Origin of the sequence: Halosimplex halobium (assembly GCF_051414055.1) — an archaeon.
Taxonomy (GTDB): Archaea; Halobacteriota; Halobacteria; order Halobacteriales; family Haloarculaceae; genus Halosimplex; species Halosimplex halobium.
Window position 1 is genome coordinate 1 of record NZ_JBLKNX010000014.1, and the last position, 107,347, is coordinate 107,347.

The window sequence follows — 107,347 nt, forward strand, 5'->3', positions numbered from 1 at the left end:
TCGCGTTCAACAAACTCTAAGTCGATCTCGTCTAAACATCCGCCGAGGCGGTCGTTTTCGGGCATAGAACACTCAGAAAACGAACCGCCTCACTTTTCAGCCTTATCTGAACACCGCCCCGTCGGCGCCTGTCGCGGCCGTGGAGACAGTGAGCGGTGCGTCGCGTCCGGCTATAGATTCTCGCGCCGTTCGACCTTGCTCGTTCTACAGTTGGCGTAACACATCCGATTTCCTATCGCCACTTCCTTCGTTGTATTGGACCCCGTAGGACTCGTACGCTGACGAGAGTGAGTTTCGAGGTGCGACATCTTCACCCCCCACCGCGAACGACGTGACCGTATTTTAACAGACTCACAAACACACCCCCACCAACCACATTCCCGACAGTCGCCAATCCGAGGAAAGTTACGTAGTCGAGCGCCGTTATCTCGGAGGAAATAAACACCCCGAACAGCACCTCGACGTTGCCTGCGATCGAGTGCGGGAGGTGGAGAATACCGATCGAGGCGGTGACGAGCCAGATGATGAACAGGCGACTGGTGGTCTCTTTTGCGGCGGTCACCAACCACGCTAACAGGCCCATGAGCCATCCCGCGAGGATGCCCGCAACGAACAGCCATCTGGGCTCGTGGGAGACCATCTTTCGCGCAATGGTGACGAACGCCTCCGGGTTTGCGACCCCGAGATTAGGCATCAACGTGACGACGAACAGAGCGAATACTGCGCCACCCACGACGTTACTGACCCAGATCAGCGTCCAGAGCCGACCTAACTTTCCGAGAGACTCCCGGTCGTCAAGTACTGGCATCACTGCGAGAGTCGTGTGTTCGGTGAACAATTCCGAACGCGCGATGATGACGAAAATAAACCCGACGGAGTAAGCACTCGCCAGCAGCAGTTCCGTCCCGATATCGCCGAAGCCACCTTCGGTAAACGTGAGCAGGGCTGCCATCAGTAGCGGCCCGAATCCGATATCGAGGCCGGCTGAAAACCCTGACAGCAGGAGCCCCACAGTTCCACGCTCCATCTCGTTCTGGGCAGATTCGATTGCCGATTCGAGTATCTCCGGTGCCGTGGCCTGTTCTCCCGTGATCTCTACCTCGGGATCTTGATCGCCCAAATTAGACCTCTCCCGTACTGGGGATTCCAGGTCTGTCGAAACAATGCATACCAGCCACTATAGAACGAGAGTCAAAGAGTCGTGTGTTAGCAGTTATCTAGACTCCCGCTGCTCGACCTTGTTCAGTTCGATGAGCAGCCGGAAGATGGCCTTGACGAGGTTGGAGTCGACGTCGAACTGTTCGGCGTTCTCGCCGGCCCGGTCCATGACGGCCTGCTCCTGTTCCTCGTCGGTCGTCGGGAGCCCCCGCTCGTCTTTGACCTGCGCGATGGTGTCGGCGACGTAGGTCCGCTGGGCGATCAGTTCGACGATCTCCCGGTCGATGGACTGGATCTCGTCGCGCAGTTCGTCGAGGTTCATCTCCTCCGCGTAGTCGGATTCGTCTTGGCTCATTGGATGCGTGTGCCCTCCGTCTGTGTCGTGGTCAGCCAGGTGCGACCCTCGCGCTCGCTCCAGCGGTCGCGCAGTGCTTCCAGGTCCGCCCGCTCGCCGACGGCGGTGAAACTCGGGCCCGTCCCCGACAGCGAGACGCCGTGGACGACCGGCATCGCCTCGACGACGGGGTCGGTCGGGAAGTCGAGCGCGGCGCAGAACGCCAGCCCGTTGACCGTCATCGCGCGGCCGAACTCGCCGTCCAGCGCCAGGTCCGCGACGAGGTCGGCCATCGGCGCGACCCGCCTGCAGCGCTCGACATCGGCGTCCGCGGAGAACGACCGCTCGGGCGGCGTCCACACGAGGACCGACCACTCGCGTTCCTCGCGGGCGAGCAGTTCGTCCTCGGTGTTGTCGGTGACGGTGACGCCGCCGAGCATGCTCGCGCTGGCGTCGTCGAACGCGCCGGTGACCGTGACGCCCGCGTCGCGGGCCGCCCCCACGCCGATGCGGCAGGCGTCCTCCCGGGAGATCTCGCCGGCGGCGCCCAGCGCGTCGAGCGTCGCCAGCACGGTCGCGTTCGCGGCGGCGCTGGAACTCTTCAGGCCCGAGGCCATCGGCACCTCGCTCTCGGTGTGGACCCGGCCCCCTTCCCCGTCGCCGAACCGGTCGGTGACCGCGGCGACGCAGCGCTCGATCAGCTCGGTGTCCGCGTCGGGGTCCTCGGCGACGCGGCCGGTCACGCCGTCGGCGCCGGCGTCGAGTTCGACCGTCGCGGTGGTGTACTCGTCGATGGCGAACGCCGAGCCGGTGCCGGTCGCGAGCGCGTTCAGCACCGTCCCCGCCGCGGGGGCGACTGCCTGTCCTTCCATCGTCCCCCTGTCTTCCCGGGCGGTATTTACCTCTGTGGGAATCCGGCAAGCGGAGCGGCCGGCGGTCACCTCGATCGGCGCCCGTGTTCGCCGCAAGCACGACAGGAACGCGACGCTTTTGGGTCGCCCGCGGGAATCCCCGACCATGAGCGCGCGCAACGACGTGCCGCCGGACACGCTGGGGGTCGAACTCACCGAGGACGGGGTCGCCGTCGAGTACCTCGACGGCCGCGAGGTGTTCTACCGCGGCGTCCCGACGGCCGTCGAGGAGTCGGTCCGCGCGGGCCCCGGCAAGGACGTACACGTGCTGGTCACCGACGAGACCGAGACCCAGGGTATCATGCTGTACGTCAACGACCTGAACACCCACGACGACATCCTGGAGACGACCGGCGTCGGGCGGGTCATGGTCGACGACGGCGACGAGGAGCCGCTGTTTCAGGGCGTGGTGGCCCGTTCCGACTCCCACCGGGTCGAGGTCGAGGCGGACCTGTCGGTCGTCGACGGTCGTGTCTTCGTCTTCGTCGAGGACGAGATGGGCGAACAGAGCTTCGAGATCGTCGAGAACGCGTAGCGGTCCCCCTCGGCGGTCCGCCGTCCGGCGAACCGGCTCCCCGGCGACCGCTCCCCCTGGATCGACCCGTTTACCGGATTCCCGGCCGGTTCACTGGATGTACGACGGCTCTTCGGCATCGCAGTTCTCCTCGTGCTGGCGCGCGTCGGACTGCTCGTCGAACATCAACCCGCAGGCCTCGCACTTGTACCAGGTCATCTCGTCGCGCTCGGTAGTCACGACCATGGTAGAGTGTGCGTCGCCACGGGGTAAAGGCGTTACTCCGGTCCCCGTCACGGCTCGTGTGCCAACCGATCACTCGATTTCTAACTGACCGCTGCCGCCGTCCGCCCCGTCGCCGTTCTCGTTCCATTCGAGTTCGAACTCGATACTCAGTTCACCGGGGGCGTCCACCGCCCCTTCCCGTTCGGCTTTGACCTCGAACGTCGGGCGCGCTGGTGGTTCCATCGTCACCGACTCGGAGCCGGATCTGAGTGTGACTGCGTCTCCTCGTTCGAGCTTGTCAGCGACGCTGCGGAGGTACGATGCGATCTCTTCTCGGGTCTGGTCACTCTCCGATTTGAACAGGACTTCTTCAGGCACACCGAACGGTGCACTACCTGTACGGATAAGTGAATCCCCTGTTCGAGCATCCGCGCGCTGCGGGCGCACGATCCCCCGCTCGCGCCGACGGCACGAGCGACCTTCTCGTGGGCGGAGCGAACGAGAACACTGGAGAGCCTGCTCTCCCGGTGTTTTGTCCCATCTCGGCGGACGGGTGGGCGCGGTTCGTCCACCTCTCCGCGGAAACGGTGGTGGGGAACGGATTAAGAGCGTCGGCCCGATAGCGGGGGTATGGGAAGCGGCGACGCCATCGAGGTCTCCGTCGAAGGTGCGAACAAGCGCGACGCCGGCCGCGGCATCGCGCGGGTCCCCGAGCGAGTCCGGTCCGAGCTGGGCGTGCTGAGCGGCGACCCGCTGGTCATCCACGGCGAGCGGGCGACCGTCGCGAAGGCCTGGCCCGAGAGCGGCGACGGCGCCTACGTCCGCATCGACGCCGACACCCGAGCCAACGCGGGCGTCAACATCGGCGACACCGTCACGGTCGAGCAGACCTCCGTCCGCGAGGCCGACAGCCTCACGGTCCGGCTGGCCCAGTCGGTCGGCCTCGACGAGGCCCAGCAGGAGTCGGCGGTCCGGCGCGCCCTGCTGGACCGGCCGCTCCGGGAGGGCGAACAGGTCCACATCGACGGCGTCGGCGCCTTCGCCGTCTCCGGGACCGACCCCGGGGGCGCGGTCCGGGTCACCGACGAGACCGACATCACCGTCCTCCCGCCGATAGACGGGGGGTCGACCGGGAGCACCGCCGGCGGGTCCGGCGCAGCCAGCGGCGGCGGGACCGGAGCGAGCGCCGGATCGAGCGGGTCGGGCGGGTCGTCCGGGACGGGAACCGGCGGAACGGCCGCCGAGGCGACGCCCGACGAGTCCGCCTCGCGGACGGGCGTCTCCTACGAGGACATCGGCGGGCTGGACGACGAACTCGACCAGGTGCGGGAGATGATCGAGCTGCCGCTGTCGAACCCGGACCTGTTCACCCGGCTGGGCATCTCGCCGCCGCGGGGCGTCCTCCTGCACGGGCCGCCCGGGACCGGGAAGACGCTCATCGCCCGCGCGGTCGCCAACGAGGTCGACGCCTACTTCGACGTGATCTCCGGGCCGGAGGTCGTCTCGAAGTACAAGGGCGAGAGCGAGGAGCGGCTGCGCGAGGCGTTCGACCACGCCGAGGACAACGCCCCGGCGATCATCTTCGTCGACGAGATCGACGCCATCGCCGGCGAACGCGACGAGGACTCCGACATGGAGAACCGCGTCGTCGCCCAGCTACTGACCCTGCTCGACGGGCTGGAGGACCGCGGACAGGTCATCGTCATCGGCGCGACCAACCGCGTCGACAGCATCGACCCCGCGTTGCGCCGCGGCGGCCGTTTCGACCGGGAGATCGAGATCGGCGTCCCCGACGAGACCGGGCGCCGTGAGATCCTCGACGTGCACACCCGCGGGATGCCGCTTGCCGACGACGTGGACCTCGACCGCGTGGCCGGCCGCACCCACGGGTTCGTCGGCGCTGACCTGCACACGCTGACGACCGAGGCCGCGATGCACGCCCTCCGTCGGACGCGCGACGAACCGGAGGTGACGCGGGAGGACATGGAGGCGGCGCTGCGGACCGTCGAACCCTCGGCGATGCGCGAGTACGTCGCCGAGTCGCCGACGGTTACCTTCGACGACGTGGGCGGGCTCGACGAGGCCAAGTCGACGCTCGAACAGGCCGTCGAGTGGCCGCTGGAGTACGGTCCCCTCTTCACCGCGACCAACACCGACCCGCCCTCGGGGGTCCTGCTGTACGGCCCGCCGGGGACGGGGAAGACCCTGCTGGCCCGCGCGGTGGCGGGCGAGAGCGGCGTCAACTTCATCCGGGTCGCCGGGCCGGAACTGATGGACCGCTACGTCGGCGAGAGCGAGAAAGCGGTGCGGGAGGTGTTCGACCGCGCCCGCCAGACCGCCCCCGCTATCGTCTTCTTCGACGAGATCGACGGCATCGCCGGCGGCCGGATGGACGGCAACGAGGTGACCGAACGGGTCGTCTCCCAGCTACTGACCGAGATGGACAGCGCCGCCGAGAACCCCAACCTCGTCGTCCTCGCCGCGACGAACCGCCGGGACATGCTCGACGACGCGCTCCTGCGACCCGGCCGCCTGGAGCAGCACGTCGAGGTGCCGAACCCCGACGAGGCCGGTCGCAGGGCGATCCTGGACGTACACACCGAGGGCAAGCCGCTCGGCGACGACGTGGACCTGGACGACCTGGCGAGCGAGACGGAGGGGCTGTCGGGGGCGCAGATCGAGTCGCTCGTCCGCGCCGCGTCGATGCGGGCGATCAGCGAGGTCGCCGCCGGCGTCGACCCCGACGAGGCCAACGAGCGGGCCGACGACGTGGTGATCGGTCGCGACGACTTCGAGCACGCGCTGGAGCGGATCGAGCCGTCGGGCTGACACACCGGCGGGTGCGACCGCGGAGTGGCGAGTCCCGTTCGGTCACCGACGCCGTGCGATCCGCTGGTTCGCGGGGTCCGAGCGGTCGTAGACGGCCCCACAGTCGGTACACTCCCAGACGAACGCGCCGAGCCGTCGGTAGCCGGCGGGCGACCCATCCGGGTTCACGTTCCACTCCCGGTCGCACTCCCCGCAGCCTTCGGGGCGGTACTTGCTCCCCGACTCGGGCTTGCGCTCGCGGCTCTCCCGTTCGTACTCCGGGGGCGATATCTCGTGGAGGACCGCCCGGAGTTCGTCGCTCGGGAGCCGCTTCTGGAGCGTCTCGATGCCGGCCGCCAGGTCCGCCCGGTGGGACTCCAGTCGGCGGATCCGCTCGTCCGCTTCCTGCTCGTCCGGCGGCAGTTGCACCTTCCGGGAGGCCAGCGCGGTCGTACATTCGTAGTACTCGACGAGGAGTCGTCCGAACGTGACCGCCGCTATCTGACGGCTAACCGTCGCCCGGAGCGACGACCGGTCGATCGGTTCGCAGAGGCAGGTGTCCTCGTCGACGACGGGGTCGGAGACCGGCTGGTGGTCGCTGGTCGTGAGGACGACCCGGACGCAGTCGGCCTGTCGGTCGAGGATCTCGGTCACCAGTTTCCGCTTCGGTTCCGGGAGCTCGTGGCGGACCAGCGCGACCGCCGTCGACTCGTCGACCGCGTCGCGGCCCTCACCGATCGACGCGGCCGACTCCACACGGATCTTCTCGGAGAGCCAGCGCCTGTAGAGGGCCGCTCTCGTCGTACCGTCGAACACCACGACCGACGGCGTCCGCCGGTCGGCCTCCTGGTCTGCGTTCGTACTGTGTTCGGACGGGCTGGACGCGGGCGGTCCACAACCGGGGGCGGTCGCCATCGGTATCTCACACCGATCGCGTATCTATAACGAACTATAATTAATATTTCTCGCCGGCTATCGGACCTGATAACGCGCCGAACTGAACCGTGGCGATCAGTGATCGTACGAGTCGGATCAGGGCCAGAATCGTGCGTTCGGAAAGAGCTCCGGCCCGCGAGTGACGGGTCTCGAACCCACCGGAACGGACTTTTTTGACCGTCGGCGTCGAACTACGGTTCATGTCCCGGCCCGACGAACCCTTCAGGCACTACGTCGACGGTGAGTGGACCGTCGGCGACAGCGAGGAGACTTTCGAGAGCGAGAACCCGGCGACGGGCGAGACGGTGGGCGAGTTCTACCGCGGGACGCCGGCCGACGTCGAGCGGGCGGTCGCGGCGGCCGACGACGCGTTCGAGGAGTGGCGCTCGCTATCGTACATCGACCGCGCGGAATTGCTGTGGGAGGTGTACCACGAGCTACGGGACCGCACGGACGAACTCGGGGAGATCGTCACCCGCGAGTGCGGCAAGGAGATCAGCGAGGGACGCGCCGACGTGGTCGAGGCCGCCCACATGGTCGAGTGGGCCGCCGGCAACGCCCGCCACCCCCACGGCGACGTGGTCCCCTCCGAGATCGCCAGCAAGGACGCCTACATGCGGCGCAAACCGCGGGGTGTCGTCGGCTGTATCACCCCGTGGAACTTCCCGGTCGCCATCCCGTTCTGGCACATGGCCGTCGCGCTGGTCGAGGGCAACACCGTCGTCTGGAAGCCCGCCGAGCAGACCCCCTACTGCGGCCAGATCGTCGCGGAGATGATGATCGACGCGGGCGTCCCGCCGGGCGTGTTCAACGTCGTCCAGGGCTTCGGCGACGCCGGCAACGCCATCGTCGAGGACGAGCGCGTCTCGACGGTCCTCTTCACCGGATCCGCCGAGGTCGGCCACAAGATCGACGAGAAACTCGGCGGCGTCCCCGGCCGCGACGCCGCCCTGGAGATGGGCGGCAAGAACGCCATCGTGGTCACCGAGGCGGCCGACCTGGACATCGCGCTGCACTCGGCGGTGATGTCCTCGTTCAAGACGACCGGCCAGCGCTGCGTCTCCAGCGAACGGCTCATCGTCCACACCGACGTGTACGAGGAGTTCAAGGAGCGGTTCGTCGACCTCGCCGAGGACGTGGCCGTCAGCGACCCGCTCGACGAGGATACGTTCATGGGTCCCGTGGTCGACGAGAGCCAGGTCGAGAAGTTCGGGGAGTACAACGACCTCGCTCGGGAGGAGGGTGCGAACGTCCTCGTCGACCGGGCGGAGCTGGACGACTCGGAGATCCCCGACGGTCACGAAGAGGGCTACTGGGTCGGTCCGTTCGTCTACGAGATCGACTACGACCCCGATCTCCGGTGCATCCACGAGGAGGTGTTCGGCCCCCACGTCGCGCTGCTGGAGTACGAGGGCGACATCGAACGGGCCGTCGAAATCCACAACGACACCGACTACGGGCTGGCCGGCGCCATCGTCTCCGAGGACTACCGCCAGATCAACTACTACCGCGACCACGCCGAGGTCGGCCTCGCCTACGGCAACCTTCCCTCCATCGGCGCGGAGGTGCAACTCCCGTTCGGCGGCGTGAAGAAGTCGGGCAAGGGCGCCCCGAGCGCTCGCGAGGTCATCGAGGCCGTCACCGAGCGCACCGCCTGGACGCTCAACAACTCGAAGGACATCGAGATGGCGCAGGGGCTCTCGGCCGACATCACGACCGAGGACGACTGAGAATCCCCCGGCTATCGAGCGTAGAAACGAAAGGTGAGAGGCGGGCCGTGGACGAGGAGGCGGGCCGCGGCGGCCTGTCCGGACAGGTGCCGCGGCGTGAGGTCGACGTGGGCCTGGCCGAGCGCGGTCGAATTGCCGGTTGCGACGTGAAAAGCGTCTCGCCGGCACCAGTCGATAATGCGTCCTCCGGTATAAATCTCGTGTCTGGCACCGGCCCCGAACGGCTGTCCCGTGTGACTCCCCCAAACGCTCGGGTGGCCATCGAGGTTGCCCCGGCCGTCACCCGTTTTCGGACCCGTCCTTCGACGCGTCGTCACCGTCGGTGTCCGACGCACCGGCCGATTCGTCGACACCCTCGGCGGCCGCACCGTCTTCTGATCCGGTTTCGAACTCGCTCCGGAGCCCCTCGCCCGCGCCGCCGTGGTCGTCTGACGGACGACGCGAACGCGACCGGGTGCCGACGATCGGCACCCGGGACGGGACACCCACTCGCCGACCCGCGCCGACGACGAGGAGGGCGGGCACGCCGAGCCCGAGGACCCACGGGACCGCGGCGACGCCGGCGACGAAGACGGTGCGGGCGAACGTCACGAAGCCCTGCGCCGACGAGAGGAACACCGACACCGGCGACTGCTCGTGGAACGGCGTCGGCTCCTCGGGCGCGACCGGGTCGGGCCGGGGCTCGCGGAGTTCGACCCGGACCGTCGAGAAGGAGACTCTGTCCCGGAGCGACCGCTTCTGGGCTTCGAGGCGCTCGATCTCCCCCTGGACCTCCGAGAGCTGTTCGCCCACGTCGAGCAGATCCTCGGTCGTGTTGGCCGAGTCGTACAGCGAGCGCAGCCGGTCGCGCTGGGCACGGAGGTTCTCCAGCCGAGCCGTCAGGTCCACCAGCTGGTCGGTCACGTCCTTCGTGCTCGAGTCGGCCGACAGCACCGTCCCCTGGCCCTGCGTCGACTCGTACAGCGCCGTGAAGTTGGTCGAGGGGACCCGCACCTCGACGTAGCCGGTCCGCCAGGTCGCGTTGGCGCGGTGGTGGAGCTGGACGTTCGACCCGGAGACGTACCCGCCGAGTTCCGCCGCGCGCGAGCGCACCGCCCGCTCTGCGACGGAGTGGTTCTCCACTTCCAGCCGCACCTCGCCGGTCTTGATCAGCGCCCGGTCCACCTGCGCCGACGCACTCGCCTGTCCGTCGCCGCCACCGTCGCTCGCGCTGAACTCGGCGTCCGCCGCGTCGTCGCCGCCGCTGGCGCCGTCAGCGGCGCCACTGCCGCCGTCCCCGCCGTCTCCTCCGCTGGCTCCGGCGTCTCCGCCGCTAGCCGCCTGTTTTTCCGGTCCGGCACCGTCCGCCGAGTCGCCCGCCCCCATCCCCGAACAGCCCGCGAGGACGACCAGGGCCGCCACGAGCAGCGTCGCTTTGCGAACCATACCCAGGGGATCCCCCGGCGTCACAAAAGGGGTACCGTGGCCTCAAACGCCCGTTTGAGCTATCGCCGGCGGTCCTGAAGCGCGGGGAACTCCGACCGGACCTCGGCGACGCGGTCGGCGTCCACGTCGGCGGTCACGAGGGCGGCCTCGTCGCCGGCGCTCGAAAGCGTCGTCCCCCAGGGGTCGTATATCGCGGAGCGGCCCAGCAACTCGGCGTCCTCGAAAGTCCCGACGCCGTTGACGGCGCCGACGTACAGCAGGTTCTCGACGGCGCGCGTCTGCGGGAACAGCCGCCAGTGCTCGACACGCGGGTACGGCCAGGCGCTCGGGACGAGCACCATCGTCGCCCCGGCGTCGACCAACTCGCGGTACAGCGACGGGAACCGCAGGTCGTAGCACGTGGTCACGCCGACGGTGTGGTCGCCGAACTCGACGGTCGGCACGGCCTCGCCGGGCGTCAGCAGGTCCTGCTCGGCGGAGCCGTAGCCGAACAGGTGGTGTTTGCGGTACACCGCCCGGCGCTCGCCGGACCGGTCGAGGAAGACAGAGGCGTTAGCTAGCCCCTCCGCTGCCGGGGTGTCGACGCCGTCGGCCCGGGAGGCTTCCAGGTCCTCGACGATGCTGCCGGCGAGGACGCCGACGCCGTGCTCGCGCGCGCTCTCGGCGAGCGCCGAGACGGTCGGGCCGGCGACGCTCTCGGCCCGGCGGGCGTAGCCCTCGAACGCGAAGTAGCCGACGTTGAAGATCTCGGGGAGCGCGACCAGGTCCGCCCCGTCGGCGGCGGCCTCAGCGACGGCTGCCCGCGCGCGCTCGACGTTGCCGTCCACGTCCCCGCTCTCGATCCGGAGCTGGGCGAGCGCGAGCTTCACACTTCGACACCGAAGTCCTCGGCGAGGGCCGCCTCCAGATTCTGCAGCTCGCCGTCGAGGTTGCGTTTGAAGAACCGCTCGACGCCGGGCAGCGAGCCGTCGACGACGAAGCGGTTGGTGACCCGCGTGCCCTCGTCGGTCTCGGCGAGTTCGTGCTCCCCGACGACCTTCATTACCTTCGAGCGGCCGACGAACCGGACGTACTCCGGTTCTCTGCGCTCCTCGTCCTCGGTCTCGACGGCGACGGTCCGGTCGACGACCGGGATCGGGAGCGCGATGTGCCAGGTGGCGCTGCCGTCGTCGTGGACCTCGTAGTCTTTGACGACGCTGATCGCACCCGCACGTCGGCCCGGGTCGGCGATGAACTCCCAGACGCGCTGGCGGTCGACCGGCAGTTCGAACGACCGCTCCACCCGAACAGTCATGGCGGCCCTTCGGCCCCCGTCCCCTAAAAGAGCCCGTTAACTGAGCGTGACGCGCCAGGTCGTCGAGCGCGCGCGACCCCACTTCTCGATGTCCACGTCGTCGGACTCCTCGTCGAGTTTCGGCAGGCGCGCGCCGACCTGCTTCGAGGAGAGCCCGATCTGCTCCGCGATGTTCTTCGCTCTGAAGTAACTCTGCCCGCGCGAGACGCTGTCGCGCAGGTACTCCAGGATCTCCCTGTCCTCCTCGCCGAGTTCGCTCATACCCGCGATTGGTCGCGAATACCCTTAAGAATTCCTTACGCGTCTCGGGCGCCGTAGAGGTGGATCCCGGCGATCGAGCAGACCCCCGCGACCACCGCCAGCGCGAAACTCCAGCCCGCGACCACCTGGTTGTCGTACGCGACCAGCATTCCGAGGGCGCCCGCGACCGCGAGCACGCCGAACGCCAGTCCCAGCCCGATGCTCATGTCCGAGCCCGCGGCGACTTCGCTCATACCCTCCGGTTCCGTCACTCCGCACTTAATTCATTCGGGGTCGCGCGGCGAACCGGCCGCGCTCGCCCCGAAGGGCGCCCTCACTCCTCGGAGGTCGACTGGATCGTGGTGTGTTCCGACTCCTCGTTGAGCGCGAGGTTCGTCGCGATCTCGGCGTTGCGGACCGCGTACTGGGCGGTCTGCTGGAGGCTCACCAGCACCTCGCGCACGCGGAGCACGTCGTCGTTGGACATCTCGTCCAGATCGTCTAGGATCTCCGCCTCGCGGTCGCCGATCTCGGCGAACTGCTCCCTGACCTCGATGGCGATGTCGTAGTCGCGTTCGACCGCCGCCTCGACGGCGAGTTCGGTGATCTCGTTGACCTGGTCGGTGAACTCCCGGATGCGGCGCATCGTCGAGGAGTCGACGTTCAGCGAGTGGCCCTCCGTCTCGAGGGCGATCTCGGCGATGTCCTCGGCGTTGTCCGCGGTCAGTTCGAGGTTCTTGGCGATCGAGCGGTAGCCGATGAGCGGGAAGCCGTCGTCCAGCCCCACCGCCCGCGCCAGGTTCGGGTTCTGGTAGGAGGTGAAGATCAGCCGCAACAGGAGGACGAAGATCTTGTTGGCCTGGCGTTCGCGGTTCAGCGCGCGCTGTGCGAGGTCGGGGTTGCCGTGGGCCAGCGCCTTGACCGCCTCGTTGCGCATCGTCGACCCCGTGCTCTCCAGCCGTTCGAGGAGGTTGTCGAGGGTGAAGTCCTCCGGGTCGACCGAACAGCGGATGGCGATCCGCTCGGGGGTCTCCTCGACGACGCCCAGGCCCATGAGCTGGGTCTCGGCGTTGTAGACGGCGTTGATGTGCGCGCTCTCGAGGGTCCCGCTCTCGCCGGCGTCGACGTGGATGATGCGCCGGCCGAGGACGTACTGCGAGAGGATCGCCCGCTCCAGAGCGTCGGCGTCGAGGTCCTCGGCGTGGATGACCGCCTCGGACTCCTCGCCCTGGACGGACTCGGGCATCACTGTCAGCGTCCCCTTGCCGCCCATTCGCAGCGACACCTCGTCGCCCTTCTCGACGTTGTGCTCCTTGGCCCACTTCGCAGGGAGGGTCATCGCGAGCGTCGACGGACCCAACCGCTGGACTTTCCGCGTTTCCATACCCTTTCTTACCCGCTGTCGACCTTAAACGTATTCATACACGGTATAATATGCCGTCGAATACTATTACGTATTGTGGACACACGTCCAGAATTCGAGTCGAACGGCCAGAGTGGTTCACATACTAGGGGCCCGACGACGGGAGAGATGGGGCGTGGCGACGAGAGAACGGGGCGGGCGGCCGGTATCACTCGATTTTGACGAGCCGTCGCTCGTAGCGGCCGACCCTGACGCGGTGCCAGCCGCGCAGCGACCCGTCGAGGTCGGGGTCGCCCGTGTCGACCCGGAGCGCGTCCAGCCCGTCGAGCTTGGCGCGGGTCGCGACGACCTCGACCGTCGAGTGGCGGATGACCTCGGGCGATATCTGCTGGTTGCCCCGGCCGAAGACGAACCCCTGGCCGCCGATCGGTGAGACGACGACGACGTTGCGCTCGCCCAGCGCCGCCTCGATCTCCGCGGCGCCGCCGTCGCGGACGACGACCTCGCCCGCCGGGACCGTCCCGCCGTCTCCGGTGTCCGGGTCCGCCCGCCACACGTCGACGCCGAGCGGCGTCCCCTCGAAACCGAGTTCGGCCTTGATCGCGCCGACGGTCCCGCCGGGGCCGAGCACGTACGTCACGCCGGGCTCGACCTCCTCGGCGACCCCCTCGGCCAGCGTCGCCACGGAGCCCCCTCCGGTCTGCTTGCTCGCCTGGCGCTGTTCGGCGACCGGCGTCTTCGCGATGGCCCGCAACTCTGTCGACACCTCCTGGGCGCGGTACTCGTCCTCGTCCACGTCGTTGACCTCGCCCGTCTCCACGTCGTCGAACGACGCGGCGACGATCCCGGCCTCGCGTGGTCGCACCGCGAACACCGACGAGTAGATCTTCACGCCCGCCGGCACCCCGAGGACCGGCGTCTCGCTGTCGAGGTCGTCGAGCGTCTCGGCCACGTCCACGGCCGTCCCGTCGCCGCCGACGAAGAGGATCAGGTCGACGCCGCGTTCGACGAACGCCCGGACCGCAGCGCGGGTGTCCGCCGGCGTGGTCTCGCCCTCCCCGTTCGCCCCCGTCTCCGACTCGGGCTCGCCGACGACCACGGGGTCGAAACCCGCCGCGCGCGCGGCGTCCTCGCCCATCGGCCCGCCGAAGGCGTAGATCTCGACGCTCGCGTCCGTCTCCGCCAGCGCGTCCAGCGCCGCACGCGCTCGCTCGGGCGCCCGCTGTTCGGCGCCCCGTTTCCGGGCCTCCTCGACCTTCCCGTCGGTCCCCTTCAGGCCGACCCGCCCGCCCATGCCGGCGATCGGGTTGACGACCACGCCGATCCGTCGCATCGGCGATGATTGGACGCGACCGGGCAAAAGGGACCCGACTCCGGGAGCCGGTCGACCGGCCTCGACCCGCCGCGCCGCGAGCGCGGGGAAATCGGGCGGTTTTACATCGGACGACGCGGAAGGACCGGGTATGTTCGTACCGCTGCAGGAGAGCGCGGAGGCCGTGCAGGGCGGGCTCATCAACGTCGCGGGGTTCGTGTTGCTACTGGGCGGGCTGGCGTTGACCGCGCTGTGGTGGAAGGTCCTCTACCGGTAGGTCACTCGCCGGTCTCCTTCAGGTCGACCCGCTCGCGCAGCCACGCGGCCGCCGCCTCGGCCTCCGCCTCGCCCCCCTGGATTTTTACCCGCACCGAGTCGCCCGGGTAGCTCCCGACCGTCACGTCGAAGCGGTCGCGCAGTTCGTCGATCCGGTCTATCAGCGCGCTCTCCGGTTCGTCCGCGACCACCGACGCGACGTGTTCGACCTCGCCCGAGAACTCCTCGGCGACCGTCTCGAACATCGCCTTCATCTCCGCCGGGACGCCCGGCAGGACGTAGACGCTCCCGATGACACAGCCCGGGGCGACGCCCTCCGGGTTCTTCAGCATCCGGGCGCCCCGCGGGATGTCCGCGGTACCCTCTGCGAGGTCGTCCGCGGTGTAGCCGCCCGCCTCGGCGAGCCACTCCAGCGCCTCCTCGCTCTCGACGACTTCGCGGCCGAACGCGGCGGCGACGCCGTCCATCGTCAGGTCGTCGTGCGTGGGGCCGAGCCCCCCGGTGACCAGGACGGCGTCGTACTCGGCCCGGTACTCGTTGACGACGCGGGCGATGTCGCCGACCCGGTCGGGGAGCGTGACCACGCGCTCCACGCCGACGCCGCGCTCCGTCAGTCGCTCCCCCAGCCAGGCGGCGTTCGTGTTCACGGTGTCGCCGGCGAGCAACTCGTCGCCCACCGTGACGATAGCCACGCGCATACCCGCCGTTGGTACTCGGCCCGTAAAAGACCGCTCACTCCGACAGCGTGGCGACGTTCTTTACTCACGGCCCCGCAGCGCGACCACGTCCGTTTCGAGGACTGAAGGGCGAAATTTTCCCATATCCTTTTGTAGACGACTTCCCGATACTGACGGAACCATGGTATCGAGCCGCGAACGGACGCTGAAGACGCTCCACGACGCCGCGACGGAGATCCAGTCCTGTGACTCCGTCGAGGCGGCCTGCGAGCGGACCGTCCGGGCCGCCGAGCGGATCCTGGAGTTCGACATGTGTACGATCGTCCTCCACGACGACGGCTGGCTCGAACCCGTCGCCGTCTCCAGCGGGGCGCCCCCCGGCGGGGCCCGCCGGATGGCCGCAGACCAGGGGCTGGCAGGCAAGACGTTCCAGACCGGGGAGTCGTACGTGGTCGACTCGGTCGAGCCCGACGACGACACTGACCCGGCGAAGGACATCTACCGCTCCGGGATGAGCGTCCCGGTCGGCGAGGCGGGCGTGTTCCAGGCCGCCGCGGCCGAGCGGGCGGCGTTCTCCGACTCCGACCTGGAGTTCACCGAACTCCTCGTCGCTCACACCGGGGAGGCCATCGAACGGATCCGGATCCATCGGGAGCTGGAGGAGAGCAGGAACCGGCTGGAGCGACAGAACGAGCGCCTGGAGAAATTCGTCGACGTCGTCTCCCACGACATCCGCAACCCGCTGAACGTCGCCAGGGGACAGCTGGACCTGGCCCGGGCGGACTGCGAGAGCGAGCGGCTGGCAGACATCGACCGGGCCCACGAGCGGATGGAGGTACTCATCGACGAGCTGCTGACGCTCGCGCGCACGGGTCGCACCGTCGAGGACCCACAGCCGGTGGACCTCGGGACGGTCGCCGAGCGGTGCTGGGGGAACGTGGCGTCGGGGAGCGCGACGGTCGCCGTCGAGACGGACCGGTCGGTCCGCGCGGACCCCGGCCGTCTCAAGCGGCTCCTGGAGAACCTGTTCCGGAACGCCGTCGAGCACGGCGGCGGGGCGCCGCAGGTCCACGCCCGCGACGACCGGGAGCCGGACCTGGGAGACGGTGCCGAGTTGACCGTGACCGTGGGACCGCTCCCGGACGGGTTCTACGTCGCCGACGACGGTCCGGGCATCCCCGAGTCCGAACGGGACGACGTGTTCGACCCCGGGTTCACTACGGCGGAGGAGGGGACAGGGCTCGGGCTGAACATCGTCGCGGAGATCGTCGACGCCCACGACTGGACGATCGCTGTCACCGAGAGCGAGTCCGGCGGCGCGCGGTTCGAGGTCACCGGCGTCGAGGGGTAACGGGAACGGTCACCGCATCCCCGGCGGCGGGTCGTCGTCGTCGAACTCGTCGGTTTCGGTCTCCACGTCCAGGCCGATCTCCTCGCGCCTGCGTTCGAGCACGCGGATCTGTCGCAGGTAGTACAGCGCGCCGCCGACCCCGACCAGCGCCAGGACCCCGCCGATGCCACCGAACAGGAGCAGGTCACGCGCGAGGTAGTACCGGGTCAGGATCGGGCCCCGCTCGACGGAGTCCCAGCGGACGATCATCCGGTCTGAGCCCTCGGGGACCTTCGTCGTCGACCCGCCCGGCGACACCTTCGAGAGCAGCGGCACGCCGACGCGGGCCCGCGGCGGGAGGACGACCTCGACCGAGTGATCGGACTCGACGAACATCGGGACCGCGAACCGCTTGGCGTTCGGCCGGTTCGCCGTGAACGCCACCTGCCCGCCGGCCTCCGGGAGCGTCACGTTCAGCCGGGAGTTCGTCGCGTTGACGTAGAAGTTCGACCGGTCGGCCGGCCGGACGACCGTCCCGTTGCCGGGGTAGCGGTATCGCAGCGAGGCGATGTCCAGCGGCTGGTCCGTACCGAGCTCGCTCCGCTGGTAGAGCTGGACGTACGACCGGTTCTCGACGCCGAGGATCCCCGTGAAGTTCCCCCGAGCCACGTCGTAAGTCGTCGTCGCGTTGGTGTCCCAGTCGTAGGTCGCGTTCTGGTTGAGCTGGGTCTCGTCGGGCCCGCCGCCGCCGAACGGCGACGCGCAGCCGGCCAGCGCGACCAGCACCGCGAACAGCCCGAGGGCGAGGACCAGTCGGCGCCTCATGGCACGACGCAGAGCAGCTCCGCCGGCATGTACTGGCCGATGCTCGCCAGCAGTCCCGGCGGGTCGGTGTCCTCCTGGCAGACGATGCTCTGTTCGAGCAGCCCCAGCCGCTCGACGGTCACGATGTCGTGGGCGTGGCCCGCGCGGTTGACCGTCGCCCGCGTCTCCGCCCGCGTCGCCGAGTTGACGTTGACCCGGCCGGCGCCGCGCGTCCAGTCGTACAGCCGGTCGCGCTCGGCGTCGGACAGCCGCGCGGGCTCGTCATCGTCGGGGTCGCCCGCCACGAACCGCATCGGCAGGTGCTGGACGAGCCCGAACCGCGTCCGGATCTGCTCGGGCGTCCCCTGGCCGAGCCCGATCTCTCCGGCCGGGATCCGCACGTCCCGCCCGAAGCCGGCGTCGAGGACGAACCCCTCGTCGTCCCACGACTCCAGCGTGCCGACGTACTCCTCGCCCGGATCGAACTCGGGCGTGACCTCGCCCCACTCCTCGGCGAGGGCGTTGCGCGCGGCCGTCGCGTCCGCGCCCTCGACGAGAACCTCGGGGAACCCGTCGTCGCGGATCTCGAGGGCGACGGAGACGTCGAGGTCGCCGACGACGTTGTCGACCTGCGAGCGCAGCGAGTCCGTCGCCCGCGAGCGCGCGTCGCCCTCGACGTAGAGCTTGGATGCGAGTACGACCATCAGGCCTCGCTGTGTTCGACGTTGAGTTCGTCGCGCAGTGCCTCGATCCGGTCCTCCATGGCGCCGACCAGGCGGGTGTTCTCCATCGCCTCGACGTGGTTGCCGCAGTCGGGGCACTCGAAGCCGAACTCCATCGCCTCGCCGAACTCGAAGCGGATCCCGCAGTTCTCACAGAGGTAGAACTCGTTGTTCTTCTCGTACTCCTCGCGCTCCTCCAGGGCCTCGAGCAGGCGGTACATCTCCGACTCCAGCTGTTCGGGGATCTTCTCGTACTCGAAGGTCCAGAGGTAGGTGAGCCACCCGGAGTCCTCGTCGCGCAGCCGGCGGTAGCTCGCCAGGTCGTTCTCGTAGAGGATGAACAGCGCCCGGCGCACGTCGTTGAGCTCCAGGCCGAGCTCCTCGGCCAGCTCCTCGTCGGTCACCTCGCCGTCCGGCGGCGCCGCCGCCACCGGCATCCCTTTCGGGCCGACCAGCTCGTGCAAGTACTTCTGTATAACGGGGTCCTCCAGAAGTTCGTCAAAAGCCATTACGGCAATCTCAGAGCGTGAGGCGTTTAAAAGCACCGGATGGACGGAACCGCCGTCTCCGCATCGTTGCGACCCGAGACGGCCGGGACGTGCCCGCTACTCCGCCTCGCGCCCCGACTCGCCGTCGCCCGGCCGGCCGGCGTCGTCGGGTTCGACGACGCGCTTGCCGGTCTCCATCGGGACCACCTCGCGGTCGGCGTCCGCCCACTCGCGGTCGAGTTCCCGCCCGTCGAACAGCCGGTCGAGCGCCACGGCGAGCGACGCCACCTCGGAGTGGGGCTGGTTCGTCACGGCGACGTTGTGGTCGGCGCGCTCGTACACGTCGAAAGACACCTTCTCGGCGCCGACGACGAACAGGACGGGGTCGCCGCCGTCCAGCGACCCGCGCAGGTCGTCCTGCACGTCCTGGACCGGCAGGCCGTACATCGTGAGGTGGACGACTGGACCTGTCCAGTCGGAGATCACGCCCTTCGGCGCGTCGGTGACCTCGACCGCGAAGGGGCCGCCGAAGCGGTCGGTGATGTCGCGGACGGTGTCGGCCGAGCCGGACGCCTCCGGGCCGAAGACGACGCGGTCGGCGCCCAGCGCCCGCGCCGTGAGTCCGACGTGGGTCGTCATCCGGTCGTCGCGGCCCGGCCGGTGGCCCAGCCGGAGGACGGCGACTTCGGGTTCGTCGTGCATGCGCGACGGCTACGCGAGCCCCGTTTAGGAGGCTTCCGACCGAGCGGTCCGGGGCCGCGGTCCGGGGCCGCGGTCGCCACCGGCGCTCAGGCGCTCTGGGGACGGGCCGCCTCGATCGCCGACCGGATCCCCTCCCAGCTCAGGCGCTCGACTATCGACCCGTCGACGACGACGGTCGGCGTGGCGCGGACGCCGGCGTCGATCCCCCGCTGTTTGTCCGCCTGTACGACCGAACTGTAGGTCCGACCTTCGGCGTCGGCCCGGACGCGCTCGCCGTCGACAGGCGCGTCCAGGTCGCCCGCGAGCGTCGCGTACGTCCCGGGACCCAGGTCGGCCTGGTCGGCGAACAGCGCGTCGGCGAACGAGAAGAAGGCCGCGTCGCCGGCCGTGTGCTGGACGGCCCGCGCCGCGTTCGCGGCCGTGTACGCGTCGGGCGCGTGCATCTCCAGCGGGAAGTCGTAGTGTTCGAGCCGGACGACCCCCGGCTCGACGTACTCGCGTTCGAGCAGCGGCGTGACCTGCTCGTTGAAGCGTCGGCAGGCCGGACAGGCGAAGTCCTTGTAGATACCGACGGTCACCGGCGCGTCCTCCGGCCCTTTGAACGGCGCCGGGAGCGACACGTCCCGGGCCGTCGGTGTCTCCCCGCTCCCCGGCCTGGAGACGAGTCCGCCACAGCCCGCGAGCGCGGTCGCGGCGACCCCGCCCGCCCCCGCGAGAAACGCGCGCCTGCTCGCCCCCTGTGTCCTGTCGTCCATACGTTGTCCGTGGACCCTGCCGGATTAATCGATTTCGGTGATACGTTCGGGCCGTCAGGGACGACCGATCCGGGATCGCCGAGCGAGCGGCGGCGACCGCAATGCACATGTCGGCGCTGGACGATTTCGGCCCATGGAACTCTCCGGGAAGCGGCTGGTCGTGACGGGCGGCGCGGGCTTCGTGGGGTCGCACCTCTGCGAGCGCCTCGTCGCGGACAACGAGGTCGTCGCCGTCGACGACTTCTCGAACGGCGAGCGCGACTGGCTCCCCGACGGCGTCGAAGTGGTCGAGGGCGACCTCACCGACCCCGAGGTTGCCGCCGAGGCCATCACCGGGGACGCGGACGGCGTCTTCCACTTCGCGGCGAACAAGAACGCCGCCGCCGACGACATCGAACAGTACCGCTTCAACAACCAGCTCACCGAGACGGTCCTCGACCGGATGGACGAGGTCGGCGTCGACAACATCGCCTTCACCTCCTCCTCGACCGTCTACGGCGAGGCGCCCCGACCCACCCCCGAGGACTACGCACCGCTGGAACCCATCAGCATCTACGGCGCGAGCAAGCTCGGCGAGGAGAGCCTGCTGTCCGTCTACGCCAAGAGCCACGACTTCACGGCCTGGATCTACCGCTTCGCCAACATCGTCGGCCCGCGCCTCCAGCTCGGCGCCGTCATTCCGGACTTCATCGACAAGCTGGAGGACGAGCCCGAGTCGCTCACTATCCTCGGCGACGGCCGCCAGGAGAAGTCCTACATGCACGTCGACGAGTGCGTCGACGCGATGTGCCACGTCGTCGAACACGCCGACGACGACTTCAACGTCTACAACCTCGGGACCCGCACTACCACGTCCGTCACGACCATCGCCGACATCGTCGCCGACGAGATGGGCCTCGACCCCGACTACGAGTACACCGGCGGCGACCGCGGGTGGGTCGGCGACGTGCCACGGATGCGACTCTCCATCGAGAAACTCTCCGCGCTGGGCTGGGAGCCGGACGACTCCAGCGACGACGCCGTCCGCCGCGCCACGCGGGAACTGCTCGCGGACTGAACCTGTCCTGTCGCCGGCCACCGCCCTGTGGCCGGTCGGCCCTCAGGGCGCGTAGGTCCCTTCCAGTTGCGCCTTGCCGACGACGCAGCCCTCGGCGGCGTCGTAGGCGTCGTCCTTCGTGGCGGCGGCCGACAGGTCGAGGCGGTCGTCGAGCGCGTAGAGGAGGAACCGGTAGGTGTGCTCGCGGTCCGGCGGGTTGGGGCCGCCCCAGCCGGTCTCGCCGTAGTCGTTCTCGCCGGTGACGGCGCCCGCGTCCTCGGGGTCCCAGTCCTCGGGGATCGAGTCGGTGTCCCCGTCGATGTTCCAGACGACCCAGTGGTCCCAGATCTTCCCCGCGGGCTCGCGCGCGTCGGGGTCGTCGACGACGATCAGGAACGACTCCGTGCTGGCGGGCGCGCCCGCGATCTCCAGGGGCGGGTTGACGTTGTCCTCGGTGTAGCCGTACCGTTCGGGGATCGCCGCGCCGTCCTCGAACGCCGGGCTGGTGAGTTGCAGGTCGGCCATGGTCTCGGCGGACCGACGGCGGCCCGACAGTTAAACCCGACCCACCGTTCGCCGGGCCGACAGGTCACCGACCGCGGCGGGGTCCCCTCGGGGGCGAGGCCGTCGCGGGCTCCCGGGCCCGGGCGGACCGCCGCGAACCGCCACAGCCCGCTACGCTGTCCGCCGGAGCGCCACGCCTATATCCGGGGGTCGCCAACCCGCGGGCGTGCAGATCGTGGGGTACGAGACGGGGACCGACGGGCCGCCAGCGCTGCTGCTCGCCGACGACGGGACCGTCTCGACGGCCGCGCTCGACCCCGGGACCGAACTGTCCTACGCGCTCGGCGAGCGCCACTGCGCCGGCGTGCTCGACGACGGCACACACACGCCCTGTCCCCGTGAGGGGGCGCCCTACTGCGACGAGCACACCTATCGGTGGCCCTGCGCACGGTGTACCGGCGAGTGCTCGCTCCCTCTCGAAACGTGCCGCGAGGAACACGCTATCTATCTCGCCGCGTTCGCCCCCGACACGTTCAAGGTCGGCGTCACGCGCTCCTGGCGGCTGGACACCCGTCTGCGCGAGCAGGGCGCCGACCGCGCCGCCCACCTCCGGACGGTCGCCGACGGCCGCGTCGCCCGCCAGATCGAGGCCGAGATCGCGACGGAGGTCGGCGACCGCGTGCGCGTCCCGACGAAGGTCCGGGGGATCCACGAGTCCGTCGACGACGCCGCCTGGCGGGACCTGCTGGCCGGGTTCGACCCGGTCGAGACCTACGAGTTCGACTACGGGGTCGAGCTGGCCGACCGCCCGGTCGCGGAGACGCTCGCCTCGGGGACGGTCAGGGCCGTCCAGGGTAGGGTCCTGCTACTCGACAACGGGGGGAGCACCTACGCCGTCGACATGCGCGACCTCGTGGGCTACGACGTGACCGACGGCGAGACCGACAGGGACCTCCAGTCCAGCCTCGGTGCGTTCGGGTAGGGTCAGCCGGTCGGTATCGTGACCCGAGCCTACCGCCGCCCGGCGGCCACAGCTGTTGGACACAAGACATTTACCGGGGGCCGTGCCCCTCGGGAACGTGAACCGAGAAGCGTGGCTGGCCGCCCTCGCGCTCGCGCTCGTGGTCGGCGCGGCGGGGCTGGCCCTCGCCGCCCCGAACGCCCTCGCCGACCGGACCGACGAGACCGTCCGGCCGAGCGTCCTCTCCCTCCAAGAGCCCCGCGTCGCGGCCGGCGAGGTCGGCGGCGAGCGCGCGGAGCTCTCGCTGGACGTGCGGATGGAGCACCGCGGCGGCCCCGCCGACAACGTCACCGTCGAACTCCAGGCGGTCGACACCGACACCGGCCTCGTGGCGACCACGGTCCGGAAGGACCTCGGCCGGATCGAGGGGAACCGCGAGGTCCGCACGCGCGTCAACGCCACGGTCGACCGCCAGGGCGGCTACCGCCTGTACGTCCGCGTCTACGAGGACGGCCGCCGCGTCGAGACCGGGGCCACGACGGTCAGCGGCGTCGACTCGCTGACGCCCGACTACGCCGAGACCACGGTCGGCTTCCACCGCTTCGGCGACGGCCCGGCCTCGATCCCGGTGATCTCCTACGAGGTCGCCGAGGCGGCGAACAACCGGACGACGCTGCGGACCGGCACCTACCTCACGAACCGCGGCGACGAGCCCGCGGGCGGCCTGCGGCTGGTCGTCACGGCGCGACAGGTCGAGTCGAACGTGGTCGCCGACCGGGCGACGGTCGAGATCGACGACATCGGCCCCGGGCAGACGGTCACGGAGGCGGCCGAGCTGACCGTCCCGTCGAACTACAACTACTACCTCGACGGGATCCTGTTCAGGGACGGCGTCGTCGTCGAGTCCGCGACCGCGCCGGCGAAGCTCGACCCCACCCGGCCGGTCCCGGAGAACACGACCCGCGAGGAGGTCGACTTCCAGGCCGGCGACTTCGAACCGGACGCCGGCGACGGCGACGAAGCGCCCGCGACCCCGATGGCGACCGACGGCGGAGGGGCGTCCGGCCCCGGCTTCGGGGCCGCCGGCGCGGTCGCCGCCCTGCTCGCGCTCGCCGCGCTCGCGGCACGGAGGCACCAATGAGTGACAGTACCAGCGACGACGCGACCGCACAGGGGGACGACCAGCCGACCGACGACCGCGCCCGGAGCGCCGACGGGGGCGGCGCCGTCGGGCAGGCGTCGGACCGCGACGGCCCCGGAACGGGCGGGTCCGAGGACGGCCGGGACATCGTCGGCTACGTCCAGTGGGCGGCGTTCGCCATCCTCTGTCTGCTGGCGCTCGTGGCGACGTTCCGGTTCTACTTCGCGGCGAGCGAGGCGATCCGGGTGTGGTTCAGCCCCGACTTCGTGCCGGTGTTCCAGGCCGTGTTCAACCTGGTCGTCCTCGCGGCGTCGGCGATCGGTATCTCGGTGCTCGTCCGGCGGATCGCCTGACCGGTCGCGCGCCGGGGACGGTCGGTCCCGCCCGGAATCGACCGCTCGCGCGTCGGGATTTCACCCGGTACGACAACTCTTTTGGGACGCCGCGGCCAAGCGCGACCATGGCAGACGATCCTTCAGACGAGAACGACACAGCCACCGAGGAGTCCGCCGACGGAGCCGAGGGCGGCGACGCCAACGCCGACGGCGAGGGCGACGGGGAGTCCAAGTCCTTCCGCGAGCGGGTCGAGGAGATCCGCCAGCAGCGCGCCGAGGAGGGCGAGGGCGACGGCGAGGGCATGAGCCGCGAGGAGCGCATGGAGGAGATGATGGGCGGTGGCGGCGGCCCGCCCGGCATGGGCGGCGGCGGTGGCGGCGGCAACCCGTTCGCGCAGATGATGGGCGGCATGATGGGCGGCGGCGGTGGCGGCCCGCCCGGCATGGGCGGCGGTCCCGGCGGCCGCGGCGAGGAGGAGTCCTCGTCGAAGGCCGACGAGGAACTCGTCCGCGAGGTCCGCAAGCTCCGCGACGAGGTCCACGACGCCCGCCGCGAGCTCGGCCGCATCGCCGACGCGCTCGAGGACTGACGACCCCGCGGTTTCTGCCGTTTTCGAACCGGTAGCGGCAGCTATCGGCGGACTGGTTGTCGGACGGACTAATGGTCGGATCGATCGGCGCTCGGAACAGTCGACGGACGGGCGGTCGGAGGAACCGGCGCTCGGAGCAACCGCCGGAGGGTCGTCGCGTTACTCCTCGTAGGCGAGGTTCATCACGAACTGCGAGAAGGTGTCGCTGTGGGCGTTGACCTCGTCGTCGCCGACGAACGGGGAGAGCTGGTCGCCGGCCATCAACAGGGAGAAGTCCAGGTCGCGGGCGGCGGGGGTGAGGTAGTAGGTGTTGTGGCCATTATAAACGGTCTCCTCGCGCTGGATGAGGTCCTGGTCGGCCAGCGCGTCGGCGATGCGGCTCCCCTTGCGGGAACTCACGTCCAGTTCCTTCCAGAAGTCGCTCTGGTGGATCCCGCCCGTCTCCCTGATGAGTTCCAGTCCCGCGCGCTCGTCCTCGTTGAGGTCTTCCTCGGCAGCGGCCATACAGGTACGGTCCGTGTCTCCGCCGTTTAAATTTGGCTCTCCACGTCCCGGTAGTCGCTCTCACAGGGCGGCCCGTCGGCGTAGCGGTAGCGCGACCCATCGCGGCCGACCTCGACCAGCGACGACGAGCGCGTCCCGAAGCGGTCGCGGTGGACGCAGACGCCGTACTCGTGGTCGGCGATCACGTCCGCGGCGCGGTCGAGCCACGCGGTACTCGTCTCGCCGGGCTCGACCTGCAGCGCGGTCGCGACCTTCCCGGCGTTGTCGGCCTGGGCCGCCCCGGCCTCGGCGCGGGACTCGGGGATCGCGTAGTCGCCGTCGGCGCCGACGTTGACGACGACGTGGACGCCGGGGTCGAAGTTGCGCACGCGGCGGTTCTCCCGGTCCCACTCGACGAACAGCGCGGCGCTCGCGTCCGCGAGGACGAGGTTGAACCCGTCGTACGAGCGGTCGTCGAGTTCCCGCTCGACGAGGCGGGCAGCCTCTTCCGCCGAGGACTGGCGGAGCGCGTCGCGGACGAGCAGCCCGCGCGAGCGCTCGCCGGCCGGCTCACGACCGTCCCAGCGGTTGGTGATCGCGACGAACAGGCCGTGTTCGTTGTAGCCGATCCAGGTGCCGCCGGCCTCCTCGTCGCGGGGTGCGACGACGCGGGGCGACTCCTCGATCACCTCGGGCGGCGTCGAGGGCCTGTCGAGCGCCTCGTCGCGGTTGGCCGCGGCGACGACGGGCGCGTCCGGGAACACCTGCCAGGCGAAGACGAGCGTACACACGACCCCCGGTAGGCGACCGAGGGGATTAAACCCGGTGGCACGTCCCCGTAGCTACGCTCAGTCGCGGACCGATTCGAGTCGCTCGCGGACGGCCTCGCGGTCGACCGTCCCGGAGTGGGTGCGCGGGAGGGAATCGGCGAACCCGACCGTCTTCGGGACGGCGAAGGACGCGAGGCGGTCGCGGACCGCCTCGCGGACGCCGTCGGCGGAGAGGCCCCCGGTCTCGTCGCCGCGGCGCCCGTCGGCCGGCACGACCAGCGCGGCGACGCGCTCCCCCCACTCCTCGTCGGGGAGGCCGACGACGGCGGCGTCGGCAACCCCTTCCACGTCGCGGAGCGCGTCGGCGACCCGCGCGGGGTGGACGTTCTCGCCGCCGGTGACGACGGCGTCGTCGACGCGCCCGACGACCCACAGTCGCCCGTCCCCGTCGGCGTACCCCAGGTCGCCGGTGTGAAAGCCCAGGTCGTCGAAGGCGGCCGCGGTCCGCTCGTCGTCCAGGTAGCCCGGCGTGACCGTCGGCCCCGAGACGACGAGTTCGCCCGATTCGCCCGTGTCGACGGGACTCCCGTCGTCGCCGACGACGGTCACCGTCGTCCCGCGGAGCGGCCGGCCGACGGTGTCGGGGTGCTCGCGTGCCTCCGTCGGGGTCGCCGTGGCGACCTGCGAGGCGGTCTCCGTCAGTCCGTAGGTCGGGCAGGCGGGGACGCCGCGGTCGGCGCACCGCTCGATCAGGTCCCGCGAGGCGGGCGCGCCGCCCAGGAGGACGAACCGGAGCGACTCGGCGGGGTCCCACCCGGCGTCGAGCAGGCGGGTCAGCATCGTCGGGACGAGCGAGACGGCGGTCGCGTCGAACTCGTCGAGGACCTGCGCGGTCGCCGCGGCGTCGAACGCGCGCTGGACCACCGTCGCCGTGCCGTACAGCGTCGAGCGGACGAGCGGCGCGAGCCCGCCCATGTGGTAGGTCGGGAGACAGACCAGCCAGCGGTCGTCCGGTTCGACGCCGAGCCGGTGAGCCGAGCCGACCGCGCTCGCGACCAGGTTCCGGCGAGTGAGGCGGACGCCCTTCGGGTCGCCCGACGTGCCGGAAGTGAACATGACGACCCGTTCGTCGTCCAGCGGCCGCTCGGACGGCTCAACACCTCCGGCAGAGTCGTCCCCTTCCAGGGAGAGCGACGCGACGGCGTCCGATCCGGGCTCGTCGACCGACGCGACAGGCGTGTCCTCGGGTGCGATCGCCGTCGCGGCCTCCTCGGTCGCGCGCTCGCAGACCAGCAGGTCGACCTCCGCCCGGGCGGCCTGCGAGCGGAGCCGCTCGGCCGGGAGTTCGACGTTCAGCGCGACCGCGCTCGCCCCGAGTCGACCGACGGCGAAGTACAGGTCTGTGACGGCCGGCCGGGTGCCGATCAGGAGTGCGACCCGACCGCCGGCGAGGTCGCTCTGTGCGATCGACTCGATGGCCGCGGCGCGTGCCGCTGCCCGGTCGTCGAGTTCGGCGTAACTCCACGCCGAGCCGTCGGCGGCGTCGACCACGGCGGTCGCCGCCGGCGTCGCGGCCGCCCGCTGTGCGAGCACGTCGACCGACGGGTCGGCGACGGGGTCGTCGACCGGCCACGCCGACGGGTCCGGGAGCGTCACGGTCGCACCTCGTCGCGGTCGACGCCGATCCCGGGGTCCTGTGGGACCGCGATCGAACCGTCGGACACCGGTGCGGGGTCTGCGGCGAGGTCCTCGGCGAGCATGTCGGCGGTCGCGAGACCGCAGGGCGCCACGTCGGGGACGGCGGCGGCGACGTGGACCGCCGCAGTCCGGGCGACGACCGCGTCGACGGTGGTGGTCACCACCGGTTCGATCCCCCGGTCCCGGGCTCGCATCGCGAGCGTGTGGGCGTTGCCCGGTCCGCCCAGAACCATCGGCTTGAGGACCACCACGTCCGCGGCGTCGGCGTCAAACACCTCGGCCATCGAGTGCTCGGTCAGCCCTTCGTCGATAGCGATACCGACACCGGCACCGCGGAGGTCCGCGAGCCCGGCGAGGTCCTCGGCTGCGACCGGCTGTTCGACGTAGGCCACGTCGAGCGGTTCGAGCCGTTCGATGGCTCGTTCGGCTTCCTCGCGGGACCACGCGCCGTTGGCGTCCAGCCGGAGGGTCACGTCGTCGCCGACGGCCTCGCGGACGGCCCGGACGCGCACGATATCTTCCTCGACCGGGCGGGCCCCGACCTTGAGCTTGAGACAGCCGAATCCCCGGTCGACGGCCGCCTCGGCGCGCCCGACGGTCGTCTCGCGGTCGGCGTCGCCGACAGTGGCGTTGACCGGCACCGAACCGACGGTCCGCGAGTCGTCGAACCAGCGGTAGAGGGGGAGGCCGTCGGCGCGCGCGTCGGCGTCGAGGAGGGCTGTTGCGAACCCGTGGCGGGCCGCCGGCGCCTCGTCGGCGTCGAGTTCGAGCAGGCCGGTACTGTGCTCGCCGCCGGCACCCGCGTCGAGCGCGCGCTCCAGCCCCGCCTCGCAGGCGTCGAGCGACTCCGTCCAGCCCGGTAGCGGCGTCGCCTCGCCGAGTCCCGTCTCGCCACGGTGGTCGTAGCGGACCACGAATCCCGACCGCTCGGAGATGTCGCCGGCGGCGGTCGACAGCGGCGATTCGAGCGGAAGCGAGAAGCGGGTGACGCCGTCGAAAGTCGAGCGGTCGCCGCTCATAGCAGTGCGGGCGCGGCGAGTCCGGCGGCGAACAACAGGGAGTGGACGAACAGCGTCTGTCCGACCCGTTCGAGCGCCGGGTTGAGCGCCTCGCCGTCTGTGCGTTCGAGGACGGTCTTCGCGACGCTCGCCGCGAGGGGGAGCGAGAGCAGCGGCGCGAGCGCCGGGAGGCCGTAGGCGGGGTCGAGCGCGAAGACCACGGGGACGACGTAGGCCATCCCGACCAGGGCGATGAACTCGACGCGGCTCCAGCGGTAACCGAGCAGCACCACGAGCGTCTGCTTGCCCGCCTCGGCGTCCGTTTCTCTGTCCCGGATGTTGTTCACGACGAGGATGGCCGTCGAGAGTCCGGCGGCCGGGAGGCTGGCGACGACGGCCGCCAGCGGGAGGGTGCCAGGCGGAATCCCGGTCGGGAACAGGCCGACGCCGGCCTCGGTGACCGCCTGGACGTAGTAGGTGCCAGTCACTGCGACGACGCCGAAGTAGACGAACACGAACAGGTCGCCCAGCCCGCGGTAGCCGTAGGGGTAGGGGCCGCCGGTGTAGAGGACGCCGGCCGCGATGGCGGAGAGGCCGACGACGAGGATAGGCACGCCGCCGATGGCGACGAGGTACGTGCCGACGACGACGGCCAGCGCGTAGGTGGCGATCATCGCCCGCTTGACCTGCGCGGGCGGGATGAGCCCGCCGGCGGTGACGCGGGTGAACCCCTCGCGGTCGTCGGTGTCGGCGCCCTTGACGGCGTCGTAGTAGTCGTTGGCGAAGTTGGTGCCCACCTGAATGAGCAGGGCGCCGACGAGCGCCGCGAGCCAGGGCAGCGGCGCGAACACGCCCGCGTGGACGGCCAGCCCGGCACCGACGACGACGGGCGCCGACCCCGCCGGCAGGGTCTGGGGCCGCGCGGCCATCAGCCAGGCCCGCCGCTTCGAGACCTGTGCGTCTGCGGTCGACATACCCGGGACTCGGGGCCCGTCGAGTGTCAAAGTTGGCATCCCGCTGCGGGCGGAGCGGCGGCGCCGGTGGGCGGCCTCCGCCGGCGCCGGACCGCCGAACGCACCGACCGCGCCGCCCAGTCGGCGTCAGGCCGTGTCGGCTCCCGGACCCTCGCCGAGGATCCGGTCGATGATGTCCCGCCGGTCGGGCGCCTGTTCCTCGTCGGACGTTGGGAAGTCGGGAAGGTCGGGCATACTGGTCGAGCCGTCCGGTCGATCCGTGGGCCTCGACTGGGGTACGTCCGTCCCCGGCTCATCCAAGCGACCGCCCGTCGAGCCAGCGGCGACAGCGGCGGGCGAGATGTCCCAGCTTCCGCCGGAGGTACGTCGCGTGTGCGTGTTCGAGGTCGAGGCCTTCGAGTATCGACCGCGCCCGCTCGGCGCCGCTGTCGCGGTCGATCCCAGCGTCGCGGACGTGTCTCAGCGGGTGGCGCCGCCAGTTGTTCTCCTCGTGGGCGTACACGTCGACCCGTTCCGGTCCCCGCTCGACGAGAACGAGGTGGAGTTGCCGGTCGGCGAACGGCGACTCGCGGAGGACCCAGCTCCCGTTCGTCCGGTTGCCCAGCGGCGTGTAGTGGTACATGCTCACCGGGTTCCAGCTGAACCCGGCGTCCGAGAGGGCCGACTCGACGACTTCGACCCGTCCGCTCACCGTTCCGGCGTACCCCTCGGGGTACACCCGGACCGTCTCGTCGACGACCGTCCGGACCGCCCGGTCGAGGTGCGGGCCGACCGCCCGTCGGAGGCGATAGCCCGCCCGTCGCTGGGCGTCGTCGAACATACCTCAGCTTGGGCCGGCGACGGGGTGAACGTTACGCCGGCGAGCGGGTACGGAACGCGTCCGTCCCGACCGCCGGCCCGGACGCGCCAGCGGCGGCGACCGCTCACCCGGGCGTCGTCGCGTCCGTGCGTTCGACGGCTTCCTCGACGACCCAGTGGGACTGGCGCCAGGACTGGCGGAGCTGGCGGATCGCGCTCGCCCGCAGGCGGATTGCGCGCCGGCCCTCGGCGGCCCGGGCCCGCTCCATCGTCCGCTCGGCGCGGTCGTAGGCCCGCTCGGCGTTGTCGAGGTGGGCCTCCATGCTCCGGCGGATACCCCGATTGTCGACGTCCTCGCGCGAGTCGTTCAGGAGCCGCCGGGCGTCGGCGAGTTCGCGGGCGGCGGTCCGGTTGTCGGCGCGCAGGACCAGGTCCGCGGCCGCGGTGGCGTTGGCCTCGGCGTCGGTGCCGGTGAACGCGGTCAGCGCCTGCACGCCGACGGCGTCGTCGGTGAACAGTTTCGCCGACTCCGTCCGGACGGGGCCGCGGTAGTACTGGCGCGAGTCGTCGAACCGCTCGCTCGCGCGGTCGCGGGCCGACTCGTATCGGCCGGCGTCGGCGTCTATCGCGTCGGTCGCCGCGACCGCCTCGGACTTCAGCTCCCGCGGCGTCTCGCGGTCCGCGTCGCCGCCGTCGTCGGACGACCCGTTCTCCGCGGCGAGGCGCTCCCAGCCCTCCAGGTGGCCGTTCAGCACCGAGCGGTCGAAGTAGCTCCGCTGACCGTCGTACTCGGCGTCGGTGTAGCTGGCGTACAGTCCGAGGTGGTCGCTCGCGGCCGCGAACGACCCGAACTCGCCGCGGTCGAAGTAGACGACCAGGTCGTCGCCGGTCAGCCGGACCCGCTCGGCGGACAGGGCCGCGCCCGTGGCGTTCTCGACGCGCACGGACGAGTCGTCGACCGACAGGACGCTCTCGGGCACCTCGTAGTGGACCGGGACCGTCGACCCGTTCGCGCCGAAGACCCATTCGGTGCCGACCTCGCGGTCGACGCGGCGGATGCGGTTGGTGTCCCGCGGCGAGACGGTCCCCCGGCGCTCGATGTAGTCGGCGACCGCAGTGCCGTACAGCGTGAGGTCGGTGCTCACCGTGGGGTCGTCGGCGAGGTCGTCCCAGCCGGCCATGTAGGAGTTGACCGTCACGTTGTACGTCGCGTTCGGCCGCAGCGGCTCGCCGCCGACGTACACGTCGCGGACGAGCGGCTCGGCCCCCTCGTGGGCCACCATCTCGTAGGTGACGCCGCTGACCTGTAGCTGGGCCTCCTGGCCGTACTGCTGGCCGGTGCCCGACTCGAGCGTGACGACCTGGCTGGCCAGCAGGGCGCGCAGTTCCGCGCCGGAGAGGCGTTTGGTGACCAGCGTGTTGCCGAACGGCAGCGAGGTGTACACGTCGTCGTAGGTGACGTTACCCGGCTCGATCACGAAGTCGCCGCGGATGCCGCCGGCGTTCGTGACCGCGACCTCGGCGCCCGTCTCCGCGCGGAACGCGTCGGTGACGAGGTTGCCCCACGCCGTCTCGTCGTGGTAGTTGGCCGAGAACGTCGAGTCCAGCGGGACCGTCGTCCACCCGATGACCTCGGAGAGGTACTGCCCACGGGCCGACGAGACGATCCCTTCGACCGTCTCGTTGACCGGGACCGCGTCGTTGCCGGCCACCTCCACGAGGCGACCGTCGGCCATCGCGACGCTGCCGTTCGGGCCGACGGTGAGGTTGAGTTCGCCGAGGTAGGCCGCCCGCCCCTGCGCCTCCATGACGACCGTCCCGTCGGTCACCTGCGGTTCGTAGGCCACCTCGTCGTCGCCGGCGACGATCACGTCGATGTTGTCGGTCTCGCGGGCGAGCTCCTGCGAGTCACCGATTCCGATGTGGGCGGCGGCGACGACTACGTCCACGTCCTTCTCGGTCTTGAGCTCCGTCGCGACCTCGGCGCCGACCTCGCTGTAGTCAGCGACCTCGTAGCCGGCCTCGTCGAAGTCGACGGCGGTCTTGGGCCCGATGGCCTCGTCGACGAGGCCCACGATCCCGACGCGGACGCCGTCGCGCTCGACGATGGTGTAGTTCTCCGTCCCGGGGACGCCGCCGCCGTCCTCGGCGCGGACGTTCGCGAGCAGCCACGGGTACTCCGAGGCGGCCGTGTAGTTGGCCACCGCGTCGAACCCGTAGTCAAGGTCGTGGTTGCCGACCACGTCCGCGGCGGGGTCGACGACGTTGGTCGCCGCGACCGGGACCGTCCAGTTGCTGACTGGCGAGAGCGAGCTCGGGCTCACCTGGTCGCCGCCGCCGACGACGACGGTCGGGTTCTCGTGAGCCGCCCGTCGCTCCTCGATAGCGCCCGCGAGCCGGCCCATCGCCGTCGGGTTCGAGGCAGCCGTCTGCACGTCGTTGTACGAGAGGATCGTCAGCCTCGTCGCGTTCGCGGGCGGATCCTCCGGGGTCCCGTCGCCCGGCGAGCCGCCGTCGGTCGGCTCTGCGATCTCGCCGACCGCCTTCGGCTGGATCTTGAACGCGCCGAAGTTGTAGGCGACCGGTCCGGTCAGGTCCGCGACGACCAGCCCGGTCTCGTTGGGGGTCGTCGCGTCCCCGGCGCTCACGTCGTCGACCGCGATCGCCCCGGAGCCGTCGTCGACGGCCCACTCGCCGTACTGGCCAGGCGTCGCCGTGACCGTCGCGTTCGACACGGTGACGAGCACGCCCTCGTAGCGCTCCTGCCCGACCGCGCCGGTGTCGAGCGCCACCGGGTCGGGGACTGGGGCCTGTCCGGTCACTGTCGTCGACGCGCTCGCCGCGGTCGCGTCGAGTTCGGTCAGGTTGTAGTACTCCGTGACCGGCGCCGTCACCTCGACGGCGTCGCCGGGCGCCACGCTCGGCTGGCTCCCCGTGTAGACGTAGACGCCGCTGTAGGCGCCGGTGCCGTTCTGGATGTAGTACCCCTCCGCCACGACGGCTGTCACCGTCCCCGAGGTGGTGACGTTCTCCCCGGCGTACGGGGAGGCGTCCGTCGGACCGTCGGGTCGCTGGATCTCCTCGATCGATACCTCCGCGTTGCCGGCCTGCGCCGCCGCGGTCGGCACCACCGCCGGCACCGCCGACGCGACCAGCATCACCGCCATCGCTACTGCGAGAACTTTGCCACTCCCCTGTGGATGATTTCTGGACACGGTCGTCTTACTATCAGCAGGAATTCCATTTGAAACTTGGTAATGATCGTACGTAGTGCTGGGGAGCGGTCCGTGATGCTCCCGAGCGGATCCGGCCGGTATCCGGACGGGCAAGCGGGCGCAACTGCCGGAAGACCGTCACTCGGTGGAGGAGAGTCCGTCCGCAGCGAGGACATCCGGGAGGTCGGCGAGCGAGGCGATCCGAACGTCGGGTTCCCGGCAGGGCGTCTCGTCGTCGCTCTCGACCCACACCGACTGCATCCCGAGGCACTCGCCCATCACGAGGTCCTCGTTGTACTCGTCGCTGACGAACGCGACCGGTTCGTCGCCCTCGGGGAGACACTCGAAATACCCCCTCGGGTAGGGTTTCGGCCGTTCGATCGCCGAGGAGACGACCAGGTCGTCGAAACACGACAGGGCGCCGTGCTCGGAGAGGACCGTCTCGACCCACGGCTCCACCATGTTGCTGAAGAGGACGAGCGTGTGGTCGTCCGCGAGGTAGTCGAGAACCGCCGCGTGTTTATCGGGAAACTCCGGATCGAGCCACGTCCGCCTGAGGTACCTGTAACACGCCTCCCGAGAGGCTCCCGTGAGCGTCGAGAGCAGGTCGACGTACTCCACCGTGCCGTCGAGGAATCCGTTCCGATATGCGAAGTAGGCGATCCACCCGGGATAGGGGTCGGTTTCGGGGTCGACACCAAGCAGATCCGCGTGTTCGCGTTCGTCGCCGTGTTCGACGACGACGCCGCCGTAGTCGAGGACGAGGTGCATAGCGGATCCAGTTGGACAGCCGACACGGTCTTGAGTCTGTCGGGAAGGCCGAACGAACCGCCGGAAGCGGGCGGCCGCGGCGAGCGGTTGCGGTGGGCGGTCGCGGAAGCGGTGTGGCGGTGGGCGGTCGCGGAAGCGGTGTAGCGGTGGGCGGTCGCGGAAGCGGTGTAGCGGTGGGCGGTCGCGGAAGCGGTGTAGCGGTGGGCGGTCGCGGAAGCGGTGTAGCGGTGGGCGGTCGCGGAAGCGGTGTAGCGGTGCGGAGCGGTGCGGGGCGGAGCAGTGCGGGGGCGAAGGTCGAATACCGGACGCGAGCGAACGGAGTGAGCGAGTCGTCCGGCCTTTTTCCCCAAGTTTTTGCGACGGAGGATTCCCGCAGCGCGCCGAAGGCGCGCGAGGAACTCTCCGTCGCAAAAAGTGGGCTCAGTAAAACCAGTCGTAGTCGTCGAAGTCGGGCTCGCGGCCCTCGTTGAAGGCGTCGCGGCCCTCCTTGGCCTCGTCGGTCATGTAGCCCAGCCGGGTCGCTTCGCCGGCGAAGACCTGCTGGCCGACCATGCCGTCGTCGGCCATGTTGAACCCGTACTTGAGCATCCGGATGGCCATCGGGGACTTGCTGGTGATGCGGTCGGCCCAGTCGAGGGCGGTCGCCTCCAGTTCGTCGTGGGGGACGGCCTCGTTGACCATGCCCATGTCCGCCGCTTCGTCGGCGTCGTAGGTCTTGCCGAGGAAGAATATCTCGCGTGCCTTCTTCTGGCCGACCTGGCGGGCGAGGTAGGCCGAGCCGAAGCCGGCGTCGAACGACGCCACGTCGGGGTCGGTCTGGAGGAACTTGGCGTGGTCCTCGGAGGCGAGGGTCAGGTCGCAGACGACGTGCAGCGAGTGGCCGCCGCCGACGGCCCAGCCCGGGACGACGGCGACGACCGGCTTGGGGATGTGGCGGATCTGCCGCTGGACTTCGAGGATGTGCAGGCGGCCGGCCTCGGCGGCGTCCTCGCGGTCGGCGTCGTCGCCCTGGTACTCGTAGCCGTCGTCGCCCCGGACCGACTGGTCGCCGCCGGCGCAGAAGGCCCAGCCGCCGTCCTTCGGTGACGGGCCGTTACCGGTCAGGAGGACGCAGCCGATGTCGGACTGGCGCTTGGCGTGGTCGAGTGCGGTCGAGAGCTCGTCGACGGTGCCCGGGCGGAAGGCGTTGCGGACCGCCGGGCGGTCGAAGGCGATGCGGACGGCGGGCGTGTCGGTCCCGCGGTGGTAGGTGATATCGCGGAAGTCGACGGCGTCGACCGGCTCCCAGCGGTCGGGGTCGAAGATCTCAGAGACCATGCCGACCCTCGGGCCGGACCCCGCAAAAAGATTCTCGGTCGGTGTCGCCGCTGGACTCGCCGGCGGTCACCCCGGGCGGACCGCCGTCGCCTCGACCTCGACGCGGAAGTCCTCGTCGACGAGGCGGCTCACCTCGACCATCGTCGAGGCCGGGCGCACGTCCGCGAACACCTCGCCGTGGGCGCGACCGACGGCCTCGTAGTCGTCGATGTCGGTGACGTACAGTCGGGTGCGGACCACGTCCGCGATGCTCGCGTCGGCCTCGTCGAGGGCGCCCTCGACAATCTCGAGCGCGGCTCTCGTCTGTTCGTAGGGGCCGTCGCCGATCACCTCGCCGTCGTCGTCGACCGGCGTCGTCCCGGAGACGTGGACCTGTCCGTCGACCGCGACCGCCCGCGAGTAACCGACGTGCGCTTCCCACTCGGTGCCGCTGGAGACGGTCTGCCGTGACATGTGAGTCGTCTGAGAGGGGGCGGAGAAGTGCGTTCCGGTCGGCGGGGGCGACGGCCGCGGCCGCCCGGACGCTATCGATTCCGATAGTTCGGGCACAGCCATTTTATCGTCGGCCCGCGAAGCTAGGGTGATTTACGGCGCTCCCCATGACAGAGACCTTCTACGACCGCCTCGGCGTCGACGAGGACGCGACGACCGAGGAGATCGAGGACGCCTACCGGGCGGCCATCAAACGGGTCCACCCGGACGTGAGCGACGAGGTCGACGCGGGGGAGCGCACGAAACGGCTCAACAAGGCCAAGCGCGTGCTGACCGACGACGAGGAGCGCGCCAGGTACGACCGCGTCGGCCACGCGGCCTACACCGGCGAGGGGGCGCCAGACGCCGGGTCGACGCGGACGGCCGCCGGGAGCGGCGAGGGCGAGTCGCGGCCGGGTTCCGACCCCCGAGCCGGGTCCGCGACATCGGGGCCGCGGTCGGGCGACTCCGGTTCAACCGGTACCGCAGGGTCGGGACGGGAGCGCAGTCGTCGTGGCGAAGCGGGGCGAACCTGGGGGAGCGGCGACAGCCAGCGCGGCGATCCGAATGGGAGTTCCGAGTCACCTGGACAGTCCACCGCGGGCGGGAGCACGTGGCGCGGGTCCCAGCAGCGCGGGCGACGACCGGGATCGGGACGGTCAACGGACGGGACCGATCGGCGGCGTCGCGACGGATCCCGTGGGAACACACGGGATAGCGGGCGCGAGACGAACGCGGAAGCGTCGGACGGGACCACCCGCTCGACGGGCGGGTCGACGGGCCCGTCGTGGCAGTCGAGCGGTGGGGCCGCCGGCGGAGGCGGCGGTTCGACCGGGAGTTCACCCTCCGCGCAGCGCCAGGCGGCAGCGGGCGCGTCGGACGGTCCCAACGCCGACTGGTCGTGGAACGCGTGGGACGCCACAGGCGCCTGGGCGGTCCGCAACGGCCCCGACCGGAGCCGTCGGCTCCGGCTCAGCCGGCTGTTCCCGGTCGACCAGTCGGTCGTTCTCCTGGTGTCGACGTTCGTCTGCTACCCGTTCTTCGTCGCGGCGACGCTGTACCCGGCGTTCCCGCTGGCCGCGCGGGTCGTCGTCGGCGTCTGTACGCTGCTCACCTTCGCCTACCTGCTGTCGATCCCGGAGGCGGCGATCCTCGTGTTCGGCCTCTGGAGCGTGGTCGTGCCGATACTCCTGCTCGTGGTCCCCGCCCTCGGCGTCTTCTCGCTGGCCGGGGTTGTCGGCCTGACCGCGACGTGGGTCCCGCTCGGGATGGCGGTGCTGACGTTCACGCTCGTGCGGTCGTGAGCGACCGCCTCACGTGTCGCGAGCGACCCGCTCGCAGACCCGTTCGTGGAGCCGCTCGCGACGGTGGTGGCTCGCCTCGCCGTCGGTCCGCACCTCGATCACCTGCGTGCCGTCGCTGTCGAGCGACTCGCGGTAGGCCGCCGCGAAGTCGTCGATGTCGGTCGCGCGGCGGAACGCCAGCCCGTACAGGTCCGCCGACGGCTCGAAGTCGAGGCCGTGGGGCGTGACGAACTGCTCGGTGAAGGGCGGGTCGAACTCCTCGATGGGAAGGATGTGGAAGATGCCGCCGCCGTCGTTGTTGATCAGGACGATCGTCGCGTCGACGCCGCAGCGGGCGACCGACAGCAGGCCGTTCATATCGTGGTAGTACGCCAGGTCGCCGGTGACGAGGACGAGCGGGTCGTCGGTGGCGCTCCCGGCGCCCAGCCCGGTGCTGGTGATCCCGTCGATGCCGCTGGCGCCGCGGTTGCCCAGCACCGTCAGGTCCGCGCTCCGCGGGCGGCCGAAGCGGTCGCAGTCCCGGACCGGCATGCTGTTGGAGACGAACACGGTCGCTGGGTCCGGCGCGCCGGCGACGACTTCCGCGAGAACCGCCCCCTCGAACAGCCCGTCGTCGGCCGCCCCGTCGACGAGACTCCAGTGGGCCGCCTCGGCGCGCTCGAACCGTCGGCGCCACCCCGTCGCGGTCCCTTCCGCGGTGTCGCCGCCCCTGGCATCGTCGTCAGCCGACTGGTCGTCGATCCGCTCGGCCAGCGCAGCGGCGGTCGCACTGGGGTCGGCCTCGACGTAGTCGGTCGCGGTGAACTCCGCCTCGGGCCAGTCGCCGGCCGGGTCTACGACGACCTGCCGGGCGTCGGCGTCGCGCAGGAACCGCCGGAGCACCTTCGACGTGGGCGAGGCGCCGAACCGGAGAGCCATGTCGGGGTCGGGCCAGCCGTCGGCGTCGAGATACGAGTCGTAGCCGCCAGCGACGAGGCGGTCCTCGACCAGGGGTCCGTAGCGCAGCCCCGACAGCGGGTCGGCCAGCAGCGGGAAACCGGTGGCGTCGAGCAACTCACCGACCGCTTCCGGATCGCAGCGGCCGGGGTTCAGCGGGCCGGCCACCACGAGACCGCGGTCGGCCGACTCGATGGCGTCGGCGATATCGCCCATCGTGGCGTCGTCGGGTTCGAGCCGCCCGACCGTCGTCCGGACGAACGGACCGTCCCGTCCCTCCACGGCCAGCGGCGCCTCGTCGGCCAGCGAATCCGGCACGTCTTCCGGTTCCGCCGTCGGTTCGAGCGGCTTGGCGACGGGCACGTTGAGGTGGACGGGTCCGGGATTGGCGCCGGTCGTCTTCGCGACGGCGCGGTCGGCGGCCACCCGCAGCGACCGGAGCCGCCGGGGTTCGGGCGCGGGTTCGGGCAGGGTCTTGTACCACCGGACGGCGTCGCCGTAGAGCTGCTCCTGGTCGACGGTCTGGTTGGCGCCGCTGTCGACCAGTTCGGCCGGGCGGTCGGCGGTGAGCACGAGCAGCGGGACCCGCGACTGGCTGGCCTCGATGACCGCGGGGTGGTAGTTGGCGGCGGCCGTCCCGGAGGTGCAGACGACGGCGGTCGGCTCGCCGGCCCGGCGACCGCGGCCGAGCGCGAAGAAGGCCGCCGACCGCTCGTCCAGCACGGAGTAGGTCTCGACGTCCTCGTGTTCGGCGAGCGCGACGGTCAGCGGCGTCGAGCGACTCCCCGGCGAGACGACGGCGGCGGTGACGCCGCTCTTGGCGAGTTCGTCGACGAGCGTCCGGCCCCACAGCGTCGCGCGGTTCGGTGCAGTCATTCGAGCGCGTCGAGCACCGGGCGGTACTTCAGCTGTACCTCGTCCCACTCGCGGTCGGGGTCGCTGTCGCCGACGATTCCGTTGCCGGCGAACAGCGTCGCCCGCCGGCCGGTCGCGACCGCCGAGCGGATGGCGACCGCGAACGTGCCGTCGCCCTCGGCGTCGAACCAGCCGACCGGCGAGGCGTACCAGCCGCGGTCGAACGCCTCTGTCTCCTTGATCGTCTCCAGTGCCTCGTCGGGCGGGAGCCCGCCGACGGCCGGTGTCGGGTGCAGCGCCTCGACCAGCGAGAGGACGTGGTCGTCCTCGGCGAGTTCGGCCGTCACCGGCGTCTGGAGGTGCTGGACCGTCGCGAGCCGGCGCACCGTCCGGTCGCCCGTCGAGATCGACGTGGCGTAGGGGTCCAGTTGCGTCTTGATCGCCTCGACGACCAGGTCGTGCTCGTGGCTGTCCTTCTCGCTGTCCTGCAGTTCGCTGGCGAGCCACTCGTCCTCCTCAGGGGTGTCGCCCCGCCCGGTCGAACCGGCCAGCGCTTCGGTCCTGACGGTCCGACCGTCCCTGGTGATCAGCCGCTCGGGCGTCGCGCCGAAGAACTGGCCGCCGCCCTCGGGCGCGACGAGGAAGCGGAAACAGTCGGGGTAGGTCGCCGAGAGCCGTTCGTACACCCCGGGGATCGACAGCTCGTCGCGCAGGTCGACGGTCAGCGCCCCCGCGAGGACGACCTTCCGGAGCGTTCCGCGACGGATGCGCTCGACGGCCGCCTCGACCTGCCGGCGCCAGCCGGCGTCGTCCGGCGTGAACGTGCGGCGCTCGATACCGGGGCCGGATTCGGGGGGCGTGCCGTCGAGTGCCTCGACCCGGTCGGTCCACTCCTCGAGTCGCGCCTCGGCCTCGGCGGCCGCCGACGGCCCGGTGGCGGTCGCGACCACCCAGGTCGAGTCCTCGTCGGTCCGGACGACCTGGACGGCCGGGAGCACGAACTGCGCGTCGGGGAAGCCGTCCCACGGCGAGTCCCCGGCGTCCTTGTCCCCCTCGTGGAACGCGAAGCCGCCGAACAGGCGGGGCCGCGCGGCCCGGGGCAGCTCGGAGGCGACGGTGCGGCCGGCGAACAGCGACTCGCCGGCCCGGCGGACGCGGTCGAACCGGTCGGGGCCGTCGGCCGTGATCGTCGCCGCAGACCCGCCGGCGGCGACCCGCTGGCCGTCCTCCGACCAGGCGACCGTCGGTCGCGGGAGTTCGCCCAGCACGGTGCCGACCGCGACGCCCGCCACCTCGCGCCCGCGCGTCGCGATGGTCGTCTCGTCGGGTTCGACCGACGACTCGTCACCACGGGGAAGTTCCATCTCCAGGCGCTTAGGACCGTACGCCTTTCAGCCTAACTACTTCGGACCGACCACCGGGCCCCGCCCGACCGCCGCTCTCCCCCGGTCGCGTCGGTGCTCCGTCGGGCCCCCGACCGGGTCGCCCCGATTCGACCGCTGTGCCGTGATCGATTCGGCTATCACCCCCGCCAAGCTTAAATACCCCCTTCCCGAACCAACGGAACGATCCGATGCCCAAGGTAGACCTCACGATCCCCGAACACCTCGAGATGCGCATCGCTCAGCTCGTCGAGCAGGGCGAGTTCCTCAACCGGGAGGAAGCCATCGAGGACCTGCTCTCGACGGGGATCAAGGCGTACAAGACGAGCGGCCCGAAGGACGACGACGACGAGGCGGGGAGCGGCTACGAGGACGACGGCATGATGGGCCACGAGGACGAGTACGTTTTCTGACCCCGGCGATTCGCGTGTGACCCTCTGACGGACAATCGTTAAACGGGCGGTTCACATAGGGACGCCCATGCACAAGGACGAACTCCTCGAACTCCACGCGCAGATGCTCACGATCAAGGACTACTTCGCCGGGCTCGAAGACGTCGACGAGACGCTGTTCGACGCCTACGAGGAGCTCGACGTGACTCCCGAGGACGTCCACAAGTCCAAGAGCGAGCACAAACACGCCGTGTTCGTCCTCGGCAACGCCCTCGCGACCGCCATGAGCGAGGACGAGTTCTCCGACGCCGGCCGCGTCGGCAAGCGCATGAAGGAACTCGCCGAGGACGCCGAGAAGAAACTGTAGTCGGCCCGCCGCCCGGCCGATCGCCCGGAGTTCGTCGCCGGTACCGGACCGCCGCCACCGATACCGGATTCTCTCGCCATCACCCCGCCCAGAGCCTTCTTCACGCCGCCGGTCGGACGGCCGGCATGGACCTCTCGGAGTTCGACCGCGAGCGTGACGCGCTCGCCGTCTCGCTCGACGACCGCGGCCACCTCGCGGTCACGATCGACCGGCCGGACAGCCTGAACGCCATCGACGACGCCGTCCGCGAGGGCGTCGTCGACCTCCTGCGCTCGGTCGATACGGAGCGCGTCCGCTGTGTCACCTTCGCGGGCGCCGGCGACCGGGCGTTCAGCGCCGGCGCCGACGTCGACAGCGTCGCCGACCGGACGCCCGCCGAAGCGATGGACGTGACGCCGATGTACGAGGTGGTCGCCGACTTCCCCCGTCCGACGCTCGCCGCGATCCGGGGGTACTGTCTCGGCGGCGGCCACGAACTCGCGCTCGCCTGCGACATGCGCGTCGCCGGGACCGACGCCGAGTTCGGCTTCCCGGAGATCGGCCTCGGGCTCGTCCCGGGCGGCGGCGGCACCCAGCGACTCGTCCGCCTCGTCGGCGAGGGCCGCGCGAAGGAACTGGTCTTCCGCGGCAACCGCATCGACGCCGAGCGGGCGGCCGACTGGGGGCTCGTCAACCGCGCGGTTCCGCCCGAGGAACTCGACGAGGTCGTCGAGTCGTACGTCGACGACCTCGTGACCGGGCCGCCGCTGGCGCTGAAGGCCGCCAAGCGCGTGGTCGACGCCGCCGAGGACAGCAGCCTCGCGGCGGGGATGGCCATGGAGAGCCAGGCGTTCGGCTTCCTGACCACGACCGATGACTTCGCGGAGGGCCGGGCGGCCTTCCGTGAGGACCGCGAGCCCGAGTTCGAGGGCGAATGAGCGGCTACCGCTCCGCCCGTCGCTTGGGCCCCGGCGTCCACGTGAGTCGGCCGAGCGCGCGCCGGCATCGCCGGGCGGTCCCGGCGGCGCCCCACCGGAGCGCCAGGACGTACGCACAGGCGAGGCCGACCGCGTCGACCAGAACGAAGTACGCCTAGCTGTCGACGGTCAGCGCCAGCGGGACCACCAGCGGAATGCGGGCCGCCACGAACGCCACGGAAAACCCGACCGACTCGACTGGTCCCGGTCGGCTGCCGGTGATCTCCACGGCCGCCATCGCAACCGCACCGAGGACGAGCGGCGCCTCCAGCGCCGTCAGCGCGGGTCGCCAGTCCACCAGCCAGAGCGCTTCGGTCATCGCGCTACCCACGTGGGTCCCGACGAAGAGATAGGCGACCAGGAGCCCGCCGAAGTCCAGCGCTCCGCCGAGGAGCCACCGCTCGTAGTCCATCGGAGCGGACTGGTCGCCGGGACGGTGTAAGTTTTGTCTCTTCGACAGGACCCGGGGCGGCCGGCGGGATACGACCCCGAGGGGGCGATAGAACTGGGCGCGAACGAAGCGTTCGTGTCGGCGACCGAACCTTTAACCGAGCGTAGCCGGAACCTGAACCATGCAGGGTCCCCAAGACGGCGACAATCCCGCCGCCTACTCTCCCGATACTGGCAGTGCCGACAACCCGTTCGAGTCCGACGCGTCGGCGCTGCAGATACTCCTCGTCGCCGCGCTTCTGGGTTTCCTCTTCGTCTACTTCGTCCTCTGAGGTGTGGGAGGAACGCGGTTCTCGAACTGATCCGACGGCCCACCAGGGGGGAAGTCTCCGTCGAGCGAAGCGAGACGGTTCACCGGACGCGAGGGAGCGGAGCGACCGAGTCGTCCGGCAGTCTCGTGAGGGTAGCGAACGAGACCTCGTCAGAGCTTGCTCTGACGGTGGTTTCCCCCACGTTTTTGCAGCGGAGGATTCCCGCAGCGCGCCGAAGGCGCGCGAGGAACTCTCCGCTGCAAAAAGTGGTACGGGCGTGGCGGGATTCGAACCGGAGCCAGACGTGCTCGCTCGTTGCACTCGCTGCGCGCGACTGGCAGGGTTCGAACTCCGGGCCCGCTCGCTCCTCACGTCCGTTCGTCGCAGAGCGGGCGTGGCGGGATTCGAACCCGCGATCGAGGGGTTAGGAACCCCTCGCCCTGTCCCCTAGGCCACACGCCCTACCGGGGACAGCGGGCGCCGGGAGAAAGAACCTTGCTGTTGCTCACCGGCAGCGAGAGCGGGGAGAACGGAACCGTCAGTTGCTCGACGACGACGAGTCCGAGGAGTCGATGGCGCCCTCGGTCTCGCGCTCGGCCTCGGTCTTGAGGATCTCGCCGTCCTCGTCGACGATGTTTCCGTCGTCGTCGATGGTCGCGCCCTCTTTCATCTCCTCGAGCTCCTGCTCGACCTGCTCGCGACCCTTCTGGAACTCGCCCATGGCCTGGCCGGTCGACCGCGCGAGCTTCGGGATCTTGTTGGCACCGAACAGCAACACGGCGATCAACAGGATCACGATCAGTTCCGTCCCGCCCGGCATGCCCCCGACGGGGAACAGGGGGATGAGTGTATCCATCATCTCTACCCGACGCTTACTCGACGCCAATTATAACCTTTTTGCTGTATATCACCCCGCTACAACCCCGTTTCATCAATCTTTCGGGGACGGGGATCCGGCCGACCCCGCCGGTGTCCCAACACCCTTCCCGCGCGAGGCGAACCGACCGGTATGGTCGACGAGGGAGACGCCGCCCCAGACTTCACCGCACCGCTGGCTCACGGCGACGTGACCGAGTTCACGCTGTCCGAGCGACTCGACGAGGCGCCGCTCGTGCTCGCGTTCTTCCCCGGCGCGTTCACCGGGACCTGCACCCACGAGATGGAGACCTTCGAGGAGCGACTCGACGAGTTCGACGACCTGGGCGCGACGGTGTACGGGATCAGTGTCGACACGCCGTTCGCGCTGAACGCCTTCCGCGAGGACAGCGACCTGACCTTCGGGATGATCAGCGACACGAACCGGCGGATCGTCGACGCCTACGACCTCGCCATGGACTTCGCGTCGCTCGGCGTCGACGACGTGGCCAGGCGGGCCGTGCTCGTGATCGACGGCGAGGGCGTCGTGCGCTACGCCTGGGTCGCCGGCGACCCGGGCATCGAACCCGACTACGACGAGGTCCGCGACGCCGTCGCCGACCTGCGCTGAGCGGGCCACCGGCACCTCGCGGCGTGCGTCGGGCGGCGTTCGCCGGGGTCGAGCGACCGGTCGCACGAGGGTTTTTGCGTCCGCGGGCGGACAGTCGTGACATGAGTGACGGTTCGGACGCGGTCGACGGTCGGTCGTACGATCCCGGCGCCGAGCACGCCTTCCCGGACGAGCGGCTCAACGAGGTGCTCGCGTTCGTCGCGGACGACGCGGAGATCCGGGCGTACCTCGAAGCGCAGAACGTCAATCCCGTGGCGCGGATGCGTTACAACGACCACGGCGCCAAACACGTCAGCATCGTCCGCGACCGGGCGCTGACGCTGTACGAACTCTGTTACGACGGCGAGGTCGAGTTCAACGGCGCCGCCGAGCAGGGGCTCGAACCAGCCGACGAACCGGTGGTCGTGGCGCTGGCGGCGACGCTGCACGACATCGGCCACGTCGTCCACCGGGACGAACACCCCTACTACTCGATTCCGCTGGCGGCCGACCTGCTGGACCGGATCCTCGGCGAGTGGTACGACACCGCCGACGCCGTCCGGATGAAAGGCGAGGTGCTGCACGCGATCCTCTGTCACCACACCGAGGAGACCCCGCTGACGACCGAGGCGGGCATCGTCCGACTGGCCGACGGTCTGGACATGGAGCACGGCCGGTCGCGCAGTCCTTACGAACGGGGCGGGCGGGGGATCAACACGGTCTCCAGCCAGGCGATCGAGTCGGTGACGCTGAAGGCGGGCGACGACGTGGCCGTCCTCGTCGAGATCGAGATGCACAACGCCGCCGGCGTCTACCAGGTCGACGAACTCCTGAAGGCCAAACTTCGGGGTTCGGGACTGGAGGACCACGTCCGGATCGTCGCCGTCAACACCTCCGAAGGGGAGGGGAACATCGTCGAGCGGATCGAGCTGTAGGCGCCGGGCGACAGTGGGTCCCGGACCGGGCCGACCGCGGAAGGCTCCGCCGGAGACGAAACGCCCTTTCGGCCGTAGCCGGACCGCCGAACTGTGAGCGACGACTCGGGCGGATCGCTACGGCTGTTCGCGAACGCCGAGTTCCTGGCGCTCGCGGGCACGGCCTTCGCGCGGTCGCAGGCGTACTCGACCATCGCCATCGCGCTGGCGCTGTACGCCGACATGTTCGCCACCTCGGGCACCGTCGAGGGGCTGTTCGGCACCGCCTTCGCGCTGGTCCAGCTGGTCATCGTCCTGCCGATGGGGCGGAAGATCGACACCGGCAACGCCAAGCGGTACCTGCTGGTCGGGCTCGCGCTGAACGTCCTCGTGTTCGTCGGCTTCGCGATGGTCGAGACGGTGAGCCACGTCGTCCTGATGCGCGTCTTCCAGGGGCTGGGCGCGAGCCTGCTGTGGATCACCGGCTCGACCGTCGTCGGCGAGATCAGCCCCGACGGCGAGCGCGGCCAGTGGCTCGGCACGTACAACCAGGTGGGCGCCTTCTCCAGCCTCGCGGGCGACCTCGTCGGCGGAATCTTGCTCGCGACCAGCGGGTTTACGCTCACCTACGGCGTGCTCAGCGGCGTGACGCTGCTGGCGTTCGTCGGCGTCTACTTCTTCCTCCGCGACGACCCGGGCGGGCAGGCCGACCCGGAGGAGGCGACCGGCGTCGAGACGCTCAGAATGTTGCTCGGCCGCGCGGCCATCCGCGCGCTGGTCGTCTTCAGGCTCGGGCTGAGCTTCGGGAAGATGGCGGTCATCCTCTTCCTGCCGATCTACGCGCGGACGCGCTTCGGGATGAGCCCCATACTCGTCGGCGGCATCCTCGCCGGCGGGAAACTCACCAAGTCGCTGACCCAGGGACTCGTGGGCTCGTACACCGACCGCCTGGGACACAAACACGTCTTCGTGCTCGTCGGCGCGCTGCTGTACGCCGTCGGCGCGGCGATCATCCCCTTCGCCGAGTACGCCGTCGGCTACTTCGCCCCGATGACGATCGCAGTAGCGGGACTGTCGACGACACTGCCGCCCGCCTTTTTCCCGCTGTTCGGCGCCTTCGCGGTCTGCGGGGTCGCGGACAGCATCCGCCTCCCGGCCAGTATGGCGCTGTTCGTCGAGGAGGGCGAGCACTTCGACGCCGTCGCGGGGAGCATGTCGCTGCGCTCGATCGCCTGGAAGGTCGGCCAGGTCGTCGGCCCCGTCTCCGTCGGCGCGCTGTGGGACGCCACCTCCGTCTTCGTCGCCTTCTTCACCGCCAGCGCGTTCATCGTCGTCGCCGCGGTCGTCTTCTTCGGGCTCTACATCGTCGAACCCGCGCCGGAGGCCGTCCCGGCTGCGGGCGACTGACTGCAGGGGACGACTGACCACAGGCGGTGACGCAGGCCGCGCGCGTAAGCGACCGGTCACGCGTCCTGACCGCGATCGGACCTGACGGGAGCCCGGTAGTACCACGAGCATGTCACCGGTTAGCACAATGATTTTTACCGTTCCACACCAAGTGCAGGTATGAGCCAGACCCCCGTCGACGGGGCCGACAGGGAGGGTCGGGCCGCCGGGGACGCCGACCGGGGAACCGGGTCCGACTCGCTCGTCGGTCGTCTCGCCGCACGACTCCGCTCGGTCGGTCGATCCATCCGCGCCCGGCTGGGATCGCTGACCGGCCGCGAGGAGCGCCCGGACTTCGAACGCGCGCGGTCCGTCGAACGGGAGGGGACAGCCGACCGCACGCGCTCGGTGCAGTGCGTCGGGCTCACCGAGGAGGTCGTCGAGGGCGACGGCCGCGCGGTGACCGACGACCTCGTCCGCGCGCAGGCCGCCGAGGCGCCCGACCGGGAGGGGCCGTCGGTCGACAGGCCGGAACTGGTCGTCCGGTGGACCGACGACGAACTGACGCTCTCCTCGCCCGACGAGCCTGACGCTCACATCACCTCGACCTACTGGGAAGACGTCGAGCGCTGAGGGGGCCCGATCACGCGGGCCGGCGTTACTCGGACTGACCGACCCGCAGCACCTGGACGAGCGAGTAGACCGGGACGCCCTCGATCTCCTCGACGCCCCGCTTGTCGGTGAGTACCGCGCAGGCGACGGGCTCGCCGCCGCGGTCGCGGATGGCCTCGACCGTCTCGGTCATCGTCGTCCCGCTGGTGATGGTGTCGTCGACGACGTAGCACTCCCGGTCCCGTATCTGGGCGAAGTTGCGGGAGAACGACCCCGACAGCTCCTCGCTCTCGCCGTCGTCCCACTGGTGTTTGCTCGGGGCGTAGGTGCCCAGGTCCGTGTCGAGTTCGCGCGCGACCGTCGTCGCGATGGGCGCGCCGGCCTTCTCGACGCCGATGGTCAGGTCGACCTCCTCGCCCTGTTTCGAGAGCAGGTCGGCGACGGCGCGGCCGACGTGAGTCAGCCGGGCGCTGTCGCGGCCGATGGCGCTCCAGTCGACGTGGATGTCGTGGGGGCTCTGGGACTTCCTGTCGGCCGCCGTCGTCGTCGTGGCGCCGCTGCGCGAGACGAGCCAGGAGGCCGTCTCCTTGGAGACGTTGAGCTCGTCCGCGATCTCGCCCTTCGAGAGACCCCCCTCCGCCAGCTCCGCCGCGCTGTCGATGAGATCGTCGATGTTCTTCATGCGTGTTACCTGCTCTTTCGCACGCGGGGGTGTTACCCGTTGTGGGTTCCCGTCGCCGCCTCTCACACCCGTCGCGAAGCCTCGCCGCCGTCTCTCACACCCGTCGCGGGGCTCCACCGCCGCCTCTCTCGTCAGTCGCCGCCCGCGCGACCCGGGAACCCGGGGACCGATCCCAACCTACACAACGAGCCCCGACGGACCACAGGGTAATGGAACGCTACGACCAGCTCTACCGGCTCTACGAGGAGTTCGACGCCGAGCGGCTGCGGTCCCACCAGGCGTTCGTGGACCTGTTCCCGCCGCTGGACTCGCGGGTCGCGCTGACCTACTGGGAGGACGCCAGCGACGAACTCGACGACCTGCGCGAGGAGATCCGCGACGCCTTCCCCGGGACCGGCGAGACCTACGCCGACGTGGCCGCCCACGCCACCCGCGACCAGGCCTTCACCGGCCTCGACCTGGCGACGAAGTACGACCGGCCGGTCAACGCCCTCGTGCTCGACGTGGACGAGACGCTCCGGTCGGCGGGCCAGACCGACAACGAGATCCCCCGCGAGACGCTGCACCTGCTGACCGAGTTCCACGAGGCCGGCGTGCCCATCGTCGTCTGTACCGGACAGACCCTGGAGAACGTCAAGGGCTTTCTCAGCCAGGGCCTGGGCAACGCCGTCGTCAACTCCGGCGAGGTGAGCGTCGTCTACGAGAGCGGCACCGGCGTGTTCACGCCCGGCCACGGGCCCGAGACCAAGCGCCTGCTGTACGACGAGCTCGACGAGTCGGTCCGCGCGGCCTTCGACCGCCTGCGCCAGCGCGTGCTCTCGGACGCCCCCGACGGCGTCGCGCGGGGCTGTCACCTGCAGGGCAACGAGTTCAACGTCACGCTCAAGCCCAACTTCGAGACCGGGAACGACGACGCCGTCGCGGTGATCGACGACGCGCTCGTCTACCTGCTGGACCTCCTGGGGGTCGTCGTGGCGGACCGCATCGATGACGTTCGGCCGGCCGAACCGTCCGAACACGACGAAGAGGATGTCCTCGGCGCGGCCGCCGGCGAGTGGACCCGGGCGTTCTACGCCGCCCGCGACCCGGAGATCGAGGCGGTGCTCGACGAGCGCGACGAACTTCCGGGAGGGGGTGAACCCGCCGACGCGGACGTGCCCGACCCGGTCGCGGACTTTCTCGACCGGGTGGACGTGGCCTACTACGAGGGCGACGCGGCGGAGGTCGTCAGCCGCGAACTCGACAAGCCCGGCGGGGTCGAGGCGGCGTTCGAGGTGCTGGGCGTCGAGGACCCGTTCGCGCTGGTGGTCGGCGACAGCAAGAGCGACCTCCGGGTGATGGAGTGGGTCGCCGAGCGGGACGCCGGGGTCGCGGCCGCGCCCGAGCACGCGTCGACCGTCGTCCTTGAGCACGTCCGCGAGCGCGACGACCTGGTCTTCCCGCCGGGCGACGCCGGCGACGTGCTCCGGACGGTGTACGCGCTCAACCGGCTGGTCGCCGTCGAGTGACGGCGGGACCGCCGTCGCGGCGGTCGTCCCGACAGTGAGCGACGGCGAAATCCCGTGCGAGCGGCCCGCTCGTCCGGACAGGTCGAACGGAGCGGGCGGCCGTTCGACGGGGGCCGGTGTTCACGGACTGATCGCGGGAGATTTACGGGAGTCCGTGAGTAGGTATCCGTGAGAACCGAACGGAGTCAACAATATGGTCGATATCTCATCTGTCAGGCTCGGCATCGTCGGTCTGGGTAACATCGGACACCACCACGCGGAGCGGTTCGTCGACCAGGGGGCGAACCTGGTCGGCGGCGTCGACATCGCGGAGGGCGCCCGCGCCTCCTTCGCGGACGAGTTCGGGGTCGCCACCTACCAGGACCACCACGAGCTGTACGAGGAGGTCGACGCCGTCGCGGTCACGACGCCCAACAAGTTCCACGAGCAGTACGTCGTCGACGCGCTGGAGGCGGGGCTGGACGTGCTCGTCGAGAAGCCGCTGGCCAACACCCTGGAGGCGGCCGAGCGGATCGCCGACGCCGCCGACGAGGCCGACGGCTTCTGCATGGTCGGGTTCCACACCCGCTTCGAGAACCCCGTCGAGGTCATCAACGGTTACCGCGAGGAGGGCCGGTTCGGCGACCTGAGCCACGTCGAGGCCAACTACATCCGCCGGCGGGGCGTCCCCGGCCGCGGGTCGTGGTTCACGAGCAAGGAGGTCGCCGGCGGCGGCGCGCTCATCGACATCGGCGTCCACGCCGTCGACCTGTCGCTGTACCTGCTGGGCTACCCCGAGGTCGAGGAGGTCTCGGGGGTCACCCGCTCGCAGTTCGGTGGCCGCGACGACTACACCTACATCCAGATGTGGGGCGACGACCAGGGTCCCGAGGGGTTCAACGTCGACGACTCCGCCACCGCCTTCATCCGCTGTGCCGACGACCGCACCATCTCCCTTGAGGTCGCCTGGGCCGTCAACCGCCCGAAGAAACAGGAGTACGTCCTCCGCGGCACGGAGTCGGGCGCGACCTTCCGCCCCGGCGAGGGCGTCACCTTCCACGAGTCGGGCGCCCGGGGCGCCGGCCACATGGTCGAGTCCGAGGTCGAGACCCGCAACAACGACGCCCACGCCGCCGAACAGGCCTACTTCCTCGAACACTGCGTGACCGGCGAGACGCCCGGGCGCAACACCGTCGAACAGGGCCTGACCGTCCAGCGCGTCCTCTCGGCGATCTACCGCTCCAGCGAGACCGGCGAGGCCGTCTCCCTCGACGACTGACCGCCGGACCCGTTCTCTCCCGTTCGTCCGCCAGCGGGCCGATACCGACCACCGCCCGGTAGCGGGTCTCGGGCGGCGTAGAACGCCCGGGTCCACTCTCCGGTCCGCGAGGAAAGACTTAACTCGGAATAGAGTACTCTTTTCGCCAATGAAAGCGATCGCTGTCCAGCGGGGCTCGGAGGGACCGGCGGTGATAGAGAAGCCGCGCCCGACACCGGCCGAGGGCGAGGCGTTGCTCCGGACGCTCCGGGTCGGCGTCGACGGCACGGACCACGAGGTCATCGGCGGCTCCCACGGCGGGTTCCCCGAGGGCGAGGACCACATGGTGCTGGGCCACGAGGCCGTCGCCGTCGTCGCGGACCCGAACGGCACCGACCTGGCGGAGGGCGACGTGGTCGCCCCCACGGTCCGGCGCCCGCCCGCCGACGACTCCAACGACTACTTCGAGCGCGGCGAGCCGGACATGGCGCCCGAGGGCGAGTACGTCGAGCGGGGGATCGTCGGCGACCACGGCTTCATGGCCGAATACTTCACCAGCCGGCCGGAGTATCTGGTTCCGGTCCCCCGGGAGCTGTGGGACCTCGGCTTCCTCGTCGAGCCGATCAGCATCACGGAGAAGGCGCTGGAACACGCCTACGCCGCGCGGTCCGCGTTCGAGTGGGCGCCCGAGTCGGCGCTGGTGCTGGGCAACCGGTCGCTGGGCCTGCTCACCCTCGCCATGCTGGAGTACGGCGTCGAGAGCGACCGCTCGTTCGCGACCCACGACTTCGAGCGCACCTACTGTCTGGGCCGCCGGGAGCGGCCCGACCCGACCGTCGACATCATCGACGAGGTCGGCGCGACCTACGTCAACTCGAACGAGACCCCGCTGGGGACGGTGCCGGAGGCCTACGAGCCGATGGACCTCGTCTACGAGGCGACGGGCTACGCGCCCCACGCCTTCGAGACGGTCGAGGCGCTGGCGCCCAACGGCGTCGGCGCGCTGCTGGGCATCCCCGACTCCTGGGAGTTCGAGGTCGACGGCGGGCGGATCCACAACGAGCTCGTCCTCCACAACAAAGCGCTGGTCGGGACGGTCAACTCCCACGTGAAGCACTTCGAGGGGGCGGTCGACACGCTCGGGGAGTTGCCCGACTGGCTGCTCGACGACCTCGTGACGACCGTCGCAGCGCCCGACGACGTCGAGCCGGCCTTCGAGTACGGCCACGACCAGATCAAGGCGGTCGTCGAGTTCGACCGACTGTAGGCGGATGCGGGCGGTCGCTGGCCGTCGGAGCGGTCGCGGGCGGTCGCTGGCCGTCGGAGCGGTCGCGGGCGGTCGCCGGCCGTCGGAGCGGTCGCGACCAGACACCGCCGGGTCGGCGTCTCAGTCGGCGGTCGCTGGCGGTCGCCGAACACCCGCTGGCCGGTGCCGTGCGAGAACCGCGCGAAGGGACAGACTGATTTACTCGGTGGCGAAAGAGACAATCCACATGGCTGGTGACGACCTCCTCGCCTCCCTCGAAGCGGTCTCCGAGCGGTTCAACTTCGGGGAGTACGAGGCCAAGGCGTACCTCACGATCCTCGAACACGGGCAGGTCACGGCCTCCGAGATCGCCGACTACACGGACATCCCCCAGCCGCGCGTCTACGACACGGTCCGCAGCCTGAGCGACATCGGGCTCGTCGAGCTTCAGGAATCGCGGCCGATGAAGGTGCTGGCGCTCGACCCGGCGGAGGCGTTCGACGACCTCCAGGAGTCGCTGGACACGCTCGTCGACGACCTGGAGGAGCAGTACACCCAGCCCGCCCGCGGCACGGAAGCCGTCTCGCTCGTCAAGTCCCGGCCCACGATCCTCCGGTATCTCTCGGAGGTCATCGACTCGGCGGAGTACGAGCTGATGCTGTCGCTGACGCCGGAGCTGCTGGAGCGGTTCGAGAGCCAGCTCCGCCGCCAGCACGAGGAGGGCGTCGCCATCGAGATCCTCATCTCCCCCGCCGCCGACGCCCCCGACCCCGACGAGTACGACTACGCGGACCTCGCGAGCACGGTCAAGCAGCGCCGCGGCGTCACGACGCCCGTCATCGCCGTCGCCGACGGCCGCTACTCCATCTACGCGACCCGCGAGAGCCTCAAGGGCGACACCGACCGCTACGGCGTCATCTTCGACCGCTCGGAACTGGGCTTTCTCGTCTCGATGTTCATGAACACGGTCCTGTGGACCACCGCCGAGACGGTCCGGACCGACGGCGAGGACGTGTCGTTCCCGCGCCGCTACGGGACGATCCGCCGCGCCATCGCAGACATGGTCGACCTCGAGGGGGAGTTCTACGCGACCATCGAGGGCCGCGACGTGCTGACCGGCGAGGAGCTCGTCGTCGAGGGGAAGGTCGTCGACGCCAGCATCACGTCGAGCCTGGAGGAGGCGTCGCTCGTCGTCGAGACCGAGGAGGGTCGGGTCAACGTCGGCGGCCAGGTCGCCGCGCTGGAGGACATCGAGTCGTTCGAGATCCGCATCGGCCGGGACTCGCCGCCCGAGCCCGCCGACTGAGTCGCCGTTCCGAGGGGGCTGTTCGCGACCGCTCCGAGGAGGGCGGTCTGCGAGCCCCGACGACACGACGGCGTCGGTCCTCGCGACAACTCCCGTCTCTCCTGACGGTTACGTTCGGGAGCCGGACCCGTATCGAATACGGACCGCTCCCGGCCTGGAGGGCCGTGTGAGAACGGATGGGGACGAAGATTGCCAGCGAGCCGCTCTCCCCCCTTGAGGTCGAGAGGCCAGCAGGGACCCTACATCCCCCATCGAACCGCATTGTGTCCTCACCACCCCAACGGTATAAATGTTGAACTTTTCATCCGGAAACAATTCCGTTTCGAGTAAATCGTTCCGCAAGACCGAAGTAATTCCGAATGGTATGGAATTCGATAATGGCGCGGCACAGTAGCGGAGTTCGGCGGGTTCCGGGGGGAGCGGCGTGAGTTCCGACTCCATCGTCGAGTACGTGCTCGGGTCGTCGGTTCGCACGGACGTGTTGCTCGCGATCGTCGCCGAGGAGCGGTCGATCGGCGAGCTCATCGACGCGGTCGAGGCGAGCGAGTCGGCGGTGTACAACGCCGTGGGCGACCTCGAACGCAAGGGGCTGGTGCGCTCGCTAGATACGGGGTGGGCGGCGACGGGGAGCGGGCAGCTGGTCGCGGACCTGCTCGAACAGCAGGGCAACCTCTGTCGGCTGCTCGCCGACGACTACTGGCGCGAGCACGACGTGGCCGCGCTCCCGCGGCGCTTCCGCCTCAGGCTGACCGAGCTCGCCGACGCCGAGGTCTACCGCGCCGCGGACACCGACCCCCACGCGGTCGTCAGGGAGGTCTGCGACCGGGTCGAGCGGGCCGGCACTGAGGTGGACATCGTGACGCCGATCTATCAGGCCGAGTACGAGTCCGTCATGCCGGACGCGCCCGACGCGCGCCTGATCGTCGACAGGACGGTCGCCCTCGACGCGCTCGAACGGATCGACTCGCCCGACGAGGCCGACCAGTGGACGGAGACGCCCGTCCGTGTCCTCGACGTGGACGTGGGCATCGGCGTCACCGACTCGGAGATCATGCTCTCCCTGCCGACGATCGACGGCCAGTGGGACTCCCGGACCGAAGTGATCGCCGAAGACGACCGCGCGATGGAGTGGGGACGGGACCTGTTCGAACACTACTGGGACCGCGCCACGCCCAACGACGAGTTCGTCGCCGAGCACTTCTCGTAGCGCCGGCGTCCCCTCCCGAGTGCCAGACCCCTTCCCGAGTGGCCCCGGGACTCGCCGACGGTTCCGAAGATTCCCACGAGGGCACCGTTCGTGACAGATCTCGCACCTTCGAACTCACCGTCAGGCCCTGGGTCGCCGGAGCGTGCGTGACGTGGGCGATCCCGTCGGGACAGACGAGGGACACCACTGGCGAGTTATGTAACCCTCGCAAGGGGAACTATTAACCCGTCTCCGGGGGCCACTGTATGACATGAATCCGGACCGTCGCGAACGGAGGTCGGGGCCGTGAACCTGGACGGGCAGACCTGTCTGGTCACGGGGAGTTCCCGCGGCATCGGACGGGGCATCGCCGAGGACCTCGCCGACCGCGGCGCGGACGTGGTGGTCAACTACCGCTCGTCGGCGGCGGAGGCCGAGGCGGTCGTCGAGTCCATCGAGGACGCGGGGGGAACTGCGGTCGCCGCACAGGCCGACGTGTCCGACTTCGACGAGGTCCAGGCGATGCGCGAGGAGGTCGTCGACGCCTTCGGGCCGGTCGACGTGCTCGTCAACAACGCGGGGATCACCGTCGACAAGAAGTTCGAGCACATGACCCGCGAGGACTGGGACGCCGTCATCGACGTGAACCTCGGCGGCGTCTACAACTGCACGAAGACGTTCTTCGACGACATCAAGGAGAGCCGCCACGGCCGGCTCATCAACATCTCGTCGGTCGTCGGCCAGCAGGGCAACTACGGGCAGGCCAACTACGCGACGACGAAGTCGGGCCTGTTCGGGTTCACCCGGACCATCGCCCTGGAGATGGCCTCCTCGGGGTCGACCGCCAACTGCATCGCGCCGGGGTTCGTCGAGACGGACATGCTCGAGGAGGTGCCCGAGCGCGTCCAGGAGAAGATCCTGCGGGAGATCCCCCTCGACCGGTTCGCTACCGTCGAGGACATCTGCGGGATCGTCTCGTTCGTCGCCAGCGAGGAGTCCAGCTACATGACCGGCCAGGTGATCGGCGTCAACGGCGGCATGGAGTGGTGAGATGAGCGAAGAAGCGAGCGAGGACGCGACAGGTTCGGACGTATCGGACGGGACGGCCGAGGGAGCCGGCGGCCAGGGAGCCGACGGCACCGACGAGGGGGCGGGCGGCGCCGAAGAGAGCGCACTGGAGGAACTCCGCCGGCGCCGCGAGGAGTCGCGGATCGGCGGCGGCGAGGACCGCATCGAGCGCCAGCACTCCCGGGGCAAGATGACCGCCCACGAGCGCGTCGAGTACCTGCTCGACGACGGGACGTTCACCGAGATCGACCCGTTCGTCGAGCACCGCGCCACGTCGTTCGGGATGGACGAGAAGGAGTTCCCCGGCGACGCCGTGGTGACGGGCTACGGCGACGTGAACGGCCGGAAGGTGTTCGTCTTCGCCCACGACTTCACGGTGCTGGGCGGCTCCGTGGGCGAGGTCGTCGCGGACAAGATCTGCAAGGTGATGGACCGGGCGGTCGACGCCGGCGTCCCCGTGGTCGGCCTCAACGACTCCGGCGGCGCGCGCATCCAGGAGGGCGTCGACTCGCTGGTCGGCTTCGCCAAGATCTTCCAGCGCAACACGAAGGCCTCGGGGATGATCCCCCAGATCTCGGCGATCATGGGGCCCTGCGCGGGCGGCGCGACATACTCGCCGGCGCTGACCGACTTCACGTTCATGGTGCAGGACACCTCCCACATGTTCATCACCGGCCCGGACGTGATCGAGACGGTCACCGGCGAACAGGTCTCGAAGGAGGAACTCGGCGGCGCCGGCAGCCACTCCACGAAGTCGGGCGTCGCCCACTTCGCCTGCGAGGACGAGGAGGCGGCGCTTGACGACATCCGCCGCCTGCTCTCGTACCTCCCCCAGAACAACATGGAGGACCCGCCACGGGTCGCCTCGTGGGACGACCCCGACCGGGAACTCGACGGCATCACGGACATCGTGCCGGAGGCGCCGCGCAAGCCCTACGACATGACGCGGGTCATCGAGCGCGTCGTCGACGAGGATTCGTTCTTCGAGGTCCACGAGAACTGGGCGCGCAACGTCGTCGTCGGCTACGCCCGCATGGACGGCCGCGTGGTCGGTATCGTCGCCAACCAGCCGCGGGTCAGCGCGGGCACGCTGGACATCGACGCCTCGGAGAAGGCCGCGCGGTTCATCCGCACCTGCGACTCGTTTAACGTCCCCATCGTCTCGCTGGTCGACGTTCCGGGGTTCATGCCCGGCACCGACCAGGAGCACAACGGGATCATCCGCCGGGGCGCGAAGCTCATCTACGCCTACGCCGAGGCGACCGTGCCGCTGCTGTCGGTGGTCGTCCGGAAGGCCTACGGCGGCGCCTACATCGTCATGTCCTCGAAGTTCCTCGGCTCGGACGTGAACTACGCCTGGCCGGGCTCGGAGATGGCGGTGCTCGGTCCCCGCGGGGCGGTCAACATCCTCTACCGCGACGAACTGCAGGCGGCCGACGACACGGACGCGAAGCGCCAGGAGCTGATGGACGAGTTCCGCGAGGAGTTCGCCCACCCCTACGGGCCCGCCAAGCGGGGCTATCTCGACGACGTGATCGAACCGAAGGACACGCGCAAGCGCCTGATCTCCGACCTGGAGATGCTGGAGCGCAAGCGCGAGGACAGCCCGCCGAAAGACCACGGCAACATCCCACTGTAATGGCCGACACAGCACTCTCCGACGGCGAGGCATCGGACGCCGACGCGACCGCCGACGGGTCCGGCGCCGGATCGAGCGGCGGGGCGGTGGCGCTCACCGTCGACGGCGACGAGGTGTCGCTGTCGGTCCCTGCCGACGCCGACGCGGCCGAGGCCGCGGCCATCGCGTCGGCGGTCGGTGCGCACCTCCACGACCGCCAGGTCGCCGCGGCCGCCGCGGCGGCCGAGAGCGACGAGGAGGAGCAGGCCGACGCCTGGAAGCTCGCGGCTCGCATGAAGTCCATGGGGCGGAGCCGCTGGCCGAAGGACGTGCGGAAGGGCGAGGAGTGGAAGGCAAGCGCCCGCTCGTTCTACTGATACGGATTATTGCAAGCGTTTCCCGGGTCGACCGCACGACTGCGTGCGGTCGATCCCGGAATGACTTGCAATAATCCGTATGAGCCGGCGGCGCGGCCCGTCGACGCGGGACCGCCGTTCCGTGACGCCGGAGCGACCGGCTGACTGTGGTGCGGACTGTCGCCACCGTAACACCCACATTACAGCCCTCCGAGGTGGCACACATGACAGTCGCAGTGATCGGCGCGTCGATGACGAAGTTCGGCGAGCGCGACGCCTGGATACGCGAGCTGATCGCCCAGGCGGGCGAGGCCGCGCTCGACGACGCCGGCATCGAGCCGGCGGACGTGGAGCACCTCTACGTCTCGAACATGGCCAGCGGCGAGTTCGAGGGCCAGGGCGGGATCATGAACGCCCTCGCCCACGACCTGGGGCTGATGCCGGCCTACAGCGAGCGGGTCGACCAGACATCCTCCTCGGGCGGCGCGGGCATCTACGAGGCCTGGCAGTCGATCGCCTCCGGGGCGAGCGACATGACGCTCCTCGTCGGCGGCGAGAAGATGACCCACCGCTCGACGGCCGAGTCGACGGACATCATCGCCTCGATCACCCACCCCGCCGAGTACAAGCACGGCCTCACCCTGCCCTCGTTCGCGGGCATGACCGCGCGGCACTACCTCGAACGGTTCGACGCGCCCCGGGACTCGCTGGCGAAGGTCGCCGTCAAGAACCACAGGAACGGCGTCGACAATCCCCACGCCCAGTTCCGGAAGGAGATCGACGAGGAGACCGCACTGGAGAGTCCCATCGTCGCCGACCCGCTCCGGCTGTACGACTTCTGCCCGATCACGGACGGCAGTTCGGGGCTCGTGTTCACCACCGAGGAGAAAGCGAAGGAGATCACCGACGACTACGCCGTGATATCGGGCATCGCGGGCGCGACGGATACCCACGTCGTCCACGAGCGCGACGACCCCACCGTGATGGGCGGCGTCGTCGATTCGTCGGACATGGCCTACGAGATGGCCGGGATCGGCCCCGACGACATCGACGTGGCGGAACTCCACGACATGTTCACCATCCTGGAGTTCCTCCAGATGGAGGGCTGTGGCTTCGCCGAGCACGGCGAGGCCTGGAAGCAGGTCGAGGCGGGCCGGACCGAGAAGGACGGCGAACTGCCGATCAACACGTCGGGCGGCCTGAAATCGAAGGGGCACCCGCTGGGCGCCAGCGGGGTCGCACAGGGCTACGAGATATACAAACAGCTCGTCGGCGAGGCGGGGCCGCGCCAGGTCGAGGCCGACACGGGCCTCGCCTGCAACGTCGGCGGGTTCGGGAACTGCGTCATCACCACCATCATGGAGGCACGATAATGTCGTTCGACGCCCACGTCTGCGAGAACGGACACGTCACGTACCCCGGCCACACGCTCTGTCCCGAGTGCGGGGCGAAACAGACGGAGACGCTCGATCTCTCCGGGCGGACCGGCGAGGTCGTCACCTGGACGAAGTCGACGGCGACCCCACCCGGCGTCCGGGCGCCCAACACCATCGCGATCGTCCAGTTCGACCTCTCCGGGGCGGACCTGACCGACGACTACGTCCGCGCGGTCGGGCAGGTCACGACGGAGGAGGTCGAGACCGGCGACGCCGTCGAGCCGGTCTACGCCGAGGAGCTACGCGACCCCGAGGCGGGCATCAAGGTGCCCGAGAGTCAGGAGTGGGACGGCTATCGGTTCGAACCGGTGTAGCGACTCGGCGGTTTCTGCGGCGGAGTCGTCGCGGAGAATCCGGACCGGCAGGGGGCCGGTCCCCCTCGCCGGGGTGGCAGGGGTGGGGGGTTGCGGGTGGCTGACAGCAGGGGTTCAGTCGGCGGGCGCGACCAGCGAGCGGTCGCGGTCCTCGACCGAATCGGGAGCGTCCCCGGCGAGGGCAGACAACCCATCCGCTACCGAGCGGTAGTCGTCGCCGTCGGCGTGCGGGTAGACGGCGGCGAGGTCGCCCTCGTCGTAGACTGCGAGGGTGATCGCGGGGAAGACCAGCCAGTCGCAGAGCTCGCCGGTGTCCGCGGCGTAACACTCGCGCGTCGCGAAAAACGGCCGCAAGCGCACGCCGCGGTCGCGCGCCCACCGCGAGAACGCCAGGTAGCGGTCGCGGGCCGCTACCGCCTCGGGGTCCTCGCGGCGGATGCGCTTCGGACAGGTCGTCACGTCGAACGAGTCGACCCGCCCGGCGGCCTCGAGTTCGCGCAGTCTGTCTGTGAGCCGGTCGCGCTGGCGCGCCGCCGGCTCCGGGAGCGTCTCCCTGAGACACAGCGCGACGCGGCGGTCCCCCGTCCGCTCGGTTGGCGTCATGGGTACCTGACGGTTACACGTGGTGGATAATAAATCATTATGTTTTCTGTGTTACGTAAGCTCGAACGGGCGTTCGGCGTTCGGGTTCGACGGTTCGGGCCGCGAAGAAAGCGGTTCGAGGACCGGGCGGGTCACTCGCAGTTCGCGCCGCCGGACCCGCCGCCGTCGGGCGACGACCCTAGGAGGCGTCGCCGTTGCCGTCGTCGCCGTCGCCACTCCCGGGGCTGTCACTGTCGCCACCGTCTGCGTCGTCGATACTTCCGGCGTCGTCGCCCTCGCCGTCGGTCGGGGCGTCGTCGGCGTCCGGGAGTTCGTCGAGGTCCCGCTTGATCGACTCCAGTTCGGCGTCGACGTCGACCGAGACGGCGTCGTCGGTGCCGCCGGTACCGTCGCCCTCGCTCCCGTCGGAACCGGACCGGGCGCCGGATCCACCCTCGTTCGAGCGACCGTCCGCACCGTCCTCCGGGCGGGTGCTCTCGCGGATGCGCTGCTGGATCTCCGCGCGGAGTTCCCGGGCGTCGTCGAGCAACTGGGCGGCCTCGTCGTCGTTCGGTCGCCCCTCGACGGCGTCCTGGAGGTCGACGAGCGCGTCGTCGAGCCGCGAGAGCGTCGACTCGCTGGCGGATTTGGCGCGCTCGCGGAGCTGTTCGGTCTCCCGGCGGGCCTCGTCGGCGCCGTCCGCGAGTCGGAGCGCGCGCTGGAGGAGCCGGAGCGCGCGGATGTTCGTCTCCAGGAGCAGGATGAACCCGGGGATGGCCACCTCGCTGGTGAACCGCCGCAGGTCCCGCGGCGTCGGGAGCCGGGGGCCGTCCTCGGGCCGCGGCGGCTCCAGTTCGTCCTCGAGTTCCCGCAGGGTCCTGACGAGGTCGCCGACCAGCCGCGCCAGGTCCTCGTCGGAGGAGTCGTCGGTCATGTCCCGTCCTTCGCGGGCCGACGGAAAAAATGTCACCACTCGCGCGACGGGATCCCGAGAGACTGAACGGGCGGACCCTAAAGCTCCACGTCCGGGAAGTCGGACGGGAGCGGCGCGGGGCGGCCCGGATCGGAGTCGATAGTCGCGAACGCGCTCTCCTCGGAGGAGGTGCGGACCGCCGACATCACGTCGAGGACGTGCCCGGCGAGGGCGCCGCTGGTGCGGTGTTCCCAGTCGCCGCGGACGGCGAAGGCCAGGTCCGCGAGGCCGGCCCCGCGGCCCGCGGTGTACTCGTGGGTCAGCGGGACCCGCTCCCAGTCGTCGTCCTCGTGGTCCCGGACGCGGACGGGCCCCTCGAAGTGGTTCGGGTCGGGCAGCGCCAGCGTCCCCTCGGTGCCGTAGATCTCGAAGGCGGGGAACGGGAGCGTCGACGCCTCCACGTCGAAGCTCATCAGCAGGTTCGCCGTCGCGCCGCCGGCGAAGTCGACGATGCCAGCCTCGTGGGTCGGCACCTCCACGTCGATCTCCTCGCCCTTCCGCGCGTCGCTCCCGATGGTCCGGGTCGCGTGGGGGCGGCTGACCGACCCCGCGACGCGCTCGGCGCTGCCCAGCAGGAAGACCAGCGCGGTCACGTAGTACGGGCCCATGTCGAACAGCGGCCCGCCGCCCTCCTGGTAGTACAGGTCGGGGTTCGGATGCCACAGTTCGTGCCCGGGCGAGGTCCAGTGGGCGGTCGCACCCACGGGCTCGCCGATCCGGCCCTCGTCCAGTACCGCCCGGGCCGTCTGGAGACCCGCGCCGAGGAACGTGTCCGGCGCCGAGCCGACGAGCAGGTCCGCCTCGGCGGCCCGCTCGCGGATCCGCCCGGCCTCCTCGGCCGTCGCGGCGAACGGCTTCTCCGTGTAGACGTGGTTCCCGGCGTCCAGCGCGTCCGTGATGACCCCCGCGTGGGCGCTCGGCGGCGTCAGGTTGACGACGGCCTCGACGGCGTCGTCGGCGAGCAGTTCGTCGACCGCCATCGCCTCGATCCCGTGTTCGGCGGCCGTCTCGCGGGCCAGCTCGGTGTCCAGGTCCGCACAGGCGACGATGTCGAAGGCGTCGAACGTGGCGTCGGCGTCGAGGTACCGCGAACTGATGTTGCCACAGCCGACGATCCCGACCGAGAGAGGCTCCATGTGCTCGCGTACGTGACTCGCCTAATGAATCCCCCGGACTCGCACGCGGTGCGTACTTCGCCGCTCGTACCGGACCGGGTCGCCGGCCGACGAACCCGGGAGGGCGGCGCGGCAAATACCGGGAACGACCGCAACCCTTATTGCTTTAGGTTGGCCTAAACCGAGATATGGAAGCAACGGACGAGTCGGCCGAAGGGGGTCGTTCCCGCGTCGGATCGAGCGAGGAAGCCGGGGAGCCGGAGTTCGAGGACTGTCCCGGGATCGCCGCGCACGCGGCGACGGAGACGCGGACGGTGTTCACCGAGGACGGCAACGGCGACGGCTGGATCGCAACCGACCTCACGGTCGAGATCCGCGAGTAGGCGTTACTTCTCGACTGCCCCGGGGGTGACCAGCGTGTCGTCCTCGAGGTAGTGCTCGACGTGGTGGGCGTCCTCCTCGGTCTGGACGAGGATCTCGCGGAGGATCTCGGCGGTGGCGTGGTCGCCCAGGTCCGTCGCGAGTTCGACGTGCTCGCGGAGGCTCTCGATGTTGTCGCCGTACATGGCCAGGTCGTTCTCCAGCGACGTGCGGATGTCGTAGACGTCGTCGCCCTCGAACGCGACGGGCGCCGTCTCGGCGATGTTCGTCGGGCTGGCGACGGGCGTGCCGCCGAGCGCCTGGAGCCGCTCGGCGATCTCGTCGGCCGCCTCCTCGGCGTGGTCGGCCGCCTCGCCGAGGAAGAGGTGCAGGTCGCGGAACTCCGCGCCCTCGACGTTCCAGTGGTGTTTCTTCAGCTGGTGGTAGAGCATGTACGTCGAGGCCAGGTCCGCGTTCAGCGCCTCGACGATCTGCTCGGCCTTCCCCTGTTCGAGTCGCAGCTCGTTCTCTTCGACCGTGCCGGCCTCCTGCAGGACGCGCTTCTGGGTGCTCATTGCGTTCGATAGATCGGCCGCTCGGCACATAAAGATTGCTATCCGAGAATAATTTTTTCGGATAGCAAAAATCAGATTTTCGCTTCGGAACCTCATATCGCAGACCCGGCAGATCGTGACAGGTCACGGACGCGTCAGCACGAGTGCGGCGTCGCCGTCCAGCCGCGCCTCGTCGACGCCCGCCTCGTCGGGGGCGGCCCGCGCCTGCGCGTCGTGGACCGCGAGCAGGGCCGCCGCTTCGGTGTCGTCGAGCGCGAGGTCGTCGGTGAACTCCTCCCACACGTGGGCCGGCAGCGCCAGGTAGTACGCGCCCGCGGTCCGGCCGACCAGCGGGTCCTGGTGGAAGTAGTTGCGCCACTCGTAGACGATGTCCTCGACGCCCGGTAACTCGCGCACGTTCGCCTGGTGGGTACGGACGACGTCGGTCAGTCGCTCGGCGGACACCTCGCGGTCGGCCGCGACCGACTCGACGACCGCCTCGTCGAAGGCCGCGAGTTCGTCGGTGGTCATCCCCGGGAGTTGCGGGGGCGAGCGCATTTACGGTTGCGCTCCGTCCGGGGAGACATGCACCCGCGCGCGAGCGAGTTCACGGAGCGGGCCGCCGAACGAGGCTTCGAAGTCGAGGTCCACGAGTTTCCCGAGGGGACGAAGACCGCGGCGGACGCCGCCGAGGCTATCGGCTGCGAGGTGGGCCAGATCGCGAGTTCGATCGCGATGGTTGCCGACGAACCGGTCGTCGTCGTCACCAGCGGCGCCAACCGGGTGAGCGAGGCGAAACTCGCCGCCCTCCGCGGCGTCGACGCCGACGACGTGCGGACGGCCGACGCCGGCGAGGTGAAGGAGACGCTGGGCTGGGCCATCGGCGGCGTGCCGCCGTTCTGTCACGAGCGGTCCGTCCCCGTCTACCTGGACGAGACGCTTCGGGCCTTCGAGACGGTGTGGGCGGCCGCGGGGACGCCCGAGGCCGTCTTCCCCGTGGCTCCCGAACGCATCGAGGAACTGGCCGACGCCGAGCCGGCGGACGTGGCCGTCGAGTGACCGACGGCGGGGTGTGGCTTCGTGACCGATCGGTTCGCGACGACCGATGTGCCTCCCGGACGATCGGCTCGCGACGACGGATCGGCCCGTCTTCCTGCACTGTGAGAAGCCGGGCCAGCCTATAAATCCGGTCGGGGCGAACCTCGGAGTAGATGGGCGAACTAGCCACACTCTTCGGACCGCGGCGAGTCGCCGTCGTAGGTGCGACCGACCGGGAGGGGTCGGTCGGGCGGGCGATCACGGCGAACCTCCTCGCCGACTTCGAGGGGGACGTGGTCGCCGTCAATCCCACGAAAGACGAGGTGCTGGGGCTGGAGAGCCACGACAGCGTCGGTGCGGTCCCCGACGTGGACGTGGCCGTCATCGTCGTCCCGCCGCCTATCGTTCTCGACGCCATCCGCGAGGCCGCGGAGGCGGGGATCCGCGACGTGGTCGTCATCACCGCCGGGTTCGGCGAGTCCGGCAGCGAGGGCGCCCGCCGCGAGCGCGAGCTCCGGGAACTCGCCGCGGAGTACGACCTCAACGTCGTCGGCCCCAACAGCCTGGGCATCATGAACACCGGGCTCGGGCTGAACGCCACGTTCGGTCCGGAGAACGCCCAGGAAGGCTCGATCTCCTTTATGAGCCAGTCGGGGGCGTTCGTCACCGCCGTCGTCGACTGGGCCAACGACCGCAACCTCGGGTTCCGCAACGTCGTCTCGCTGGGCAACAAGGCCGTCCTCGACGAGTCGGACTTCGTCCGCGAGTGGGGCGAGGACCCCGACACCGACGTGATCCTCGGCTACCTCGAGGACGTGGTCGACGGCCGCTCGTTCGTCGAGTCGGCCCGCGAGGTCTCGACGGACACACCCATCGTCGTCGTCAAGTCCGGGCGGACGGAGGCCGGCGCCTCAGCGGCCGCCTCACACACCGGCGCCATCGCGGGCTCGGAGGAGGCCTACGAGGCCGCGCTGGACCAGGCGGGCGTGCTCCGCGTCGAGACCGTCCAGGATCTCTTCGACTTCGGGAGCATCCTCGCGGGCCAGCCCCTGCCGGAACGGGACGGCGTCGCCATCGTCACCAACGCCGGCGGCCCGGGCGTGATGACGACCGACGCCGTCGGCGACTCCGACCTCTCGCTGGCCTCCTTTTCCGACGAGACGGTCGAGCGGTTCCAGGCGGCGCTGCCCGACGAGGCCAACGTCTACAACCCGGTCGACATCATCGGCGACGCGCCGGTCGAGCGCTTCGAGGAGGCGCTGGACATCGCGCTCGCGGACCCGAACGTCGGTGCCGCGGTCGTGCTCGCCTGCCCGACCGCCACCCTCTCCTACGAGGCCCTCGCCGACGCGGTCGTCGACCTGCAGGCCGAGTACGAGACGCCCGTCGCCGCGACGCTGATGGGCGGGTCGTCGGCCCGGGACGCCAACGAGCGGCTCTCGCGGGCCGGCATCCCGACGTACTTCGACCCCGCCCGCGCGGTCCGCAGCCTCGACGCGCTCCGTGAGTACCGCGAGATCAGCCGGCGGGAGTACACCGAACCGGAGACGTTCGACGTGGACCGCGATGCGGCCAGGGAGATCCTCGAATCGGCCGCCCGCCGGGACACCAACCGGCTGGGCGTCGAGGCGATGGGGCTGCTCGACGCCTACGGTATCCCGACGCCCGACGGCGAGATCGTCGACGCCCGCGCCGACGCCGTCGAGGCCGCCGAGCGGATCGTCGGCGCCGGTAGCGAGGACGGAGACGGGGAGGGCGGAGACGGAGAGGGCGGAGACGGCGAGGTCGTCATGAAGATCGTCAGCCCGGACATCCTCCATAAGTCGGACATCGGCGGCGTCGCCGTCGGCGTCCCGCCCGAGGAGGTCGGCGACACCTACGAGGACCTGGTGACCCGCGCCCGCAGCTACCAGCCGGACGCGACGATCCTCGGCGTCCAGGTCCAGGAGATGCTGGATCTCGACAGCGGCGTCGAGACCATCGCCGGGATGAACCGCGACCCGCAGTTCGGCCCGCTGGTCCTGTTCGGCCTCGGCGGCATCTTCGTCGAGGTGCTCGAGGACACGACCCTCCGGCTCGCGCCCGTCAGCGCGGCGTCGGCCCGCGAGATGATCGACGAGATCGACGCCGCGCCGTTGCTGCGCGGCGCCCGAGGCCGCGACCCCGTCGACGAGGCCAGCGTCGTCGAGACGATCCAGCGGCTCTCCCAGCTGGTCACCGACTTCCCGGCCATCGTGGAACTGGACATCAACCCGCTCGTCGCCACGCCGGACGGCGCCCAGGCCGTCGACGTGCGACTCACCATCGACCAGGAGGAACTATGAAACCCATTTTCGTCACCTCGACCGGAGAAGGCACCGGCAAGACAGCCATCGCGGTCGCCGTCGCGAAGCTCGCCCAGGACCGCGGCCTCGACGTGGCCTACTTCAAGCCGAAGGGGACCCGGCTCAAGAGCCCCGTCGGGAAGACCCGCGACGAGGACCCGCTGCTCGCGAAGGAGATGCTCGGTATCGACGCCGACCTGGCGGATCTCGAGCCCGTGGTCTACTCCCCGGCGTTCATCGAGGAGGCCATCCGCGGCAACCGCGACGGCGAGGTGCGCGAGCGGGTGCGCGAGCACTTCGACGCGCTCGCCGACGAGTACGACCTGGTCGTCGTCGAGGGCGGCGGTCGCCTGGAGACCGGCGGCATCGTCGGGCTGACCGACCCCGACGTGGCCGAACTGCTCGACGCGCGGACAGTCGTCGTCGGCGGCTACGCCAACCCGGCCGACGTGGACGGCGTGCTCGCCGCCGCCCGGCAGTTCGAGGGCCACCTCGCGGGCGTGCTGTTCAACGCCGTCGCCGACGCCAACTTCGACTCGCTGAACACGGACGTGGTCCCCTTCCTGGAGACCCGTGACATCCCCGTCCTCGGCATCGTTCCGCGGGTACAGGAACTCGCCGGAGTCACCGTCGCGGACCTGGCCGACGCGCTCGGCGCCGAACTGCTGAACCCCGAGGCCTCGACCGACGGGTTCGTCGAGCGGTTCGCCGTCGGCGCGATGGGTAGCGACGCGGCCCTGCGGCACTTCCGGCGGATGCGCAACGCCGCGATGGTCACCGGCGGCGACCGCTCGGAGATCCAGGCCGCCGCGCTCCAGGCCCCCGGCATCGAGTGCATCGTCCTCACCGGCGGGCTCAGGCCCTCGGGCGCCATCCTCGGCAAGGCCGCCGAGGCGGACGTGCCGGTCCTGCTCGTCCAGTCGGACACCCGGGTGACCGTCGACCGCGTCGAGGAGGTGATCTCTACCGGCCGGACCCGCGACCCGGAGACCGTCGAGCGGATGGTCGATCTCCTCTCGGACCACGCCGACCTGGAGGGGCTGCTGGCCGAATACGACGCGGCCGCCGGCACGAGCGGCGCTGGCGACCCGGAGGCGGACGCCGGCGACGACACCGAACCGGACGGGGAGTGACGGCTGCTCCGCCCGGTGTGGCGGACCCGAAACGGTCGTCGTCGAGCCCCTCTCGGTCCCCGACCTCCGTCACCGGTCGTCGGTAACGCGGTCCTACCACGACAGCGGGGACGTACTCCGCCGACAACGATCGTGTATACTTTTACGTTCGGGAACCTTCGTTTCCGATGGAGCCAGTTGGCTCCGTAGTGTCACACGCTGGGGCACCCCGCCCCACCGTTCCCCTTTGCCCCCGTATCGTCGCCCGACAGCGACGGCCCCGTGCGGCCGGAACCGCTCACTCGACCGTGCTGCATCACTCGGTCGGGAACACGTCGGCCGGGAGGTGTTCCCGGACGCCCGCGACGGCGTCGGCAGGGTCGGCCATCGCCAGCGGCGGCAGCGTCCCCACCGGACAGTCGGTCATCCCGGCGAGGGCCTCGGGGTTGGTCCGCTCGGCGACGGAGGCGCCCTCGTACTCGTTGAGCACGACGCCGGCGACCCCACAGCCGCGGCGGTCGAGCGCCTCGACGGTCAGGGCGGTGTGATTCAGCGTCCCGAGTCCCGAGCGTGCGACGACGACCGCGGGCACACCCAGGTCGGCCACGAGGTCGACGACCTCCTGGCCGTCGGCCAGCGGGACGCGCAGGCCGCCGATCCCCTCGACGACGCCGACCGCTGCGTCGGCGAGTTCCCGTTCGCAGCCCGCCCGGATCGCGCCGTAGGAGAGGTCGACGCCCTCGCGGTCTGCGGCGACGGCCGGCGCGAGCGGCGGTTCGAGCCGTTCGAGACAGGTGGCGGCCGCGTCCGTCCCGCAGGCGTCGGCGACGAACCCGGCGTCGTCGTCCGGCGGGTGCCCCGTCTGCGCGGGTTTGACGGCCCCGGCATCGATACCCGACTCTCGGAGCCACCCGACCAGTCCCGCCGTGACGACCGTCTTCCCGACGCCCGTGTCGGTGCCGACGACGGCGAAGTCGGCCAGGTCGTCGGCTGGTGGGACCCTCGCCGCGTCCCCGTCGCTCACAGCAGTCCCACCTCCTCGCCGGCGGCCTCGAAGGCGTCGAGGCAACGCGCCACCTCGTCGTCGGTGTGGGTCGCCATCGGCGCGACCCTGATGCGGGCGGTCCCTTGGGGGACCGTCGGTGGGCGGATCGCCGGCGCCACGACTCCGCGGTCGGCGAGCCGGTCGCCCAGCGCCAGCGCGTCGTCGCGGTCGCCCACGAGCACCGGGAGGATCTGCGTCTCGCCGAGCACCTCGTATCCCATCGACGAAAGGTCGTCGCGGAGCGTCTCGACGGTCTCCCACAGCCGCTCGGCCCGGTCGGTCTCGCGGGCGATCCGCAGCGACTCGCGGGCGGCGCCGACGGCCGGCGGCGCCAGCCCCGTCGAGAAGACGAACGACCGCGCGGCGTTGAGCAGGTACTCCACGAGCGCCTCGTCGCCGGCGACGTACCCACCCTGGCTCGCCAGCGCCTTCGAGAGCGTGCCGAGCTGCACGTCGACGCGGTCGGCCAGCCCCTCGCGCCGGACGACACCGCCGCCGTCGCCGAACAGTCCCGTCGCGTGGGCCTCGTCGACCATCACCCACGCGCCGAACTCCCCGGCCGCGTCGCAGATCGCGTCGAGCGGCGCCACGTCGCCGTCCATCGAGAAGACGGTGTCGGTGACCACGAGCCAGGCCTCGTCGGCGGCGCTGTCGAGCGACTCCGCCGCTCGCTGGGCCATCTTCGCCCGGAGGTCGTCGGGATCGGCGTGGTCGTAGACGACGGTCTCGTCGGCGCCCACCCGGCAGCCGTCGACGATGCTGGCGTGGTTGAGCTCGTCGGAGAACACCACGTCGGGCCCGAGTGCGTCGATGGTCCCGACGTTGGCGGCGTAGCCCGACGAGAAAGCGAGCGCCCGTTCGGCCCCCTTGCAGTCGGCCAGGTCGCGTTCGAGCGCCCGGTGGAGGCCGGTGTCGCCGGTGACCAGGCGGGAGGCCCCGGCCCCGGTCCCGACCGCCCGGGCGGCGTTCTCGGCGGCCTGCAGGACGCGGCGGTCGCTCGCCAGTCCGAGGTAGTTGTTCGATGCGAACACGAGCCGCTCGTCCCCGTAGTCCGGCGCGCCGCCGCGCGGGTCGTCGCTGAACCGGGTCCGCGCGCCGACGGACTCGGCCGGGTCGAGGTGGCGCCGCAGACCCGCCCGTTCCCGCTCCCGCAGCCGCGCGTCGAGGTCGAAACCGCGCTCGGTCATATCGGTGCCCCGGGCGGACGGCCCCTTGCCCTTTCGGTCCCCCGCGAGCGCCGCCCGACCCCACACCGTGACCGGGCGCTCGCCGCCTACCCGTCGAGATACGAGACGAAGAGCAGCCCGTCGGTCTTCAGCTCGTAGTCGACCGCCGTCGACAGCTCGCTGTAGTCGAACGGGTCGGTGACGACGTGGTACCCGTTCGGCGTCTCCCGCGTGAGCGCGACCTCGGTGTGACCGCGGAGGTCGTCGGCGAGCGTGTCGCGGTCCGCGACCGTCGCGTCGTCCAGGTCGAAGACGAAGTTGGTCTCGTCGCGGCAGGTGTCGGACTGCAGCGTCGACAGGAACTCCTCGTCGACCCGCCGGAACTTCCCGCGGACGCCCTCGTCGCCGTGGATCCGTCCCTCCAGCCAGTCGTCCATCGACCGCCGGAGCTCGAACGTGGCCTTCAGCGCGTCGCGGGCGTTCGCGGTGAGGTAGAGCCTGTACCGCTCGTCGAACCGTCCCGCGGCGTGTTCCAGCGCGGCGGCTTCCGGGCCGAGGTCGGCCGCTTCCTCGACGACCCGCCGGAGTGTCGGTGCCGCGTCGCCCGCCACCTCCTCGTTCTCTTTGCTCCGCGCGATCGCCAGGAGGAGGTACACCCGGTCGCCGCCGAACTCGCAGTACTCGCGGAACGGCCCCATCTCGACCATGGGAGACCTGCGCGGGCGGGGGACTAAACGCTGATCGAAGCGTGGGAACGCAGACCACAGCGACGGCGAGTCCTCCACGAGGAGCGGTCAGTACATCTCGCGGTGGTTCTCGACAGAGAGTCCCTCGATCCGGTCGAATCCGCCGTCGGCGGTGACGACTGGAGCGTCCAGCGACCGTGCGGCGCCCGCGATCATCATGTCCGGGTGCTGAATCCGCTTCCCCTTCGCTTCCAGCTCCTGCCGGATACGCGCACCTTCGAGGGCGTGCGACCGGGTGTACTCCAGCCGTTCGACCCACGGCAGGTCGTCGTCGACGAGGACTGGATCGCGACCCTCCTCGATAGCCCCGTGGTACAACTCGTAGTACCCGACGGACGTGAGCACGAGAGTCTCCGTCCGGTTGTCGAGTCGGTACGCCTTCGCCGGCTCGCGGCCGCGAAGGAAGTCGGCGCAGAAACTACTGTCGAGGACCTTCATGGTCCGGATTCGAAATCCCCGTCCATCTCCCGCTTGACTTCCTGCACCGACTCGTCGATGGTCGTATCGCTCCACGCACCGAACCCCGCGAGCGGGTCCTCGTCCTCCAGTTCCCGCTCGATGACCGCGTCGAAGCTCTCCTCTCCCCGCTTCCGTGCCCGGAGCTTCCGCCAGGTCTCTTCGGACACGCGGATTGTCTTGTCCGCCATGTACACACGGATGTATACGGCCGAGCGACTTCGGTGTTACGGCGCTCACCGGAACGGATCGACGTGTGTCGGACTACGCTCGGCCGATACAGCGGGTCGTAGACGGCGACGAAGAACAAATGGGTTCCCGACCACGGGTTCGATCGCGGTCGGACCGATCTGGACCACGAGCCCGGATTCGACGAAGGCTATCGAGCCCGTTCAGAAACTCGGCATGATCTCCGCGGGGCCGTAGACGCCGTAATCGCCGGCGCGATTTCGGAGGACGGCGGCCTTCAGGTAGCCCAGCGCCGGGCCGTTGACGTTGGCCGCCATGCTCGTCGCGTCGTCCAGTTCGAAGGTGTTCGTGGCGCGCTCGCCGTCGAAGGTCGTCCCGGTGACGCGTACGGTGGTCGTCGTCGGCTTCTCGTCGGAGCGCACGTCGAGGACCCCGCCGACGGACACGTCCTCGGCGTCGCAGACGCCGGCCCGCTCCAGCAGCACGTCGTCGGCGTGCTCCATGTCGTGGAACTCCAGCTGGCCGCCGTGCTCGGCGACCAGTTCCTCGATCTCGTCCTCGCTCATCTCGCGGGCCCGCTCGATGTCGTAGCCGTCGAGGTGGGCGATGTCCTCGCGGACGGTGCCGCGGTTGTCCTCGTAGCCGGACTTCAGGCCGACGCCCCACCAGATCTCGACGCTCTCGACCTCGACGAACGACTGGGCGGCCAGCACCGCGGCGCCGGTCAGGAAGCCCGGCGTCGCGCCCGCGCCGCAGACGAAGGTGATGCCGCTCGATTCGAGGGCCTCGGCCCGGTCGTCGAGCATCCCGATGACCCGCGAGCGCTTGAGCACGTCGACGAGCACGCCCTCGTAGCCCGCGTCGGCGAACCGCTCGGCCACCCTGGGGATGAAGTCGTGTTCGAGGTTCGGGAGCGCGAGCAGGACCGCGTCGACGGCGTCGCTCTCGGCGATCACGTCGTCGATGGGCGTCTCCGTCGGTTCGCCCTGGGCGCTGGCGACGACACCGGCGCCCTCGCCGGCCTGTTTCACGCCGTCGGCGGCCGCGTCTCCGCCCTCGACGGCGGTCGCACCCCCGTCGGATGCGTAGTCGCTCTCCGGCGTCGCGGGCGTGTCGCCGTCCGCCTCCGGTCCGGAGGCGATGTTGCCCTCGGTCGCGTCGAGCAGTTCGGCCACGTCCAGGCCGCTGTGGTCGACCGCGACGCCGTTGCGGTCGCAGGCGGCGACCGGCGTCAGGCCGTCCCTGTGCCGCGCCACGTCGAGCGTTCGTCTGCCGATGCCGCCGGTGCCGAGTACCGCGAATGTCACGTCGTCCATGTGTGGCTCTGAAACTGTCTGCGGTCGTCAGTCGGAGACGTTGCTGGTCGCGCTGCCCGCAGCGGTCTCCGCGTCGCCGGTGGTCTCCACGTCGGGCGCGTCCGCGTCGCCGCCGGCCGCCGCCGACTCGTCGGTTCCGGCGTCGGCGTGGCGGGCCTTCACCGCCGCCGGGTCGAAGTCGTTGGCGTCCGTGTTCAGCTCCAGTCCGGCGCGCTCGACGACCTCGATGTCGTCCGCGGGGGACTGGCCCTCCGTCGTGAGGTAGTCGCCGGTGAGCATCCCGTCGGCGCCCGCCTCGAAGGGGAGGTGCTGTTCGTCCGCGTCGAGATTGACCTCCCGTCCGCCGGTCAGCCGCACTCGCGCCTCGGGGTGGAGCAGCCGATACACTGCGATGGTCGAGACGATCTCCTCGGTCGTGATGTCGGCGCCGTCGTCGAACCGCTCGCCCAGCGGCGTCCCGGCCACGGGATTCAGGATGTTCACCGGGAGCGAGGAGACGCCGATATCCTGCAGCGCGACGGCCGCGTCCACGCGGTCGGTCGGGCTCTCGCCCATCCCGAGGATGACGCCGGCACACAGGTCCATGCCGGCCTCCTTCGCGACCTCAAGGGTCTGTACCCGGTCCTCGAAGGAGTGGCTGTCGACGATCTCCGGGAAGAAGTTCGGCGAGGTCTCGATGTTGTGGTTGTAGTGGTTGATCCCCTCCTCGGCCAGAACCGTCGCCTCCTCCTCGGTGAGGATGCCCAGCGAGGCGTCGACCTCCACGTCGGTCTCGTCGCGCACGAGCCGGATCGCGCGGAGCACCTCGGCCCACTCCTCGGGCCTGTGGTCCTTCGAGACCCCCTTCTCGGCGACGACGATCCCGAATCGCTGGGCGCCGTCGCGTTCGGCGCGTTTCGCCGCCTCCAGAATCTTCTCGGGGTCGAGGAAGCCGTAGGTGTCGATGCCGGTGTCGAAGTGGACCGACTGGGCGCAGAAGCCGCAGTCCTCGGCGCAGTCGCCGGCCTTCGCGTTGACGATCGAGCAGGCGTCGACGGTGCCGTCGCCGAACTCGGCGCGGACCGCGTCGGCCGCTGCGGCCAGCTGCTCGACCGGCTGCGCGACCAGCGCCAGCCCGTCGCGCCGCGTCAGCCGCTCGCCCGCCAGCACGCGCTCGACGGCGTCGTCTATCGTCCGGTTGCCGGTCTCGTAAACCACGATTGCCGTGTCGGTTGACGGGTGCAAAAAACTTCTCCCGGCCCCGGCGGGACTCGGTTGCGGTAGTCGGTAACGGCAGTGGGTAGCGGCAGTCGGTATCGGTGGTCAGTACCGGCGACCGGCTTCACTCCCCCCAGTAGAACCGCGGCGCGAGGAACATGTACCCCAGGGCCGCGACGAGCAGGAACCGCGGGAGGACGCGGCCGAAGGCGAGCGGCGCGAGGACGGCGGCGGCCTGGACGACGCCGAGGACCCCGGCGTCGCGGGCCAGAAGTTTCGGGTAGGGGACCGGCGCGACCATCGCCACCGAGAGGACGGCGGCGGCGGCGAGCAGGCCAGGCACCCACGTCAGGCCGGCGAGGTAGGCGGCCGCGAGGATGGTCGCACCGAGCGTGTTCTGGATGCCCGGTCGGTTCTCGCCGTCGCCGACGAACTCGCTGTACAGCGCGGTCCGTAGGACGGAGAAGACGACGAAGACAGCCCCGACGCCGACGGCCGCGGCGGCCTGCGCGGGCGGGGCGGCCGTGAGCCCGTCGCCCAGCCAGCCCCACTCGGCGCCGGTGATTCCGACGACCAGCAGGGCGGGGGTCGCGCCGAACGACACCACATCGGTCACCGAGTCCAGCAGGGGGCCGACCTCGGTGCCGCCGAAGGTGCGGGCCGCGATCCCGTCGAGCGCGTCGGCGATGGCGGCCACCAGGACGAGGCGGGCGGCGAGGAAGGGGTCCGAGAGCGCGACGACGCCGGCGGCGAACCCGACGACGGCGTTGGCCAGCGTGATCACGTCGGCGACGCCGAGCCGCTCGCGCACGCGCAACCCCTCGTTCATACCACCGTGGTCGGTGAGCGGGTACATCAATCACGGGGAAGCGCGGTCGAGCCGCGGGCGGCCACCGGCGGGGCGTCACCGGGCCCTCGCTGGCCCCCGCGGGGCCGGCCAGTCGGGACCCGCGGCGCCGAAAAGCCAGAAGGCATTTGTGACGGTCGGGCCGACAGGTAGCCAAGGCAACCCAATGACACCCGTCGAGGCCCTGGTCTGCGAGCGGTGCGGGCGCCGCTACGCGCCCGACGCCGTCGAGTACACCTGCCCCGAGCACGACGGCGTGACGGGCGTCCTCGACGTACGCTACGACTACGACGCCCTCGCCGACGAACTCGACGGTGTCCTCGACCGCCCTACCGGAGACCTGTGGGCCTACGAACCGCTGTTGCCGGTCGACGGCGACCCCGTCAGGCTGGGCGCCGGCGGCACCGACCTGCTCGATGCGCCCGCGCTCGGCGACGCGCTGGGCGTCGACGCCCTCGTCAAGAACGAGACGACCAACCCCACGGGCTCGAACAAGGACCGGGGCAGCGCCGTCGTCGTCTCCCGGGCGCGCCAGGCGGGCCACGACACGGTCGCCTGCGCCTCGACGGGCAACGCCGCGGCGTCGCTCGCGGGGTACGCCGCCCGCGCGGGCCTCGACTGTCGCATCTTCGTCCCCGCCGACCTCCCGGAGGCCAAGGCCGTCCAGCCGCGCCTCTACGGCGCGACGGTGCTGGGCGTCGACGGCACGTACGCCGACGCCTACGAGCTCTGCCGCGAAGTCTCGGCCGAGCGCGGCTGGTACAACCGCAACGCCGCGATGAACCCCTACGCGGTCGAGGGCAAGCGCACGCTGGGGTTCGAACTCGCCGAGGGGGCGCCCGACGCCGACTGGGTCGCGATGCCGATGGGCAACGGCTGCTCGCTGGCCGGCGCCTGGAAGGGCCTCCGCGAGTTCGAACGGCTCGGCGTCGTCGACGACGCGCCCCGGATGCTGGGCGTCCAGGCCGAGGGCGCGACGGCCATCCACGACCGGTTCGTCGCCGAGCGTGACGGGGTAGCCGCGGACGGCGGCGCCGACTCGACAGCGGCCACTGCCGCCGAACGGGGTTCGGGCGACGGCCGGTCCGAAGGCGTCGGCGACACGACGGCCGACAGCATCGACGTGGGCGTCCCGCACAACGCGGGCAAGGCCTGCCGCGCGCTCGCGGAGAGCGGCGGCGACGCGGTCGTCGTCTCCGACGAGGCGATCCGCGACGCCCAGCGTCTGCTCGGCGAGTGCGAGGGCGTCTTCGCCGAACCCGCGAGTGCCGCCGCAGTCGCGGGCGTCCGCGCGGCGGTCGACCGGGGGACCATCGAATCGGGCGAACGCGTCGTCGTCGTCGCCACTGGGACCGGGCTCAAGGACTCCGCGAGCGCCCGCGAGGCCGTCGACGACGTGATTTCGGTCGACGCCGCCGGGCAGGGCCTGCCCGAGGAGCTCTGAGCGGGTCGCTCGGTCCCGTGGCCGCCCGCTTCATACGGATTATTGCAAGCGTTTACCCGGCGACCGCACGACTGCGTGCGGTCGATCCCGGAATGACTTGCAGTAATCCGTATCAGTTCTCGATGTCGTCGGTCCACAGCCGCGCGGCGGTCACGACGGTACCGGTGACGAGGATGGCCAGTTGCCAGCCGTGGCGGACGACGGGGAACATCCGCTCGGGGTCCTCGACCGTGTCCGGGTCGGGACCGCCGCCGGTTCCGCCGGGGTTGGGGTCGACGCCCGTCGAGATGTTGACCTCCTGGGAGGAGCCGCGGCTGCGCGGTCCCGTCTGCTCTGTCGCGGGGCTCAGGTCGACGTAGCTCTGGACGATCCCGCGCTGGTCGGAGATCTCGAAGCGGCCGTCGAGGACGTAGAACTGGTCGTGGAGCGGCCACAGCGGGTTGACGCCGTGGTCGACGAAGTCCAGTCCGATCCCCGCAAACGCCAGCGCGACGACGCTGACCCACGCCAGGCGGACCCCCTCCGGGCCCCAGCGGTCGCGGACCAGCGAGTGGGTACGGAGGCGCAGGTCGGCGTACAGCAGCGCGCTCGCGGCGATCGGGATGACGTAGGTGTGCAGGACGGTGCGGTGGCCGGCGACGAAGAAGAGCGCGATAAAGGAGTCCAGGTCCGGCGCGGCGACGACGGCGAGGACGACCAGCAGCGACCGGCGGTCGAAGACCGACCCCAGCAGGGCGGCGGCGATCATCCCGCCGAAGGCGAGATGCACCAGCGTCGAGGGCATACCCGCCCCTGTGGGATGCAGTGCCATAACCTTTCAGGACCGCTCGACCGGACCTGAAATCGGACACAGCGGAACTGCAGCCACGATTGTCGCCGGAATTGGACGTTCCGCTGCTACTATAACCTTCGAAGGAGAAGCCGGCGGCGATGTACGCCCTGGAGTTCTGGATCCGGTCGATCGTCGGCGTGGGGTTGGCACAGGCGCACGGCTCGATGAACGCGCTGGAGGTCTGGGCCCGGCTGATCGCGGGCGTCGGGTTGATCCTCGCGAACGGCTTCTTCGTCGCGATCGAGTTCGCGCTGACGCGGGCGCGGCAGTTCACCGAGGAGGAGTTCGTGGACGGCAGCGCCGCGCTCGAACGCGCCTGGGAGATGACCAACAACCTGGAGATCTACCTCACGACCTGCCAGGTTGGGATCACCGCCTCCAGCATCGCGGTCGGTATCGTCGCCGAGCCGGCGCTGGCGGCGCTGTTCCACCCGCTGTTCGAGGGGACGCGGCTGGCGACTGTCGGCGCCGGCGCCGTCATCGCCTTCCTGATCATCAACCTCGTCCACCTGACCCACGGCGAGCAGACGCCGACGTACCTGGGCGTCGAGCGCTCGCGGATGGTCTGCAAGTACGGCGCGGCGCCGCTGTACTGGTTCAACTGGCTCATCTCGCCGCTGATCACGCTGGGCGACGGGATCGCCAAGTGGACGCTGCGGCTGTTCGGTATCGAGATGACCGGCGCGTGGCTGGAGACCGAGGAGGACGTCATCGAGTCGCGGGCGGACCTGCGCAACAAGCTCGGGTCGGTCCTCGAGGAGGGCGAACTGCCCGAGGACCGCCGCGAGGAGGTCATGAACGCGCTCACCATCGGCGAGCGGCCGGTCCGCGAGGTCATGCTCGACGCCGACGACGTCGTCGCGCTGTCGACCGAGGTCGACGCCGAGGAGAACTTCCGCCGGATGGAGGAGAACCCCCACACCCGCTACCCGCTGGTCGGCGAGGACCTGACCGACTTCCGCGGGATCCTCTATCTCCCCGTGCTCGCCGGCCACCGCGAGGACCTCGCGAACGACGATGCGATCGACTTCGAGGACCTGGCTGCGCCGCCGATGACCCTCTCGCCGGACGTGGACGTCAGCGACGCTATCGACCAGTTCCAGGCCGAGAACCAGGAACTCGCCCTCGTCATCGAGAACGGCGACGTGATCGGGATGGTTACCGTCACCGACCTGCTCGAGTCGGTCACCGGCGACATCGAGGACCCGATCGACGTGGGCGACGCGACCGGTAGCTGACCGCGCCGGACGCACTCCCCCGCATCTCGCGGTTCCCTCCGACTCGGTTCGGTTCGCGGTACCGATCTGACTCCTCGTGAGTCCTGTTTCAGGCGTGCTGTGCGACGAGGTCCCGGAGCGCGCTCTCGTCCTGGACGCCGACGCGCCGTTCGGTCAGCTCGCCGTCGACGAACAGCAACAGGGTGGGGACGCCCTGGACGCCGTGCTCCCGGGCGAGCCCCTGGTGGGCGTCCACGTCGACCTTCGCGACGGTCGCCGCCGTCGTCTCGGCGATGTCCGCGACGACCGGTTCGAGCATCTGACACGGGCCACACCAGTCGGCGTGGAAGTCGACCAGTACGACGCCCCCGGCGACGGTCTCCTCGAAGTCGGCCTCGCTCTCGACGTGAACCGGCTCGTCGGGACCGGTCGTCCCGCCGGCACCGGACGGCGAGTCGTCCCCGTCGTCCGAGAGCGTCGATCCCTCGCCGGACCTGAGGCGTTCCCGCTTGCGCTCGCGGATCCGTTCGAGCTCCTCGTCGGTCGGGTCGTCGCTCCCGTCGTCGCTGGCTTCGCTCATCGCCGCGACGTAGGGGACGCGCCCGTTTAACCGCCACGGCGTCGTGTCCGTCGGACGTACGGACGACGGCCGACGGACGGAATTTCGGGGACGGCGTCAGACACAGAACAAGAATTTAAGACCCCGCCAGCCGAGTTACGGCATATGAATCCCGAGACGGCGCCACAGGAGATCACGACGCTCGTGGGGCGGGAAGTCTACACCAAGAACGGCGTGTTCGTCGGCGAGGTCGAGGACCTGCGGCTCGATCTGGACGTCGAGCAGGTGACCGGCCTCGCGCTCCACCAGATCAATACGGAGCTGTTCGGCACCGAGGCCACCCAGTCCCGGGGCGTCATCGTGCCCTACCGCTGGGTCCAGGCGGTCGGCGACATCGTCATCGTCAACGACGTGGTCGAGCGCGTCCACGGCGACGACGAGGCCGAAGAAGAGGTCGCGGCCTGACCCTCGGGTCGTCTCGCGCCACCGCCGACGGAGTATCGCGACCCCCAACACCACAGAGACCCCTTCTATCGCCCGCTCGACTGCCGGCCGCTCGACGACCGACCGTCTGGTCCCAGCCGTGTAGACGACCGCGAACCCGTCGTCCGTCTCGACGACGAGCGCCACGGGTCCCCCGGTCAGTCGCACCGCAGCGGCTACTCGGCGGTCTCCGGCACGTGTCCTGTCCCGGGCGGGTCGAGAAACGGCGCGAGTCGGAAACGGGGCGCGAACGGCCCTCAGAACGCGTCGTCTTCGATCGAGATGTCGGCGTGGAGCGACTCCGTCAGCGCCGAGTGGACGTGACAGATCTCCTCGCCGAGTTCGACGATCTCCTGGGCGTCTTCGCCGAGGGCGGCCTCGGTCTTGACGGTGAAGGCGATCGATTCGAGGTCGTCGTCCTCGTCGAGGTCGGCCTCGACCTCAACCTCGACGTGGCCGATGTCGTCGTAGCCGGTCCGGTCGGCGGCGACGCGCAGTGCCGGGATGTAACAGGAGGCGTAGTCGGCCGCCAGCACCTGGTTCGGCGAGGGGCCGTCCTCCTCCAGGGCGTCGACGACCAGTTGCCACTCGCCGTCGATCTCGCTTTCGGTCGTGAACCCTTCCTCGCAGACGCTGGTGACTTCGATGTCGGACATACGCGAAGACGTTCGACCGCCCCCTTCTAAAAGGTGCCCAAGCGAGACGAGCGCGCCGGAGACGGCCGGGACGGCGGACCGGGGAAACACTCAATTACGGCGATCACAATTGGCAACTACGGATCCCGATGGCCGACACCGTCCTCGTCGCCGCGACCGACCCGGCCGACGCGTCGGCGCTTGCGGAGGCGCTCGACCACGCCGGAGTCGCGGCCTCGGTCGACTCGGCCGGGTCGCTCCCCGACCTGTTCGACGCACTCTGTTACGACACGGTCGACTGCCTGGTCGTCCCGGACGAGGGCAACCCGGTCGCGCCCTCGCACCTCGAACGCGGCGTCCGGACGCTCTATCCCGGTCTCCCGGTCGTGCTGGTCGGTGCCGGGGAGGACTGGGCGGACGGGTCCAGTCCCGACCGTGCGGACGGATCCGGCGGTGAACCCCGGACGACCCGTGTCGATGCGGGGTCGCTGACCGACGCCGAGGCGGTGGCCGCGGTCGCCGCGGCGCTGGATGGCGACACCCAGTCCGCGGCCGCCCGACCGCCTTCGCGGCTGGAGACGCTGCTGATGTCGATGGTCGACGGCTTCCCGATGCACCTCTACGCCAAGGACGAGGCGGCGCGACACGCGCTCGCGACGGGCGCGACGGTGGACCTGGCCGACGTGATCGGGCGGACCGACGAGGTGCTGACCGACGGACCGCCCGACCGGGCCCGTCGCTCGTACGCGGACGACAGGCGGGTGATCGAGGAGGAGTCCCCGCTCATCGAAGCCGAGGAGTACACCGCCGGGGAGGACGACGAGTACGCCCTGACGACGAAGGTGCCGTGGTACGGCTCCGACGGGGACGTGGTCGGGCTGGTGGGCATCACGCGCGACATCTCCGAGCGCAAGCGCCGCCAGCAGGAGCTGCGCCGCCAGAACGAGCGCCTCGCGAAGGTCGCGCTGGTCGCCGCCCACGAGCTGCGCAACGAGCTCCAGGTCGCGAGCGGCCGGCTCGAAGCGGTCCCGGAGGGCACGCCCCACGTCGACGCGGTCGCGGCGTCGCACGCGCGGCTCGCCTCGACGGTCGACGACATCGTCCGGCTGGCCGCCCGCGAGCGGGTCGGCGGCGAGGAACGGACGGTGTGGCTCTCGACGGTCGCCCGCGAGGTGTGGGCGTCCCACGAGACGCCCGGAGCGGAACTGGTGGTCGCCGAGGACGCGCGCGTCCGGGCCGACCCGGAGTCGCTGCGGATCCTCTTCGAGATCCTGCTGTCGAACGCCCTCGAACACGGCGGCCGCGACGTGACGGTCACGCTCCGCTGGACCGGCGACGGCTTCGCGGTCGCCGACGACGGCCCGGGGATCGAGGCCGAGCCGACCGACCGCGTGTTCGACGCGGGGTTCGCCGCCGACGACGGCGACGGGTTCGGGCTCTACGTCGCCCAGCGGATCGCCGCCGACCACGGCTGGCGGCTCGGTGCCGAAAACGGACCGGCGGGCGGCGCGCGGTTCACCGTGGAGGGCGTCGACATGCCCGGCTCGGACTGAGCGTCAGTACCCTTCGGAGAGGTCGAACGTCTCGTCGCCATCGAGGACGTGGACCTCGGCGTCGGAGCCGGTCGCAGCCACCTCGTCGACGAAGTCCTGCGGGTCGATCTCGATCGGCGGGAACGTGTCGTAGTGCATCGGGAAGACGTGGTCGACGTTCAGCCAGTCGGCCGCGATGGCGCCCTGCATCGGGCCCATCGTGAAGTGGTCGCCGACGGGCAGCGCGGCGGCGTCCGGCTCGAGGAAGGGCCCGATAACGTCGCGCATCTCCGTCATGAGGCCGGTGTCGCCCGCGTGGTAGAACGTCTCGCTCTCCTCGTCCTCGACCTGCGTCGGCTTGGTGTCCGAGACGACGAAGCCCGCCGGCGGGCCGGCGGAGTACTCGTAGTCCGTCTCGATGCCGTTGGTGTGGTCGGCGCGGTGCATCGTCACGAAGGCGTCGCCACACTCGACGGTCCCGCCGAGGTTCATGCCCATCCCGCCGACCGCGTCGTCGAAGCCGAACTCCTCCTCGGCGTAGGCGGCCAGTTCCGGGACCGCCACCAGCGTCGCGTCGGAGAAGGCCCCGGCGTGGCCGATATGGTCGGCGTGGCCGTGGGTCAGCAGGACGTAGTCCGGCGTGTCGAGGTCCGCAGGCGACAGGTCAGTCTTCGGGTTGTCGAAGAAGGGGTCGATCAGCAGGTCGGTGCTCCCCACCGTCACGTGCCACGTCGAGTGGCCGTGCCAGGTCAGCTCCATAGTCGGTCGAGGCTACGTGGCAGACGCACTTAATGCTACGACCACCGGAAGATCCTCGCCGGGAACGTCGGCGGTCACTCCTCGCCGTCCGGCTGGCGTGTCCGTTGGCTGCCGCCACTCCGCTGCCCGCTACGCTGTCGTCGCTGCGCGCGCTTCTGTCGCCGGTTTCGCTGGTTCCGCTGGCTCTCCCGTGCGCGCTCGCTGGCGTAGCGGACCCAGGCGTATGCCTGTCGGTCGAGCGCGCGAAAGAGCAACGCGGCCGACCCGACGACCGCCGCGACGACGACGACCGCGACGACGAGCGGCGACGAGAGGTGGACCGCGACGTAGGCCGCGACGAGCGCGACCAGGCTGATCTCCAGCCCGACCCTGAGCGCCGGCCGCCGCCAGTCGGGCCGGCCGGACTCGTCCGTCACGACCCATCGGCTCATACCGGTCCCTTCGGGAAACTCCGTGTTGTAGTTTGTCCCCTCGGGACCACGAACCGATTTGTGCGTCCGCCGAGACGTGTCGAGCGATGGCCCCGCCAGCGATTTCGGCCGACCGCGTCGAACCGGCGCTCGAAGCCGTCGAATCGTGGGTCGCCGACGGAGCGGTCCCGGGCGCGAGCGTCGCGCTCGTCGACGGCTCGGGAACCGTCGCGACCGCCGGGTTCGGGCGGCACGGTCCCGACCGGCCCGCCACCGGGGGGACGCTGTACGCAGTCGGCTCCGTCACGAAGCCGGTGACCGCGCTCGCGACGCTCGTCCTGGCCGACCGCGAGGGGATCGACCTCGACGACCCGGTCGCCGACTACGTCCCGTACTTCGCTGACGCGCCCGGCGACCCGATCACCGTCGGACAGCTGCTCTCGCACACCTCCGGGCTGCCCAACGACGATCTGGCGTTCGCCGCCGACGACCTCGACGGGTGGGACGAGTTCCGGTCGTTCGTCGCCGACACGACCGACCGCCGGCGCCTCGACGGCGAGCCGTTCTACTACTACAACAGCGGGTACGCCGTCCTCGACCGCCTCGTGACGGCGGTCTCCGGGACCGAGTTCCCGACGTTCGTGCGACGGGCGGTGTTCGACCCGCTCGATATGCCGGAGGCGACGTTCGACCGGTCGGCCCTGGGCGACCCCTCGGCCGACGTGATGGCGCCGTACGTCTCCGGGGAGGAGGACGAGGAAGGGAAGTTCCGCGACGGCTCTGCGTCGGAGAACCCGATCGCGACGAACGACCTGCTCCGAGCGCCCGGCGGACTGCTCGCGGGAGTCGCCGATCTGGCTCGCTTCCTGCGGGCCCACATCGCCGACGACCCGGCTGTCCCCCGGGAGATTCTGGACCGGATGCGGACGCCCGTCGCCACCCGAAAGCGGCTGGTCGACGGAACCGAGATGGCCTACGGCTACGGCTGGGAGACCGAGCCGTTCGGGTCGGACCGGCTCGTGGGACACGGCGGCAACACCGGTTTCTCCGGGGGGTACGTCGGATTCCTCGAGGACGCCGGCGTCGGGGTCGCGATCGGTCACCCCGGGGTCGCGGACGGGAAAGCGGCGGCGCGGGCGGCCCTCGGGGAGGTGGTCGGCGCGGACCCCGAGGCGGTCGATCCGACTGCCGGCGTCGCGCGGACGCTCGACGGGCTGGTCGGTCGCTACGAGAGCCCGGGCGGGAACCACCACGCGACCGTTCGACGGGACGACGCCGCGCTGACCGTCGCGTTCGGCGGCGACGGCGGCTCGTTCGAGGTCCGCGCGCTCCCGGTCGACCTCGCGGGGAGTCCCTACCGGTTCACGGACGTCGACTGCGCCGAGAGCACGACCGACGTGGAGTGGTTCCCCGGCGACACGCCGGAGCTGGTGTTCGAGGGGATGCCGTTCCGGCGGGTCGGTCCCGCCGGCCCCGACGAGAAGTGAGCGTGGTCCTCCGACCCCCGTCCGTCCGCGGTTTTATTCGGCTGGTGTCCTACGGTTCCGGTATGGACGACTCCGACTCGTCGCGACGGCGGTTCCTCGCGGCCTGCGGGACGGCGCTGTCGGCGGGCGTCGCCGGCTGTTCCGACTCGATCCTCGGCGGCGAGACCGAGGACACGACGCCGGTCGACCCCGAGCCGTCGACGCCGGGCTCGGGTCCCGCGGACGGCGACGGTGGCGCGGACGGCGCCGCCGGCGACTTCGAGCAGTTCGACGCCGACGGGGAGAGCACCTACGCCGACGTGTACCGCTCGACCGTCCCGTCGGTCGCCCAGATCCAGGTGTACACCGGCGCGCCGGGCCCCTCGCAGGGCACCGGCTTCGTCTACAGCGACGGCCACGTCGTCACGAACCAGCACGTCGTCGAGGGGGCCGAGACGATCTACCTCCGGTTCAGCGACAGCGGCTGGCTCGACGCGGCCGTCGAGGGGACGGACGTGTACAGCGATCTGGCGGTCCTCTCCGTCGAGGAGCTGCCCGAGAGCGCCGAGCCGCTGGCGCTCCGCGAGTCCGACCCCGAGGTGGGGACGGAGGTCATCGCCATCGGCAACCCGTTCGGCTACTCGGGGTCCGTCTCGGCGGGGATCGTCAGCGGGCTCAATCGGACGCTCCCGGCGCCGAACGACTTCAGCATCCCCGACGCGATCCAGACGGACGCGCCGGTCAACCCCGGCAACTCCGGCGGGCCGCTGGTCACACTCGACGGGGCCGTGGCGGGCGTCATCAACTCCGGCGGCGGCGACAACATCGGCTTCGGCATCTCCGCGCCGCTCACCCGCAGAGTGGTCCCCGCACTGCTGGAGGACGGCGAGTACGAGCACTCCTACATGGGTGTCCGCCTCCAGACGGTCGGCCCGCTGCTGGCCGAGGCCAACGGCGTGGACGAGCACGTCGGCGTCTACATCGACCTCGTCCGCGACGGCGCCCCCTCCGACGGCGTCCTCCAGGGGTCGACCGGCGAGACGACCGTGGCCGGCCAGCCCGGCGTCGCGACTGGCGGCGACGTGGTCGTCGCGATGGGCGGGACCTCGATCCCCACCAGAGAGGCGCTCGCCAGTTTCCTCGCGCTGGAGACCAGCCCCGGCGACACGATCGACGTGACGGTCCTCCGCGACGGCGAGGAACGGACCGTCGAACTCACGCTCGGGTCCCGTCCCGAACCGGTCTGACGGCGGCGCCGCCGCTCGGCGGTCGAATTTCCGCTCGATAGAACGGGGTCAGTCCAGCCGTTCGGCGGCGTCGCGCTCGACGAGCGGCCCGGCGTTGGCCTCGGGCAGCGTCACCACGTCCTCCTCGGTGAGGTCGTAGGCCCGCTGGTCGACGCCGAAGATCTCGCCCACGTCGCTCGTGATCTTCACCGTCGCGCGGTCGACCGACGCGTCCGCCGCGCCGTCTGTCCCCTTGTCGGGCGAAGGCGACGCGGATTCGGTCGTGGAACCGTCGCCCGCCGGGACCGCCGGACCGCCCTCGCCACCGGACTCGGAACTCCGCTGGGTGTCGACCGCACCGGCGCCCCCGTCGGCCTGCGGGGGGTGGTCGCGGCCCCCGTCGTCCGCCGACTCCTCCGGCGGTGCGGCCTGGTCGGTGTCGTCTGTCGGGGCGGCCGCGTCGGCCGTCTCCGAGCCGTCGCCCATCAGGTCGGCGGCGTCGACGCCCGACTCTTCGGCGGTCGATCCGGCGGACGGATCCTCGGAGGGGCTCGGCCCCGACTCCGCGTCGACCCCGGGCGCGTCACCCAGGTCGTCCGGTCCGCTCGGTACCTCCCGGCGTTCGCCGTCCGAGCCCGCCCCTCCGGTGGTCGAGTCGGAGGCGGTGCTCGAATCGGGAGCAGCGGACGAGTCCGGTGGACGTTCGGCCGGCGGATCGTCCGATGCGCCGGTGTCGGCCGGTGTGCCGGTGTCGGTGTCGACCGGGGCGCCGGTGTCGGCAGCCTTGCCCTCCCTGGCGTCGGTTTCGACGCCCGTCTCCACGTCGGCGGCCGCGGCGGCCGGGTTCTCCCCCTCGATGACCGCCTCGACGTGGGCGCGGTTCTCCTCGATCGCGGCGACGAGCGTCTCGAAGAGGCTGCGCTCCTCGGCGGTGAGCCCCTCGTCCTCGGTCGGCATGTCCGCGGCGGCGAGCGACGCCATCTTGACGATCTTGCCGACGCGGCGCTCGTAGATGGCCTCGACCGTCCCCTCGGCCGTGTCGATGTCGTCGCTGAGGCGGTTGACCTCCGGGGCGTCCCAGGGGTCGTCGGCCTCCTCGGCGGCGCGCTCGCGCTCGCGGTGCAGCTGCTGGATGAACTCCCCGGCGTCCTGGTAGAACGACTCCCGCAGCTGCTGGAGGCTGTCGGTCTGCCGTTCGCGGCTCTGTACAGAGCGCAGTTCGTCCAGGTCCATCATCGCGGGTTGCCTCTCATTCTGGTGCCTTCTCGGCGCGACCTCTGGCCATCAGGAACGCGCCGAGGTACTCCGGAACGGAACACTCGCCCGCCTGGAGATTAAAGGTATCGCCACGCAGTTCCACGGTGCCGGGGTCGGTCACCTCGACGCTGATCTCGTGGCCGACGAACGTCTCCGGGACGGCGTCGACCAGCGGATCGAACGCGTCCAGATCCGCACGGTCGATGCGCCGCACCGCCAGCGCGCTGCCGCCGTGGAGGCTGCCCGGCAGCCGAATGAGGCGGTTCACGTCCGTCGTCACCGGCTCGTCGATGGGGGCGTTCTGCCGCTCGACGACCTCGGCGACGAACGCGTCGAGCAGCGTCCGGAGGCCGACGCCGCCGAGTTCGACGTTGCCCGCCTCCAGCGCCTCGGCGTTGTTCTCCAGGGCGCCGTAGACGGTCTCGGCGCGACCCTCGCCGATGCCGTCGAGTTCCTGCAGGCGAGCCTTCGCCGCCTCGTCGTCCATCGCGAGCAGGTCGTCGACGAACGCGAGGAGGTGTTCGTGGACGCGCCGGCCCCACCCCCCCTCCGTCCGGACGACCCGCCGGCTGACGCCGCCGCGCATCTCGCTGGTCTGGACGTACTCCTGGTCCAGCCCGATGCCGCGCACGTAGTCGACGATCTCCCGGCGCGCGTCGCTCCCCAGTTCCTGCACCGTCTCGTCGCGGACGTGGACGTGGTAGCCCCGGCCGCCGGAGAAGACGACCGTCATGTCCTCGAAGCCGAAGTCGTCGTCGAGGAAGTCAAGCAGCCGGCGGAGCGCGTCCTGGCACTTCGCGAGCATCTCGGCGTAGCTGTCCTCGCCGAGGGTCACCGAGGGCAGGTGGTCCGCGTCCAGATCGAAGACCAGGTCCGAGGAGCGCCAGGTCTTCTCGCCCATCGAACTCGCGCCGGGGCTCTCGTAGCGGCCGGCCGAGAAGTAGACGTGTTTCGGCCGTTCGCGGGCGAGGAAGTCGTCGAGGTTGCCCATGTCGAGCAGCGAGCGGTGGCGGACCATCGTCTCGCCGGGACCGTCGGTCCAGGGAACGTAGCCCCACTCGCGCTCGTTGGCCTCGGGCGGCGGCGAGAGGTCCGTCCGGCGGTAGTGGTCGCCGAACCGCCCCCGGAGGTACGCCCGCGTCTGTTCCTGCACGGCTACCCGGTTTCGGACCGTTCGTGAAAGCGGTTTCGCTCACCGCCGACCGCGGGCGGTCGACCGGCGACCCGCGGCCGCCCCGGCTACCCGCCGAGCAGTTTCGAGAGCCGGTCGGCGAGCCCCTCGTCCTCGCCGAGCTTGAGGTAGTAGGCGTCGCCGCCGTCCTCGTAGTAGTCGTCGATGCGGCGCTCGATGGTGAAGCCGATGTGCTGGTAGAAGCTGATCGCCTCGCGGTTGGTCGTGCGGGCGTGGCAGGTCACGGAGCTGTAGTCTTCGGCGACGCGGGCGACCAGCGCCTCGCCGAAGCCCTCGCCGCGGTAGTCGGCGTCGACGGCGAGAAAGAGGATGTAACCGTCCCGGCGGACGGCGGCGAACCCCACGAGCGCGTCGCGGTCGCTCCGGTCGACGAACAGGTAGACCGTCGAGCGGCGGTAGGCGTTCTCGAAGAAGCCGCGTCGCTGGCGGAGGACCCCCTCGTCCGCGCGGATCCGCTCTTTGAGTTGCCAGGCCTGCTCGACGTGGTCGGCGTCCCCCGGGTCGACGACCCGTCGCTCGACGTTGACGCTCACTATCCGGGCTGTAGCGTGTAAGCCACTATAATTCCATCGGCGTCGGACGGGTCGCGAGTCGGCGACGGTCACAAACCTTTCGGCGAGTCGCGCGCAGGTGAGCGTATGGTACTGCTCTCGTCCGGGCTGGCACCCGACTTCCCCGGTTCGGAGGTCCCGCTCTCCGAGAAGGTCCGGCAGGTGTTCATCAGCGGCGCGGCGGTGACGATCCCCGTCCTGGTCACGGTGATGGTCCTGGGGTTCGTCGTCAACTTCATCCTCCAGGCGATCAGCCCGTTCGTGGACTTCCTCAGCCGGCGATACGGCGTCGGGGAGAACCTCACGCAGCTCCAGCTCGAAGTGCTGGCCGTGTTGACGCTCGTGGCGCTGATCTTCGCCATCGGTCTGATCGCCGAGACGCGGTCCGGGAGCGGATTCGAGCGCGTGTTCGACACGCTCATGGCACGGATCCCGGGGATCGGCTCCGTCTACACGAGCTTCAACGAGATGACCGAGCTCATGCTGTCGAACGACGCCGAGAGCTTCCGCGAGGTCAAGCTCGTCGAGTTCCCACGCGAGGGCTCGTACTCGCTGGCGTTCGTCACCGCGGACGCCCCGCCGACCATCGGCGACACGACCGGCCACGACGACGTGACGACGCTGTTCATGCCGCTGGCACCCAACCCCGTGATGGGCGGATACGTCATCCACGTCTCCGAGGACCGGGTGTACGACGTGGACCTGACCGTCGAGGAGGGGATCCGCTCGATCGTCACCAGCGGCGTGGCGACCGGCGAGCGGACCGAGGAGGAACCGCCGGAGGAGCTCGTCGACCTCGAGACCATCCGGAAGCAGGCCCGCGACGGCGTCGGCGACCTGAGCGCGTGGGGGACCCGGACCGTCGACGACCTGAGCGACCTGACCGGGGACGCGGCCGACGACCTGCGCGCCCAGGCCCGCCGGGAGTTCGCGGCGATCCACCCGGACATCGACGAGTCCGAGGTCGACGACGAGGAGGCCGTCCGCCACTACATGCTCGACCAGACCGGCGACGAGGACACGAACGGGTCCTCCGACGCGAGCGACGACAGTAGCTCGACGGAAACGTCGACCGGCGAGGCCACCGATGGACCGGGCGAGGCCACCGATGGACCGGGCGAGGCCACCGACGGAGCCGGCGACGCGTCGCCCGACGGGGACGCTGCGGGGGGCGACGCGTGAGTTTCTCGCTCCGGGACCACACCGCCGACGTGGCCGTCGAGGCCAGCGGGGAGTCGCTGGACGCCGTCTTCGGCGCCGTCGCCGACGGGATGGCCGCAGCGATGTGCGACGAGATCCCCGCGGAGGGCGGCGAACGCTTCGAGTTCACCGTCGCCGCGGAGGGCCGCGAGGCGCTGCTGTTCGACTACCTCGACGAACTCATCTACGAGCGCGACGTGCGCGGCGTCCTCCCGGTCGACAACGAGGCCGCCGTTCGCGGCCCCGGCGTCCGCGACTCGGACGGTACCGACCGCGGGGCCGGAACCGACGCCGGGGATGGCAACGCGGCGTGGCACCTCTCCGGGTCGGCGCGCGGGGTGCCCCTCGACGCCGTCGAGGCGCGGGACCTGAAAGCCGTCACCTACTCCGAGATGGACCTCTCGGAGACGGCCGACGGCTGGCACGCCTACGTCGTCTTCGACGTGTAGCCGCCCGTCCCGACGCCGCCCGGGCCGAGAAGCCGCCACTTATGCCGTATCGACACCAACCGCCGGCCATGGACAGACCGGGCGTGCGGTCGGGTTCGAGCCTGCTGCTGGTGGGCATCGCGGTCGCGACGCTCGCCGGGCGGGCCAGTGCACACGTCGACTACGTGACCGACGCGCCGACGGCGACGCGGGACGCGGTCGAGTTCGCCGTCGAGGTGCTCTCGGACCCGCTGAACCTCGCGCTCGTCGCCGGCGGGACGGTCGGCGTGGTCGGGCTGCTGACCGCGCTGTTTTTCGTGCGGCCGACGGTCCCCGACATCGACGCCCTGCGGACCGCGCTCGCGTCCTACCGGGAGTACGTCCCGTGGATGCTGCGGCTGAGTCTCGGCCTGCCGCTCGTCGGCGCCGGGTTCGCGGGCTACCTCTTCAGCCCGGCCGTCCCGGCGGATGCCCGGGTCCTCCAGGTCGGGCTCGGCTTCCTCCTCCTGTTCGGGCTGGCGACGCGTGCCGTCGCCGCCGTTGGCCTCCTGACGTATCTCGCCGCCCTCGCGTTCAACCCGGGACTCGTGCTCGCGATCGAGTACGTCCCGGGGTTCGTCGCCATCGTCCTCGTCGGCGGCGGGCGCCCCAGCGCCGACCACATGCTCGGCGAGGTCGCGGGCACCCCCGGGACCTACTACCGCCGGATCGACCCCGTCGGCGGCGTCGCCGAGCGGTTCGCCGAGCTGGTCGCTCCCTACGAGCGCTACGTCGCCACCGTCCTCAGGGTCGGTATCGGCCTCGCGTTCGCCTATCTCGGGCTCGTCGAGAAGCTCGCCAACCCCTCCCGGGCAGTCCAGGTCGTCGACAAGTACGACCTGACGGCCATCGTCCCGGTCGACCCCGGGCTCTGGGTGCTCGGCGCCGGCCTCACGGAGATCGGCGTCGGCTTGCTGCTGGTCGTCGGTTACTACACCCGCGGCGCGGCCGCCGTCGCGTTCACGATGCTCGTCATGACGCTGTTCGGCCTGCCCGACGACCCGGTGCTCGCCCACATCACGCTGTTCGGCATGATATCCGCAATCTTCACGCTCGGTGGCGGCCCCATCTCGCTCGACGCCTGGCTGACCGCCGCCGAGGACCGCGAGCGCGAGCGCGACGAGGCCGCACCCGCTGCCGACTGACCCACCGGTCGGGGTTGCGGACCGCGTAGGGCCACACGGACGACCCGTTCTTTATCCCCCGCTGATACGACAGGCCGAAGCAGGATGCCGGAAGTCACGCTCACCCGCGCCCGTATCGAGGACGGGAAGGCGGACCGACTGCGCTCGTGGTTCGAGGAACTGGGCGAGCGCGAGTCGGAGGTCGTCGAGACGCTCCGCCACGAGGGCGTCTACACGGAGACGGCGTTCGTCCGCTCGACCGACGAGGGGGCCTACCTGTACGTCTACATGGAGGCCGAGGACCTGGACGAGGCGGACGAGGCCGGTGACGAGGAGGCGTACGATATCGACGAGGAGCACCACGAGGTGCTGCGGGAGACGCTGGTCGGCGACTGGGAGCCCCTGGAGACGGTCGGCCACTTCACGAACCCCGACCTCCGGTGAACGGGCCGCTCCCGAACTGCGTGCGCGGCGGCCGATCCCGCCTCGGGAGACAGCGAAACCGATTTCGGCGCGCCGGGCGGACACCCGCACATGACCACCTACGACGCCGACGGCATCACCCTGGAGAAGGTCAGGGACTACGTCTGGGAGATCCCGCAGGAGGGCGACATGAACGTCCCCGCGCGGGTGCTCGCCAGCGAGGACCTGCTCGACGAGATCAGCGAGGACAAGACGCTCCAGCAGCTCAAGAACGCGACCCATCTGCCGGGCGTCCGCAAGTACGCGGTCTGTATGCCCGACGGGCACCAGGGCTACGGCTTCCCGGTGGGCGGCGTCGCCGGCATCGACGCGGAGAACGGCTGTATTTCGCCGGGAGCAGTGGGCTACGACGTGAATTGCGGCGTCAGAATGTTGACAACAAATCTCACCTACGCGGACGTGCAGGGCCGCGAGGAGGAGCTCGTCGACGCGCTGTTCGCGAACGTCCCGTCGGGGCTGGGCGGCGGCGGCGTCTACGAGGGGTCGATGGGCGACGTTGAGGCCATCCTCGACCGCGGCATGGAGTGGGCGCTGGAGGAGGGCTTCGCCGTGCCCGAGGACCTCGAACACTGCGAGGACGAGGGCGTTCGCCACGATTCGGACCCGAGCAAGGTCTCCCAGAAGGCCAAGGACCGCGGGAAAAACCAGGTCGGCAGCCTCGGCAGCGGCAACCACTTCCTCGAAGTCCAGCGCGTGACCGACGTGTACCGCGAGGACGTGGCCGCCGACTTCGGGCTGGAACCCGACCAGATCGTCGTGCTGATCCACTGCGGCTCCCGGGGGCTGGGCCATCAGGTCTGTACGGACTACCTGCGGGACATCGAACAGGCCCACCAGGGGCTGCTCTCGCAGTTGCCGGACAAGGAACTGGCGGCGGCGCCCGCCGGCTCACAGCTCGCCGAGGACTACTACGGCGCGATGTGCGCGGCGATCAACTTCGCGTGGGTGAACCGCCAGCTCATCACCCACCGCACGCGGCAGGTCTTCGAGAAGGTGTTCGACCGCTCGTGGGAGGCCATGGAGATGGACCTGCTGTACGACGTGGCCCACAACATCGCGAAGAAGGAGACCCACGAGGTCGAGGACGGCGAGGAACGCGAGGTGTACGTCCACCGCAAGGGCGCGACGCGGGCGTTCCCCGCGGGCCGGCCGGAGGTGCCGCCCGCCTACCGGGACGTGGGTCAGCCCATCCTCATCCCCGGAAGCATGGGCGCAGGGAGCTACATTCTGCGCGGCGGCGAGCAGTCCCTCTCGGAGACGTTCGGGTCGACGGCCCACGGCGCGGGCCGGCTGATGAGCCGCACGCAGGCCAAACAGGAGTTCTGGGGCGGCGACGTGCAGGACGACCTGCGCGAGCAGGACCACGTCTACGTCAAGGCCCAGAGCGGCGCGACCGTCGCCGAGGAGGCGCCGGGCGTCTACAAGGACGTCGACGAGGTCGTCCGCGTCTCGGACGCGCTGGGCATCGGCGACCGCGTCGCGCGCACCTTCCCCGTCTGTAACATCAAGGGCTAGGGAAGCGGTCGTCGGGCTCAGGCGCCGTCCCAGCGTTCGAGGACAGTCTCGTTGCCCGCGGGCGGGGTGTAGACGACGGCGACCCGGTCGTCCGAAGAGACCCGGCTCCCGTAGGCGTTCCGGCGGCTGAGCTGTACCGTCGATCCCGGCGAGACCGTGCTGTTCGCCGGCGAGTTTGCGAGTTCGTGCCACGGCACCGCCCGGTCGCTGGCGCGGACCGTGAGGTTGCTGGCCGTGAAGTTGTCCCCGCGGTCGTGGGTGACGATGAGGACCGACGGACCGTCGACGTACTCGAAGGTGAAGTTCGCGTTCGGCCCGGCCGTCTCCGACCCGGCGTCGACGAGCACGTAGAGGCCGACCGACCCCGTCACGAGCAGGGTGATCCCGACGAGGATCGCGACGCCGGCGAACTCCGAGACGCCCCGGTCGCTCCGGTCCCGGTCGCCGCGGCGGGCCCGCTCGCGTCCCCGGCTGCCACCCGTCATGTACTCCCGATAGCGCGAGCGGACACTAAACCAGCTTCGGCGGGAGTATCAGAATCGATAGGACCGGGAGGCCGGTCCGCGGCCGGGCGAACGGACGAGGAGGGGTTCGGCGGGTGTAACCGGCAGGGGGAAAGCCTTTGAGCGCGAGCGGCGACGGTTTGAGCATGATAGACGAGACGGTCGAGGAGATCGCGGACATGCAGACGCACAGTTCGTCCGTCGTCGCGGTGAAGGCGGCCGAGGCGCTGCTCTCGCTCACCGAGCGGGAGTACCCGACCGTCGAGGAGTACGTCCGGACGCTCGAACGCAACAGCCACGCGCTCCGGCGGGCCAACCCCTCCCACGCCTCCCTGCAGACGACCCAGCGGGAGGTCCTCTCGACCGTCGAGGACGCCGACGCCGACTCCGTCGAGACGGCCAAGGCGGTGACCCGCGACGCAGTCGAGTCGGTCGTCGACCGGGTCCAGTCGGCGAAAGAACGGGCCGCCGAGCGCGCCGTCGAGTACCTCGAGGACGGGCCGACGCTGCTGACCCACGACTACTCCTCGACCGTCCTCGAAGCCATCGAACGGACCGTCGACAACGGGACCGACCTGGAGGTGTACTGCACCGAAGCGCGGCCGCGCTACCTGGGCCGGAAGATGGTGCGCACCCTGGCCGACCTCGACGGCGTCGACGCCCACCTCATCGTCGACGGCGCGGCCGGCCACTTCCTGTCGGAGATCGACCAGGTGGTCGTCGGCATGGACTGCATCGTCGAGGACACCCTCTACAACCGGATCGGCACCTACCCGCTGGCCGCCACGGCCAGTGACGCGGGCGTGCCCGTCCGGGTCGTCGGCGCCGAGTCGAAGGTCGTCACCGGCGGGTTCGCCTTCGAGAACGAACACCGCTCGGCCAGCGAGGTGATCCGCGAGCCCGCCGACGGCTTCGCCGTCGAGAACCCCGCCTACGACGCGACCCCCACCCGGCTGCTCGACGCCGCGGTCACCGACGAGCAGGTCCACGAGTTCTGAGCGGCCGCACGCCGGCGTATTCGCGAGGCGGGGGAGACCGCGAGACGGGACGGACACCGCTCGAACTGCCTGTGACACAACCCTTTTGCCGGGTGGGACGGACACCACGCCATGGTCCAGTGGCTGCGGGCGCTGGCGGGCGCGGTCGCCCAGACGGGCGGCCAGGACGGCGGGACACCCGCCGGCGGCGGAGCGCCGTCGTGGCTGCCCGAGGGGCTGGTGCGCATCCTCGACGCCACGCCGACGCCGGTCATCCAGCTCGCCCAGTCGCTGGTCGTCATCGCCCTCGCCTACGCCGTCTCGCAGCTGCTCGTCAGGCTGCTCGGCCGCCGGATCGCCCGCCGGTTCCGCCGACCGAGCCTCACGCGGACCGCGCTGCGCGGCATCCGGGGGATCGTCTTCCTGTTCGCGGCGTTCACCGTCATGGGCATCTACGGCTACGGCCTCGCCGACCTGACGCTCTCGGTCGCCGTCTTCTCGGCGGTGGTGGGTGTCATCCTCGCGCCCATCGTCGGCAGCGTCATCAGCGGCGTCTTCCTGCTGGCCGACCAGCCCTACGAGATCGGCGACATGATCGAACTCGCCGACCGCAACCAGCGCGGGTTCGTCGAGGACATCACGCTCCGCTACACGAAGATATTCACGCTCGACAACACCTTCCTCGTCATCCCGAACGGGACGATGCGCGACCGCGACGTGGTCAACTACTCCGCCGAGGACACCCGCACGCGGCAGTCGCTGGACATCCTGGTCACCTACGAGAGCGACGTGCCCCGCGCCCGACAACTCGCCGAGGACGCGGCCCGGAACGTCGACGATGTGGTCGGCGGGGGGCCCCGGATCCGGGTCGGTGCGGCCCGCTATCCCGCGGGGCCGACCTGTTACATCGACGAGTTCGGCGACCACGGGATCAACCTGCGGCTGCGCTACTGGGTCGAAGAACCCTACTGGCTGCTGCGGGTCCGCTCGCGGATCCAGACGACCTTCGCCGAGGCCATCGCCGAGGAGGACGTGGAGATCGCCTACCCCCACCAGCACCACGTCTTCGACGAGACGAGCGGCGAGATGCAGGTCGGCGTCCACGACAGGCCCGCGGCCGACCGCCCGGAACGGCCCGACCGCGGCCGACCGGCCCGGAGCGGGATCGACGACCCCTCGGAGCGACCGCCCGACCCGTCCGCCGAGAGGGACGGCGACGGCGACGACGAGCGACCCTGAGAGGGGAGCGGGCCGACCGTCAGCGCTCGGCAGTGACCACGTCGCAGTCCAGCTCGTCCCGCAGGAACGTCTCGATGTCGGGGTCGTCGACCAGTCGGCGGATCATCCGTCGCCAGCGACCGGCCTGTTTCTTGCCGATGACGACGATGTCGGCGTCCTCGGCGACGATCTCGTCGAGCAGCGTCTCCTCGACGAGCAGCCCCTGGCGGACGACGTAGCGGGCGTCGGGCAGCCGGCCGAACTCCCGTTCGACGGCGTCTTTCAGGTCGCGACGGGTCGGCTGGTGGTTGTCCTGATACTGGTTGACGTGGAGCACGGTGAGCTGGCCGGCGCGCTCCTCGACGATCTCGATGGCCCGGGCGAGCGTCGCCCTGGAGTGTTCCGAGAGCGGGTAGCGGACCGGGACGACGACCTGCGTCATCGCTGGAGCGTTCTCGGCCCCTCCGCCTGAACCTTTCCATTGGGAACGCCGGGTCTCGGAGCGGCCCCCGGCGAAGGTTCAGTCGGCGCCCGCGGCGTCGGGGATCCGCCCCTCCAGCGGGGCGTCGAGCCCGTGTTCGCGGGCGTACTCGACGATGATCTCGTACTGGAGACCGTGGCGCTCGACGGCGTGATCCTCGGTCAGCGTGGGGAACTCCAGGTCGGTGACGAGCAGGTAGTTCGGGACGGCGAGGGTGTAGCGCTCGTCGTCGTCGACCCGGTGGCCGTCGACGTACGGCTCGTAGCCGCCGTCCTCGGCGGCGACGCGCATACCGCTGACGTGGCCGTACCAGTAGTCGTCGAGGCCGTCGACGGCGCGGCCGTCCGCCTCCGCCACGACCGACCGGAGCGCCGCGCCGGTGACCGAGGTGACGACGACCGGCTCCTCGAACGGGCTGACGCTGATCAGGTCCGCGACCGTCACGTCCCCCGAGAGCGGCGGCCCCTCGCGGATCCCGCCGCCGTTCTGGATGGCTACGTCGGCGCCCGTCTTCCAGCGGTAGGCGTCGGCGACGAAGTTGCCGAGCCGCCACTCCCCGCCGAGGCGCCGCTCGCGGTCCCGGGAGACCGGCTCGTCGACGTGTGCGACCACCTCGTCGAGGTCGTTGGCGGCGATCCGGTCGTGGAGCGCGGCGGCGACCGCCGGGTCGGGGTCGGCCGCCTGCGTGTCGTGGCAGGTGACCGCACCGGTGTCGAGGTCGATCTCGTAGACGTACGCCCCGGTTGCGCCCGGGCGGGTGAACGGCGTGCCGTCGACGGCGGTGGCGTGCTGGTGGTGCGAGTGGCCCGCGAGCACGGCGTCGACGCCCGTCTCCGCGGCGATCGCGCGGGCGTCCCCGTCGTTCGTGTGGGCGAGCGCGACCACGTAGTCGGCGCCCGCCTCGCGGAGCCGCGGGGTCTCCCGGGCGACCGCCTCGACCGGGTTGTCGAACTCCAGCGCCCCGGTCCCGGGCGTCATCTCCGTCGTCGCCGGGTCGAGGACGCCGACGACGCCGACGGTCGCGTCCGCCACGTCGACGAGGACGCCGGCCTCGACGCCGGCGTCGGCGCCGAACCGATCGCCGTCCAGGTCGACGTTGGCGAGCGTCCACCGCTGTGGCGCGTCGGCGATCACCGCCCGGAGGGCGTCGAACCCGTGGTCGAAGTCGTGGTTGCCCACCGTCTCGACGTGAGGGTCGACCGCCTCGAAGAAGTCCAGCGACTGTCGGCCGTCGGCGACCAGCGAGAGCACGCCGGGGCCGGTGTTGTCGCCCGAGCCCGCGACGAGCGCGTCCGGCCCGCGCCGGTCGGCCAGCAGGCCGGCCACGCGGGCGACCCGGTCCGGCGTGTCGTAGGCGTTCTCGACGTCGGAGTAGTGGAGGAGGCGGGGCGACATCCGTCGTATCGCAGTCGCCACGGCCCCATATCGTCTTCGGTGGCCGGTCGACCGGTCACACACCGGGATCCGACCCCAGCGGCAGCCGCCGGAGGGGGCGGACTCCGGCCCGACCGCGGGTTCCTGCCACGGACGGAAGGACTTTGGGCGGCGTGGCCCTCTCCCCGCACATGGAGACGAAGACCGGTCCCGACGAGGAGACGCTGTACGTCGACACCGAGGACGCCGAGCGCGGGGCGGAGGGCCCCTTCTTCGTCGTCTACCGGACGCCCGACCGCGAGCGCCGCTGGGGGTACTTCTGCGGCAACTGCGACTCCTTCCGGACGGCGATGGACTCGATGGGGCGGATCAAGTGCAACGACTGCGGCAACCTCAAGAAACCCGACGAGTGGGACGCCGCCCACGAGTGACGCGGCGGTGAGGCCACACAGGCGCCGATGCAACGCCGCACTGGCGCCGATGCAACGCCGGACTGGCCCGGTCGGGACCCGCGTAACGAGGCGCTACCGGCCGAGAGGGGCGGGCCGGCGTTCCCGCCGACTGTGAACCGTAGGAACACTTATCCCGGACCCCGTGGTAACCACGGACGAATGAGGGCTGTTACCAAGCACCTCGACGAGAAGGCCCGGTCGATCTTCGCGGACCTCGGATACACGGTGACCGACAGCGGCGGCGAGTACCTGGCCGAACGGAAGTGGCGTGTCGTCCACGTCACACCGGCCGAGGAGTTCGACGAGACGCCCGACTCGGGGGAGTACCGGTGTTTCGTCGCGTGGTCCGAGGACGTACCCGAACTCGAACGCCGCCTCGAGGCGGCCGACCCGGACTACGAGTGGGCGATCATGGGTGTCGACGAGGACGGCGACTACGAGGTCGCCTGCCACCGCAACGCGGCCTGACCGGCCGGCGGGGCCTCGGCGCTGTTCTCCCGCGCTGGCGATCACTGGGAGCCGTTAGCGTTTCCTTGGTGGAGCCGAATCCCTGTGGGTAGCATGGCACAACGGGACCTCGGCGAGCTGCTTTCCGACACCCGGGTCAACGCCGGCGCCGCGTGGGTGCTGGTCGGCGTCGTCGGCCTGGTCTGTATCGAGAGCGTCGCCACCGGCGACCTCCTGTGGGGGGCGTTCGCAGCGACCGTCGGGGTCGTGGTCGCGCTGCCGGGGCTGGTACGCCGGACCCCGCGCGCGATGCCGCCCGCCGAGGTCGTCCTGCTCGCGGGGCTGCCGGTCGTCGGGCGGGCCGTCGCGACGCTACAGGTGACCAGCACCGTCGCGACCTACCTCTCGATCGCCGCGCTCGCGCTCCTGGTCGCGGTCAACCTCCACCTGTTCACGCCCGTCGAGATGAGCGTCGGCTTCGCCGTCCTGTTCGTCGTCGTCACCACGCTCGGGGCGGCCGGTCTCTGGGCGCTCGCGCGCTGGGGCTCGGACGTGCACCTGGGGACGACGCTGCTGCTCGACCCCGGACCCGACGGCGTCCTCTCCGACGCCGACCTCGAAGCCATCGAGCACGAACTGATGGTCGAGTTCGTCGGTTCCGGGATCGCGGGGCTGGTCGCCGGGCTCGTCTTCCAGGTGTACGTCAAGCGGCGGGCCCTGGTCGAGGGCCGAACCCGGGGTGAGGCGGCGTGAGGATCCGCGACCGCCTCGGCATCTCGACGCGACGCCAGCGCCAGCTCACCTGGCTGATGGAGCTGGTCATGCTCGGCGTCTTCCTCTACGGCGTCTGGAAGCTGAACGTGAAGATCATCGCCAACGCCGGCGTGGCGCTTTTGATCGCGCAACTGGTCCCGGTGCTCGAACGCGACTACGGCGTCCCGCTGGACGCCGGCCTGACACTGTGGATCACCAGCGCCGTCTTCCTCCACGCCTTCGGGACGATCGGCACCGGCGGCGAGAGCTTCTACGCCTCCGTCTGGTGGTGGGACCACATGACCCACGCGCTGTCGTCGTCCGTCGTCGCGGGCGTCGGCTACGCCACCGTCCGCGCGCTCGACGAGCACTCCGACACCGTCAGCCTCCCGCCCCGGTTCATTTTCGTCTTCATCCTCCTGTTCACCCTCGCGTACGGCGTCTTCTGGGAGATCATCGAGTTCACGATCGGCGTGGTCGCCTCGATGGCCGGGACCGAGACGATCCTGACCCAGTACGGGCTCACCGATTCGCTGTGGGACCTCGTCTACAACACGCTCGGCGCCGTCGTCGTCGCCACCTGGGGGACCGCCCACCTCAACGACGTCTCCCACTACATCCGGGACCGCCTCGACGAACGGGCGGCCTGAGCGGCCGCGGTCGCCCGCGCGGACTCCGATGCCGCCGCTCGACCTCGACCACTGTCACCCGGCCGAACCTTTTGTACCGTGGAGACGTACCCCATAGCGCGATGGTATTCAAGAAGTTGACCGCTGGCTAGTTGCAACATTGTTATCACCCTTTGGTACGTACATGGTGATATGGAAGAAGACGACGAAGACGAAGTAGACTATTTAGAAGTTCACAACCATGAAGAGAATGACCTGAACACTTCTGTACGAGTTAGACTGAATTCCGATACAAAGCTTCGCTGGGAAAGATATGCGGAGAACACTCATGGAATCAATGGAATATCTGAATTAGTTCGAGGTGCAGTCTCAAAAGAAATCAGTGGAGGATTTGAGGACGGAGAGCAAAAACAAGACCAAATTTTAGAAGGTATATTAGAAATAAAAGATTCTATTGATGAGGCTCATGAAGAAGTTCGAAAAACTCATGCTGATATAATAGATGAATCAAAATTAGAAGCAACTCTCGAATCTGCTATAGATGCGTCTACATCTGGGGGCGAGACGGATGGATAAAGCTAGTCTAGAAGTAATGGCAGCAGTTCAGGACAGAGATTTAGATAACATCATTGATGAACTGACTACTTATTATCCTGAAGAAAATCTATCTGGCTTATTAGAATCACATCTTGATGAAGTACACGGACACACAGCGAAACGAGATAGAATAGCTGTTGAAGATTTAATAGATTGGATGAAAGCTAACAAAGTAACAAATGTAAATGACGAGACCGTCGAAGAACATCTGAAATATCTTGTTAGGACCCGCTACGCAAAAAATACAATAAAGCAAAGGTACTACGGAATTACGAATTTTACAGATAGTCAACTGTCTGAAACATCTAACAGCCTAGTTAGAGAAGTGTCTTGGACTGAGGTGGCCAAAGATGAGATGAAAAAGCAAGACATTGAGGAAGAAGGGAGGTTGGGAAAAGGAGCACGTCCTATTACTGAAGAAGAAAAAGAGAAAATGCGGGAAACTGCTCCTACACACCGTACTGAGCTTATGACTGAGATGCTTTGGCAATGTGGTCTGAGAGCAGAAGAGTTAGCGAAATCAGAAGTAGAGAGAATCGATTTAGATGAGAGAATATTGGAAGTTGATACCGTAAAACGAGATGACCACACCCGTGAAATCGGGTTTGACTTAGAACTCAAATTTATGTTAGAAAGATACCTCTCCTCTTACCGTCCAAAATTCGGACGCTCAAGCCCTTACTTGTTTGTTACGCAAAAGAGTGACCACACTTTACCACACAACCTTACTCGAACAATCAAAGACCTCGCTGATGATGCAGATATTCAAGATTATTCAACTATGCAGAACGGCGCTAAGAAGGCTGAAATCACACCACATAGCTTTAGGAAATCGCTAGGAATCCGGTTAGACGACAAAAATCACGGGCTAAAAGAAATTGCTGAGAGATTAGGTCATAGTGACGCTCAAACTGTATCTACCTATTTGGATATTCAGTAAAAATCGCTATAATTTTTTGTGAGACCTATTCAGAATCTACTTTTAAATTCTTCAACTGCTGAATCGAAGTCATCGAACATCATCTTGTCTTTGTCTGAACAATGCTGAATATCAGGAACTGACTTTTTGTATTCTTGTTCTTCATATTCATGCGTGTCTACTACGAATTCTCCATATTTTTGTGGAATGTCAACAGCTATTTGGTGCATTCTGTCTGCATTCACCGGGACATAGATTTCTGTACTGTTCGCTGCGAACAGTGGCATATATTTCACGCCATCATTTGTCCACTCGGTTTCGATTCCATATTCTTCTGCGATTTCATTGATTCGGTTCATTTCCTCGTCAGTGAACACATTGCGAATCGATGCTGGTTCGGGAACAGATTGTTTTGGTGTCATCTGCGACTAAATCTATTTGGAACGATGTATTTAAATCTAAGGAATTTACCAACCGAATCGTTGTGTAAATCTCCGATATTGTGGACGAACTCAAAAACAGACACTGTATTTCCCATACTCTCTCAATCATGGAAAATCAATACTGTAAAAACCGAATTCTCTAAGTTACGAAAATCCAATTAGAATAGTACGCACTGTTACCATCGCTGAAACTGTTCATAGACCCTCCCAGTCGTCTGAATAAGTACACCGAGCGCATAGAAGGAGTGCGGGAGAAGGTAGGACAGACCGGGAAGGATTTCGGAGAACTCGACTTTCAGATTTTACAGATTCTCTAAGGTGTCATAGAACGGTTGGCACACCCCTCTCCTGACCTCCCGAATCGCTTAACATAGGACTACTGAGTGGCTTCAACCGGTACCAAATCATGGTGACGAAATGAAATTGGGAGCTCTTCGCCCGTTTCTATGTCTTGAAGAATGTACGAGTATCCATCTGTGGTTCGACCGGTTTCCGTACCAAGGTCATCCGTTTGAACTTCAATAATCTCACAGATTACTCCGTGATACCGAGAATCAGTATCATCAGGGCCGATGTAGATTTGTACCCGGTCACCGACCGAATATGAATCACTCGCCGGTTGCGGGATGTCCTCCATTGGTCCGTTTTGAATCGGGAAAACCTATTAGTCCATCGTTGCATCCGCACTTTTACTGACCGCCTGAGTAGGTCGAAAGGGCCAGAGAGGGGGTCGGTACAGGTGATAAACGTAATGCTTAGTGCAGAGGAGCTACGTAGCAGTCTGTCACACCGGACAAGACTACGTTATCGCCATTATTATGCTGTAATCCCTTCGAACTCTATTTCAGTACTATCAATAAGCACTCGCACGCCTGAGTCGTCTCTTGTTTCTGGCGACCAGTCGTACTCTTTACTAAGTTCGTCGTTCACGGTCACTGTTATGGTATAGCTCGTGTCGTCCGCCAGCGGGTCGTCGAACATACGATTCTCTTCCGCTTCAATGGTGGCCGTCTCGTCGAACTCAGTTTCACTGTCCGCCGTCGCCGTAACCGTCACTTCGATGGATTCGGCCTGTTCATTTACGAGTTCGATATCAGTGACATCAAAATCTTCGATAGGCGTATTTTCGTCGGACAGGAGCCCCTCTGAACAGCCGCTCAAACTCGCTAGCGAGACAATTGCTACGGTAAATCCCCGCCGTGTTGTATCCATAGCGAATTTCTGGCTCAGCTAAGTAAGTGTCTTCTGTATAGTACAATCGTAGGTTGGCTCAACCTGGTGTTATATACGCATGCATACTGAGCAGGTGATTCACATCTAACAGCCCCGAAATCAACTGTCTTGTGAGCTTTCTATGACACCCTGAATTCTCGAATATATGCGGTGACGGGTACCTATCCGCCAGTCGCCGACTCGTGGAACGACCGACCGGTCCGGAACTCGGTCAGTTCCCCTATCCGCTCTTCGAGTTCTTCGATTTCCTCACGGAGTTCGTTGGCTTCCTCGCCCTCTGTTTCGGCCAACCGGTCTTTGAGTCCCTGAAGACGGGTTTCCTTCTCTTCCTCGTCCACATCGGCCTTCCGGACATACTCAGTCTCTTCGACTTCATACACGTCGCTTTCGGAGAGTTCGGTCACATCAAGCGCTTCGTCTACCTTGCTTGAGTCTACCGTAGTCAACCGTTCGCGGTCAATCCCGGCGGATTCGAAAGCATTCAATACGAGTTCGTCGTCTTTTAACGACCGGTTCCGACGGCTCATCCGTTGGACGGAGCCAAACTGGCCACTGACGGGTTGGTCATGATGTAATCGGTCAAGAAGGACGCTCCGCACGTCCTGACGGAGGTCGTTTGCATTGCGCTGTACGTCCGATAGCAAGGTGTAGAGGTTCACCAGAGCAGGCGTCTCTACATCTTCGGGCGTGGTCACATCATGGCGTTCGAGGGCGTCGATAAGCAACAGGGCGTCACTGTAGACTGCCACATCGGGTTCCTCACGCTCTTTGTCGGCGTCGTCAGTGTCTTCTTGGGCTTCCACCAGCGGCGAGCCTGTCGGTGTCTCGCTTTTGGTTAGCGTCCCTTTGTGGTCGTCCACCTCGTAGCGTGGATGGAGACTCAAAACCGCCGCGTAGGGTTCCGCGTTCGGTGGCAAACGGTCTAGCTCAAATTCACCCTGGGCGTCTTCGATGCGGCGAAAAAGTGTCTCGAACTGGTCGCGCTGAAGTGGAATGGTTTCGTCGTCGTCCCGATATCGGATAAGGATGCGATACTCCTGAACGTCTGTAACCCCGAACGCCTTGCGTGAAAGTGGGGTGACAAGCATCGCGTCTTGAGCAAGTTCCTCGATATTTTCGAGCAGGTGATGCCAGGTGGAGCTGAAGGTCATGTGAGCTGGTAGGGGAAGAGAGAATAAAATATTCGTTGTCAAGAACTGTTCTCGACAGTCAGATTACGCCGTGAGGGCGTCTTCCTCGACGTATTGATTCTCCCACTCGCGCCGGGCTTCGATTTCACGTTGACCGCGCCGGGTTATCGAGTAGACATTCGTTCGTCGGTCTTTCTGTCCCTTCTCCACGAGTCCCTTGTCCACCAGTGTGTCGAGATTCGGGTACAGTCGCCCGTGATGAATTTCCTTCTCGTAGTAGTCTTCAAGTTCTTCTTTGATAGCGAGTCCATGGGGTTCCGTTTGACCAGCAATCGCGTACAGGAGGTCGCGCTGGAAGCCAGTGAGGTCGTACATTCTTGTATGATTTATATACAAACGATTAAGTTTGTCGCACTTTAGGGAAATCATCGCCCGAACGATGGTATCGTAGTGGACTACGGAGAATATACTATGTCGTATACTGCCTTCTGAGCAGAGATACCGGGATATTGTTTCGAATCCGCGGCTCTCAACCGGTCACAAGTAGATTTCATTCTGTCACAGTATCTAACCACTGGTATTCAACAGAACAGAGTCGAGTAGTAGTATACAGTTGTGGTGGCATTTCGAAACGTACTTGTGTGATAATCCCTGCCTTGAATTGCGTCCAACGTGGGTGTGGGTGACCCGTCGTCACACCCCAATTGCCATCGACACCGTTCCCCCAACCCCCCACATGAACGCTGTCGTCCAGTACGACGGATAATCTATTCACCCCTTTGGGCGCTTTCCGAATCAACGGCTCGACCTGCCCGAAGTGCTGACGGTGGGGACTGCCCCCGTCCGCCACTGTCAGCCTTTTTCCGGGCCGTTGGTTTTTCGAGGGGCAGAGACAGGGTATCATAGAACACTTCACAAGGTGGTTGATTTCAAGTCTGTTAGAGATGAATCACCTGCTCAGTATGCGTGCGAACCTATCAGTCCGTGTCTATGAGTTAGTCGGTGTATCGTCTCGCCGCGAGGCCGAGCACCCCACCGATGAGTCCGAGAGGGATACCAAAGAGGAGTGCTAACGGCGGTGCCATAACTACGGCTGTTGGATAGGGGGTCGGTCCGGTCCAACCGACGTGTACGAGATGAATCGCAACCGCATACGTGGGACAAACCGTCAGGAGAAGTGCGATAAGCAATCCCTCGTTGTAGTAGGTGACCACGCTCGCAAGAACGAGCAACAGGAAGAGTAGAACGTAGAAAACTGAGCCAATAACCGAGATTGATTGGTCTAACCAGAGGCTCATAACCGAAAAGACGGCCACGAACAAGCCAACTGCCACCGCAACTCCCCGAAGCGAAACAGTGGCATCCTGACCCAATAAGAGGGATTTGGAACGGGCCTGCGAGATAGCCATGGTGGGTCTTCTATCGGGAGTCAAAAATACGTTGTGTCAACACAGTCCCTCTCGGGACTTCGTCGTAGACCCATTGATTTGCGGCCCCTCACTGAGCGTTAGGTCTATCCCCTGCACTGAGCGGTTCGAGAAGTAAAGAGTGAGGATGCACCAGCCGGTCTATGACACCCTGGTACCTTGTCTCCAAGGAGCGAAAAGCTGTCTTGCTGGGGTTGCCACGGAAGGTGAGTTACAAGACTATCATAATCATTAAGTGTGTGAGTGAATCACAGAGAGATGCGTCCATCGTGGGTGGGAGTTTCCCGGCGTCTCACCCCTTGAGATTGCCATCGATACCGCTCTCGAACCTCATCGCCAAGTGGTATCATGTAGAGACGGTAACTCTAGCTACCCCGGTGGGTGCATATACGAATCAACGGCTCGACCTGCCCGAATCATGACGTAGCTGGGGATTCTCCCGAAGTCAGCTACGGATTCCGGGCCGTTGGCTCTTCAATCAGACAATCCAGTCAAGAGATACGACAGGGTGAATTCCAGTCGATGTTCGGGAGAAGACGACTATTGCGGAATCTCGTAACGACAAAACTCCGTCGCACCGCACTCTGGACACTCCTCACCCGGTGAGTTCATCGTCGCCCCACAGTGGCGGCATTCGACTATCACATCCGACTGGCCACCTGGGAATAGTCGGGTGAGGACTGTGCGGACACCCATCGTTCCTCGTCTTAGAGGTGGCGGCGAATTAATAGTGGCGGACAACTCGTTTTAGCGGAAACTCGGTGTGTCCGACCCGCAAACCCGCCAAAGGCTTACATTCAAGGATTGCGGAGTTCTGTTCGGAGGGAAATGTCACACGCTCCCTCCCCCTTTGCATGAACAGTGACGCGTCACTCGGTCGCTGTCCAGACTGTGGCGAGCACATTTCGAGGGCGTGGCTGCTCGTCGAATACGAGAAGGACAATGGAACGACCGGGATTTGGGCTGAGTGTCCCAGTTGCGAGGACGTAATTAGTCCGGAGTGATTGCCGAGCGTTAGAACTCCCTGCGCCCTATACAGACCGCGGTTAGACGGCAGAATCAAGTGTTCTGCCTCTTGTATCTCCTCTAAGAAGCATATCAATGGAAATTTCGGACCAACTTCGATGTCTGTTTTCTGCCCAGATTCGTGAACAGGACGGGTCGTACGTTATCGAGATACCGGAGCAGGAGATTCAACTTGGCGATTTACAGCAAGACGAGACGTATCGAGTGGCACTCTTGCCGTCAGCGTCGAACCAGGAGACCGTCGGGCCAGCTACCGAACCAAAGCGCAAAAGCAGTTCACAAACGCCACCGGTCGGAGAGGGCGAACGCCGAGATGTCGAAATAGAAGACATCGGCGAACAGGGTGACGGTATCACTCGTGTTGAGCGGGGATTCGTTGTTATTGTCCCCGACACCGAACAGGGGGAGCGAGTCACTATTGAGATTACTGGCGTACGTGAGAATGTGGCCTTCGCGGAATTGGTGGAGCGTATGGATTATTACGACTAACACCCATCTTCTTTGGGAGTGATTCATAGGTTTGATAAAATTCTACTCTGACATGACAGAGGACAATGAAAAATACCGGCCGTAAAATATGGGAGAATTGGAAATCGGATAATGGGCCTTGTGAAGGGTGTCCCAATCGAGATTGTGGTGGATACTTTTCTCCTAAGACAATCGAGACCGAGGGCTATAGTAACGATACCAATCCCGATGTACTACTAGTGGCGGATACACCTGGAGATAACCATCCAAGTGATTCAGAGATTGGAGATGTAAAACGCCGATACAAGGATAGTCCCACAAACCACCCTAGCGAATTAGAAAAGCCATATAAATTAGCTGTAGAGAATCGGAGCATCGATTGGCTCGTTGGAAATGGTAGTGGTCAAATCCCAGCAAACTTCTTTAGAACTCTTGGAGGTAGCCTGCAGCGGAACGAAGCTGGTGAAGTAGTTAAACTTGAAGACATACACTATACAAATGCGAAAAAATGTGCAGATATTTATCCTAAAGAGGATGCCTGTGTCGAGAATCATGCAGCCCGATATAGATGTCGTTCATATTTGAATCAACAACTGTCTGAGTTA

General features: G+C 68.9%; 120 protein-coding genes and 1 tRNA gene (1 of these 121 cut by a window edge). 55 read left to right on the forward strand and 66 right to left on the reverse strand.

Annotated elements, in window-relative coordinates:
• Nucleotides 1-310: 310 nt before the first annotated feature.
• The 3 genes from ACMGFG_RS14885 to ACMGFG_RS14895 form a co-directional block, all read right to left on the reverse strand.
• On the reverse strand, nucleotides 311-1,120 hold the full coding sequence (locus ACMGFG_RS14885) for a formate/nitrite transporter family protein (RefSeq protein WP_436931115.1): 810 nt from the start codon (nucleotides 1,118-1,120) through the stop codon (nucleotides 311-313).
• A 93-nt stretch (nucleotides 1,121-1,213) separates the two neighbouring features.
• Nucleotides 1,214-1,513, reverse strand: a complete 300-nt coding sequence (locus ACMGFG_RS14890) for a chorismate mutase (protein WP_436931116.1) — start codon at nucleotides 1,511-1,513, stop codon at nucleotides 1,214-1,216.
• Nucleotides 1,510-2,364 (reverse strand): shikimate kinase, encoded by an 855-nt coding sequence (locus ACMGFG_RS14895; RefSeq protein WP_436931117.1) that lies wholly within the window; start codon nucleotides 2,362-2,364, stop codon nucleotides 1,510-1,512. Before ACMGFG_RS14895 ends, ACMGFG_RS14890 begins: the two co-directional genes overlap by 4 nt.
• Before the next feature lie 145 nt (nucleotides 2,365-2,509).
• On the opposite strand from ACMGFG_RS14895, the gene ACMGFG_RS14900 reads away from it, so the two are divergent.
• Complete coding sequence (locus ACMGFG_RS14900; protein WP_436931118.1) at nucleotides 2,510-2,938, forward strand: DUF5796 family protein; 429 nt, start codon at nucleotides 2,510-2,512, stop codon at nucleotides 2,936-2,938.
• Nucleotides 2,939-3,028: 90 nt separating this feature from the next.
• Here the strand turns inward: ACMGFG_RS14900 and ACMGFG_RS14905 are convergent, their stop codons facing one another.
• Together ACMGFG_RS14905 and ACMGFG_RS14910 are read right to left on the reverse strand one after the other, a co-directional pair.
• On the reverse strand, nucleotides 3,029-3,163 hold the full coding sequence (locus ACMGFG_RS14905; RefSeq protein WP_281275762.1) for a DUF7128 family protein: 135 nt from the start codon (nucleotides 3,161-3,163) through the stop codon (nucleotides 3,029-3,031).
• Between the two features lie 69 nt (nucleotides 3,164-3,232).
• Nucleotides 3,233-3,520, reverse strand: coding sequence for an amphi-Trp domain-containing protein (locus ACMGFG_RS14910; RefSeq protein WP_436931119.1), 288 nt, complete (start codon nucleotides 3,518-3,520; stop codon nucleotides 3,233-3,235).
• Between the two features lie 252 nt (nucleotides 3,521-3,772).
• On the opposite strand from ACMGFG_RS14910, the gene ACMGFG_RS14915 reads away from it, so the two are divergent.
• Nucleotides 3,773-5,971, forward strand: a complete 2,199-nt coding sequence (locus ACMGFG_RS14915) for an AAA family ATPase (protein ID WP_436931120.1) — start codon at nucleotides 3,773-3,775, stop codon at nucleotides 5,969-5,971.
• Nucleotides 5,972-6,013: 42 nt separating this feature from the next.
• Here ACMGFG_RS14915 and ACMGFG_RS14920 read toward each other — a convergent pair whose 3' ends face one another.
• Nucleotides 6,014-6,865: a hypothetical protein gene (locus tag ACMGFG_RS14920; protein WP_436931121.1), complete on the reverse strand. Its 852-nt coding sequence runs from the start codon at nucleotides 6,863-6,865 to the stop codon at nucleotides 6,014-6,016.
• Nucleotides 6,866-7,086: 221 nt separating this feature from the next.
• Here ACMGFG_RS14920 and ACMGFG_RS14925 point away from each other — a divergent pair, with 221 nt between their 5' ends.
• A complete protein-coding gene (locus tag ACMGFG_RS14925; protein ID WP_436931122.1) occupies nucleotides 7,087-8,616 on the forward strand; it encodes an aldehyde dehydrogenase family protein in 1,530 nt (509 codons plus the stop codon).
• 279 nt (nucleotides 8,617-8,895) lie between these two features.
• Here the strand turns inward: ACMGFG_RS14925 and ACMGFG_RS14930 are convergent, their stop codons facing one another.
• The 7 genes from ACMGFG_RS14930 to ACMGFG_RS14960 form a co-directional block, all read right to left on the reverse strand.
• Complete coding sequence (locus ACMGFG_RS14930) at nucleotides 8,896-10,041, reverse strand: DUF4349 domain-containing protein (protein WP_436931123.1); 1,146 nt, start codon at nucleotides 10,039-10,041, stop codon at nucleotides 8,896-8,898.
• 59 nt (nucleotides 10,042-10,100) lie between these two features.
• The gene (locus ACMGFG_RS14935; protein ID WP_436931124.1) at nucleotides 10,101-10,910 is read right to left on the reverse strand and encodes a nitrilase-related carbon-nitrogen hydrolase; all 810 of its coding nucleotides are present in this window, start codon (nucleotides 10,908-10,910) and stop codon (nucleotides 10,101-10,103) included.
• Nucleotides 10,907-11,335 (reverse strand): SRPBCC family protein, encoded by a 429-nt coding sequence (locus tag ACMGFG_RS14940; RefSeq protein WP_436931125.1) that lies wholly within the window; start codon nucleotides 11,333-11,335, stop codon nucleotides 10,907-10,909. The genes ACMGFG_RS14935 and ACMGFG_RS14940 overlap by 4 nt, the downstream gene beginning before the upstream one ends.
• A 36-nt stretch (nucleotides 11,336-11,371) precedes the next feature.
• Nucleotides 11,372-11,596: a DUF7123 family protein gene (locus ACMGFG_RS14945; protein WP_135363499.1), complete on the reverse strand. Its 225-nt coding sequence runs from the start codon at nucleotides 11,594-11,596 to the stop codon at nucleotides 11,372-11,374.
• A 35-nt stretch (nucleotides 11,597-11,631) separates the two neighbouring features.
• The gene (locus ACMGFG_RS14950) at nucleotides 11,632-11,829 is read right to left on the reverse strand and encodes a DUF7525 family protein (RefSeq protein WP_436931126.1); all 198 of its coding nucleotides are present in this window, start codon (nucleotides 11,827-11,829) and stop codon (nucleotides 11,632-11,634) included.
• Between the two features lie 80 nt (nucleotides 11,830-11,909).
• The gene (locus tag ACMGFG_RS14955; protein WP_436931127.1) at nucleotides 11,910-12,959 is read right to left on the reverse strand and encodes a PhoU domain-containing protein; all 1,050 of its coding nucleotides are present in this window, start codon (nucleotides 12,957-12,959) and stop codon (nucleotides 11,910-11,912) included.
• A 187-nt stretch (nucleotides 12,960-13,146) separates the two neighbouring features.
• Nucleotides 13,147-14,271, reverse strand: coding sequence for an ATP-NAD kinase family protein (locus ACMGFG_RS14960; protein WP_436931128.1), 1,125 nt, complete (start codon nucleotides 14,269-14,271; stop codon nucleotides 13,147-13,149).
• Between the two features lie 130 nt (nucleotides 14,272-14,401).
• Here ACMGFG_RS14960 and ACMGFG_RS14965 point away from each other — a divergent pair, with 130 nt between their 5' ends.
• Entirely contained in the window at nucleotides 14,402-14,527 is a 126-nt protein-coding gene (locus tag ACMGFG_RS14965) for a hypothetical protein (protein WP_436931129.1), read from the forward strand.
• Between the two features lies 1 nt (nucleotide 14,528).
• Here the strand turns inward: ACMGFG_RS14965 and ACMGFG_RS14970 are convergent, their stop codons facing one another.
• Nucleotides 14,529-15,224 (reverse strand): competence/damage-inducible protein A, encoded by a 696-nt coding sequence (locus ACMGFG_RS14970; protein ID WP_436931130.1) that lies wholly within the window; start codon nucleotides 15,222-15,224, stop codon nucleotides 14,529-14,531.
• A gap of 160 nt (nucleotides 15,225-15,384) precedes the next feature.
• Between ACMGFG_RS14970 and ACMGFG_RS14975 the strand changes: the two genes are divergently transcribed.
• Complete coding sequence (locus tag ACMGFG_RS14975) at nucleotides 15,385-16,554, forward strand: GAF domain-containing sensor histidine kinase (RefSeq protein WP_436931131.1); 1,170 nt, start codon at nucleotides 15,385-15,387, stop codon at nucleotides 16,552-16,554.
• 9 nt (nucleotides 16,555-16,563) lie between these two features.
• On the opposite strand, the gene ACMGFG_RS14980 is transcribed toward ACMGFG_RS14975, so the two are convergent.
• From ACMGFG_RS14980 to ACMGFG_RS15000, 5 genes are all read right to left on the reverse strand, one after another.
• A complete protein-coding gene (locus ACMGFG_RS14980) occupies nucleotides 16,564-17,358 on the reverse strand; it encodes a DUF5803 family protein (RefSeq protein ID WP_436931132.1) in 795 nt (264 codons plus the stop codon).
• Nucleotides 17,355-18,041, reverse strand: coding sequence for a DUF2110 family protein (locus ACMGFG_RS14985; RefSeq protein WP_436931133.1), 687 nt, complete (start codon nucleotides 18,039-18,041; stop codon nucleotides 17,355-17,357). The genes ACMGFG_RS14980 and ACMGFG_RS14985 overlap by 4 nt, the downstream gene beginning before the upstream one ends.
• The gene (tfe, locus tag ACMGFG_RS14990; RefSeq protein ID WP_436931134.1) at nucleotides 18,041-18,568 is read right to left on the reverse strand and encodes a transcription factor E; all 528 of its coding nucleotides are present in this window, start codon (nucleotides 18,566-18,568) and stop codon (nucleotides 18,041-18,043) included. The genes ACMGFG_RS14985 and tfe overlap by 1 nt, the downstream gene beginning before the upstream one ends.
• A gap of 96 nt (nucleotides 18,569-18,664) precedes the next feature.
• The gene (locus ACMGFG_RS14995; RefSeq protein WP_436931135.1) at nucleotides 18,665-19,249 is read right to left on the reverse strand and encodes a tRNA (cytidine(56)-2'-O)-methyltransferase; all 585 of its coding nucleotides are present in this window, start codon (nucleotides 19,247-19,249) and stop codon (nucleotides 18,665-18,667) included.
• Between the two features lie 86 nt (nucleotides 19,250-19,335).
• Nucleotides 19,336-20,004, reverse strand: coding sequence for a thioredoxin domain-containing protein (locus ACMGFG_RS15000; RefSeq protein WP_436931136.1), 669 nt, complete (start codon nucleotides 20,002-20,004; stop codon nucleotides 19,336-19,338).
• A 133-nt stretch (nucleotides 20,005-20,137) separates the two neighbouring features.
• Between ACMGFG_RS15000 and ACMGFG_RS15005 the strand changes: the two genes are divergently transcribed.
• A complete protein-coding gene (locus ACMGFG_RS15005; protein WP_436931137.1) occupies nucleotides 20,138-21,061 on the forward strand; it encodes an NAD-dependent epimerase/dehydratase family protein in 924 nt (307 codons plus the stop codon).
• A gap of 42 nt (nucleotides 21,062-21,103) precedes the next feature.
• On the opposite strand, the gene ACMGFG_RS15010 is transcribed toward ACMGFG_RS15005, so the two are convergent.
• The gene (locus ACMGFG_RS15010) at nucleotides 21,104-21,565 is read right to left on the reverse strand and encodes a YbhB/YbcL family Raf kinase inhibitor-like protein (protein ID WP_436931138.1); all 462 of its coding nucleotides are present in this window, start codon (nucleotides 21,563-21,565) and stop codon (nucleotides 21,104-21,106) included.
• Nucleotides 21,566-21,770: 205 nt separating this feature from the next.
• On the opposite strand from ACMGFG_RS15010, the gene ACMGFG_RS15015 reads away from it, so the two are divergent.
• From ACMGFG_RS15015 to ACMGFG_RS15030, 4 genes are all read left to right on the forward strand, one after another.
• On the forward strand, nucleotides 21,771-22,526 hold the full coding sequence (locus ACMGFG_RS15015) for a DUF2797 domain-containing protein (protein WP_436931139.1): 756 nt from the start codon (nucleotides 21,771-21,773) through the stop codon (nucleotides 22,524-22,526).
• A 97-nt stretch (nucleotides 22,527-22,623) separates the two neighbouring features.
• Nucleotides 22,624-23,646 (forward strand): DUF7490 domain-containing protein, encoded by a 1,023-nt coding sequence (locus tag ACMGFG_RS15020; protein WP_436931140.1) that lies wholly within the window; start codon nucleotides 22,624-22,626, stop codon nucleotides 23,644-23,646.
• A complete protein-coding gene (locus tag ACMGFG_RS15025) occupies nucleotides 23,643-23,999 on the forward strand; it encodes a DUF8060 family membrane protein (protein ID WP_436931141.1) in 357 nt (118 codons plus the stop codon). Before ACMGFG_RS15020 ends, ACMGFG_RS15025 begins: the two co-directional genes overlap by 4 nt.
• 107 nt (nucleotides 24,000-24,106) lie before the next feature.
• A complete protein-coding gene (locus ACMGFG_RS15030) occupies nucleotides 24,107-24,571 on the forward strand; it encodes a hypothetical protein (RefSeq protein WP_436931142.1) in 465 nt (154 codons plus the stop codon).
• A 159-nt stretch (nucleotides 24,572-24,730) separates the two neighbouring features.
• Here ACMGFG_RS15030 and ACMGFG_RS15035 read toward each other — a convergent pair whose 3' ends face one another.
• From ACMGFG_RS15035 to ACMGFG_RS15080, 10 genes are all read right to left on the reverse strand, one after another.
• Nucleotides 24,731-25,075: a helix-turn-helix transcriptional regulator gene (locus ACMGFG_RS15035; protein ID WP_436910581.1), complete on the reverse strand. Its 345-nt coding sequence runs from the start codon at nucleotides 25,073-25,075 to the stop codon at nucleotides 24,731-24,733.
• Nucleotides 25,076-25,101: 26 nt separating this feature from the next.
• A complete protein-coding gene (locus tag ACMGFG_RS15040; protein WP_436931143.1) occupies nucleotides 25,102-25,845 on the reverse strand; it encodes an NRDE family protein in 744 nt (247 codons plus the stop codon).
• A gap of 57 nt (nucleotides 25,846-25,902) precedes the next feature.
• Nucleotides 25,903-27,480 carry a class I adenylate-forming enzyme family protein gene (locus tag ACMGFG_RS15045; protein WP_436931144.1) on the reverse strand — a complete coding sequence of 526 codons (1,578 nt, stop codon included), beginning with the start codon at nucleotides 27,478-27,480 and terminating at the stop codon, nucleotides 25,903-25,905.
• Nucleotides 27,477-28,541: an o-succinylbenzoate synthase gene (gene menC / locus ACMGFG_RS15050; RefSeq protein WP_436931145.1), complete on the reverse strand. Its 1,065-nt coding sequence runs from the start codon at nucleotides 28,539-28,541 to the stop codon at nucleotides 27,477-27,479. Before menC ends, ACMGFG_RS15045 begins: the two co-directional genes overlap by 4 nt.
• On the reverse strand, nucleotides 28,538-29,494 hold the full coding sequence (locus ACMGFG_RS15055; RefSeq protein WP_436931146.1) for a 1,4-dihydroxy-2-naphthoate polyprenyltransferase: 957 nt from the start codon (nucleotides 29,492-29,494) through the stop codon (nucleotides 28,538-28,540). The genes menC and ACMGFG_RS15055 overlap by 4 nt, the downstream gene beginning before the upstream one ends.
• Nucleotides 29,495-29,786: 292 nt before the next feature.
• Nucleotides 29,787-30,314 (reverse strand): hypothetical protein, encoded by a 528-nt coding sequence (locus ACMGFG_RS15060; protein WP_436931147.1) that lies wholly within the window; start codon nucleotides 30,312-30,314, stop codon nucleotides 29,787-29,789.
• 103 nt (nucleotides 30,315-30,417) lie between these two features.
• On the reverse strand, nucleotides 30,418-33,459 hold the full coding sequence (locus ACMGFG_RS15065) for a 5'-nucleotidase C-terminal domain-containing protein (RefSeq protein ID WP_436931148.1): 3,042 nt from the start codon (nucleotides 33,457-33,459) through the stop codon (nucleotides 30,418-30,420).
• Between the two features lie 186 nt (nucleotides 33,460-33,645).
• Nucleotides 33,646-34,278 (reverse strand): HAD family hydrolase, encoded by a 633-nt coding sequence (locus ACMGFG_RS15070; RefSeq protein WP_436931149.1) that lies wholly within the window; start codon nucleotides 34,276-34,278, stop codon nucleotides 33,646-33,648.
• Between the two features lie 420 nt (nucleotides 34,279-34,698).
• Complete coding sequence (locus ACMGFG_RS15075; RefSeq protein WP_436931150.1) at nucleotides 34,699-35,595, reverse strand: 1,4-dihydroxy-2-naphthoyl-CoA synthase; 897 nt, start codon at nucleotides 35,593-35,595, stop codon at nucleotides 34,699-34,701.
• A gap of 66 nt (nucleotides 35,596-35,661) precedes the next feature.
• On the reverse strand, nucleotides 35,662-36,048 hold the full coding sequence (locus ACMGFG_RS15080; protein ID WP_436931151.1) for a RidA family protein: 387 nt from the start codon (nucleotides 36,046-36,048) through the stop codon (nucleotides 35,662-35,664).
• A 146-nt stretch (nucleotides 36,049-36,194) separates the two neighbouring features.
• On the opposite strand from ACMGFG_RS15080, the gene ACMGFG_RS15085 reads away from it, so the two are divergent.
• Nucleotides 36,195-37,370 carry a DnaJ domain-containing protein gene (locus ACMGFG_RS15085; protein WP_436931152.1) on the forward strand — a complete coding sequence of 392 codons (1,176 nt, stop codon included), beginning with the start codon at nucleotides 36,195-36,197 and terminating at the stop codon, nucleotides 37,368-37,370.
• A gap of 9 nt (nucleotides 37,371-37,379) precedes the next feature.
• On the opposite strand, the gene menD is transcribed toward ACMGFG_RS15085, so the two are convergent.
• Nucleotides 37,380-39,182 (reverse strand): 2-succinyl-5-enolpyruvyl-6-hydroxy-3-cyclohexene-1-carboxylic-acid synthase, encoded by a 1,803-nt coding sequence (gene menD / locus ACMGFG_RS15090; protein ID WP_436931153.1) that lies wholly within the window; start codon nucleotides 39,180-39,182, stop codon nucleotides 37,380-37,382.
• On the reverse strand, nucleotides 39,179-40,525 hold the full coding sequence (locus tag ACMGFG_RS15095; RefSeq protein ID WP_436931154.1) for an isochorismate synthase: 1,347 nt from the start codon (nucleotides 40,523-40,525) through the stop codon (nucleotides 39,179-39,181). The genes menD and ACMGFG_RS15095 overlap by 4 nt, the downstream gene beginning before the upstream one ends.
• A 209-nt stretch (nucleotides 40,526-40,734) precedes the next feature.
• Here ACMGFG_RS15095 and ACMGFG_RS15100 point away from each other — a divergent pair, with 209 nt between their 5' ends.
• From ACMGFG_RS15100 to ACMGFG_RS15110, 3 genes are all read left to right on the forward strand, one after another.
• A complete protein-coding gene (locus ACMGFG_RS15100) occupies nucleotides 40,735-40,956 on the forward strand; it encodes a ribbon-helix-helix domain-containing protein (RefSeq protein WP_436931155.1) in 222 nt (73 codons plus the stop codon).
• A gap of 67 nt (nucleotides 40,957-41,023) precedes the next feature.
• Nucleotides 41,024-41,302: a UPF0058 family protein gene (locus ACMGFG_RS15105; RefSeq protein ID WP_135363469.1), complete on the forward strand. Its 279-nt coding sequence runs from the start codon at nucleotides 41,024-41,026 to the stop codon at nucleotides 41,300-41,302.
• Nucleotides 41,303-41,427: 125 nt separating this feature from the next.
• On the forward strand, nucleotides 41,428-42,219 hold the full coding sequence (locus ACMGFG_RS15110) for an enoyl-CoA hydratase/isomerase family protein (RefSeq protein WP_436931156.1): 792 nt from the start codon (nucleotides 41,428-41,430) through the stop codon (nucleotides 42,217-42,219).
• 154 nt (nucleotides 42,220-42,373) lie between these two features.
• On the opposite strand, the gene ACMGFG_RS15115 is transcribed toward ACMGFG_RS15110, so the two are convergent.
• Nucleotides 42,374-42,670, reverse strand: coding sequence for a hypothetical protein (locus ACMGFG_RS15115; RefSeq protein ID WP_436931157.1), 297 nt, complete (start codon nucleotides 42,668-42,670; stop codon nucleotides 42,374-42,376).
• Between the two features lie 160 nt (nucleotides 42,671-42,830).
• Here ACMGFG_RS15115 and ACMGFG_RS15120 point away from each other — a divergent pair, with 160 nt between their 5' ends.
• Complete coding sequence (locus tag ACMGFG_RS15120; RefSeq protein ID WP_436931158.1) at nucleotides 42,831-42,980, forward strand: hypothetical protein; 150 nt, start codon at nucleotides 42,831-42,833, stop codon at nucleotides 42,978-42,980.
• Between the two features lie 368 nt (nucleotides 42,981-43,348).
• Here ACMGFG_RS15120 and ACMGFG_RS15125 read toward each other — a convergent pair.
• Together ACMGFG_RS15125 and ACMGFG_RS15130 are read right to left on the reverse strand one after the other, a co-directional pair.
• Nucleotides 43,349-43,421: transfer RNA gene (locus ACMGFG_RS15125), tRNA-Arg, on the reverse strand.
• 76 nt (nucleotides 43,422-43,497) lie between these two features.
• Complete coding sequence (locus ACMGFG_RS15130; protein WP_135363466.1) at nucleotides 43,498-43,818, reverse strand: Sec-independent protein translocase subunit TatA/TatB; 321 nt, start codon at nucleotides 43,816-43,818, stop codon at nucleotides 43,498-43,500.
• A gap of 150 nt (nucleotides 43,819-43,968) precedes the next feature.
• Here ACMGFG_RS15130 and ACMGFG_RS15135 point away from each other — a divergent pair, with 150 nt between their 5' ends.
• From ACMGFG_RS15135 to ACMGFG_RS15150, 4 genes are all read left to right on the forward strand, one after another.
• Nucleotides 43,969-44,445: a redoxin domain-containing protein gene (locus tag ACMGFG_RS15135; RefSeq protein WP_436931159.1), complete on the forward strand. Its 477-nt coding sequence runs from the start codon at nucleotides 43,969-43,971 to the stop codon at nucleotides 44,443-44,445.
• 101 nt (nucleotides 44,446-44,546) lie between these two features.
• Nucleotides 44,547-45,359: an HD domain-containing protein gene (locus ACMGFG_RS15140; protein WP_436931160.1), complete on the forward strand. Its 813-nt coding sequence runs from the start codon at nucleotides 44,547-44,549 to the stop codon at nucleotides 45,357-45,359.
• Between the two features lie 93 nt (nucleotides 45,360-45,452).
• Complete coding sequence (locus tag ACMGFG_RS15145) at nucleotides 45,453-46,745, forward strand: MFS transporter (RefSeq protein WP_436931161.1); 1,293 nt, start codon at nucleotides 45,453-45,455, stop codon at nucleotides 46,743-46,745.
• 159 nt (nucleotides 46,746-46,904) lie between these two features.
• Nucleotides 46,905-47,357 (forward strand): hypothetical protein, encoded by a 453-nt coding sequence (locus tag ACMGFG_RS15150; protein WP_436931162.1) that lies wholly within the window; start codon nucleotides 46,905-46,907, stop codon nucleotides 47,355-47,357.
• 25 nt (nucleotides 47,358-47,382) lie between these two features.
• On the opposite strand, the gene gfcR is transcribed toward ACMGFG_RS15150, so the two are convergent.
• The gene (gfcR, locus tag ACMGFG_RS15155) at nucleotides 47,383-48,018 is read right to left on the reverse strand and encodes a transcriptional regulator GfcR (protein ID WP_436931163.1); all 636 of its coding nucleotides are present in this window, start codon (nucleotides 48,016-48,018) and stop codon (nucleotides 47,383-47,385) included.
• 209 nt (nucleotides 48,019-48,227) lie between these two features.
• Between gfcR and ACMGFG_RS15160 the strand changes: the two genes are divergently transcribed.
• The 10 genes from ACMGFG_RS15160 (at nucleotide 48,228) to ACMGFG_RS15205 (ending at nucleotide 59,293) form a co-directional block, all read left to right on the forward strand.
• Nucleotides 48,228-49,526, forward strand: a complete 1,299-nt coding sequence (locus ACMGFG_RS15160; RefSeq protein WP_436931164.1) for an HAD family hydrolase — start codon at nucleotides 48,228-48,230, stop codon at nucleotides 49,524-49,526.
• 193 nt (nucleotides 49,527-49,719) lie between these two features.
• Nucleotides 49,720-50,784 (forward strand): Gfo/Idh/MocA family protein, encoded by a 1,065-nt coding sequence (locus ACMGFG_RS15165; RefSeq protein ID WP_436931165.1) that lies wholly within the window; start codon nucleotides 49,720-49,722, stop codon nucleotides 50,782-50,784.
• A 148-nt stretch (nucleotides 50,785-50,932) separates the two neighbouring features.
• Nucleotides 50,933-52,030 (forward strand): glucose 1-dehydrogenase, encoded by a 1,098-nt coding sequence (locus ACMGFG_RS15170; RefSeq protein ID WP_436931166.1) that lies wholly within the window; start codon nucleotides 50,933-50,935, stop codon nucleotides 52,028-52,030.
• Nucleotides 52,031-52,256: 226 nt separating this feature from the next.
• Nucleotides 52,257-53,315 (forward strand): HTH-type sugar sensing transcriptional regulator TrmB, encoded by a 1,059-nt coding sequence (gene trmB, locus ACMGFG_RS15175; protein WP_436931167.1) that lies wholly within the window; start codon nucleotides 52,257-52,259, stop codon nucleotides 53,313-53,315.
• Between the two features lie 424 nt (nucleotides 53,316-53,739).
• Nucleotides 53,740-54,522, forward strand: coding sequence for a helix-turn-helix transcriptional regulator (locus tag ACMGFG_RS15180; protein ID WP_436931168.1), 783 nt, complete (start codon nucleotides 53,740-53,742; stop codon nucleotides 54,520-54,522).
• Nucleotides 54,523-54,807: 285 nt separating this feature from the next.
• A complete protein-coding gene (gene fabG, locus ACMGFG_RS15185; protein ID WP_436931169.1) occupies nucleotides 54,808-55,551 on the forward strand; it encodes a 3-oxoacyl-[acyl-carrier-protein] reductase in 744 nt (247 codons plus the stop codon).
• Between the two features lies 1 nt (nucleotide 55,552).
• Nucleotides 55,553-57,208, forward strand: coding sequence for an acyl-CoA carboxylase subunit beta (locus ACMGFG_RS15190; protein ID WP_436931170.1), 1,656 nt, complete (start codon nucleotides 55,553-55,555; stop codon nucleotides 57,206-57,208).
• Complete coding sequence (locus ACMGFG_RS15195) at nucleotides 57,208-57,564, forward strand: DUF8022 family protein (RefSeq protein WP_436931171.1); 357 nt, start codon at nucleotides 57,208-57,210, stop codon at nucleotides 57,562-57,564. Before ACMGFG_RS15190 ends, ACMGFG_RS15195 begins: the two co-directional genes overlap by 1 nt.
• 203 nt (nucleotides 57,565-57,767) lie before the next feature.
• Nucleotides 57,768-58,916 (forward strand): thiolase family protein, encoded by a 1,149-nt coding sequence (locus ACMGFG_RS15200; protein WP_436931172.1) that lies wholly within the window; start codon nucleotides 57,768-57,770, stop codon nucleotides 58,914-58,916.
• Nucleotides 58,916-59,293: a Zn-ribbon domain-containing OB-fold protein gene (locus ACMGFG_RS15205; RefSeq protein ID WP_436931173.1), complete on the forward strand. Its 378-nt coding sequence runs from the start codon at nucleotides 58,916-58,918 to the stop codon at nucleotides 59,291-59,293. The genes ACMGFG_RS15200 and ACMGFG_RS15205 overlap by 1 nt, the downstream gene beginning before the upstream one ends.
• Nucleotides 59,294-59,407: 114 nt before the next feature.
• Here the strand turns inward: ACMGFG_RS15205 and ACMGFG_RS15210 are convergent, their stop codons facing one another.
• From ACMGFG_RS15210 to ACMGFG_RS15220, 3 genes are all read right to left on the reverse strand, one after another.
• Nucleotides 59,408-59,896, reverse strand: a complete 489-nt coding sequence (locus ACMGFG_RS15210; RefSeq protein ID WP_436931174.1) for an HTH domain-containing protein — start codon at nucleotides 59,894-59,896, stop codon at nucleotides 59,408-59,410.
• Between the two features lie 178 nt (nucleotides 59,897-60,074).
• Nucleotides 60,075-60,809 (reverse strand): DUF7547 family protein, encoded by a 735-nt coding sequence (locus ACMGFG_RS15215; protein WP_436931175.1) that lies wholly within the window; start codon nucleotides 60,807-60,809, stop codon nucleotides 60,075-60,077.
• Between the two features lie 77 nt (nucleotides 60,810-60,886).
• The gene (locus tag ACMGFG_RS15220) at nucleotides 60,887-61,984 is read right to left on the reverse strand and encodes a Gfo/Idh/MocA family protein (protein WP_436931176.1); all 1,098 of its coding nucleotides are present in this window, start codon (nucleotides 61,982-61,984) and stop codon (nucleotides 60,887-60,889) included.
• Nucleotides 61,985-62,151: 167 nt separating this feature from the next.
• Here ACMGFG_RS15220 and ACMGFG_RS15225 point away from each other — a divergent pair, with 167 nt between their 5' ends.
• Nucleotides 62,152-62,346 (forward strand): hypothetical protein, encoded by a 195-nt coding sequence (locus ACMGFG_RS15225; protein WP_436931177.1) that lies wholly within the window; start codon nucleotides 62,152-62,154, stop codon nucleotides 62,344-62,346.
• Nucleotides 62,347-62,349: 3 nt separating this feature from the next.
• Here the strand turns inward: ACMGFG_RS15225 and dpsA are convergent, their stop codons facing one another.
• Together dpsA and ACMGFG_RS15235 are read right to left on the reverse strand one after the other, a co-directional pair.
• Complete coding sequence (gene dpsA, locus ACMGFG_RS15230) at nucleotides 62,350-62,898, reverse strand: DNA starvation/stationary phase protection protein DpsA (protein ID WP_436931178.1); 549 nt, start codon at nucleotides 62,896-62,898, stop codon at nucleotides 62,350-62,352.
• A 123-nt stretch (nucleotides 62,899-63,021) separates the two neighbouring features.
• Entirely contained in the window at nucleotides 63,022-63,408 is a 387-nt protein-coding gene (locus ACMGFG_RS15235; protein ID WP_436931179.1) for a DUF8048 family protein, read from the reverse strand.
• Between the two features lie 54 nt (nucleotides 63,409-63,462).
• Here ACMGFG_RS15235 and ACMGFG_RS15240 point away from each other — a divergent pair, with 54 nt between their 5' ends.
• The 3 genes from ACMGFG_RS15240 (at nucleotide 63,463) to ACMGFG_RS15250 (ending at nucleotide 67,372) form a co-directional block, all read left to right on the forward strand.
• Nucleotides 63,463-63,936 carry a YbaK/EbsC family protein gene (locus ACMGFG_RS15240; protein WP_436931180.1) on the forward strand — a complete coding sequence of 158 codons (474 nt, stop codon included), beginning with the start codon at nucleotides 63,463-63,465 and terminating at the stop codon, nucleotides 63,934-63,936.
• A gap of 152 nt (nucleotides 63,937-64,088) precedes the next feature.
• Nucleotides 64,089-66,239, forward strand: coding sequence for an acetate--CoA ligase family protein (locus ACMGFG_RS15245; RefSeq protein ID WP_436931181.1), 2,151 nt, complete (start codon nucleotides 64,089-64,091; stop codon nucleotides 66,237-66,239).
• Nucleotides 66,236-67,372: a phosphotransacetylase family protein gene (locus ACMGFG_RS15250; protein WP_436931182.1), complete on the forward strand. Its 1,137-nt coding sequence runs from the start codon at nucleotides 66,236-66,238 to the stop codon at nucleotides 67,370-67,372. Before ACMGFG_RS15245 ends, ACMGFG_RS15250 begins: the two co-directional genes overlap by 4 nt.
• A 295-nt stretch (nucleotides 67,373-67,667) precedes the next feature.
• Here ACMGFG_RS15250 and bioD read toward each other — a convergent pair whose 3' ends face one another.
• From bioD to ACMGFG_RS15290, 8 genes are all read right to left on the reverse strand, one after another.
• Nucleotides 67,668-68,375 carry a dethiobiotin synthase gene (gene bioD, locus ACMGFG_RS15255; protein ID WP_436931183.1) on the reverse strand — a complete coding sequence of 236 codons (708 nt, stop codon included), beginning with the start codon at nucleotides 68,373-68,375 and terminating at the stop codon, nucleotides 67,668-67,670.
• On the reverse strand, nucleotides 68,372-69,583 hold the full coding sequence (locus ACMGFG_RS15260) for an aminotransferase class I/II-fold pyridoxal phosphate-dependent enzyme (RefSeq protein ID WP_436931184.1): 1,212 nt from the start codon (nucleotides 69,581-69,583) through the stop codon (nucleotides 68,372-68,374). Before ACMGFG_RS15260 ends, bioD begins: the two co-directional genes overlap by 4 nt.
• Nucleotides 69,584-69,669: 86 nt before the next feature.
• On the reverse strand, nucleotides 69,670-70,269 hold the full coding sequence (locus tag ACMGFG_RS15265) for a hypothetical protein (protein WP_436931185.1): 600 nt from the start codon (nucleotides 70,267-70,269) through the stop codon (nucleotides 69,670-69,672).
• Nucleotides 70,270-70,356: 87 nt separating this feature from the next.
• Nucleotides 70,357-70,746: a PIN domain-containing protein gene (locus ACMGFG_RS15270; RefSeq protein WP_436931186.1), complete on the reverse strand. Its 390-nt coding sequence runs from the start codon at nucleotides 70,744-70,746 to the stop codon at nucleotides 70,357-70,359.
• Nucleotides 70,743-70,955, reverse strand: a complete 213-nt coding sequence (locus ACMGFG_RS15275; RefSeq protein ID WP_436931187.1) for an antitoxin VapB family protein — start codon at nucleotides 70,953-70,955, stop codon at nucleotides 70,743-70,745. The genes ACMGFG_RS15270 and ACMGFG_RS15275 overlap by 4 nt, the downstream gene beginning before the upstream one ends.
• 201 nt (nucleotides 70,956-71,156) lie before the next feature.
• Nucleotides 71,157-72,269 (reverse strand): (S)-8-amino-7-oxononanoate synthase BioU, encoded by a 1,113-nt coding sequence (bioU, locus tag ACMGFG_RS15280; RefSeq protein WP_436931188.1) that lies wholly within the window; start codon nucleotides 72,267-72,269, stop codon nucleotides 71,157-71,159.
• A 27-nt stretch (nucleotides 72,270-72,296) separates the two neighbouring features.
• Nucleotides 72,297-73,466 carry a biotin synthase BioB gene (gene bioB, locus ACMGFG_RS15285; protein ID WP_436931189.1) on the reverse strand — a complete coding sequence of 390 codons (1,170 nt, stop codon included), beginning with the start codon at nucleotides 73,464-73,466 and terminating at the stop codon, nucleotides 72,297-72,299.
• Nucleotides 73,467-73,590: 124 nt separating this feature from the next.
• A complete protein-coding gene (locus tag ACMGFG_RS15290; protein WP_436931190.1) occupies nucleotides 73,591-74,295 on the reverse strand; it encodes a protein sorting system archaetidylserine synthase in 705 nt (234 codons plus the stop codon).
• Nucleotides 74,296-74,479: 184 nt separating this feature from the next.
• Here ACMGFG_RS15290 and ACMGFG_RS15295 point away from each other — a divergent pair, with 184 nt between their 5' ends.
• Nucleotides 74,480-75,757, forward strand: coding sequence for a threonine synthase (locus tag ACMGFG_RS15295; protein WP_436931191.1), 1,278 nt, complete (start codon nucleotides 74,480-74,482; stop codon nucleotides 75,755-75,757).
• Between the two features lie 112 nt (nucleotides 75,758-75,869).
• Here the strand turns inward: ACMGFG_RS15295 and ACMGFG_RS15300 are convergent, their stop codons facing one another.
• On the reverse strand, nucleotides 75,870-76,541 hold the full coding sequence (locus ACMGFG_RS15300) for a metal-dependent hydrolase (RefSeq protein ID WP_436931192.1): 672 nt from the start codon (nucleotides 76,539-76,541) through the stop codon (nucleotides 75,870-75,872).
• A 212-nt stretch (nucleotides 76,542-76,753) separates the two neighbouring features.
• Between ACMGFG_RS15300 and ACMGFG_RS15305 the strand changes: the two genes are divergently transcribed.
• Nucleotides 76,754-77,827 carry a hemolysin family protein gene (locus ACMGFG_RS15305; protein ID WP_436931291.1) on the forward strand — a complete coding sequence of 358 codons (1,074 nt, stop codon included), beginning with the start codon at nucleotides 76,754-76,756 and terminating at the stop codon, nucleotides 77,825-77,827.
• Nucleotides 77,828-77,915: 88 nt separating this feature from the next.
• Here the strand turns inward: ACMGFG_RS15305 and trxA are convergent, their stop codons facing one another.
• Nucleotides 77,916-78,386: a thioredoxin gene (gene trxA / locus ACMGFG_RS15310; protein ID WP_436931193.1), complete on the reverse strand. Its 471-nt coding sequence runs from the start codon at nucleotides 78,384-78,386 to the stop codon at nucleotides 77,916-77,918.
• Nucleotides 78,387-78,530: 144 nt separating this feature from the next.
• Here trxA and ACMGFG_RS15315 point away from each other — a divergent pair, with 144 nt between their 5' ends.
• Nucleotides 78,531-78,830 (forward strand): PRC-barrel domain-containing protein, encoded by a 300-nt coding sequence (locus ACMGFG_RS15315; protein ID WP_436931194.1) that lies wholly within the window; start codon nucleotides 78,531-78,533, stop codon nucleotides 78,828-78,830.
• A gap of 275 nt (nucleotides 78,831-79,105) precedes the next feature.
• Here the strand turns inward: ACMGFG_RS15315 and ACMGFG_RS15320 are convergent, their stop codons facing one another.
• On the reverse strand, nucleotides 79,106-79,504 hold the full coding sequence (locus ACMGFG_RS15320; protein WP_436931195.1) for an OsmC family protein: 399 nt from the start codon (nucleotides 79,502-79,504) through the stop codon (nucleotides 79,106-79,108).
• A 128-nt stretch (nucleotides 79,505-79,632) separates the two neighbouring features.
• Between ACMGFG_RS15320 and ACMGFG_RS15325 the strand changes: the two genes are divergently transcribed.
• The gene (locus tag ACMGFG_RS15325) at nucleotides 79,633-81,036 is read left to right on the forward strand and encodes a receiver/sensor box histidine kinase (protein ID WP_436931196.1); all 1,404 of its coding nucleotides are present in this window, start codon (nucleotides 79,633-79,635) and stop codon (nucleotides 81,034-81,036) included.
• A gap of 3 nt (nucleotides 81,037-81,039) precedes the next feature.
• Here the strand turns inward: ACMGFG_RS15325 and ACMGFG_RS15330 are convergent, their stop codons facing one another.
• On the reverse strand, nucleotides 81,040-81,774 hold the full coding sequence (locus ACMGFG_RS15330; protein ID WP_436931197.1) for a metal-dependent hydrolase: 735 nt from the start codon (nucleotides 81,772-81,774) through the stop codon (nucleotides 81,040-81,042).
• 74 nt (nucleotides 81,775-81,848) lie between these two features.
• Entirely contained in the window at nucleotides 81,849-82,205 is a 357-nt protein-coding gene (locus ACMGFG_RS15335) for a hypothetical protein (protein ID WP_436931198.1), read from the reverse strand.
• A gap of 86 nt (nucleotides 82,206-82,291) precedes the next feature.
• Here ACMGFG_RS15335 and ACMGFG_RS15340 point away from each other — a divergent pair, with 86 nt between their 5' ends.
• On the forward strand, nucleotides 82,292-83,671 hold the full coding sequence (locus ACMGFG_RS15340) for a serine hydrolase domain-containing protein (RefSeq protein WP_436931199.1): 1,380 nt from the start codon (nucleotides 82,292-82,294) through the stop codon (nucleotides 83,669-83,671).
• Between the two features lie 62 nt (nucleotides 83,672-83,733).
• On the forward strand, nucleotides 83,734-84,897 hold the full coding sequence (locus ACMGFG_RS15345; RefSeq protein ID WP_436931200.1) for a S1C family serine protease: 1,164 nt from the start codon (nucleotides 83,734-83,736) through the stop codon (nucleotides 84,895-84,897).
• 48 nt (nucleotides 84,898-84,945) lie between these two features.
• Here ACMGFG_RS15345 and ACMGFG_RS15350 read toward each other — a convergent pair whose 3' ends face one another.
• From ACMGFG_RS15350 to ACMGFG_RS15360, 3 genes are all read right to left on the reverse strand, one after another.
• The gene (locus ACMGFG_RS15350) at nucleotides 84,946-86,112 is read right to left on the reverse strand and encodes a hypothetical protein (protein WP_436931201.1); all 1,167 of its coding nucleotides are present in this window, start codon (nucleotides 86,110-86,112) and stop codon (nucleotides 84,946-84,948) included.
• Nucleotides 86,113-86,125: 13 nt separating this feature from the next.
• Nucleotides 86,126-87,286: a DNA primase small subunit PriS gene (gene priS, locus ACMGFG_RS15355; RefSeq protein ID WP_436931202.1), complete on the reverse strand. Its 1,161-nt coding sequence runs from the start codon at nucleotides 87,284-87,286 to the stop codon at nucleotides 86,126-86,128.
• Between the two features lie 86 nt (nucleotides 87,287-87,372).
• On the reverse strand, nucleotides 87,373-87,858 hold the full coding sequence (locus ACMGFG_RS15360) for a GNAT family N-acetyltransferase (protein WP_436931203.1): 486 nt from the start codon (nucleotides 87,856-87,858) through the stop codon (nucleotides 87,373-87,375).
• Between the two features lie 105 nt (nucleotides 87,859-87,963).
• On the opposite strand from ACMGFG_RS15360, the gene ACMGFG_RS15365 reads away from it, so the two are divergent.
• The 5 genes from ACMGFG_RS15365 to ACMGFG_RS15385 all read left to right on the forward strand — a co-directional run bounded on the left by ACMGFG_RS15365 (nucleotide 87,964) and on the right by ACMGFG_RS15385 (nucleotide 92,665).
• Nucleotides 87,964-89,058: a DUF502 domain-containing protein gene (locus tag ACMGFG_RS15365; RefSeq protein ID WP_436931204.1), complete on the forward strand. Its 1,095-nt coding sequence runs from the start codon at nucleotides 87,964-87,966 to the stop codon at nucleotides 89,056-89,058.
• Nucleotides 89,055-89,525: an archease gene (locus tag ACMGFG_RS15370; RefSeq protein ID WP_436931205.1), complete on the forward strand. Its 471-nt coding sequence runs from the start codon at nucleotides 89,055-89,057 to the stop codon at nucleotides 89,523-89,525. The genes ACMGFG_RS15365 and ACMGFG_RS15370 overlap by 4 nt, the downstream gene beginning before the upstream one ends.
• Before the next feature lie 68 nt (nucleotides 89,526-89,593).
• Nucleotides 89,594-90,688: a DoxX family protein gene (locus tag ACMGFG_RS15375; protein WP_436931206.1), complete on the forward strand. Its 1,095-nt coding sequence runs from the start codon at nucleotides 89,594-89,596 to the stop codon at nucleotides 90,686-90,688.
• 84 nt (nucleotides 90,689-90,772) lie between these two features.
• Nucleotides 90,773-91,111, forward strand: coding sequence for a DUF6176 family protein (locus tag ACMGFG_RS15380; RefSeq protein WP_436931207.1), 339 nt, complete (start codon nucleotides 90,773-90,775; stop codon nucleotides 91,109-91,111).
• A gap of 90 nt (nucleotides 91,112-91,201) precedes the next feature.
• Nucleotides 91,202-92,665 (forward strand): RtcB family protein, encoded by a 1,464-nt coding sequence (locus tag ACMGFG_RS15385; RefSeq protein ID WP_436931208.1) that lies wholly within the window; start codon nucleotides 91,202-91,204, stop codon nucleotides 92,663-92,665.
• 17 nt (nucleotides 92,666-92,682) lie between these two features.
• On the opposite strand, the gene ACMGFG_RS15390 is transcribed toward ACMGFG_RS15385, so the two are convergent.
• A complete protein-coding gene (locus ACMGFG_RS15390; protein WP_436931209.1) occupies nucleotides 92,683-93,150 on the reverse strand; it encodes a type IV pilin N-terminal domain-containing protein in 468 nt (155 codons plus the stop codon).
• A 164-nt stretch (nucleotides 93,151-93,314) separates the two neighbouring features.
• Here ACMGFG_RS15390 and ACMGFG_RS15395 point away from each other — a divergent pair, with 164 nt between their 5' ends.
• Both ACMGFG_RS15395 and ACMGFG_RS15400 read left to right on the forward strand, forming a co-directional pair.
• A complete protein-coding gene (locus ACMGFG_RS15395) occupies nucleotides 93,315-94,166 on the forward strand; it encodes an eIF2B alpha/beta/delta subunit family protein (RefSeq protein WP_436931210.1) in 852 nt (283 codons plus the stop codon).
• 111 nt (nucleotides 94,167-94,277) lie between these two features.
• Nucleotides 94,278-95,384: a mechanosensitive ion channel family protein gene (locus ACMGFG_RS15400; RefSeq protein ID WP_436931211.1), complete on the forward strand. Its 1,107-nt coding sequence runs from the start codon at nucleotides 94,278-94,280 to the stop codon at nucleotides 95,382-95,384.
• 19 nt (nucleotides 95,385-95,403) lie between these two features.
• Here the strand turns inward: ACMGFG_RS15400 and ACMGFG_RS15405 are convergent, their stop codons facing one another.
• The gene (locus ACMGFG_RS15405) at nucleotides 95,404-95,805 is read right to left on the reverse strand and encodes a universal stress protein (RefSeq protein ID WP_436931212.1); all 402 of its coding nucleotides are present in this window, start codon (nucleotides 95,803-95,805) and stop codon (nucleotides 95,404-95,406) included.
• Between the two features lie 78 nt (nucleotides 95,806-95,883).
• A complete protein-coding gene (locus tag ACMGFG_RS15410) occupies nucleotides 95,884-97,239 on the reverse strand; it encodes a bifunctional metallophosphatase/5'-nucleotidase (protein ID WP_436931213.1) in 1,356 nt (451 codons plus the stop codon).
• A 170-nt stretch (nucleotides 97,240-97,409) separates the two neighbouring features.
• On the opposite strand from ACMGFG_RS15410, the gene ACMGFG_RS15415 reads away from it, so the two are divergent.
• From ACMGFG_RS15415 to ACMGFG_RS15440, 6 genes are all read left to right on the forward strand, one after another.
• Nucleotides 97,410-97,649, forward strand: a complete 240-nt coding sequence (locus ACMGFG_RS15415; RefSeq protein ID WP_006884524.1) for a DUF5816 domain-containing protein — start codon at nucleotides 97,410-97,412, stop codon at nucleotides 97,647-97,649.
• 180 nt (nucleotides 97,650-97,829) lie between these two features.
• Nucleotides 97,830-98,138 carry a DUF7116 family protein gene (locus tag ACMGFG_RS15420; protein ID WP_436931214.1) on the forward strand — a complete coding sequence of 103 codons (309 nt, stop codon included), beginning with the start codon at nucleotides 97,830-97,832 and terminating at the stop codon, nucleotides 98,136-98,138.
• Nucleotides 98,139-98,231: 93 nt separating this feature from the next.
• Nucleotides 98,232-98,870, forward strand: coding sequence for a hypothetical protein (locus ACMGFG_RS15425; RefSeq protein ID WP_436931215.1), 639 nt, complete (start codon nucleotides 98,232-98,234; stop codon nucleotides 98,868-98,870).
• Nucleotides 98,867-99,520, forward strand: coding sequence for a DUF2238 domain-containing protein (locus tag ACMGFG_RS15430; protein WP_436931216.1), 654 nt, complete (start codon nucleotides 98,867-98,869; stop codon nucleotides 99,518-99,520). Before ACMGFG_RS15425 ends, ACMGFG_RS15430 begins: the two co-directional genes overlap by 4 nt.
• Before the next feature lie 171 nt (nucleotides 99,521-99,691).
• A complete protein-coding gene (locus tag ACMGFG_RS15435; protein ID WP_436931217.1) occupies nucleotides 99,692-100,075 on the forward strand; it encodes a hypothetical protein in 384 nt (127 codons plus the stop codon).
• A gap of 16 nt (nucleotides 100,076-100,091) precedes the next feature.
• Nucleotides 100,092-101,036: a tyrosine-type recombinase/integrase gene (locus ACMGFG_RS15440; RefSeq protein WP_436931218.1), complete on the forward strand. Its 945-nt coding sequence runs from the start codon at nucleotides 100,092-100,094 to the stop codon at nucleotides 101,034-101,036.
• 29 nt (nucleotides 101,037-101,065) lie between these two features.
• Here ACMGFG_RS15440 and ACMGFG_RS15445 read toward each other — a convergent pair whose 3' ends face one another.
• From ACMGFG_RS15445 to ACMGFG_RS15465, 6 genes are all read right to left on the reverse strand, one after another.
• On the reverse strand, nucleotides 101,066-101,437 hold the full coding sequence (locus ACMGFG_RS15445) for a hypothetical protein (RefSeq protein WP_436931219.1): 372 nt from the start codon (nucleotides 101,435-101,437) through the stop codon (nucleotides 101,066-101,068).
• Nucleotides 101,438-101,834: 397 nt separating this feature from the next.
• Nucleotides 101,835-102,095 (reverse strand): DUF8139 family protein, encoded by a 261-nt coding sequence (locus tag ACMGFG_RS24280; protein ID WP_495849353.1) that lies wholly within the window; start codon nucleotides 102,093-102,095, stop codon nucleotides 101,835-101,837.
• A gap of 179 nt (nucleotides 102,096-102,274) precedes the next feature.
• Nucleotides 102,275-102,670 carry an Ig-like domain-containing protein gene (locus tag ACMGFG_RS15450; RefSeq protein WP_436931220.1) on the reverse strand — a complete coding sequence of 132 codons (396 nt, stop codon included), beginning with the start codon at nucleotides 102,668-102,670 and terminating at the stop codon, nucleotides 102,275-102,277.
• A 182-nt stretch (nucleotides 102,671-102,852) separates the two neighbouring features.
• On the reverse strand, nucleotides 102,853-103,842 hold the full coding sequence (locus tag ACMGFG_RS15455; RefSeq protein ID WP_436931221.1) for a DUF7983 family protein: 990 nt from the start codon (nucleotides 103,840-103,842) through the stop codon (nucleotides 102,853-102,855).
• 63 nt (nucleotides 103,843-103,905) lie between these two features.
• Complete coding sequence (locus ACMGFG_RS15460) at nucleotides 103,906-104,196, reverse strand: PadR family transcriptional regulator (protein WP_436931222.1); 291 nt, start codon at nucleotides 104,194-104,196, stop codon at nucleotides 103,906-103,908.
• A 620-nt stretch (nucleotides 104,197-104,816) separates the two neighbouring features.
• Entirely contained in the window at nucleotides 104,817-105,230 is a 414-nt protein-coding gene (locus tag ACMGFG_RS15465; RefSeq protein WP_436931223.1) for a hypothetical protein, read from the reverse strand.
• An 872-nt stretch (nucleotides 105,231-106,102) separates the two neighbouring features.
• Between ACMGFG_RS15465 and ACMGFG_RS15470 the strand changes: the two genes are divergently transcribed.
• From ACMGFG_RS15470 to ACMGFG_RS15480, 3 genes are all read left to right on the forward strand, one after another.
• Nucleotides 106,103-106,252, forward strand: coding sequence for a DUF7837 family putative zinc-binding protein (locus ACMGFG_RS15470; RefSeq protein WP_436931224.1), 150 nt, complete (start codon nucleotides 106,103-106,105; stop codon nucleotides 106,250-106,252).
• A 97-nt stretch (nucleotides 106,253-106,349) separates the two neighbouring features.
• Nucleotides 106,350-106,763, forward strand: coding sequence for a TRAM domain-containing protein (locus ACMGFG_RS15475; RefSeq protein ID WP_436931225.1), 414 nt, complete (start codon nucleotides 106,350-106,352; stop codon nucleotides 106,761-106,763).
• 65 nt (nucleotides 106,764-106,828) lie between these two features.
• Nucleotides 106,829-107,347 carry the 5' portion of a uracil-DNA glycosylase family protein gene (locus ACMGFG_RS15480; protein WP_436931226.1) on the forward strand. Its footprint extends 282 nt past the window's final position, so the window shows 519 of its 801 coding nt (coding positions 1-519); the start codon lies at nucleotides 106,829-106,831; its stop codon lies off the right edge, out of view.

Bases quoted from the DNA above. Each gene is read 5' to 3' on its own strand.
- ACMGFG_RS14890 (WP_436931116.1), bottom strand. From the start codon at position 1,513: ATGAGCCAAGACGAATCCGACTACGCGGAGGAGATGAACCTCGACGAA.
- ACMGFG_RS14895 (WP_436931117.1), bottom strand. From the start codon at position 2,364: ATGGAAGGACAGGCAGTCGCCCCCGCGGCGGGGACGGTGCTGAACGCG.
- ACMGFG_RS14900 (WP_436931118.1), top strand. From the start codon at position 2,510: ATGAGCGCGCGCAACGACGTGCCGCCGGACACGCTGGGGGTCGAACTC.
- ACMGFG_RS14905 (WP_281275762.1), bottom strand. From the start codon at position 3,163: ATGGTCGTGACTACCGAGCGCGACGAGATGACCTGGTACAAGTGCGAG.
- ACMGFG_RS14915 (WP_436931120.1), top strand. From the start codon at position 3,773: ATGGGAAGCGGCGACGCCATCGAGGTCTCCGTCGAAGGTGCGAACAAG.
- ACMGFG_RS14920 (WP_436931121.1), bottom strand. From the start codon at position 6,865: ATGGCGACCGCCCCCGGTTGTGGACCGCCCGCGTCCAGCCCGTCCGAA.
- ACMGFG_RS14925 (WP_436931122.1), top strand. From the start codon at position 7,087: ATGTCCCGGCCCGACGAACCCTTCAGGCACTACGTCGACGGTGAGTGG.
- ACMGFG_RS14930 (WP_436931123.1), bottom strand. From the start codon at position 10,041: ATGGTTCGCAAAGCGACGCTGCTCGTGGCGGCCCTGGTCGTCCTCGCG.
- ACMGFG_RS14940 (WP_436931125.1), bottom strand. From the start codon at position 11,335: ATGACTGTTCGGGTGGAGCGGTCGTTCGAACTGCCGGTCGACCGCCAG.
- ACMGFG_RS14945 (WP_135363499.1), bottom strand. From the start codon at position 11,596: ATGAGCGAACTCGGCGAGGAGGACAGGGAGATCCTGGAGTACCTGCGC.
- ACMGFG_RS14950 (WP_436931126.1), bottom strand. From the start codon at position 11,829: ATGAGCGAAGTCGCCGCGGGCTCGGACATGAGCATCGGGCTGGGACTG.
- ACMGFG_RS14955 (WP_436931127.1), bottom strand. From the start codon at position 12,959: ATGGAAACGCGGAAAGTCCAGCGGTTGGGTCCGTCGACGCTCGCGATG.
- ACMGFG_RS14960 (WP_436931128.1), bottom strand. From the start codon at position 14,271: ATGCGACGGATCGGCGTGGTCGTCAACCCGATCGCCGGCATGGGCGGG.
- ACMGFG_RS14965 (WP_436931129.1), top strand. From the start codon at position 14,402: ATGTTCGTACCGCTGCAGGAGAGCGCGGAGGCCGTGCAGGGCGGGCTC.
- ACMGFG_RS14970 (WP_436931130.1), bottom strand. From the start codon at position 15,224: ATGCGCGTGGCTATCGTCACGGTGGGCGACGAGTTGCTCGCCGGCGAC.
- ACMGFG_RS14975 (WP_436931131.1), top strand. From the start codon at position 15,385: ATGGTATCGAGCCGCGAACGGACGCTGAAGACGCTCCACGACGCCGCG.
- ACMGFG_RS14980 (WP_436931132.1), bottom strand. From the start codon at position 17,358: ATGAGGCGCCGACTGGTCCTCGCCCTCGGGCTGTTCGCGGTGCTGGTC.
- ACMGFG_RS14985 (WP_436931133.1), bottom strand. From the start codon at position 18,041: ATGGTCGTACTCGCATCCAAGCTCTACGTCGAGGGCGACGCGCGCTCG.
- tfe (WP_436931134.1), bottom strand. From the start codon at position 18,568: ATGGCTTTTGACGAACTTCTGGAGGACCCCGTTATACAGAAGTACTTG.
- ACMGFG_RS14995 (WP_436931135.1), bottom strand. From the start codon at position 19,249: ATGCACGACGAACCCGAAGTCGCCGTCCTCCGGCTGGGCCACCGGCCG.
- ACMGFG_RS15000 (WP_436931136.1), bottom strand. From the start codon at position 20,004: ATGGACGACAGGACACAGGGGGCGAGCAGGCGCGCGTTTCTCGCGGGG.
- ACMGFG_RS15005 (WP_436931137.1), top strand. From the start codon at position 20,138: ATGGAACTCTCCGGGAAGCGGCTGGTCGTGACGGGCGGCGCGGGCTTC.
- ACMGFG_RS15010 (WP_436931138.1), bottom strand. From the start codon at position 21,565: ATGGCCGACCTGCAACTCACCAGCCCGGCGTTCGAGGACGGCGCGGCG.
- ACMGFG_RS15025 (WP_436931141.1), top strand. From the start codon at position 23,643: ATGAGTGACAGTACCAGCGACGACGCGACCGCACAGGGGGACGACCAG.
- ACMGFG_RS15030 (WP_436931142.1), top strand. From the start codon at position 24,107: ATGGCAGACGATCCTTCAGACGAGAACGACACAGCCACCGAGGAGTCC.
- ACMGFG_RS15035 (WP_436910581.1), bottom strand. From the start codon at position 25,075: ATGGCCGCTGCCGAGGAAGACCTCAACGAGGACGAGCGCGCGGGACTG.
- menC (WP_436931145.1), bottom strand. From the start codon at position 28,541: ATGAGCGGCGACCGCTCGACTTTCGACGGCGTCACCCGCTTCTCGCTT.
- ACMGFG_RS15055 (WP_436931146.1), bottom strand. From the start codon at position 29,494: ATGTCGACCGCAGACGCACAGGTCTCGAAGCGGCGGGCCTGGCTGATG.
- ACMGFG_RS15060 (WP_436931147.1), bottom strand. From the start codon at position 30,314: ATGTTCGACGACGCCCAGCGACGGGCGGGCTATCGCCTCCGACGGGCG.
- ACMGFG_RS15065 (WP_436931148.1), bottom strand. From the start codon at position 33,459: ATGGCGGTGATGCTGGTCGCGTCGGCGGTGCCGGCGGTGGTGCCGACC.
- ACMGFG_RS15070 (WP_436931149.1), bottom strand. From the start codon at position 34,278: ATGCACCTCGTCCTCGACTACGGCGGCGTCGTCGTCGAACACGGCGAC.
- ACMGFG_RS15075 (WP_436931150.1), bottom strand. From the start codon at position 35,595: ATGGTCTCTGAGATCTTCGACCCCGACCGCTGGGAGCCGGTCGACGCC.
- ACMGFG_RS15080 (WP_436931151.1), bottom strand. From the start codon at position 36,048: ATGTCACGGCAGACCGTCTCCAGCGGCACCGAGTGGGAAGCGCACGTC.
- ACMGFG_RS15085 (WP_436931152.1), top strand. From the start codon at position 36,195: ATGACAGAGACCTTCTACGACCGCCTCGGCGTCGACGAGGACGCGACG.
- menD (WP_436931153.1), bottom strand. From the start codon at position 39,182: ATGACTGCACCGAACCGCGCGACGCTGTGGGGCCGGACGCTCGTCGAC.
- ACMGFG_RS15095 (WP_436931154.1), bottom strand. From the start codon at position 40,525: ATGGAACTTCCCCGTGGTGACGAGTCGTCGGTCGAACCCGACGAGACG.
- ACMGFG_RS15100 (WP_436931155.1), top strand. From the start codon at position 40,735: ATGCCCAAGGTAGACCTCACGATCCCCGAACACCTCGAGATGCGCATC.
- ACMGFG_RS15105 (WP_135363469.1), top strand. From the start codon at position 41,024: ATGCACAAGGACGAACTCCTCGAACTCCACGCGCAGATGCTCACGATC.
- ACMGFG_RS15110 (WP_436931156.1), top strand. From the start codon at position 41,428: ATGGACCTCTCGGAGTTCGACCGCGAGCGTGACGCGCTCGCCGTCTCG.
- ACMGFG_RS15115 (WP_436931157.1), bottom strand. From the start codon at position 42,670: ATGGACTACGAGCGGTGGCTCCTCGGCGGAGCGCTGGACTTCGGCGGG.
- ACMGFG_RS15120 (WP_436931158.1), top strand. From the start codon at position 42,831: ATGCAGGGTCCCCAAGACGGCGACAATCCCGCCGCCTACTCTCCCGAT.
- ACMGFG_RS15130 (WP_135363466.1), bottom strand. From the start codon at position 43,818: ATGATGGATACACTCATCCCCCTGTTCCCCGTCGGGGGCATGCCGGGC.
- ACMGFG_RS15135 (WP_436931159.1), top strand. From the start codon at position 43,969: ATGGTCGACGAGGGAGACGCCGCCCCAGACTTCACCGCACCGCTGGCT.
- ACMGFG_RS15140 (WP_436931160.1), top strand. From the start codon at position 44,547: ATGAGTGACGGTTCGGACGCGGTCGACGGTCGGTCGTACGATCCCGGC.
- ACMGFG_RS15150 (WP_436931162.1), top strand. From the start codon at position 46,905: ATGAGCCAGACCCCCGTCGACGGGGCCGACAGGGAGGGTCGGGCCGCC.
- gfcR (WP_436931163.1), bottom strand. From the start codon at position 48,018: ATGAAGAACATCGACGATCTCATCGACAGCGCGGCGGAGCTGGCGGAG.
- ACMGFG_RS15160 (WP_436931164.1), top strand. From the start codon at position 48,228: ATGGAACGCTACGACCAGCTCTACCGGCTCTACGAGGAGTTCGACGCC.
- ACMGFG_RS15165 (WP_436931165.1), top strand. From the start codon at position 49,720: ATGGTCGATATCTCATCTGTCAGGCTCGGCATCGTCGGTCTGGGTAAC.
- ACMGFG_RS15170 (WP_436931166.1), top strand. From the start codon at position 50,933: ATGAAAGCGATCGCTGTCCAGCGGGGCTCGGAGGGACCGGCGGTGATA.
- trmB (WP_436931167.1), top strand. From the start codon at position 52,257: ATGGCTGGTGACGACCTCCTCGCCTCCCTCGAAGCGGTCTCCGAGCGG.
- ACMGFG_RS15190 (WP_436931170.1), top strand. From the start codon at position 55,553: ATGAGCGAAGAAGCGAGCGAGGACGCGACAGGTTCGGACGTATCGGAC.
- ACMGFG_RS15195 (WP_436931171.1), top strand. From the start codon at position 57,208: ATGGCCGACACAGCACTCTCCGACGGCGAGGCATCGGACGCCGACGCG.
- ACMGFG_RS15200 (WP_436931172.1), top strand. From the start codon at position 57,768: ATGACAGTCGCAGTGATCGGCGCGTCGATGACGAAGTTCGGCGAGCGC.
- ACMGFG_RS15205 (WP_436931173.1), top strand. From the start codon at position 58,916: ATGTCGTTCGACGCCCACGTCTGCGAGAACGGACACGTCACGTACCCC.
- ACMGFG_RS15210 (WP_436931174.1), bottom strand. From the start codon at position 59,896: ATGACGCCAACCGAGCGGACGGGGGACCGCCGCGTCGCGCTGTGTCTC.
- ACMGFG_RS15215 (WP_436931175.1), bottom strand. From the start codon at position 60,809: ATGACCGACGACTCCTCCGACGAGGACCTGGCGCGGCTGGTCGGCGAC.
- ACMGFG_RS15220 (WP_436931176.1), bottom strand. From the start codon at position 61,984: ATGGAGCCTCTCTCGGTCGGGATCGTCGGCTGTGGCAACATCAGTTCG.
- ACMGFG_RS15225 (WP_436931177.1), top strand. From the start codon at position 62,152: ATGGAAGCAACGGACGAGTCGGCCGAAGGGGGTCGTTCCCGCGTCGGA.
- dpsA (WP_436931178.1), bottom strand. From the start codon at position 62,898: ATGAGCACCCAGAAGCGCGTCCTGCAGGAGGCCGGCACGGTCGAAGAG.
- ACMGFG_RS15235 (WP_436931179.1), bottom strand. From the start codon at position 63,408: ATGACCACCGACGAACTCGCGGCCTTCGACGAGGCGGTCGTCGAGTCG.
- ACMGFG_RS15240 (WP_436931180.1), top strand. From the start codon at position 63,463: ATGCACCCGCGCGCGAGCGAGTTCACGGAGCGGGCCGCCGAACGAGGC.
- ACMGFG_RS15245 (WP_436931181.1), top strand. From the start codon at position 64,089: ATGGGCGAACTAGCCACACTCTTCGGACCGCGGCGAGTCGCCGTCGTA.
- ACMGFG_RS15250 (WP_436931182.1), top strand. From the start codon at position 66,236: ATGAAACCCATTTTCGTCACCTCGACCGGAGAAGGCACCGGCAAGACA.
- ACMGFG_RS15260 (WP_436931184.1), bottom strand. From the start codon at position 69,583: ATGACCGAGCGCGGTTTCGACCTCGACGCGCGGCTGCGGGAGCGGGAA.
- ACMGFG_RS15265 (WP_436931185.1), bottom strand. From the start codon at position 70,269: ATGGTCGAGATGGGGCCGTTCCGCGAGTACTGCGAGTTCGGCGGCGAC.
- ACMGFG_RS15270 (WP_436931186.1), bottom strand. From the start codon at position 70,746: ATGAAGGTCCTCGACAGTAGTTTCTGCGCCGACTTCCTTCGCGGCCGC.
- ACMGFG_RS15275 (WP_436931187.1), bottom strand. From the start codon at position 70,955: ATGGCGGACAAGACAATCCGCGTGTCCGAAGAGACCTGGCGGAAGCTC.
- bioU (WP_436931188.1), bottom strand. From the start codon at position 72,269: ATGGACGACGTGACATTCGCGGTACTCGGCACCGGCGGCATCGGCAGA.
- ACMGFG_RS15290 (WP_436931190.1), bottom strand. From the start codon at position 74,295: ATGAACGAGGGGTTGCGCGTGCGCGAGCGGCTCGGCGTCGCCGACGTG.
- ACMGFG_RS15295 (WP_436931191.1), top strand. From the start codon at position 74,480: ATGACACCCGTCGAGGCCCTGGTCTGCGAGCGGTGCGGGCGCCGCTAC.
- ACMGFG_RS15300 (WP_436931192.1), bottom strand. From the start codon at position 76,541: ATGCCCTCGACGCTGGTGCATCTCGCCTTCGGCGGGATGATCGCCGCC.
- ACMGFG_RS15305 (WP_436931291.1), top strand. From the start codon at position 76,754: ATGAACGCGCTGGAGGTCTGGGCCCGGCTGATCGCGGGCGTCGGGTTG.
- trxA (WP_436931193.1), bottom strand. From the start codon at position 78,386: ATGAGCGAAGCCAGCGACGACGGGAGCGACGACCCGACCGACGAGGAG.
- ACMGFG_RS15315 (WP_436931194.1), top strand. From the start codon at position 78,531: ATGAATCCCGAGACGGCGCCACAGGAGATCACGACGCTCGTGGGGCGG.
- ACMGFG_RS15320 (WP_436931195.1), bottom strand. From the start codon at position 79,504: ATGTCCGACATCGAAGTCACCAGCGTCTGCGAGGAAGGGTTCACGACC.
- ACMGFG_RS15325 (WP_436931196.1), top strand. From the start codon at position 79,633: ATGGCCGACACCGTCCTCGTCGCCGCGACCGACCCGGCCGACGCGTCG.
- ACMGFG_RS15330 (WP_436931197.1), bottom strand. From the start codon at position 81,774: ATGGAGCTGACCTGGCACGGCCACTCGACGTGGCACGTGACGGTGGGG.
- ACMGFG_RS15335 (WP_436931198.1), bottom strand. From the start codon at position 82,205: ATGAGCCGATGGGTCGTGACGGACGAGTCCGGCCGGCCCGACTGGCGG.
- ACMGFG_RS15340 (WP_436931199.1), top strand. From the start codon at position 82,292: ATGGCCCCGCCAGCGATTTCGGCCGACCGCGTCGAACCGGCGCTCGAA.
- ACMGFG_RS15345 (WP_436931200.1), top strand. From the start codon at position 83,734: ATGGACGACTCCGACTCGTCGCGACGGCGGTTCCTCGCGGCCTGCGGG.
- ACMGFG_RS15350 (WP_436931201.1), bottom strand. From the start codon at position 86,112: ATGATGGACCTGGACGAACTGCGCTCTGTACAGAGCCGCGAACGGCAG.
- ACMGFG_RS15365 (WP_436931204.1), top strand. From the start codon at position 87,964: ATGGTACTGCTCTCGTCCGGGCTGGCACCCGACTTCCCCGGTTCGGAG.
- ACMGFG_RS15375 (WP_436931206.1), top strand. From the start codon at position 89,594: ATGGACAGACCGGGCGTGCGGTCGGGTTCGAGCCTGCTGCTGGTGGGC.
- ACMGFG_RS15380 (WP_436931207.1), top strand. From the start codon at position 90,773: ATGCCGGAAGTCACGCTCACCCGCGCCCGTATCGAGGACGGGAAGGCG.
- ACMGFG_RS15385 (WP_436931208.1), top strand. From the start codon at position 91,202: ATGACCACCTACGACGCCGACGGCATCACCCTGGAGAAGGTCAGGGAC.
- ACMGFG_RS15390 (WP_436931209.1), bottom strand. From the start codon at position 93,150: ATGACGGGTGGCAGCCGGGGACGCGAGCGGGCCCGCCGCGGCGACCGG.
- ACMGFG_RS15395 (WP_436931210.1), top strand. From the start codon at position 93,315: ATGATAGACGAGACGGTCGAGGAGATCGCGGACATGCAGACGCACAGT.
- ACMGFG_RS15400 (WP_436931211.1), top strand. From the start codon at position 94,278: ATGGTCCAGTGGCTGCGGGCGCTGGCGGGCGCGGTCGCCCAGACGGGC.
- ACMGFG_RS15405 (WP_436931212.1), bottom strand. From the start codon at position 95,805: ATGACGCAGGTCGTCGTCCCGGTCCGCTACCCGCTCTCGGAACACTCC.
- ACMGFG_RS15410 (WP_436931213.1), bottom strand. From the start codon at position 97,239: ATGTCGCCCCGCCTCCTCCACTACTCCGACGTCGAGAACGCCTACGAC.
- ACMGFG_RS15415 (WP_006884524.1), top strand. From the start codon at position 97,410: ATGGAGACGAAGACCGGTCCCGACGAGGAGACGCTGTACGTCGACACC.
- ACMGFG_RS15420 (WP_436931214.1), top strand. From the start codon at position 97,830: ATGAGGGCTGTTACCAAGCACCTCGACGAGAAGGCCCGGTCGATCTTC.
- ACMGFG_RS15425 (WP_436931215.1), top strand. From the start codon at position 98,232: ATGGCACAACGGGACCTCGGCGAGCTGCTTTCCGACACCCGGGTCAAC.
- ACMGFG_RS15435 (WP_436931217.1), top strand. From the start codon at position 99,692: ATGGAAGAAGACGACGAAGACGAAGTAGACTATTTAGAAGTTCACAAC.
- ACMGFG_RS15440 (WP_436931218.1), top strand. From the start codon at position 100,092: ATGGCAGCAGTTCAGGACAGAGATTTAGATAACATCATTGATGAACTG.
- ACMGFG_RS15445 (WP_436931219.1), bottom strand. From the start codon at position 101,437: ATGACACCAAAACAATCTGTTCCCGAACCAGCATCGATTCGCAATGTG.
- ACMGFG_RS24280 (WP_495849353.1), bottom strand. From the start codon at position 102,095: ATGGAGGACATCCCGCAACCGGCGAGTGATTCATATTCGGTCGGTGAC.
- ACMGFG_RS15450 (WP_436931220.1), bottom strand. From the start codon at position 102,670: ATGGATACAACACGGCGGGGATTTACCGTAGCAATTGTCTCGCTAGCG.
- ACMGFG_RS15455 (WP_436931221.1), bottom strand. From the start codon at position 103,842: ATGACCTTCAGCTCCACCTGGCATCACCTGCTCGAAAATATCGAGGAA.
- ACMGFG_RS15460 (WP_436931222.1), bottom strand. From the start codon at position 104,196: ATGTACGACCTCACTGGCTTCCAGCGCGACCTCCTGTACGCGATTGCT.
- ACMGFG_RS15465 (WP_436931223.1), bottom strand. From the start codon at position 105,230: ATGGCTATCTCGCAGGCCCGTTCCAAATCCCTCTTATTGGGTCAGGAT.
- ACMGFG_RS15470 (WP_436931224.1), top strand. From the start codon at position 106,103: ATGAACAGTGACGCGTCACTCGGTCGCTGTCCAGACTGTGGCGAGCAC.
- ACMGFG_RS15475 (WP_436931225.1), top strand. From the start codon at position 106,350: ATGGAAATTTCGGACCAACTTCGATGTCTGTTTTCTGCCCAGATTCGT.